The following is a 115,343-nucleotide window of genomic DNA, read 5'->3' on the forward strand; positions in this document are numbered from 1 at the left end:
AGAACAGCGGAAGGTACAGTTTGTTTAAGCACACGAACAGTCTTTCAGCCACCTCTTCAACACCAGCCTTGCGCGCATCCTTGCCATCAATGACCCTATTGGGTTTTAAAATCATCCCCTCTAAAACAACACGGGCTTCAAATAATTCTTTAAAGACAGTCTGTAAAACAGCGCCTGTCACCTCAAAGCAACAGGCAATGGAATGTTGACACAATGGTCTATCCATCGACACTTGCCCCTTCAGCAATCAGCACAATCCAATCTCAAAATTGCCGAACCCAAAAATCTGTATTCTTTATCAAGGAGCATGAACCATGCGAAAACTTGTGCATTTTGATTGCCCTTCTTGCCAAGCAAAGCGTTTGCATCAAAGACAATCACCGCACTCCCCTATGGGAATTCAAGTCTATAGCAATTCAAGCGCTCACCTTTTCTTGGCTCTTTGTCCATTGTCCTAAAGCCGCAAGATGGTTCATCTGCGCACGGTGATGAAATGCTTTTTGTGCAATAGCAATATTCTCATCTTTTCCAGCCCATGCTTTTAAAGCAGCCGCTTGCAAAGCACGTCCATAGGAAAAGGTCAATTTCCAAGGCAATGCGCCCAAAGAATTCATGGCTGATAAATGCGCCGTTGCTTCCTGATCTGACTGCCCACCAGAGAGAAAAGCAATTCCTGGAACAGCAGAAGGTACAGTTTGTTTAAGCACACAAACAGTCTTTTCAGCCACCTCTTCAACACCAGCCTTGCGCGCATCCTTGCCATCAATCACCATATTGGGTTTTAAAATCATCCCCTCTAAAACAACACGGGCTTCAAATAATTCTTTAAAGACAGTCTGTAAAACAGCGCCTGTCACCTCAAAGCAACGTGCAATGGAATGCCCGCACGACGGTCCATCCATCAGCACTTCCGGCTCCACAATCGGCACGATATTGAGTTCCTGACATAAAGCAGCATAGCGTGCAAGAGCGTGTGCATTTTGATTGATAGCGCCTCTTGTTGGTAAGGTATCTGCATTAATGGCAATCACCGCCCGCCACTTAGCAAAACGTGCGCCCAAAGTATAATAGTCTTTTAACCGTTCACGAAGACCATCTAACCCTTCGGTAATTGTCTCTTGAGGAAAAGCAGCTAAGGGTTTCGCACCCGTATCAACTTTAATTCCTGGTAATGCCCCTGCATCACGAATAAGATTCGTCAACATTTGCCCTGTTGATGCTTTTTGTCGAATGGTTTCATCAAATAAAATGACTCCAGAGATAGCGTTTTGCATAGCTTCTTTTGCACTAAAAAGCATTTCACGATAAGCACGGCGCCTATCTTCATTGGATTCAACACCAATGCTTTCAAAACGCTTTCCAATGGTCGCCGTACTTTCATCTGCTGCTAAAATACCTTTACCCGCCTGCACAAGAGAAAGTGCAATATCTTCAAGCCGTTCAGTCATAAAAAATTCCTCTTTATTTTCTCTATTTTGTCTTAAAATTTTCCAAAAGCGCGCAATACGCTTAAACTCACCTCACACAACACACAACTTTAAAGCTGCTTTTCGCATAATCCCTTTAAGGCTGCATAAGGGCGAGAATCCCAGGCAGAACCTTCCCTTCCATCCATTCCAAAAAAGCCCCTCCTGCAGTTGAGAGATAAGTAAAATCATTAGCAACATCAGCATGATTAAGAGCAAAAACCGTATCGCCCCCTCCCGCAATTGAAACCAACCTGCCCGTCAGGCTGCGTTCTGCGGCATGGCGTGCAACAGCAATTGTTCCTTTATCAAAAGGAGGCATCTCAAAAACACCAAGGGGTCCATTCCACACAAGGGTAGCAGCCTTATCTATCACGCTATTGATATGGACAATAGAGCGTGTCCCAATATCCAATATCATGCCCTCTTCAGGAATATCACCAATATCATAAAGACGATGTGGAGCATCTTTTTCAAAGCGAAATCCAACGACAACATCCACAGGGAGCAGAAGTGTACAGTGACACTCTTGCGCTTTTTTAATGATTTTTTTGACCGTTTCCATCAATGTGTGTTCACACAGTGACTTTCCCACATGGATACCTTGCGCAGCTAAAAAACTGTTGGCCATTCCCCCTCCAATCACCAAGGTGTCAACTTTTTCCACCAAATGATTGAGAACAAAAAGCTTACTGGAAACTTTTGCCCCTCCTACAAGTGCAACGACAGGACGCGTTGGATTTCCGAGCCCTTTTTCTAAAGCCTGCAACTCACCTTGTAAAGAGCGCCCCGCATAAGAGGGCAACAAACGCGTTATTCCCTCCACCGAAGCATGGGCACGATGAGAAACCGAAAAAGCATCATTGACATAAAGATCCCCATTATGAGCCAAAGCTCCGGCAAAAGAACAATCATTTTTTTCCTCACCGGCATAAAAACGAACATTTTCGAGCAGTAAAACATCCCCATTTTGCAATGCCTCCACCGCCACCTGCACCGTAGAACCAATACAGTCCGGAGCAAAAGCAACCGGCTGATTAATGATTTTTTCCAGCACTGACACAACAGGACGGAGTGAAAATTCCGGCTCGATCTTTCCTTTGGGGCGACCACAATGAGAAAGCAGAATAAGCTTAGCGCCACGCTTTTGCAGCTCAACGAGTGTTTCTTTATGGCGAACAAGACGCGTCTCATCACAAACTTTACCCAATGCCATAGGAACATTAAAATCCACGCGCACAAGAACACGTTTGCCCAAAACATCAACATCATCAAGCGTACGAAACACCATCACTGTTTCCTCTTCACTTTCAATTGTTTCAAATAAAAACGCATCAAACAAACCTGCTTAATTTTCTTTCCTCTAAAATCTCTTCTTTGCTTTTGCATGCCCCTACTTTGCTTGTGTATGCCACATCTTTATTTTTTCATAAAAGAAACCTACGAAAAACCACCCTTCTCTCCCCTCTACTTGAAAATTCAAAGCCTCCATCATCAAGTGTACAAAAGCCTCTCATTGTTCTTAATCTTCATAATCCATTGTTGCAAACAAATGCATTGGCTCAATTTTATTTCTACTAAAACGCTTCTTTACTTCTATGAAAAAGTGTTTACATTTTTCATTTTCTGACGTTTTTTCAAACGTTATCTCGTTCAGATGTTCCTTTTTCAAAGTTTACTCTTTCAAGCGGCTTTTAAAATCATATACTGCCTTGCACTTAAAAAAAACACCATCAATCCTTAACAGCATCTTCTCTCTGGCGCATAAAAACGACAACTTCTCTCTATTTTTCTCAAAAGAATGCGCCTTAATTTGTACAAAAACGAGGCTTTTCCTCATAAAGGAAAAGGACCCGAGGGTCCTTCTTAGAGTATTTATATTGTCTTGGCAAAAGCCACAGCCGTATCACTCATACGGTTAGAAAAGCCCCATTCATTATCATACCAAACCAGAACACGACAGAGCTTACCATCAATCACTTTGGTTTGATCATTATGGAAAATGGCTGAATGAGGATTATGATTAAAATCACAACTCACAAGCTTTTCTTGCGTAGTGTCCAAAATTCCCTTTAAGGAACCGCGTGCAGCAGTCGCAATAGCCGTATTAATTTCTTCAATTGTTGTGGAACGCTTAGCAGTAAATGTCAAATCTACCACAGAAACATTCGGGGTTGGAACACGAATGGACACCCCATCAAGCAATCCCTTTAATTCTGGCAAAACCAATCCCACAGCTTTTGCTGCCCCGGTTGAAGTAGGAATCATCGAAAGAGCAGCCGCACGCGCCCGATAAAGATCACGATGCATGGTATCCAACACAGGTTGATCACCCGTATAAGAATGGATTGTTGTCATGAATCCATTTTCGATACCCACCGTGTTGTGCAAAACTTGTGCAACAGGGGCTAAGCAATTGGTTGTACAAGAAGCATTTGAAACAACGCGATGCTCTTTATTTAAAGATTGATGATTAACCCCGTATACCACGGTAAGATCGGCTCCTTCAGAAGGCGCAGAAACAAGCACACGCTTTGCCCCCGCATCCAAATGCGCCTTTGCTTTATCACACGCCGTAAAAATGCCCGTACATTCCAACGCAATATCGATATCTAAATCTTTCCAAGGCAATTGTACAGGATCACGCTCCGCGCATACCTTTATTAAACCACTCCCCACATCAATGGCATCCCCCACTACCTTAACATCCCCAGGAAAACGCCCATGAACTGAATCATAGCGCAATAAATGGGCGTTTGTTTCCACCGATCCTAAATCATTAATTGCAACCACTTCAATATCTTTTCGTCCACTTTCTATCAGCGCCCGTAAAATATTGCGTCCAATACGACCAAACCCATTAATTGCAACACGAACTGTCATTTCACATGTTTCCTCATCTCATTTTTAAAACACAACAAATGGGCATTTTCCAATCCCAAACCCTGAATTCCTAAGACGTTAATACCTTGATCAATCAATCACTTATCCACAATAACGCATAACATTATCCACAACACTGTACAGAATAGGATGTCCTACCACCACCCCCACTCATGACAATATAAGTTGTCATTTTGTCATTTTGTCTTTTCCTCTTCGATCTTTTCCAGCTCTCCTTCAGCGGTAGCAACGACATTTTCCCAAGTAATACCAAAATGCGCATAAAGATCATCAATTGTTCCACTTGCACCAAACCCCTCCATGCCAATAAACACGCCATCACAGCCAATAAAACGGTCCCATCCTTGGGCAACGGCAGCTTCAATGGCGATTTTAATCGGCGCATCTCCAATGAGAGCACGCTGATAGGAACAAGATTGTTGAGAAAAGAGTTCAAAACAAGGCACAGAAACCACACGCGTTGGGATGCCTTTTTCTTCTAAGACCGCATGGGCTTTGACCGCAATTTGCAATTCTGAACCGGAAGCAAACAAAGTCACTTGCGCCTCATCACTGGCCGTTAACAATTCATAAGCCCCAAGCATACAGAGATTTTCTTCTTCATATTCTTGACGCAGCAGCGGTAGATTTTGTCGGCTCAACGCCAAGGTGGAAGGCGTTCCGCGTGCTTTCAAAGCCAATTGCCAACACTCGACTGTTTCCATAGCATCAGCAGGACGGAACACAAGATGATTAGGCATAGCACGCAGGCAAGCCAAATGCTCCACGGGTTGATGGGTTGGACCATCTTCTCCAAGCCCGATAGAATCATGGGTCATGACATAAATCACCCGCAACCCCATGAGAGAAGATAAGCGCATAGCGGGACGCATATAGTCAGAAAAGCATAAAAACGTCCCTCCATAAGGAATAAAGCCCCCATGAAGAGCGAGCCCATTCATTATAGCACCCATGGCATGTTCACGAATGCCATAATGGAGATAGCGTCCTGAAAAATCATTCGCAGAGATACTTTTCATCTGACTGCTTTTTGTATTATTAGATCCTGTTAAATCGGCAGAACCACCAATGGTCTCACTCACGACTTCATTGATCACTTCAAGAGCCATTTCCGAAGCTTTACGCGTAGCAACCACAGGACACTCTTCAACGAGTTTCTGTTTATAAGCATCGACAGCGCCATCAAATCCACCCACGAGATCACCACGCATCAATCTTTCAAACTCGACCCGTTCTGAGACAGAAAGAGCCGCCAATTTTTCTTCCCATTTTTGTCGCCTTTTAGCGGCATTAAGCCCTGCTAAACGCCAATTATCGAGAATATCGGCTGGAATAACGAAAGGCTCTGCCTCCCACCCCAAGGCGATACGGGTCTCAGCAATTTCTCGCACGCCTAAAGGGGATCCATGAACTTTATTGGTTCCCGCTTTATTCGGCGCTCCAAAACCGATTGTTGTTTTACAAGCGATTAAAGTTGGTTTATCAGAATTTTTCGCCTCTTCAATGGCATGTGCAATGGCTGTTTGGCTATGTCCATCGACTTTGACTGTATTCCAACCAGATGCCTTAAAACGCGCACACTGATCTGTGCTATCCGCAAGGGAAATCTCTCCATCGATAGAAATATTATTATCATCCCACAACACGATAAGCTTGTGAAGTTTTAAATGCCCAGCTAAGGAAATTGCTTCTTGCGAAATTCCTTCCATCAAGCATCCATCCCCCACCAACACGTAAGTATAATGGTTGATAAGATCGCCAAAACGGGCATTTTGCAGACGTTCTGCCAGCGCCATCCCCACGGCATTAGCCAACCCTTGTCCGAGAGGTCCCGTCGTTGTTTCAATTCCTGCCGCATGCCCATATTCTGGATGCCCCGCAAGCTTTGCCCCTAATTGGCGAAAGTCTTTGAGATCCTCAATACAGATATCTTCATAACCAGAAAGATACAGCAGAGCATAAAGCAACATCGATCCATGTCCTGCTGATAAGACGAAACGATCACGGTTTGGCCAACGAGGATTTTTAGGATCATGAGCAAGGAATTGTGTATAAAGAACCGTAGCAATATCGGCTGCCCCCATTGGCAAGCCTGGATGGCCAGAATTTGCTTTTTCAATCGCATCAATAGCGAGAAAACGGATAGCATTGGCCATCTGATTCTGTTGGAGGGTATTTGTCATGAATGATCGACCACTTTTTTAATACATTATTCTGTTGCTTTTTCCGTATTCTCTTAAAATTCCTTAAGAAATACTCTTTTTAACCATCAGCATGAAACTTCTTGTCACCACTTCAATAACCTTAATAACATTCCCCTCACGCATCCTGTATATCCATGTCATTTATGCCAATACGCGCAAAAAATCCAGCTTTTAATTTATATCTATCCCCTGCTTTGCTTGCTAAAATATCCTACATACTTAAAAATAAAATACACACAATATAAGAATGTAAGTGATTCGTTTTTGCATAACGCATTGATAAAGGATACAATTACCCAAAGGACAAAAGCAATGAACCAAGAGACTACGGTTCTACAAGATGCTCTAGAGCACCTAGAAAAAGCACTTAGAACCTTAGAGATCACCATAATAAACCGCAACGCTGTTATTGATAAAAATAACGAATGGGAAGAAGAAATTCAACGAATGAATGCTGACCGCAGCCATCTTGCCCAAGCGCTTGACAAAGCTGAAGCCCAAATTGAACGCTTAGAATCTGTTAACAAAGAAGTTTCCAAACGCCTTATTAAAGCAATGGAAACGATTCGTGTCGTCATTGATAGATAAAGGTTTGAATGTATGGAAACCGTTTCCGTTACCATTGATGGTAAAAATTATCGCATGGCTTGTAATAAAGGACAAGAACGTCATCTTATTGCGCTTGCCGCTCAATTGGATCAATATATCACTCATCTAAAGAAAAATTTTGGTGAAATTGGCGATCATCGTTTATCGGTTATGGCTGGCATAATGATTATCGATGAAATGGAAGAAATAAAACGAGAAAATAAAAAGTTACAAGAAGACTACAATGCTCTTTTACGCCTTCACAATGAAAAGGAGCGCACCATGGAAAAAATTATGCGTGACACCACACAACGCATTGAAAATCTCACCAACCAATTACTCAAAGATGATCAATACAGCACAAACATTCAAGAACAAGAACAGGAAGACTTCTAAACGTACATCAGCGCCCTAATAAACTTGCGATTTGATTTGCCTTCCCCTCATAGGATAAAAATTCTTAAAGCCACACCCATAAACAATCTGATTTTTTATCGAGAGGATTCCAGTGACAGATGATGCATAATGAACTTAAGGTCCGATCAAAAAGCCGTACTTCGAATATTTCGCTAACACACAAACACTTCATACATCAAAGAAGGAGCCTTATATGACCACGCTTCCAATAAGGGATCTCGCACAACAAACGACCAAAACCAATATCCCAACGCCAATATCATTCTAAAAAAAATCATATCGATGATTGATCGAACAATGCCTAAAGACCATTGTTTTTACATAAAAGCAACGCACGAAAAGCATATTTTTTAAACACATTCATCCATCACTTTATTCTCATGCCTGACCTTCATGACTTTTTGGGAACACAAATTTGATTCAATTCTATTTTCTCTATTTGCAAAAGTTTCACCCACTCATAAAAGCTTTAAAAAGCTTAAAAGTGAGAAAATTTTTAAAGCTCTCATTCAAACAGCAAAAGAATGAATTTTCATGACCAATGAATATCTCACTCGTAAGAGATTAATAAAGTGATCCCCAATATGCCTCAATGAGATAAAAGAATCTCTCGCATTAAATTCCCCAACGTAAGCACGATATCTTCAAAACGAAAGACAAAACAGAAATTCAACAGACAAAATGACAACATCACCGCATCCCGCCCCAAAACCTGATTCTCAAACACCAAACACCGTTCTTTTTCCATAATGGAAGATCAAAGCAATAATAGAAGCAAGCCGGCACCATCACACACTTTACCACCCCCCAATATTGTGTGGACAGCCCTTGGCACTTAAGGCGGTTCATAAAAGCCATTTTTAGTCCTTTGTTGTACAAATTTTATCCACACACTCATCTCGCTTGTGACATACAAGCGAATAGTTATGATTGATAAAAAATAAACAAATTTAAAACGAGAGAATCTTACGGCATTCAAAGTTTCAACTCAATATAAAGAAGCTCTATGATCATTATAAATCAATATGTTGTAAACAAACCAACAAAGCATCAAGCCAACTTCTTTTGCATAAAAAAGCGCACAAAAACATATTTTAAAAACACATTAACTCATCACTTTTTTCATGACATACCAGCATGAAACTTTTTAGGTATATAATCTTGTTCAATTCTGCTTGGAAAAATTTAAAAATGAGAAAAATTGTAAGGTTCTCATGATCAATAAACAATCTCACTCGTAAGACATCAATAAAGCAAGCCCTAAGATGCCTCAATGAGATAAAAGGAAATCTCCCTATTAAATGCTCCACCATAAAAGCAGCTTTCTCAAAACTAAAAGTAAAATCAACAAATCACATCACCACATCTACTTTTCCCCCATCACCAAACCTAATGCACAAACGAAACGCCGTGCAGTTTCCACAATGGGAGATAAAGCAATAATTGGTCTATTGGGACGTTCACAAGATTTCCGCACCCCCGTTGTTCCTGAAGTCTATTCAAAGACGCATGAAAAAATACCATGCGTAAACAGATCAAATCCCCTTCGTGCCATCTGGAAAAACAGAAGCAATACACAAGAGATTGGTAGCACCTGGTGTTCCAAGGGGAACACCGGCTGTCACAAGAAAACGATCTCCTCCTTGGCAAAAACCTTCCTGAAACGCTATGGCTGCTGCTCGATCAACCATATCCTCTAAATTCTTTGCATCATCGCTCACCACACGAATGAAGCCCCCAAACGAGAGCCAAACGCCGTGCAGTTTCCACAATGGGAGATAAAGCAATAATCGGTCTATTGAGACGTTCACGAGAGGCGCGCACCCCCGTTGTTCCTGAAGTCTATTCAAAGATGCATGAAAAAATACTATGCGTAAACAGATCAAATCCCCTTCGTACCATCTTGAGAAACAGAAGCAATACGCAAGAGATTGGTAGCACCTGGTGTTCCAAGGGGAACACCGGCTGTCACAAGAAAACGATCTCCTCCTTGGCAAAAACCTTCCTGAAACGCTATGGCTGCTGCTCGATCAACCATATCCTCTAAATTCTTTGCATCATCGCTCACCACACGAATGAAGCCCCCAAACGAGAGCCAAACGCCGTGCAGTTTCCACAATGGGAGATAAAGCAATAATTGGTCTATTGGGACGTTCACAAGATTTCCGCACCCCCGTTGTTCCTGAAGTCTATTCAAAGACGCATGAAAAAATACCATGCGTAAACAGATCAAATCCCCTTCGTGCCATCTGGAAAAACAGAAGCAATACACAAGAGATTGGTAGCACCTGGTGTTCCAAGGGGAACACCGGCTGTCACAAGAAAGCGATCTCCTCCTTGGCAAAAACCTTCCTGAAACGCTATGGCTGCTGCTCGATCAACCATATCCTCTAAATTCTTTGCATCATCGCTCACCACACGAATGAAGCCCCCAAACGAGAGCCAAACGCCGTGCAATTTCCACAATGGGAGATAAGGCAATAATTGGTCTATTGGGACGTTCACGAGAGGCGCGCACCCCCGTTGTTCCTGAAGTCTATTCAAAGATGCATGAAAAAATACCATGCGTAAACAGATCAAATCCCCTTCGTGCCATCTGGAGAAACAGAAGCAATACGCAAGAGATTGGTAGCACCTGGTGTTCCAAGGGGAACACCGGCTGTCACAAGAAAGCGATCTCCTCCTTGGCAAAAACCTTCCTGAAACGCTATGGCTGCTGCTCGATCAACCATATCCTCTAAATTCTTTGCATCATCGCTCACCACACAATGAAGCCCCCAAACGAGAGCCAAACGCCGTGCGGTTTCCACAATGGGAGATAAAGCAATAATCGGTCTATTGGGACGTTCACGAGAGGCGCGCACCCCTGTTGTTCCTGAAGCCGTATAGGCAACGATAGCTGCTAACGCAAGTGTTTCAGCAATCTGACGTGCTGCAAGAGAAATCGCATCGGTTCCTGTTGATTCTGGTGCAGGATGTTGTGCTCCAACTTGAGCGGCATAGGTGTGATCTTGTTCAATTTGCCGCGCGATTTTGTCCATCATAAGCACTGCCTCTTCCGGATAACGACCAGAAGCCGATTCAGCCGACAACATCACCGCATCTGTTCCTGAATAAACCGCGGTAGCCACATCTGAGACTTCTGCGCGTGTGGGAACAGGAGATGTGATCATTGATTCGAGCATTTGTGTTGCCACCACAACCGGTTTTCCAGCTAAACGACAAGCTTTTATCAGCTCCATCTGAAGTGCAGGAATCCTTTCCAGAGGCATTTCCACACCGAGATCACCCCGTGCAATCATAATACCATCGGAGATTTCAATAATCTTCTCTATATGCTCCAAGGCTTGAGGCTTTTCTATTTTAGCCATCAAAGACACCTTGCTTTTCGTCAACTGACGCACCGCTATAATATCTTCTGGACGCTGAATAAAAGACAGTGCAACCCAATCAACAGGGTACTGTAACAGAGCCTGAAGATCAGCCTTATCTTTTGAGGTCATCGAATCAAAAGGCAAAACTGTATCAGGAAAACTCACACCTTTTCGATCAGAAATACGGGTTCCAGCAACCACACGACACTGAACAAAATGATCATCACACACTTCAGCGCGCAGTTCCACCCTTCCATCATCAATCAACAACCGATCCCCTGGTTTAAGTGCCGAAAAGACATCCTCATGAGGAAAAAAAACACGCCGTGCATCACCAGCCACATCGCGATGATCTAATGTAAAGCTTTGCCCAACACATAAATCTTCTTGACCTTTTGCAAAATGACCAATACGCAGTTTTGGTCCCTGAAGATCCACCAAAATACCGATGGGCCGTTGAACAATTTTTTCAACCTCCCGTATAGACTTGACCAAATCCCCCATTGTGTCACAATCCGTATGACTCATATTAAGGCGAAAAACATCTGCTCCTGCCCTAAAAAGCTTCTCAATCATTAAACGGGAAAAAGAAGAAGGACCAAGAGTCGCAATAATTTTTACTTTACGGGCACGTTTCACGGTGGAGAACTTCCTGAAAAAGAAGGGACAACTGAATTGTTGAGTAAAGAATCATCCGTTAACTGTACCATCCAACTGGTTTGATTACCGGTGTCGATTTCCTGAAACTCAGCCTTTTGATATCCTCGAGGAAAACAATCATGAACCCCCTGAATGGTAAATTGGCTATCTTGCACACACATGGTTACAGAGCCTGCCCAGTTTCCTTTTTTTTGCGCCCCTTCCGCATAAAAATAATAGAACCGCGAGGCAAGAGGTCCTTCGATTAAGGTTTTACATTCTGTCACGGGAACCACCCACCATCCTTCGCTCACCCACCCTGAAAACGTACGATATCCAAGAGCAATCCCCACAGACTGTTGGGTCGTATTACACACCCTAAAGTCTGCTTTTACACAAACACTAAAGGGAAACAAGAGCAAAATGCTCAAGAGAAAAACCTTTAATCTTGTCTCAAACGCCCAACATTGCTTTTTCAAAATCAAAAAAATTTCTCTATAATGCAAATTCTCAAAACAAACCATACATCTCTTTTTTCAAAAGCTTTTCAAGTTTAAAACATATATTTTTCTTTTTATAGCCCTTTTATCAAGGCATATATTTTAAAAATTTTACAAAATATTTAAAATCAATTTGTAAAAAAACTATGATGCTTGATTGATTTTTTATTTTTCAAGCTTTTCCAACATAAATTCATCGTCGAAAAAACAACTTAAGACATATAATTTGGAGAAAATACAATGAATGATACAGTAACCGACCAAACACACGCTATATCCGTCAACCAATTACGCTCTTTTATCGAACGAATCGAACGACTAGAAGAAGAAAAAAAAACTATTTCTGACGATATCAAAGACGTATACACGGAACTTAAAGGCTCTGGTTTTGACAGCAAAGCGGTTCGAAGCATCATACGGTTGCGTAAAAAAGAAGAGCATGAACGAATGGAAGAAGAAGCAATCATTGAGCTTTATAAAAATGCGCTTGGGATGAATTAACTCTATCGATAGCATTGGGAATTTTCTTACAAAAATGGAAAAAATGAGTGAATGCACAAAAATTCTGCTAACCGTGAGTCGTTTATGCCAAATAACAAAAATTTCATGTAATTTGTGACAAGACGTCTGGTCACAGGATGTGTAAGATTGTAACAGCCCTCGCATTTAAAAGGATTCATGAAAAGCACATTTTTATTCTTGTTCTCTCATCATTTTTATCCACACCAGATCTTCCACTTTTAAGCCAACCCTCCCTGCACGTGTCAGCAAAAGATTTTGATTGCTTCACCCTAAAAACAAGTATGAAATGAGAAAACCTTACGCTATTCAAAACGCTCATTTAAATTGAAATAAATTATGATGATCAATCCATTCATTCTATAAGAAGAAAAACCTTGAAAAGGATCAGCAATTGAAATCCGCTAAACAAGAGTCTGAACTTTTTACAGAGTGGGCTTTTTACAGGAAAAAAGAGGTGTTAAGGATCTTAATCTTTGAGGAGAGGGAAAAACCAGCTTATTGATACATCTGGTAAAAAGACCTTAATAGAGCTTCATTCGAATCTATTGACAGACTCATATCGACCATTCCTTCGAGAGGTTAGAATGTGATCTCTCCATTTTCCAGCAATCATCAAATAATCTTTGGCATAGCCTTCTTTTTCAAAATGAAGGCGTTTTAATAAAAGTCCGCTTTTTATATTCTCTGGTCTATAATTTGCCATCACTCTATGCAGATGATAAACATGAAAGATATGACCTATGAGCGCCGATAAACTTTCAAACATAAGGCCTTTGCCTTGTTGTTTTTCATCAAGAGAAAACCAAGATGACAGGCTTGAAAAACACCACGAACCACGTTTGTAAAGTTCACAACACCAATGATTGTGTTTTCATTTTTTAATCGTACGGCATATCGGTATGCTTGTCCTTGTGCGCTTTCATAAGCAAATGCATTGGCTCGTGTTTCCCAAGCTGTTAGGCTGTGGTAATCATCAGATCTTAACGGTTCCCATAGACGCAGATGATTCGCATTACGTGAGAAATAAGAAGACAGTTCAACGGCATCTTCTAAACCGATCAATGTGGAATTTGTTCGCTTTGTGTTTATTGCCATCATTTTCCCCTCCCATAAACATTCCAATAACACGTTAATTTATCGTGACAAATCATTATGTTAAACTTAAATCATAACGGTGAATACAGTAAGCTTTTCTCACCACAATGCTTATCACATTGAGAATCAATAAGGATCATTTTCTTTTTCATCATAAGCAAGATTGATGTATTTTAATAGGGGCACGACCTTCACGTAAAACAGAGCGTCATTGGTTTGCCAATTCACGGGCTTGTTTTAAAGAGACATCTCTCAAAGAGCACCCAAACCCATTTCACGGCGCCGACCATGAAGGGTATAACGATAAAGCCCCCATGAAATAATATAGCACCACCATCTTTACACTTATGAAGTAGCAAGCCAGCACTATCACACACTTTGCCAACTCGTCGGTGTTACGACAGCTCTTGGCACTTGAAAGCGTTCATAAGAGCCATTTTTTAATCCTTTCTTGTATAAATTTTACCCACACACCAGCCCCGCTTGTGACGTGCAAGCAAGTGATTTTGATTGTTTCAAGATAAACAGCTTTGAAATGAGAGAATGTTACGATATTCGAGGTTCTAACTCAATATGAATAACGATAAATTGTTATTATAAATCAACATCTTGTCTAAAGAGCAAGGTATAAAGATAAGGAAAGACTTCTTATGAATGCGCTTAAGGACTAAAAGCTATAGAAACATTGGAGTCTGACAAAATCTGTGACGAGGCGAGCATACTTCCATAGATGAAATTGCGACAAAACGCACCGCTACAATCGTTTTTTCTTTATCAAGAATTGTGCAAAAAAGCCAAATATAAAAATATAAATAGCAAAGTGAGAGCTTCAATAATCCGTTCACCAGTGCCATAATTTTTAGCCGCAGTCAAAAGTATGGTGTCAAAATCTGCTCTTTATAAATTTAATGGCGTATCACTCTTCAATACCCCCAAGTGTTCTACATAAAGCAATAATACCATACGAATCAAAATGCTTAGATATTAAGCTAAAACATTAACGTGAACATGCTTCCATTTCTTCGCGTAAAATTTCAAGTTCTAGCCATTCTTCTTGCTTTTGTGTGCAAGTATTTTTCTTTTTTTCCAATGCCGTTGATAAACGTTCAAAGCGTTCTTTATCACGACGATAAAGAGCTGGATCAGAAAGCTCTTGTTCAATTTTTTTTATTTCATTTTGCAAAACAGCGATTTCTTCAGGCAATTTTTCCAATGCATAAACCTGCTTATAAGACAGTCTTCTTGGTGTTTTTTTCTCCCGTGCTATCAAGCTAGGATCTGTTGATGAGATCTGTTTTGAAAACGCTCCCGCATGAGGTTTTGAAGATGCTTTACGGTGCGATAATTCTATTTCTTTGCGTTGTAAGCGGAGAGCCTGCTTATTTTGCGCCATCATATCACTATAGCCGCCCGCATACAAAACCCAATGACCATCGCCCTCTGGTGCCAACATATGGGTTACAGTACGATCTAAAAAGTCTCTGTCATGGCTAACCAACAACACTGTTCCTGCAAAATCAGCAATAAATTCTTGCAACAAATCCAAAGTTTCCATATCCAAATCATTGGTCGGTTCATCAAGAATCAAAAAGTTTGCAGGACGCGAAAGAAGACGTGCAAGCATGAGACGTGCTCTTTCTCCCCCTGAAAATTCTTTAAGGGGAGTGCGTGCTTGTTCCGGCAAAAATAAAAAGTCTTTCATATAAGAAACCACATGCCGTTCCTGTCCATTGATCACAAGAGTATCGCCCCTTCCCCCCGTGAGATAATGCGCCAAAGTTTCTTCTTCATTGACAATACGTTGCTGATCAAGCAATGCCATGGAGAGGTTATAGCCATGCCTTACCGTTCCACTATCCACGGCTTCTTTCCCAATCAATACGGAAAGGAGCGTTGTCTTTCCAATACCATTGGGCCCTACCAAACCGATTCGAGCACCCCGCTGAATACGTAAAGAGAAATCTTTCACAATAACGCGCTCACCATAAGATTTTGAAATTTTCTTTGCTTCAAGCACCAGTTGACCAGAATCATGACTTTTAGCAGCGCTCAAAAGTGCACTTCCCGGCTGTCCTTTATAAGTTTGATGACGTTGTCTTAAGTCTTTTAATTCGCTCAAACGCCGTACATTACGCTTACGCCGTGCACTGATACCATAACGCAACCATTGCTCTTCACGGGCAATTTGGCGCCCCAATTTATGCTGCTCGATGGCTTCTTCTTGCAACGCTTTATCACGCCAACTCTCAAATTCTGAAAAACGCTTTTCTAGCCTTTTGGTTGTGCCACGATCAAGCCATACCGTTGAACGCGTGACATTTTCTAAAAATCGTCGATCATGAGAAATCACCACAATCGCCGAACGCAAAGAAGACAAAACTCCTTCCAACCATTCAATGGTTGGTAAATCAAGATGATTGGTTGGTTCATCTAAGAACAAAATATCCGGCTTTGCTGCAATGGCGCGTAACAATGAAACACGCCTCTTTTCACCCCCTGAAAGCGTTTCTAATTTTTCACCCCCCGAAAACCCTAAATTTGTGCGAAGCGTATTGATCCATTGGACATCAGATGTCTCGTCCAACTCCGCTTCCATATAAGCGTTAATATCTTCAAAACCTAAACAATCCGGATTTTGAGAAACATAACGGAGTGTTACCCGAGGGTGGCGAAAAATTTCGCCACCATGAGGCTCTAATATTCCTGCGGCAATTTTTAACAAGGTCGATTTTCCACAACCATTCCGGCCTACTAACGCAATACGCGCCCCCTGCTCAACCGATAAACATGCTTGGTTGAGCAAAGGCGTTGTCCCAAAGGTTAGGAAAATGCGGTCAAGCCGCAGTAATGGCACCGCCATTAACGAACGCGGCGCGGACAAGGTGCTTTATACATCACCCCTCTTGCATCACGGTAAGTACATAATTGTTGTACTGGAACTCTTTGCGCACAAGGTGCTTGGTAAACATGTCCTCTACGCCCGCGATACGTACACAATTGTGATGCCTGTTTTTGTTGTCTTCTTTGATTTACAGCCTCACCTGTTACTGTTCCAGCCAAAGCACCAAATGCTGCACCGGTAAGCGCTGCTCCAGCAGTGCTTCCACCAATAGCAGTTCCAGCCAAAGCACCAATTGCTGCTCCGCCCACACCGTAACGTGCAACACGTTCATCATTTGTCGTACAAGCCACCGAACTGAAACCAATCGCAGAAACAACAGCCACTTTAAAAATTGACTTTAACATATCAAAACCTTTCCTTCTCAAGATCAATACATAATATATCGTTTATGTCGGTACTTAATCACGAGGCCCCCCCCTGCCTTATTCAAAATATATTGGAAGAGCTTTATGGAATAGGCACAGACGCTAACAATATAGCTTTTCCAGAACCTAAATGGCAAGAAAAGGTTCCACAAATACGGTTAGAAAGTGTTAAAGAAGAGCCAAATGACACATTTTTATCACAGATTGGCCATTTTACTCCTTTAAGCGTCAAGCCCTTTAAATCAGAAAAACCGATCAAACTAAACAAACATCCTTTAGGTAAATCATATGATGCAAGCTTTGGCAAAACGGGCCAACCTTCTTCCAAACCGCTTGTCAACAACACTGAAATACCTTTTTCAGCCATCATCAACGCTTGCGTCATATGAGAAAGGCTATGGTCACTTCGCTCTCCTCCCAAAGCTCCGCACAAAATAAGCTTTTTTGCACCATTTTGTAGCGCTCTTTCACAAGCCAAAGCACTATCTGTCATATCTTTATCAGAGGGAAAAACCTCACGCGAAATATGGTTATATTTGTCTATCAAAGTCTGATCAGACGAATCAAAATCCCCTAACCATAACTCAGGCTTCACATTAAGCGCAGCTGCATGACGCATACCACCATCCGCGGCAATCACCCGACTGTTTTGAATTTGATTTAGCAAACGATCAGTGATAGAAAGATCTCCATTTAACAATATCGTAAATGTTGTCATGCCATACTTTGCCTTTCACAATTTTTTTCTCTAGCATCTCTTTATCAATGAGAGCCCTTTTTTATAAATAAAAACCGTAATATAGCCAAACGAATCCTTATCCCTAAAGCTTCTTCTAAAAAACACACACAATACAAAGATATCCATGAAATTTGCCAAACTACACCGGAGAGATGACCTGCACTGCAATCCAAATCCAACACACGCCATTGCTCAACGAAATTTTCTTTTTCGCTCTCTCCCTTATAAAGTAACTTTCATCAGTTTCATGCTTCTCCTTTCAGCTTGTCATACGCACCTTTCTCAAAATGATAGGCTCTCTTCCAGTTCTTCTGAAACAACCAAGCATACCAACAATCACAATATCTATGTCACATTAAGCGCTCTGCAACACCCCCGTATTTTGCAAATGTATGGTGGCGTCTATCATAATGCAAAACTTGAACGCTTTTTAGCAAAAATTATCCGTAAACTAACAATCGCATCCCACCATCTTCATCAAAGCTATTTTATAACAATTTTAAACTCAGAAAGTGTCAATGCATTTGCACTCCCCAATGGTTCGATCTACATCACCCGTGGTATGCTGGCACTCGCCAATGATTCTTCAGAAGTTGCTGCAATTTTAGCTCATGAGATGGCACATATCAGAGCCAATCATGGCATTTTGCGTCTGCAAAAAGAAGCCCAATTGAAGATGGCAAATCATATGTCTCCACATCTTCTTTCTTCTATGAACAAAAAACTTCACCCTCCCTTAAAAAACAAGCAACAACTTGCACAATTTTCCCGCAATCAAGAGCTGGAAGCTGATTCCCTTGCACTCGAAATGCTTCAACAAGCAGGATATGATTCATTTGCTTTACCGCGCTTTCTTCAAACAATGGAAGCCTATAGTCATCTTCAGAATATTTCTGGCACCCAAAATGCTCCCTTAGACTTTCTGACCTCTCACCCGACCACTCCTCAACGCATTCGGCTTGCAATAGAAAAAGCACGTAAAATCAGTAAAGATAATCATAAAATCATTGATCGTGATTCTTTTTTCACAAGCATTGATGGCATGACTTTTGGAGGAAGCTTTGATACAGGTTTTTTACGAGGCAACCAATTTATTCACCCACAATGGCGCATTGCTTTTTCTGTTCCCAACAATTTTACAATAGAACATTCAGCACAAACAGTTTGGGCCAGCGGACCAGATAAAATTGCGATTCGTTTTGATGTTGTTCCTCATCCTGCTGGAATATCTGTAAGTGATTATTTGAAAAGCGGGTGGATTATCGGTCTAGACTCATCCTCTATCCGCCCCCTCACAATTCAAGGGCTCCCCAATCAAGAATTTACGCGTCCAGGCTTCACTCATCAAGGATACCTAGGCCAAAGTTTACTTGGAGCGCAAGCTCGTGCAACCCATGAACAATGGCAATTTGATGTTGTTGTCATTCTGTTCAATAATTATATTTTTCGTTTTCTGACAGCCGCCCCCTATAATTCTCCAAATTTTGCAGAGATTGCCCAAAAAACGGTCCAAAGCTTTCACCCTCTCTCAACTTCACAGTTAAAAAAATTGAAACCCTTAAAAATCCGTGTTGTCCGCGTTAAACAAGGAGAAAATATTGCAAACCTTGCCAATAAAATGCAACACACACCAGACAAAGAAAAACTCTTTCGTATCCTCAACGCCCTCTCACCAACTCAAGCTTTAAGCGCCGGTACAAAAGTGAAAATTATCACCGAATAAGGCTCCTTTTTCATCTGCTATAGTCTTAATTCTTGTCTGTCTGTATCACACCTTACCCCAAGCACATACACAAATGAAGCTGGTACCCTCAAAACCAGCTTCATCATGCCCCACACCCCCGCATCTGTAATATTCTCCTTCCCTCTAAAAAGCCTTATCACGGCTTATATATCGTGAAGATCTTCTGAATGAACGGTAAGGAGAGCAGAACATTATTTCTGCACAGAATCTCTCCTAAGACCTTCTCAGACGAGCCTCCCCCTCCAATCTTCTTTTGCTCATAAAACTGCTCGATGAACCAGTAAAGAAGCGTATTGCTTGATAAAGCTGGTCCCCTCAAAACCAGCTTCATCATGCCCCACACCCCCGCACCTGTAATATTCTCCTTCCCTCTAAAAAGCCTTATCACGGCTTATATATCATAAGCATCTTCTGAATGAACGGTAAGGAGAGCAGAACGCAATTTTTGCAAAGCCCGTGCTTCAATTTGGCGCACACGCTCTTTCGAAATTCCTAATTTTTCACCCAAGACTTCTAAAGTAGCCCCCTCTTCATTGAGGCGACGAAAGCGAATAATTTCCAACTCTCGTTCGTTGAGAATTTGCAACGCATCGTAAAGCCATTGCGTACGCCGTTGACCATCAATCACTTGCTCAATTAAAGCGTCAGGAAGAGGGCTCTCATCGACCAAAACATCCATCTTTGCAACGGGACTATCACTGTTCTCAGAAACAGAAACGCTTAAGGAATTATCAGAACTGGAAAAACGAAAATCCATTGTTTCAACATCGCGTACGGAAACACCGAGTTTTTCAGCAATTGTACGAAAAATATCCTGTTTTGACAAAGCACTATCATCTTGCACCAATTTTGCGCGCAAACGCCGCAGATTAAAGAAAAGTGCTTTTTGCGAAGAACTGGTTCCTCCACGAACGATTGACCAGTTTCGCAAAATATAATCTTGAATAGAAGCGCGTATCCACCACGTTGCATAAGTCGAAAAACGCACTTCCCGATCAGGTTCAAAACGTGCTGCGGCTTCCAACAGTCCCACATACCCTTCTTGTACCAAATCCCCTAAAGGCATTTTGAAACGCTTAAAGCGGTTCGCAATAGCAATCACCAAACGCATATGAGCCGCTGCAATTTGATGCATCGCATCATCATCGCGTTTATCTTTCCATCGCAGAGCCAAATCATGCTCTTTTTGTCGTTCAAGATAAGGTGCTTTCATAGCAGAACGCATCATATTACGTCCTAAGCTTTTGTCTGCATCGCTATAATTTTTGCTGCTTTTATAAACAGCATTTGAAAGATTACCCATAATAACCCCTTGCGATTAAAATTATCAAAATTGATTTGGCAACGACATCATTGTTCTTTCTTAAAAAAGAACGCAAAAGTTGTTCACTTTTGTTTCACTACTTTAGCGTGTAATTTTATAATCGCAATTGTTTTTTTCATCATCATGGTAAAACTTCTTGTCATAAGACATAATTTCACCTGTAAAATGCCCCCACATATGCCTTTTAGCCTATGAAATATTTGAAAAAATTTTCTCTTCACTTTTCATGGCAAAACAGCAAAAAAAATAAAATGATCAGACAAAATACATGCTGCTTTTTTGATGATCGATTCCGTTTCCTTTTAAATTTAGAGAATCTATTTATGCTTTCAGCTTTACATTACAACTAATCAGCCTTACATTACAACTAATAAGTGTAATATACAAATATAAAACATCCCAACTGAATGAAAACTGAATAAAAGAGAAGCATCTAAGTTTTAAAGGCGCAAAAAGAACCATCAAAAAACGACAAGAGTGATTGAAGCAAGCGCAACAAACGTGTTAAAGAAAGAGCAGCATTATGGAGTTGTCGCAAAAGGCTTTTTACCAGTATCGCACTGAGAAAGAAAATGATCATGGATAGCAAGATTGTTCAACAGAATGAGATTCTTCAGGATGATATTCTCATTGAAAAACACGGAAGGGGTAAATTTGAAGGTTTTCGTTTTTATGCGAACAAAAACAATACCGATCAAACAACTGAGGAGCAATGCTCAATAGAGAATGAACATTTGATTCTTGCGTTTTCCAAACGTGCAATACGTTTTTGTGCTTGCGCAAATGGTGATTTTACCCTTAGTTCTGATGGTATTGTGCGCTGGATTGGTCAACCTGTAGGGCAACTTGTTGCCACAGAAGATTTTTTCAAACCCAAATTAATTGTCTTAGCAGACTCACAACTCATCGGAGAATCCCGCGATAACGTCGTGAAACGGTTAGAGCGCTTTGTAACCTTTCATTTTGAAACGGCTTTAAAGCCCCTATTTGATTTACGCAATGCTGATAATTTAACAGATTCAACCAACAGTCTTGCCTTACAACTGATTAACTCTTTAGGGGTCATACCCCGCCGCGAAGTTTTAGACCTTGTCAAAAACCTTGCGCAAGAATCACGTGCCATTCTTCGACGTCTAGGTATACGTTTTGGCGCTTTTCATATCTACGTTGCAGGAATGCTTAAACCTGTTCCGGTTCAAGCCATTACCCTTTTGTGGAACCTTCAAAATGCAGGACAAAACCAAACGGGTTTGGCTGAAATTTTTACAGCGTTATCGGCTGGTCGAACCTCTTTAAGTGTTGACCCTACCTATAACCGTCAATTTTATCAATTAGCCGGTTATCGAATCTTAGGACAACGTGCCGTGCGAATTGATATTTTAGAACGTCTTGCCAATCTCATTCGCCCTGCCCTCCATTGGAAGCAAGGAAGTGATCCCAAACCCGATGGAGCCTATGACGGCAAAAGTTTTTTTGTAACCCCAGCCATGATGTCCATTCTTGGAGCCAATGGAAATGATATGGAAGAAATTCTCAAAGGACTTGGCTACCAATCACACAGTATAAGCAATACTGTTTTTGAACAAAATCTCCTTGCACACAAAGCCTCTTCCCTTATCAATGGGACAACACAAGAAGTTCCAGCAGCAGAATGCGTTGGCAGTCTATGGCAAACAATCAATACACCCAAAACAGCACAAGAAGAACAAAATACCTCATCTCTGAATATTTTATCCTCATCCTCTCGTATTGAAAAACACTCCCATAACACCAATCATTTACCAGCAGCTGAACCTGTTGGAAATTTTGCCAAAGCTACTCCCCCTAAAGCAGAAGATAAAGTCGTTTTATTATGGTACTATAAGCATCAACTTCACCACCACTCACAAAAAAGACGTGATAAATCTGGACATAAATGGAAAAATAGACCGAAGAGTGCTGTACAAAAAGAGGGCAATGCGAATGGAAATTTCCCTCAAGAAGCACCATCACAAACAAAACGTTCTCATAAGTTCCATAAATCCCAAGACAAACGCGCAAATTATAAACCTTTTCAAAAAGAAAAGCGTTTTAACCCTGATTCACCTTTTGCGAAATTAGCTGTGCTACGCGATCAACTCTCCCATCATAAAAACACGCACACACTTTCCTCTAAAGAGCATTAAAATAACAAATGGAGTTTGATCTTGACCCACGTAGTAACCGACAACTGCATTCACTGCAAATATACGGATTGCGTTGAAGTTTGTCCTGTCGATTGTTTTTATGAAGGTGAAAATATGTTGGTCATTCATCCTGATGAATGCATCGACTGTGGTGTTTGTGTGCCAGAATGCCCAGCAGAAGCCATTGTACCTGATACAGAACCAGGACTAGAAAAGTGGTTAGAACTTAATCTTCATTATGCAAACAAATGGCCCAATTTAACCACAAAAAAAGACCCTTTACCTCAAGCAAAAGAAATGGATGGCGTTCCAAATAAACTAGAAAAGTATTTTTCAGAAAATCCAGGAAGTGGAGAAGAGTAATGATACAATGTATAATTCCCTTCTTCAACAATTGAAAGACTTCTCTTGTAAAAATAAAAAAAATCCTTAAGCGAAATGATTGATTCTTTTGAATTTTGATGTTAGTGTTATTCTAACATGATCATCTTTCTAAGTATTTTTCTTCGCTTTTTTAGTAAAGCAATGTATTTTTTTGGGATTTAAAAGTACTCGGCTTTTATGCTCACTTAATTGGTACAATATACTTGGTTAAAGAAAACTCAACCCTCAGGTTTATAACCTGTTTTCCGATGCATTTGTTGATCATAAGGGAGTAAACTAAAATTATGGCATCCCAACATGGAACGTCCTCCAAGACTAAAGAATTTGCAACCTCTGAATATATTGTCTATCCCACGCATGGAGTGGGACAAATTATAGCGATTGAAGATCAAGAAGTTGCAGGACATAAATTAAAACTTTTTGTCATTCATTTTGCGAAAGATAAAATGGATGTCAAAGTCCCCATTGCAAAAGCCCTTTCCGTTGGAATGCGTAAATTATCTGCTGGTGATTCCGTCGAACGCGCTTTAAAAGTCTTACGCGGAAAAGCACGTGTGAAACGAACCATGTGGTCACGCCGTGCACAAGAATATGATGCTAAAATCAACTCCGGGGATCTTATTTGTATCGCTGAAGTGGTCCGTGATCTTTTTCGCTCTAACCTACAGCCTGAACAATCATACTCTGAGCGTCAACTTTATACCGCTGCTCTTGAAAGAATGGCGCGTGAAATTGCGGTTATCAATAGCCTTTCTGAAACAGAAGCGATTAATCTTATAGAGATGCATCTCTCCAACAAGCCGAAACGCGAATTTAAAACTGAGAGAGAAGAAACCGTTGAAAACAGCAAAGCTGTTTACGCTGCATAATATATTCTTTCATAACAATAAGATATTTTGATAAAACCAGCTTTTTGCTGGTTTTATTTTTTTATCATCCTCTGCACTCTCAAGGATAGAGTTTTTAACCAGCGCCGATAAAAATCTAGCTTTTCGACAAATTCCACCCGCCACCGCTTCATGCGCTTTACTTCACAGCCAGCACATTGATGAATCATCATGATACATCATTTTTATATTCAATCTAAATCTAAATACAGGAAGATTCTCTCACATCAAATCATTAAAATGACCTCCTTACACGTCATATGCAATTCAAGATATTGATTTATAAAGATAGTTTATCATTTTTTCATATTGAACGAAAACCTCGAATATCATAGGATTCTTTCATTTCCAACCTATTCTACGTTGAATCAATCAAAAACGCTTGCTTACCCACAACAAGCGGAAAAATCATGTGAGTAAAAGCTTTACAAAAAAGGCATACCTCTTATGAACCGTTTCAACAACCCTTGACTCGTGAAACATTGAGAGCGAGCAAAGTCTATGACGGTGCTCATTCTACACCTTTATGAAACCTAAAGTAGGATAAATGAATTTTATCTTATTTCATGGGGCTTTATCATTATACCCTTCACGAAGCCCCATCACGAAATGGACTGAAAACCATATTGAGAAGGGTTTAAAAAAATACGTGAATGTACAACACAATTATATTCTGGGGCGTTTTATTTTTCATGATGCTCATGATCCCATAAAAGAACGATAAAAAAGCATAATCTCCATTCTTTAAAAGACATTGCCGTCGATGCTTTTGAAAACCGTAAAGCTGAATTAAACATGAAAGCTGGTTTGCACCTTTACAGCCTTTATATTCTTCGCAAATGAGACATCCTTCCTGTTTTATAAATTCAACTAATTGATTTATAATGATAATTTAGCGTTATTCATATTGAATTACCCCCGAATAACGTATGATTCACTCACTTCAAACCTGTTTATATTGAATCAATTAAAATCACTTGTTTACATGTCATAAGCGAGGCTGGCGTGTGGGTAAAATTTGTATAATAAAGGACTAAAAATGGATCTTATGAACGCTCTCAAGTGCCAAGAGCTGCCGCAACACCCACGAGCTGGCAAATATAATGACGGTGCTGGCTTGTTACTTCATAAACGTAAAGATGGTAGTGCTATATTATTTCATGGGGGCTTTATCGTTTACCATTCACAGGCACCACCGTGAAATCGGATTGGGTGTTCTTTGAGAGATGTCTCTTGAAAACACAAACAGAAATACACAAATACCCCGGCCCCGATTTAGCATACAAAAGCTAATACAGCAGCCCTTATCCGTTTCAATCTTTATCTCACGCTTGCCACCTTTTTCTCACACATAACTACAGCGTTAGAACTGGATGCTGATTTACAAGCAATAGAAAAAGTACACGTTCTCTGAGGAAAACAACGTCATAAGGTTACAACCCTACCAGCAATGAATGAGAGAGATATTCTAGCTTTTGATCAAATACTCTGTAAAAAACAATGATACAATTGGCTTTTCGTGTGCTTATCGTAACAAACGTTCGTCCATATCCTTTGTGCCATAGGCATAAGGTCAAATTGATCGTGCTATCTGAACAGATCTTAGCTCAAAAATACGAAAAAAAAGCATAATTCTCATAAAAATTTCATTCGCCTTTATCATCGATAAACACTAAAGGCTATTAAACAACCCCCTACTGTCTTACAATAGTTTTCTTTTTTCTTCTTATAAGGGACCAACAACCATTAAGCCCTCAATGTTTTAATACCCCTTACATTTAAGACTATCCATTATAGGTATTTTTCTTATACACTTTTTACCTATATGCTATCCTCGTTTATAACGTGTAAGCAAATAGTTGTCATTGATTCAGCATGGAACAAATTTGAAATGAAAAAATCGAAGCCTTTCATTTAAGACGCAAAACAATAAATGATCTTTATAAATCGATGCTGTGTGGATATAAATCACAATTCTTTTATTGAGAAATGCATATGACCCTATAAACTTGTATGAATAAACCATTGGCTATTCATCATACATTCTCAACAGAAACACCTCATGCTTAAAATCTTGAATCAATGCCCCTCAATGACGATATTTTACGATCTCATAGAGCAAGAAATATAGACCCTTAAAACATAGAATAAAATGCGATACAGATAGGATATATAGTTTTACATCTTATGACAGCATTGATTATTTTTATGCTTTCCTTTTACCTTCCCTAGAAAACAACTCTTTAAAAATATTTTTAAGAAAAATGATTCCATAACTGAACAAACTTATATTGATATCCAAACTCTTGACGAAACCATTATAAAAAACTCTGCACACAAGCAATTCGATCGCCTCTCAAGAAAACAAGAAAATCATCCCTCACAATAGAATCATTGTTTTAAAGTAAAAAACCTTACCTCCTCTATTCAAGGAAATAGCAGAAAACACACGCACCCCATACATACCGATGAATCACAAGGAATTTCCCTCGCAGAAGAAAAATAAAACGCTAAAGTCTTAACCACGAGAACGGAACGCCCACGGTACATTCCGGTTTTCAGATCAATGGCATGAGGGCGACGCAATTCACCAGAATTTTTATCCTCGATATAAGCCAGCGCCTTCAGAGCATCAGCCGAACGGCGCATGCCGCGCTTCTAAAAGAGAGATAAAATGCTAAAGTCTTAACCACGAGAACGGAACGCCCACGGTACATTCCGGTTTTCAGATCAATGGCATGAGGGCAACGCAACTCACCAGAATTTTTATCCTCGATATAAGCCAGCGCCTTCAGAGCATCAGCCAAACGGCGCATGGCGCACTTCTCAAAAGAGAGATAAAATGCTAAAGTCTTAACCACGAGAACGGAACGCCCACGGTACATTCCGGTTTTCAAATCAATGGCATGAGGGCAACGCAACTCACCAGAATTTTTATCCTCGATATAAGCCAGCGCCTTCAGAGCATCAGCCAAACGGCGCATGCCGCGCTTCTAAAAGAGAGATAAAATGCTCAATCCTTAACCACGAGAACGGAACGCCCACGGTACATTCCGGTTTTCAGATCAATGTGATGAGGGCGACGCAATTCACCAGAATTTTTATCCTCGATATAAGTCGGCGCCTTCAGAGCATCAGCCGAACGGCGCATGCCCCTCTTCGCTGGAGAGGTTTTTCGTTTAGGTACAGCCATAAAAAGACACTCCAAATCCACTAAAACAGAAAAAGCAATGCCCAAAATGACAATGCTTTATTTAAAAACACCATAAAATTTGGGGGCACTATACACTGATAAAGAAGAAGAGGCAATGTCAAAATGCTCCTCCTCTTCTCAAAAATGACCTTCCTTTTATCAAAAAGGGTATTACAATCTAAGTGAATATCAAAATTACCGAAAAATTTATGAGTTTTATACCCCAACGAAAACATTTTCATAGGACGAATATTTAATTTTTTATTTGGCATTAAAAGGAATTTTCGCATACAGTAGAGAGATGCATAATAAAGAGAAGCTGATTTTTAATAAAAACCTACGCCAATTGATGAAAATAAGAAAAAGCAACAGCTTCTCTCTTTGAACCTCATCATTTTATTTTTGTAAAAACAAAGGAAGCAAGAATGCACGAATTTACCACTCTTCTTGCAAAACATGGCCACACCGTTGAAAGTCGACTGAGCACTCTGTTAAGTGATCACATCCAAAATGGTGAAATTTCACGCCCTGAAAATTTAATCAAAGCCATGCGCTATGGGGTGCTGAACGGTGGGAAACGCCTGCGTCCTTTTCTTGTAATTCAAAGTGCTGCACTTTTTGATATCCCTGTAGAGCATTCTCTTGATGTTGCATGTGCCTTAGAATGTGTTCATTGTTATTCGCTCATTCACGATGATCTTCCAGCCATGGATAACGATATACTTCGGCGCGGAAAACCTACTGTCCACGTAGAATTTGATGAAGCAACAGCAATTCTAGCAGGCAATGCCCTCTTGACATTTGCCTTTGAAATCATTGCCCATAAAGCGAACACACTGTCTACAGATACAAGAATAAAATTGATCACAGCTCTTGCACAATCAGCTGGGCTTGGTGGTATGCTAGGGGGACAAATGTTAGATCTTGAAGCTGAAAAAAAACCGCAAGAAAACACTGATATCATCACCCTACAACGCATGAAAACAGCCGCCTTAATAAGTTTTGCTTGCCAAGCAGGCGCCATCATTGGCAATGCCTCCCAAGAATTATTGACAAAATTGACAGCTTTTGGAAGCTATCTTGGTTTAGCCTTTCAATTAACCGATGATCTTCTTGATGTCACCGCCAACACGCAAACCCTAGGCAAAACCGCAGGGAAAGATGAAACGGCACAAAAGGCAACTTTTGTTCGTCTTTATGGCATTGAAGAAACCCAAAAGAAGCGAGAGGCACTCCTCACAAAAGCAGAAGCCCTCTTATACCCTTTTGATGATGCGAAAGCACTCCCCCTCCAACAAGCCGCGCGCTTTAGTGCAACACGCAAACATTAACGTCATCCGCTCTTACATTCCACCCTATTGTCCATATCATCCACCATTCTCTTTGTTAAGTGTACAATAAATTTTTCAAAAAACCTTATCATTGATCCGCAGTATATTATTGGTCTCATCATTAAATGCCCCTCATTAAATGGATGTGACAAGCCTTAATAAGGATTGCATTAAAACAAGCACATGAAGTTATAAAAAAGCGCATTATGGATATCCTATTTTGCATGAAGCATGCCTAAAGAACAAAAAAACGTTAAGAAATAAGCATTCAACGCATTGATTTATAATATTAATTTGAAACATAGCGTTGAATATCTTAAATTTTTCTCATCACATACTCTCTCACATTGAATCCATTAAACTCTCTTGCCTGTCGTCATAAGCCAGAGCAGCCTATGGATAAAAGCTGTACAAGAAAGGGAGCAAAATGCCTCTGATGAGCTGTCTTAAATGCCAAGAGCTGTCGCAAAACTATTGGGAAGTAAGGAATTGATGCCGGTTTTCTCTTTCGAAAAATAGAACCACTTTTACAAAATATGGAATAACTCCAGTTTAATAATCATCACTGTCGTCTTTTAATTTGTCACGCTTTTTATCGTATTTATTCAATTCATGGCATCAAAAAATTAAACAGAGAATGATTCTTATGGAAAAAAGAGCAATCCTTATTATACTATAGAATAACGCCATTTGATCTCCGCCCCACATTTAAAAAAAACTAGGAGATCCCTGCCAATGCCAATTTGTAAACAATCTGGATTCTTAAAGCGGGCGCTTATGGCTGTTGTATGGTTCACTGACATAAAAACTCAACAAACAAGACTTGAGAATTCACCACCCACGTAATACCGAATGTGTAAAATTTTAAATCTCTTCCCATCACCACACCCCAAACGACAGTATTTTTACGGCATAATAATAGGATAATTATAAGGACTTTTTTCAAACCAGAATAAATTGCTTCTTTAAAGTGAAATTTTCTCATAAAGATAAAGAGCATCATGATAACGAAGCCTATGCCCCTTGCCAAAGCTGGAAAATATGACCATTAGAAGATAACCTGAATGTAAAAACATACAACAAGACCAAGAAAATACTACGATAATCGATTGTACCATAGCCCCAATCATACCATAGTCATTGAATATCTTTGCTCGCTCACTGTTATTTAGAAATTCCTCTTGGATGCATCATGTCATATATCGTGCGGAGCTCTATGCAAAAACGCGCTATTTGTTTAACATTTTCATCATTACCGGTTCTCATACGCGACACGAGATCAATCATTTGTGTTTTGAAACTCGTGCCATTTTCACTTGAAGAATTAAGAAATTTTTTCGCGTAATCAATCATGGGGTCCGTAGAGTTCATAGACATATTATAAGCCCAGATAAAATCGCTTTCTCTCCAGTTATAATCATTACGCAAACTGCTTATGACATTGAGTAACATGTCTGCTGATATCCATTCATTATAATCACCACGCAATAAATTAACAAAACGTCCACATAAAACAATCAAGATGTGACGATGCTGTATAACGTCAAATTTTGGTACGATATTCTGATAGCCATGGCTGTATACAAATTTTTTTGCTTGTTCCTGCTTTTGAAGATGTTCAAAAGCGCCGTAATTTTCACTGATATATTTTTCGTAAAGTTTATCGTACTGCTCTAGACTCTCTACGCGCGTACATCCCAATAATACAGAGACAGAAAAAAGAATTACAAATGTTACAACACGCGTTACGGATAACAACTTCATCGCTTTAACCTTTTAATAACCATAATTTTTTGAGCGTCATTGATTCCTATCAAATATATTAATCTGTCCTGTTTTCTTGTGGCTTATGTGAAGCAAATTTTACACAACAATATTGCCGCACTTGATTTTATTTCTTCTCAAAGAAAAGATATCGTTCAAAATCTCCATAAATAGGTTTATTATCTGGATGAGAATATTTTATGACATCAAACAATACAGAACGATCACCGCCACCAAAAATAAAAAATGAGAATGAAAGATGTCGTAATCTCAACAAGATGATTCATATTTTAAAGGAAAGGATATCCGCTAACGATACCAACAATAAAATCGATCAACAGGGCATCTATTTGAACAAGCTATGAATTTTTTACCACTGAATGAGCACAGTTTAGCAAGATATTGCCAGCAAAGAACAAGTGAGAATAAGAACATTTTATATACTATCCCATTGACTGAATGCGTACCACCACCATTCCTTTAATAAGGTCATAATCCGGAACAATTATTTTCTTTGCTCCTTTCCAATCTTGTCAGAAACTCTTTGCACAATGTTCATAAGAAGCAATTTCTTTTTTTAAATGATTTTCAAATCACGCCTATTTGTAAAGTGCAAAAGACATGATTTTGATTGATTGAACAGACATAGATTTGCACTAAGAAGAACGAACAATTTTCTACTTTCTCATTCAACATGCAAAACAATAATGAGACTCAATCAAAAACTTGACGCGCTATAACACGCCATAAAATACACGTATCATAATGAGTTACGATGCTCACTGAACTTTTTTGCGCGTTCCTTCTAAGAAAAATACTGCTAACAAATAAATCAATAAATAAACGGCAAAAATATAAACGAGTGAGAAAAAGCCAAACACATTAACCATAGACGCACTCATGTAAAAAAATACCAATAAGCTCAATCTTCCAACGGTTGACAAGAAAGACTCGTATGTAGCCCTAAAATGATCGCTAATACGATCATGCAAAACAACTTCCACACGAAGATAGGTATACTTAATGAGATAAAAAATCATACAGACTAAAATGACAGCAATTTCTTTTCTTGGTTCAAAAAAAGCGACTGTAAAAATCATGGAAACTGAAAAAAATAGCAATAAAACAAAATTTATTGTCTCACTGAGTTTTGTAAAGAGAAAACTAGCCAGAAGCTGCGAGAGCAAAATCAGTGAAAATGTCACACCAAGATCAAAATAAGTGACATAAATATGATGATCTTTAAAGATCCACTGCCAATATTGCGAAAATATATTGAAAAAAATCAATGAAAAATAAAAGCATAAAGAGATATAAGGAACTTTAACAAAAATAGAGACCATCTCTTTAGCTTCACAAATGAGAGAATTTTTCTGAAGAGAATTTATTTGACTTGGTTTTCTCTGTCCTTTGAGGTCATCAAGAAAAAACAAACCAAAGAGTGTTGTCATCAACATTAAAAATGCCGCGCTATACCATATATATTGGCTTGAATAATCAGCAAAATAGGCGCCAATCAAACTAAATATAAACATGCCAATGTAATTATATTGAGAACTTGATCCCAGCACCTTTTTAGTCGATGTCAATTTTGCTTTTGCATATTGCACAAGTAAAGCATTATAAGCTCCCGCAATCAATGTCAGCGATAAGGCATTAAAAGCTTCTGCCAAAAGAAAACCATAAAAGCTTGTAGAAACGCCCATGAGAAAGAGCCATGTGGCAGCAAAAGCCGCCGCCAAGACGATTGATATTTTATAACTTTTTCGATCAGCAAAATATCCCAGAGGAATATCGGTAACCATCATAATAAAAGCCTGAAATGACTTAATGATCCCGATATCAATAAGCGTTAAGCCTTTCTCCAGCATATAAAAGACAATAAAAGCGCCTGTTAAAATTCTTATACCGTTAAATAAAAAGCCAAAGGCTAATATACTTGTCATGCATTCCCCCAATAACGCCCAAAAAAGGTACCCCTATACATCATTTTAGATCAATATAAAAGCTTACATTTTACAACAAATGAAGCCATAACCACCGTACAGATCTCCAGTCCTATCAATTTGATATCCGGAAAATGCTCGAAAATGACGGAAGAATGAATGAAACATGTTTTTTCTATAATTGGACATTTTTCAAAATTCGTCAAATATCTCACTGCTTCAAGAATCGCCAAAGAACCAGCAACAATATTTATGGATCTATCAAACTATTCATAGAGTTTTGCTTAATATTCTCAAAAAACTCAAACGCATCGATATCGATCATAGGCTTTTGATTCATAGCATGCATAACGGCTGGTTTTTCTTGAGATCATAAGTGGTCCAATAACTTTCACCGTAGCCAAAGCAGCACATAACAATATTTACAAAAATTATTCATTGTTTTGCATATCGAATGAGCATCCTGAATATTGTAAGATTCTTTCATTCTAAAGCTGTTTATGTTGCATCAAAATCTTTTACACGCCACATTTTCCACGTCACAAGCGGGAGAGCCCACGTGGAATAAAATAATCCCATAGGGAATAAAAAATAGTTAAAGTGTGGAGCAAAAATGCCTCTTATGGTCCGTCTCAAGTATTAAGAACTATATGGAAACAGACTCCCACGTGCGTGATACTAAGTACGTGATACTGCCGGTTTGCGCTCTTTTATTAAACTTAAAAGGTGTTCTATAAGTTTTATACACTTCACGAGAACTTTACCATTATAGCATTTCATAAACGCTATTGATAAATGGGTGCCTTAAGAGACCTTTCTTTAAAACAACGCAAGCTCTTTACTTCAACCTTGTGTCATTGTTTAACCCTGCCCAAAGCGTTTATGAATATAATCACTCAAAATCCCTTCGAATTCTTCAGCAATGTGATCACCACGCAAAGTTTTTACCTTTTGTCCTTCAATAAAAACAGGTGCCGCTGGAGATTCCCCCACACCAGGCAATGAAATTCCAATATCCGCATGTTTTGATTCCCCCGGTCCATTGACGATACATCCCATCACAGCCACCTTCAAACTTTCAACCCCAGGATATTTTTCACGCCAAACGGGCATATTTTTGTGTAAATCCGCTTCAATTTTTTGCGCCAATTGCTGAAAGACCGTTGAAGTTGTACGCCCACATCCAGGGCAAGCTGCAACCACGGGGAGAAATTGCCGAAATCCCATCACTTGTAAAAGTTCCTGCCCCACTTTTACTTCTCGTGTTCGATCACCACCAGGTTCAGGCGTTAATGAAATTCGTATCGTATCGCCAATCCCTTGCTGTAATAAAATGCCCAAAGCCACCGAAGAGGCCACAACCCCCTTTGTCCCCATCCCTGCTTCCGTTAATCCCAAATGAAGAGCATAATCACAACGTTCTGCCAAGGTGGTATAGACAGCAATGAGATCTTGAACATCACTCACTTTAGCAGAAAGAATAATTTTATCCCGTCCCAACCCCAACTCTTCTGCTAAAGCCGCCGAAAGCAAAGCCGACTGCACAACAGTTTCTCGCATCACTTCAGCCACCGATAAGGGATTTTCTTGCTGTGCATTTTCATTCATAAGCTGCGTCAACAACGCGTTATCAAGCGACCCCCAATTCACGCCAATGCGAATAGGTTTATGATACCGAGAAGCAATCTCAATAATTTCTGCAAATTGACGATCTTTTTTTGCGCCAAAACCTACATTTCCAGGATTGATGCGATATTTTGCAAGTGCCTCAGCACACGCTGGATGCTCTGATAAAAGCTTATGGCCAATATAATGAAAATCCCCAACCAATGGGATAGAAAAACCTAATCTTTCCAATCGTTCCCGTATTTTTGGTACAGCTGCTGCTGCTTCATCACGATCAACAGTAATCCGAACCAATTGTGAACCCGCTTGCCAAAGAGCAGCCACTTGAGAAACGGTCGCATCAACATCAGCGGTATCTGTATTGGTCATTGACTGCACAACGACTGGGTTCTGTCCCCCAACCATAACATCACCAACCGCAACACCAACAGAGCGACGGCGTTCAAGAGGTTTGGACAAATAATAGGTCGCGTTCATCAAGTCCTCAAATTTTTAAAACCTGCACTCTCAACCATCATTTACATCGACCTCCTCCACGCCTCAAAAGACGAAAACGAAAATAACACCACCCACCAATCTTAACAGATTACTTTAAGCTTCACCTGTTACCCCCTGATGCAATTCAGCTCATAAGAGAGATTCATTTCACAGATGCCCCGGATAAAGTCCCACCACTCCTGTTCTCATTCACACTTTTACACTTAGTTGCTTCAAAAAGAAACTAAAATCAGACAGAGACAAGACTGTATTTTTACACCTATACCTTACATCAACGTCATCGAAGAACAATATTTTACAACACAACAGATAACGCTTATCAAAGTACAATTTTTAAAAATGTTAAAAAACACACGGAACATACCATCAAATTAAAATAACATATTGATTTATAATCATTTATTTTACAAATTTGCTGAAAAACCAAAACATCTTAAGCTTCTCTCATTTCAAATCTGTTCATCATCAATCAAAGCCATGTCCCTTACACACCGCAAGCAACCATGGAGATAAAAACGAAAAAAAGTAAAAATGCTTGAGGAACTGTCTCCAAACTTTGAAACAAGGATAAGAAAATAAAACGACCAGCTTGATACCTTGATGAAATAAAGATGGGAATGCGCAACGAGCTTGATAGCCTTGACGAAGAAATTATCTTTTGCAGGAGATTGTACCTTATACCCTTTACACCCCCCATCATGAAATGAACGCAAGCATATTTAAGAAATGCCTCATTAAACCCAAACGCTTAATTTTCACCTCACCCCCAAGCAACACAATCCGCCCCACGTCGCATCATCAATGCAACCTTTCAATTTTTAAGCCGTTATAGCAAAACCCCAAACACAATTCCAACGATCATGCACACAATTTAACACATGAAGGAGTCAACAAATGCGTCTATTTTCAACCAATGCTAAAAATGCTAAAATTAGAAAACGTATTGCACAATTAAAAAGAGAGCTGGTAAAAAGAGAGCTGGTCCCCGTAAATCATTGGAGTTCTCGAAATGATAGCTTTGAAAACATTTCTGAGCTGTTTAACACATGGAAACAAAAGGGGCGTCACGCACTTTACCACCTCAACGAACATGCAACAGAATTAAAGAAAAAAGCGAAAGAAAACCCTAAAAAAACCCTCGCATTAGCTGCTGGAGTCGTTTTGGCAAGCTTCTTGCTGATCCGCAAAAATTACTAACACCAACAATCTTCCCCCCTTTTAATGCCCGACTTAAAGCGGGCATTTTTTCATCACTGATAAAGCACAATACTTATAATTTTCCTCTTAACTTTACGCCCTCCAATCCCTCCCCTTCCAATCCCTCCAAAGAATAAATTTTCTATCCCATCAATTTATCATCCAGCTTTTCATCGAGTGGGATCACTGTCACACATTGCAATCATAACACCATATCTCAAAAAACGCCGTTATGAGAAACGACAAGCAAACTCTACCCTCAATATTGCTTCAATACCCCTCGCAGCCACTAGTCTGTCAACATCCAGCTTTTCATAAACACGTGCATTCTCTTTCCACGCATGGCGCCTCACACCCCCACGCCTCAAAGAACGCTGTTGCGAGGAACTATAGCAAGACCTTATCAATCCTTCTTCTATTGAATTCTTTCAAAAAAATGGAAGTGATTAAAGAGGCATGCGCTTTAATGTTCTTTAGAACATTATTTTACATCATGACAAATGAGAATTTTAACAACTTTAAGAGATGGATCATAACAAACCAAACGAAATCTTCTAAAGTGAACGCCCACTTGCTATAAGCAAATGGTATAAAAATTAAACTCAAAAAACCCAAAATTTTACCCTCCAGAATCGACCTGCTGCGAAGTATCCACATACGTAACCACAGACATCCCAGGAATGAGCTTTTCAATCCCTTCCTGACCAGGATCTAAAGCAATCCGTACTGAAATACGTTGTGCAATTTTGATAAAATTACCAATTGTCGTATCCGTTTTTAACAATGAAAACTCTGAGCCTGTTGCTGGAGCAAAACGAACCACACGCCCTGTTAACTTTTTGTTGTTCAATGCATCAACAGAAAAAACAACCGGTTGTCCCACACGCATCTGAGAAAGTTGCGTTTCTTTATAATTAGCAATAATCCAAATATCATCAGAAATAACAGAGACCAATTGCGTCCCCGGCATAACATATTGCCCTACCCTAGCGCCAACCAATCCAATATAGCCTGTTCGAGGCGATAAAATCTTTGTATGATCGAGATTAAGTTTTGCCAACTCAACACTCACCTTTGCTCCCGCAACTTCTGACTGCAAACTTTGCCGTTCAAGATTTAATTGTCTTTGCAATTGTCGTTTTGTTTCCAGTGCCGCCAAAAGTTGTGAAAGAGGACGAGAAACAGAATGTGCTGCATCACTAAAGCCTAACTTTTTACTATCAGGAACAACATTGGAAAATGCGCGTGAGCGCGCTAATTCTGCTTCTGCAGCATTAACTTCTCCCTGTAAAATCTGAGCTTGCAATTCAATACTGGCTAATTTTGCATTTTTTGAATCGAGAACAGCCTGTGCGCGTGCAAGCTGCTGACGAAAAAGAGAATCATCAAGCTCAAAGAGCAGCATTCCCTTTTCGACGCGTTGATAATCTTGCACATAAATCCGTGCGATCACCCCAGAGATCTGTGAACTAACCAAAGTAACATTACCCTTAATGGAAGCATTATCCGTTATTTGAATGTTACTCACAAAAGGAGGAAGTCTCCAAGCCCACAAAATCAGCAAAACACCCGTAATACCCGACAGGAATGCAACAATCGTCGCTTTTGACCGTAACGCTTTTATCATTTTTTGCACCCCTCTTCTATGACATCACTTTTTTTCTAATGCACGCAAAGAGCATGACTTAACAACCATTGTGATAAGAAAAACAACGAATACAACCATTGAAATATAAAAATAAAGCCGAAAAACGTCATCATAAGCAAAAATATTTGCTGTTAACTTAAATTTCTCTATCAAGAGAGAAGTACCCTGCTCACTCCCAAAACCATGGGGAACAGAAGCACCATAAGAAGGCGAAAATAAGGTATTCATCTCACCAGAAATAAGCGGATCCGTCACAACAATATTTTGTGTTAAGGACTCAAAGTTCTTATGGGCAAAATAAAACTGTAGGGTGCCAAAAAAAGCCGATCCCATCAATCCCCCAGTGACTTGCGTTAGTAAAAAAACAGCAATAAAGCTCAAAACATAACGCGGACCTCGCTCACCAGCGATCGCAAACCCTTTGAAAAGAGCAGGAGGCAAAAAAAGTGCATAACTAAAACTCACCAATCCTTGGCTCAACATCATATCTTGCGGACGCGTTAAATAATTGACACGACTATCTAAATAAGCACCAAGTGCCAAGCAACCCAAAGATAACAAATAAAAATAATCCTCACGCCCCGCCCGTAAAAAAAAGACACAAACAGCTCCCCCTAATAGGGTTCCCAATGTCACCGCAAAATACATAGGTGCCATCTCACGATTAAGCAAACCAAAAAGATTAAAAAAACCGACGGGCAAATTGGATCGCTCCAACAAGAAAACATGAAAAATCAATAAAATAAAAACAGATTGAATCATTTCTTTACTGAAAATCCAACGCAGATCAATCAACGGTTTTTCTCTATTAAGCTCAATCATAATAGCAACAGCCAAAGAGAAAATAGCAAGTGCGAGCCCCCAACCAATCCATGGCGCTTCATACCACCAATACAATATGCCAACAGACATAATCACGGCATTAAGCCCCAACCCCAGAGCAATCAAACCATAGCTTATCCAATCTAACTTTTGAATAACCTTACTACGGACAACAGGTGTTAGAGGCAAAGTATAGATACAAACCAAACTGATGAGAACCAACCCCATTTCTAGAGCAGAAAGACTGGAAAAGCCACCATTTTCCAGCAAATCAGGAGAAATCAAACGGGATAAAGGTGCCGCTAAAGCCGCATTCATATAATTCAAACTAAGACCAACAGTAAACTTCTTTGCTGGAGCAAAAGCCTCCATCATATAAAGCAGTGCCAGCGAAGCCAAAGGTGCAGCCGCAATCCCAGCAAAAAAACGAATAATCAGTGCCGAACGCAAATCAGTCACAAAGAGCTGCAACGCACAAACCAAAACAAAGCCAAGGATTGACAGTTCAGCAAAAGCACGCAATCCAAATTGATAGCGGATCTTGATCAACATAATCGCCACACTGACATTTGGTGCCATATAAGCCGCGACCAACCATGTTGTCTCGGTCAAAGTTGCGTGAAAATCACCGGTCAGATGGACAATATTAGACTGAACAATATTGGCCCCTAAGCCATAAGCCCATTGCAAAATAAGAGAAGCAAAAATATAAACAAAACATTTTGGTAAAGGTCCCGCAAAAACACGACCCGGACGAGGAAAAGGTTTTCCGCCCCTTTTGGCAGACACAACCGTACTCTTTTTTCCGCTCATGTCACCTTTTCCTGTATACCTTGCTACGCCTCTATCAACACAGAACCATCAGATGACAATTGCTGGAAAAAAGCCTCGATTTTACGATTGTCCTCATCACTTGTTCCCCCCTCTAACGTCGCTTGAACCTGCAAAATCTGCTGTTCTAATACATCAAAAGAAAGATGTTCAACAGCCACAGCATGCTCTACCAATAAAGAGCAGCCTGAAAAGGTAATATTTGCAACCCCTCCGCAAACAGCGAATAACTTTTCTCCCGCAGCGGTGCGAATACGAACACTCCCCAACACAATGCCTGCCACCAGTGGTGCATGATGTGCCATAACGGTCAAAAAACCTGAAGCTGAAGGAAGAACAACAGACACCACCCGCTCTGAAAACACAATCTTTTCAGGCGACACAAGCTCAAACAAAAAATGCTCTTCTCTATTGTTTTCCACAAAAGTCTCCACAACACCCGATAGAAGGACTCTCCGCCCTCCTTAACACCTTATCCTTTGCAACAACTTGCCCTTTTCAAGGACAAATATTCATGACAGATTTCCCCTCAAGTAAGAAGCTTCTGATTAAGAAGCCTCTGCCATGAGACGTTTTCCCTTTTCAAGGGCTTCATCAATCGAACCAACCATATAAAAAGCAGCTTCTGGCAAATCATCATAATCGCCCGCACAAAGACCTTTAAAGCCTTTGATTGTATCTTCCAAAGAAACAAGTTTTCCCGGCGAACCAGTAAAGGCTTCCGCCACATGGAAAGGTTGCGAAAGGAAACGTTCAATTTTACGCGCCCGTCCCACCAACAATTTGTCATCTTCAGAAAGTTCATCCATTCCAAGAATAGCAATAATATCCTGAAGCGCTCTATAACGTTGTAAAATGGTTTGCACTTGACAAGCAACCGTATAATGCTCCTCCCCCACAATTAATGGATCCAACATACGCGAGAAGGAATCAAGCGGATCAACCGCTGGATAAATTCCCTTTTCCGCAATAGAGCGCGAAAGAACGGTTGTTGCATCCAAATGGGCAAAAGACGTTGCCGGCGCCGGATCTGTCAAGTCATCGGCAGGAACATAAATCGCCTGAACGGAAGTAATAGAACCTATTTTTGTACTGGTAATACGTTCTTGCAAAGCCCCCATATCCGTTGCCAAAGTAGGCTGATACCCCACAGCAGAAGGAATACGTCCTAAAAGAGCAGACACCTCAGCCCCTGCTTGTGTGAAACGGAAAATATTATCCACAAAGAAGAGAACATCTTGTCCTTCATCACGGAAGCTTTCTGCAATGGTTAACCCTGAAAGAGCAACACGCGCACGGGCTCCGGGTGGTTCATTCATTTGCCCGTAAACAAGTGCACATTTTGACCCCTCTGTTGAACCATTATTCTCTTTTGGATTCACATTCACGCCGCTTTCGATCATTTCGTAATAAAGATCATTTCCCTCACGTGTCCGTTCTCCCACACCAGCAAAGACGGAATAGCCACCATGTGCTTTTGCAATATTGTTGATAAGCTCCATAATGAGAACAGTTTTTCCAACACCAGCGCCACCAAACAAGCCAATTTTACCCCCTTTAGAATAAGGGGCTAACAAATCCACAACCTTAATACCCGTGACAAGAATCTCTGAAACAGTTGATTGTTCGACATATTCAGGCGCCTCTTGGTGAATAGAACGCGTTTTGGTTGAAGCGATTGGTCCCACATTATCCACGGGTTCTCCAATCACATTCATAATACGCCCCAATGTCGCTTCTCCTACAGGAACACTAATTTGTGCACCTGTATCCACGACCTTTTGTCCCCGCATCAGACCATCGGTCGTATCCATCGCAATCGTACGCACCGTATTTTCACCCAAATGCTGCGCAACTTCTAACACTAAGCGATTGCCTAAATTCTCTGTTTCCAAAGCATTGAGAATATTTGGCAATGCCCCTTCAAATTGCACATCAACAACAGCACCAATAACCTGCTTGATCTCACCAACAGTGCCTTTTGCACGCTCTTCTTTTTTCACCGGTGTATCTTTAGCGGCACTACGCGCAGGTGCAGACGAAATCTTTACATTCACTTGAGATTTCGAAGCGTCTTTAGATTTCGAAGCATCTTTTTTCACACCGGAACGAGCAGCTGGTTTCTTTTTTTCACTCTTTTCTGCTCCTTTACTTGAGGTTACTGCTTTTGCCATCAATCTTTACCTTTTCCATTTAAAGCGCTTCAGCGCCCGCAATAATTTCGATCAGTTCTGTCGTAATCTGTGCTTGACGTTGACGATTATAAGCCACCGTTAATTTATTAATCATTTCACCTGCATTGCGCGATGCATTGTCCATAGCGGTCATCTTTGCGCCCATTTCACCAGCAACATTTTCGAGTAAAGCCCGAAAGATTTGCACTGAAAGATTACGTGGCACAAGCGCCTCTAAAAGAGAAGCAGCATCAGGCTCATACTCATAAACAATCGCCTCATGAACAATTGATTGTGAATCTTTGCTGGTCTCTTTTTGTTCCACAACATCTGTTGCCTCAACTGCTGCTTTTGGAGCCCCCATTGGGATCAAGCCAAAAGCTGTTGGACGTTGATTAATCACGGAAACAAATTCAGAATAAAACAATGTACAAACATCAAAAGCGCCTTCATTGAACAAATCAACAATGCGTTGACTAATCACCAGCGCCTCTGCAAAACCAATTCGCTTTACAGCATGCAAATCAATGTGATCAATCATCAAACTTTTGTAATCACGCGATAAAATATCTGCACCCTTTTTACCCACAGTGATAATTTTCACAATTTTACCAGCTGCCAACAACGCTTTAATCTGCTCACGAGCACGACGAGCGATTTGCACATTAAAAGCACCACATAAACCGCGCTCAGCCGTACAAACCACCAAGAGATGCACATCATCGCGCCCCGTGCCCCGCATAAGAGCCGGTGCATCAACACCATCCACATCAGCCGCAACACTGGTTAAAATATCAGCCATCCTCTTCGCATAAGGACGCGCCGATTGCGCTGCCTCTTGCGCACGATGCAACCTCGCTGCCGCAACCATCTGCATAGCTTTGGTAATTTTCTGCGTTGCTTTAACCGAAGCGATACGGTCTCTAAGATCCTTTAATGAGGCCATTCAAGCATTCCATCAATTCATCACGAAAAATTTTTCGCATAAGTGTTAAGAACAGTGATCAACTTATCTTTCAGCTCATCTGTTATCTGCTTTTGCTCAGCAATTGCTTGTAAAAGATCTTGATAATCACTCCGCAAAAGCACCAAAAGCCCCTGCTCAAACCGCGCAACATCAGAAACCGCTAGAGAATCAAGATAACCATTCACACCCGCGAAAATAACCACCACCTGTTCTTCTGTTTTAAGGGGAGAAAATTGTGGCTGCTTCAAAAGTTCTGTCAAGCGTGCTCCCCGATTTAACAGACGCTGCGTTGATGCATCCAAATCAGAACCAAACTGGGCAAAAGCTGCCATTTCACGATATTGCGCCAATTCACCTTTAATCGAGCCGGCAACCTGCTTCATTGCCTTAATTTGTGCTGCCGAACCAACGCGCGATACAGAAAGACCAACATTTACAGCAGGACGAATACCCTGATAAAACAAATTGGTCTCTAAGAAAATTTGCCCATCGGTAATCGAAATCACATTTGTAGGAATATAAGCCGAAACATCATTTGCTTGCGTTTCAATGACTGGCAAAGCTGTCAACGACCCAGATCCATTTTCCGCATTCAGCTTCGCAGCTCGTTCTAAAAGACGCGAATGCAGATAGAAAACATCTCCCGGATAAGCTTCACGCCCCGGTGGACGACGCAACAAAAGAGACATTTGACGATACGCCACCGCTTGTTTTGACAGGTCATCATAACCGATCAAAGCATGCTGCCCATTATCACGGAAATACTCTCCCATAGCGCATCCAGCAAGAGGCGCTATAAATTGCAAGGGAGCAGGATCAGAAGCGGTCGCCGCAACAATAATAGAATATTCCAGCGCTCCACGTTCTTCTAAAACTTTAACGAATTGCGCCACCGTCGAACGCTTTTGACCGATTGCCACATAAATACAATAAACTTTGTCCTGTTCTCGTCCAGCCCCTTTTTCATGAAAAGGTTTTTGGTTTAAAAATGTATCGAGCAAAATCGCTGTTTTTCCTGTTTGGCGATCACCAATCACCAACTCACGCTGCCCCCGCCCAATAGGGATGAGTGCATCAATGGCTTTTAATCCGGTCGACATTGGCTCATGCACAGACTGACGCGGAATAATCCCTGGCGCCTTAACATCAACACGACGACGCTCTGTTTCCTTAAGAGGTCCCTTACCATCTATAGGATTTCCCAGTGCATCAACCACACGCCCAAGCAAAGCGGGCCCCACAGGAACATCCACAATAGCACCCAATCGCTTTACACAATCCCCTTCACGAATATCGCGATCTGAGCCAAAAATGACCACACCGACATTATCAACTTCCAAATTGAGCGCCATCCCACGCACACCATTTGGAAAAGCAACCATTTCCCCAGCTTGAACATTATCCAAACCATAAACGCGAGCGATACCATCCCCCACAGAGAGAACCCAACCAATTTCTGAAACCTCAGCCTTTTGGTCAAAGTTTTTGATTTGCTCTTTTAGAATTTTTGAAATTTCAGATGGTCTAATATCCATCAGCTGACCTCTTTTTTCAATGCAAGCTTAAGCGAAGACAATTTTGTTAAAAGAGACGTATCAATTTGAGACGCCCCGACACGAATGATTAATCCACCAAGAATTGTTGGATTTACAATGATATGTAGCAAAACTTTTCCCCCAATGACACCTTCCAAAGTCTCACACAACTCTTGTTTTTGTTGAGAACTTAAGGGGCGCGCAGAAATAATTTGTGCAGTAAATTGCTTCCGAGCGCGTGCAACACAACGCTGAAAAGCATGGAGAATACCAAATACAGCACTAAGCCTACGATTTGCTGCGATAACGCGTAAAAAATTACTAACAATCTGCCCTGCTTCTTTATCAGCAAATTTAATGTTTTCACAAACAGATTGCATCACCTTAATTTGCTCTTTGACTGAAAAGAACGGACTGAGCACGAAGTGTTTTAAATCTTCATTTTGCTCTAAGACAAACAAAAAATCTTCCACTGCCCTTTCAATTTTTTCAACGTTTCCTGCTTCTTGAACGCAATTAAAAAGCGCTTGCGCATAACGTTGATCTACCAACGGCAGCGGTATGAGAGAAAATGAATCCGACACGAAATACCGCCTCTTTCCCTTGAGCGACTCTCTGATAGTTATCAGATGATAATGAAACAGACATTCTCAATTTTAAGAATCTTCTTCTTAAAACCTCGAACGAAAACCATTCGGTTTCTAGCATAGACATAGCCGACTCGCAACACCACAAATCGCTGCTTTTTAAAAATTTTAAATAAAATATTCAAAATATTTTTGAAAAGGATTTTTTTAGATCTCCAAGATGGCATCACGATTTTTTTATGCCTCTTTTTGACATTCTGTGAAAAAATTTCACGCTCTTTATTTTGCTTCAAACGCTCTTGCCGTCACAAAAAAATGCTTTTTCTCTAAAAGATCACCCTTTTTATCCCCACAAAAGCTTTAGCGAGAAGCGACTGCGACTGCGACTGCGACTGCGACTGCGACTGCGACTGCGACTGCGACTGCGACTGCGACTGCGACTGCGACTGCGACTGCGACTGCGACTGCGACTGCGACTGCGACTGCGACTGCGACTGCGACTGCGACTGCGACTGCGACTGCGACTGCGACTGCGACTGCGACTGCGACTGCGACTGCGACTGCGACTGCGACTGCGACTGCGACTGCGACTGCGACTGCGACTGCGACTGCGACTGCGACTGCGACTGCGACTGCGACTGCGACTGCGACTGCGACTGCGACTGCGACTGCGACTGCGACTGCGACTGCGACTGCGACTGCGACTGCGACTGCGACTGCGACTGCGACTGCGACTGCGACTGCGACTGCGACTGCGACTGCGACTGCGACTGCGACTGCGACTGCGACTGAAAAAATCTGTTATTTCAAGCGGATAAGCAAGAAATAATAATGGATATCCCCATAAAATTAAAAAAATGATCCTTTTGCGTTAAATGTCCACTCTTTTTAAAACATTTCAATAAATATATTGTCCAAATATATTGCCTTGTGAAAACACTTTTAAGCATAAAATGCATTGATTTATAAGGATAATGCTTCACTTTTCATTCCAGATGCCCTCCAAGTATCTCAAGTATCTTAGGACTCTCTCATTTCAAATCCTTTTATCAAAATCATTCCCTTGCTCCCTCACAAGCAAGAAAGAAGGATAAAATGATTAAAGAAAAACACTTCCTATAAATAAACACGCTCAAGTATCAAGAGTTTCTAGAAACTCGATAATGGTGCCAACTTATACCTTTATGAAAGTATTTACATTATTCACGAACAACATCATAAATGAATTTAAGAATTTTGAGAAATATCTGCTCAAACAAGCCTATGAAGGTAACTATAATGACATTTTGTTTTGGGAATATTCTATTTTGAACGTTCTGCTTTGCATGAAAAATCTGCCCCCATTAAAGAATGCGAATAACAACAACGTAAGAAATGGATCATCTCCTTTTGAGAAAGAAATCCAGCCAATTTGTCGCGTATCAACAAGAAACCACAGGGATATTCATTGAGTAATTTCTCAAGCTTTTCTACCGTTGTATCATTGATAACAAAACGCCGTTTTACAAAACTATCATCATCTCTTTGACGAATAAGAAGTGATAAGAAACTAAGAGGTGTACGAAATGGTTGCACAATCATATTCGCAACAGTAAAAAAGAGCGTTTATCACTACCCATTGATACAAACAAAGTATGGTATCGTCAAATAATTTGCTTCAAGAATAATAGAGAAGCATTTTTTACTAAAATCGCATCACATATACCAAATACATAAAAATACAGTTGGCTAAGGAAATTTTCTCTTTGTATGAAGCACACGCAAAATAAGCACAACACCATTTGAAATATCATAAATCATGATATAATTTAGATGTACAACAAGCTCACGTGTATTGACAATTTACCCTCAACGACCAACAGCTAAGAAGCTTAACAAGTTTTTCTACCTTTTCGGATAAAAGTTGATCAAAATTTAATGCAGAAGAAGAATTGTCTTATGATAATTCACGTGTCTTTTTGCGGTCAACGTGTGCTATTTGTGTTCAAATAAGCTTCATAAAGTTGATCTATCTAGCTTATTTTGTGTTTCTAAGCGCCATTCTTTTTCTTCTGCTTCGATTTCTTCAGAGGATATTATATCGCCTGCATGAGCAGAATTTATCCCTCATTGAACTTGTTCCCGAAACCATAAATCGTGTGCACTTTTTTCCTTTTGTTTTTTTACGATATCGCGCATATAATCCCGCAAAAATTGTGCACCAAATCTATCGCACACCTTTGCTGCTTTAGAAAATTCATTTTTTAATACATTATCCAACGCGAAAAGTAAATGTTGTCTCAGCCACTTTACGACCACTCAATGTGTTACAATATAGTTCTAATACAACACATTTTTACTATTTCTTTAAAAGGTACTGTTAGAGTAAATATTTTATATCTATTTTGCATTTCCGTATCAAAAAAATGTTCGTTTTTTGATTCTATTTTGTGACTTTCAAAAGCGTCCAAAGCAATGTCTTTTAAAGAATGGAAATTAGGAAATACCTCACATTTTTGTGACTCTCGTTTTTTATAGAATCATGCTCCTCATAAAATATAGCTCTCCAGACGGAATATACTTGCATTACATATTCACGTGCTTGTGTTCATGAGGCATCTCTCAACGCTCCCAAGCCCATTTCGCGACAGCGCCCATGAATGCGATAAGAGTACCCTCATTGATCAACACCACCTTTACGTTTGATCAAGAGCAAACCAATACTATCACACACTGTCTCAATGTTGCGGCAGCCCTTTACGCCGGAAATTTTTCATAAGAGGCATGCCTTTCTTGCACAATTTCACGCAACACAAGCTCCCTACCTGTAACATAAAAAAAAGTGAAAATCTTAATAAATCAATATGTTGTACTAATAAGAAAGGCGCCTCTGCCGGTCCCGTAACCGAGATATTTTTTTCCCCCAAAGCGCAGCTTGACGGAGTGCTCGCGCATAATGTTCTGCGGCTTGGCGCTGTTGTGCCGATACAATCAAAGAGGCAAGTCGTCCATAGGGAGACAAATGATAATATTGGCGTGCTCAAAATCTCACGGGTGTAAAATTCTTCTGGTTGGCATGAAAGTAAAGCTTTTATGACCGGATGACCCAGTTGATAGGTTTGCAATAATCCTAAACTTTCCAATCCTACCCGCCCTGCTCTTCCAATCACTTAAGAGAGAAAATTGATTGTTAAAAAAAGCTTTGTGGATCAATATCAATTTGAACCCGGACGGAACTAGGCATTTTGGGACTATTGCTAAGCATTGCACGAATAAACCCTTGTATATCAAAAGAGCGCTGGCCTTGCAGTAAAAGCCGAAAACGATAACGCCCCCGAACCAGAGCCAAAGGCGCCTCTGCCGGTCCCATAACCGAGATATTTTTTTCCCGTGGCGCAGCTTGACGGAGTGCTCGCGCATAATTTTCTGCGGCTTGGCGCTGTTGTGCCGATACAATCAAAGAGGCAAGTCGTCCATAGGGAGGTAAATGATAATATTGGCGTGCTGCAATCTCACGGGTGTAAAATTCTTCTGGTTGGCATGAAAGTAAAGCTTTTATGACCGGATGATCGGGTTGATAGGTTTGCAATAATCCTAAACTTTCCAATCCTACCCGCCCTGCTCTTCCAGTCACTTGAGAAAGCAACTGAAAGGTACGTTCACTCGCACGTAAATCACCATTGGCAAGACCAAGATCAGCATCAATAACCCCCACCAGAGAAAGCTTGGGAAAATGATGTCCTTTAGCGACCAACTGTGTCCCAATAATAATGTCCACATCACCATTGGCAATGGCTTGCAATTCGCTTCGCAACTGCCCAATCCCCCCTTTGAGATCTGTTGAAAGAATCAATGATCGCGCCTGCGGAAAAAGCCCTTGTGTTTCTTCTGCAATTCTTTCCACACCCGGTCCACAAGCTACGAGATGGTCTAATGTCCCGCATTCAGGACAGGCTTCTGGAATGGGTTGGTGATAGCCACAATGATGACATTTTAATTGCCCTTGCGCACGATGTTCGACCAACCAACTTGAACAATCGGTACAATGAAAACGATGTCCGCAAACTCGGCATAAAGTTAAAGGAGCATAACCACGACGATTAAGAAAAAGCAGCGCCTGCTCGCCTTTCTCAAGTGTTTGTTTTAAAGCCTTTTCAAGAGCAAAAGAAATAAAGCGCCCCTTTTGCACCCCTCCTTGACGCATATCAACCACCCGCAACTGTGGAAGTGCAACTTCTTTAAAACGAGAGGGTAAATGCACCTTTTGATAACGCCCTTTTAAAACATTGGCTTGGCTTTCAATCGACGGTGTAGCTGAGGCTAAAATAACAGGAAAATGCTCAAAAGAGCCCCGTGCAACTGCCATATCACGCGCATGATAAAAAATGCGCTCTTCTTGTTTATAAGCGCTATCATGCTCTTCATCAACAACAATCAAGCCAAGCGCGTGGAAGGGAAGAAAAAGCGCCGAACGAGCCCCCGCAACGACACGCACCCGCCCTTCTGCAACTTGCCGCCAGACGCGTTCTCTACGACGCGGCATCAAATCGGAATGCCATTCTGCTGCCGCAGCGCCAAAGCGTGCATAAAAACGATCTAAAAACTGCTGTGTTAAAGCAATTTCCGGCAATAAAATTAAAACTTGGCTACCCCCTTTGAAAGCTTGAGCAACTGCTTCAAAATAAACTTCTGTCTTTCCTGAACCCGTGACACCATCAAGCAAAAAAACTTGAAACTGAGAAGACAAAACTCCTTCCCGCAACAACTTTGCTGCCTCATTTTGTGCACCCTGCAATTGAGGAGGACAAAAATCAGGATCAGGCATGCCCACAAGATCAGGAGCAGGAACCTTAACCTCTTCAAAAATTCCTAGCGCTTTTAACCCTTCAACAACAGAAACAGAAGTTCCAGCCGCATGCGCAAGCCCTGTACGTGTCCATATCTTCTCATTGCGCGCCAATTCCAAAACCCGTAAGCGGGCTGGTGTAAGACGTTCCACATCTCCCCCACAATAGCGCAGTCCCAGCATCTGTGCTTCCGGCTCTAAAGCAGCCGGTACGGATAAAACCAATCGTGCAACAAGACCAAAAGGCGTCATTGTATAACGACTCACAAACCGCAAAAATGTAATCATTTCTGCCTTTAACGGGGGACAATCAAAAACATGAAGCACAAAGCGTAATTTTTCACGCGCCACCGAAGCAGTCCGTTGCCCATTCTTTGTCTGCTCTTCAATATCCACAATAAAACCGCAAAGCTCACGCCCCATAACAGGAACCCGAACAAAAGAACCAATTTCCACCTCCATAGAAGACGGAACTTTATAACTATAAGCATGCGCAACAGGAAGAGGAACCAACACAGAGACAACCTTTTCCTCTATCATGTTTGAATTCATCTTTTTAACCAATCTACAATCCTCCCCCTTTGTCTACGATCCTCTTAAGCACCAACAGATCTACATTTTATCTTTAAACACGATTATATGAAACTTATTGCAAGTAAAATTCATCACGGGATTCGATCACTCTCCCTTAAAGAGACATCTCTTAAAGCACCCACGCCCATTTCACGACAGCGCCCGTGAATGGTATGAGGGTAAATCCGTTGAATACTTCTATCTTTACGCTTAAGGAGAAGCAAGCCGGCACTATCCCACACTTTGCCAGCCCGTGGGTGCTGCGACAGTCCTTAGAACTTAAGAGCATTCATAAGAGCCATTTTTAGTCCTTGTCTATACAAATTTGATCCACACGCTCATTCCGCTTGTGACGTGCAAGCGAATGGTTTTGATTAATTCAAAATAAACAAGTTTGGAATAAGAGAAGCTTACGTTGTTCGGGGCTCTCATTCAAGTTGAATAACGCTATATTATCATTATAAATCAATACATTGACTTTAAGAAATAACACTTTTCTCACAAAAATTCTTTTTAATACGCATTCCATCTCTAAAACGCCAACAATCAACACAACGTCAACCTCTATAACAAAAAACAGCGCCATTCTTCTGTGCAAATAAAGTTCATCACGATTAAGCCTTCAACATGATATCGTAAGTATGCCTCTCAACAAAGCTATCCCATAGTGTGACTGCATGCTCAAGATACATACTTTTATTTTCTTTCCATCTCACATCTCAAATTATTATTAAGATATTAATTTATAAAGATAAATTATTTTTCAGCCGTAATAAAAACGCTCAACATGAGAATTTTTTCGTTATAAATAAATTGAAAAACTTCACGCGTAAAACGCACCCCTTCTTTAATGGTGTTTTACGACACAAAAATCCATTCACTGACACGCGACAAAAAAAATTAAACGTAAACCCTTGAGAGAAGGAAACGTCAAAATTCTCAGGTATCAAGAACAATCACCAACGAAAAACGAACAAAGGGTGTGATAATACTCGCCTATTGCCATAAGTATAAAGCTATCGCTCTGCAAAGATGCCGATAGGCAAAAATGCCAAGATACAAAAACACTCGTGCACAATGAGCCCTATGTCTTATTACGAGCAATGCCATGAAAGAGGCATGGAAACAACACGCGATCTTTCTTTACAGAAAGTGGATGCATGATGAATAGCATGGAATTCTTTTTCATTAACACCATAGCATTCCCATTTTCTAAAGAGATCTTTGCTCTTGCTTTTGCAAGCAACAATAACGCATAACAAAACACAGGATAAAATATGAAAAGCTTTGGAATAAAAAAGCTAAAAAGAAGAGGTTAGAGATGAAATTTTTTGTGGACAGTGCCAATATTGAAGAAATACGAGAGTTACAGAATTTAAGCCTTGTTGATGGTGTGACCACCAATCCCTCTCTGATCCTAAACTCAGGACGCAATATTCTTGAAGTGACAAAAGAAATTTGTTCTCTCGTTAAGGGACCTGTTTCTGCTGAAGTTGCAGCAACAGAATTTGAAGACATGATGAAAGAAGCAGCTGTTTTAGCAAAGGTTGCTGACAATATTTGCATCAAGCTTCCTTTAACACTTGATGGATTAAAAGCTTGTAAAGCCCTTACAGCAGAAGGCTTAAAAACAAATCTCACACTTTGTTTTTCTGCCAATCAAGCCTTACTTGCTGCCAAAGCAGGTGCGACATTCGTTTCGCCTTTTATCGGGAGACTCGATGATTGCGGAATAAATGGCAGTGAACTACTTCATGAAATTCGCACAATTTATGATAACTATAACTTTGAAACGCAAATCTTGGCCGCTTCAATTCGCACCGTTAGTCATGTCAAAGAAGCAGCCCTCAGCGGTGCTGATGTTGCAACAGTTCCACCAGCAATTTTAAAAGCCCTCATCACACATCCTCTGACTGATAAAGGGTTGCAAATATTTCTTAACGACTGGAAAAAAACTGGACAAAATATTGCCTAGTGGCTAGTGGCTAGTGGCTAGGAATTTTATGAGAAAGATCTTTTGAAAGTAACAAAAAAATCTGTTCAGCGAGCTCTTCTGCTACACGTTTTTTTGCATCTTCTTCTGCTTGCATCGTTGCATATTCTTGACGAAGCCGCTCAAAAGATGCATTCATCATTGCTGTTCCTTTTGCAACAGGGATATTTTTCATATCCTGCAAGGTATAGGAAGCTTTGCTCATAACAGTTCCAACAGAAGGACGTCCTTTTCTCTTTTTCTCAAGATCAACCTCTATCTGCATCGATTCTCTTGTAAGGACGGATATCTGCAATGCCAATCGATAAGCCGGTAGAGAAGGCTTACCACCCTTTCCATACAAAAGGAACAGCAGATGATTGCGCACCATTTGTCCAAAACGATCCGAAGGCTCTTCCACAACAATAGAGGCAAGCTTTTGCGCAAGCCCCAAAGAAGCTTGCCGAGAAGAGTCCCCATAAACAGCAGAATTCATTGCGCTTAAACTCTGCGACTCTTGACGGTAAAGCGGTTCAACTTTGCACCCACACAACAATGTTAAGACACCCGCTAAAACGACAAGCAGAAAACTTTTAAAGAACGACATTCACAATCCTTTGTGGAACAATAATAATTTTTTTCATAGGCTTTTCAACCAGCTGCGCCTGGACGAAATCTAAAGCCAAAACCGCTTCTTTAATCATCGTCTCACTCGCTGTTGCAGCAACAGTCACTTCACCGCGTTTTTTACCATTAATTTGTACTGGCAAAGTATAGCTTTCTTCAACGATTAATGCGGGATCATATACAGGCCAAGCAAGTTCAGACATTAAAGTTGTCTCCCCTAAAGCAGCATGGCATTCTTCCGCTAAATGCGGCATGATAGGTGCAATCATGGCAAGAAAAAAATCCATGGCTTGACGTAAAGCCGCTTTCATTTCATCCTCAACATCTGCCACCTTATTGAGCAAAGGTGCCATAATATTCAAGAATTCATAAAGGCGTGCAATAGCGCGATTAAAAGCGAATTTTTCTAAATCATCTTCTACAGCGTGGAGCATGCGATGCGCTGCCTTTGACAGTTCTAAAGCCGCCCCCTGATGCCCCGCCCGGGGCGCCACATCCTTTAAAACAGCAGCACTCAAAGCCACATGGCGCCAAACACGCTGGACAAAGCGATGTGCGCCTTCAACACCCGATTCTGTCCAGATAACATCCCGCTCAGGGGGAGAATCTGACAACACAAACCAGCGTACCGTATCAGCGCCGTAAGATGCAATAATATCATCGGGATCAACGACATTCTTTTTTGATTTTGACATTTTCTCAATCAAACCAATCGTCACTTCGCTTTGATCGGTTAATTTATAAGCACACCGCTTTCCATCTTTTTCAACAATCGAAATCTCTGCTGGAGAAACCCACCCTTGATCATCCCGATAGGTTTCATGCACCACCATCCCTTGGGTAAAAAGCCCCTTAAAAGGTTCATCCACACTCACATGACCGACCAATTTCATAGCACGCATAAAAAAGCGCGCATAAAGAAGATGCAAAATGGCATGCTCAATTCCACCAATATATTGTTGCACAGGCAACCATTCAGCGGTTGCTTGTTTTTCAACAGGTTCTGGTGCAAAAGGAGCTGTAAAGCGCGCATAATACCAAGAAGAGTCAACAAATGTGTCCATGGTATCCGTTTCGCGTTTGGCAGGTTGACCACAGATCGGGCAAGCAACATCCTGCCACATTTCATGCCGCGCAAGAGGATTGCCCGGTTGATCAAAAGTAACATCATCCGGCAACACAACCGGCAAATCGGCCCGTGGTACAGGCACAACGCCACAAGATGTACAATGGATCATAGGAATGGGGCATCCCCAATAACGTTGACGCGAAATTCCCCAATCACGCAATCGAAATTGCACGGTTTTTTTCCCTTGCGGCTGCCCATGAAGCACTTGTTGCTCAAGCCTTTTGGCGACTTCTTCAAAGGCTTGTTGTGGTGTCAAGCCGTCCAAAAAGCTGGAATTGATCATCACCCCATCACCCGTATAAGGCATTTCAGCAAGAACGAAATCTTCTACCTTAGTTTCCCTTGGCAAAACCACTGGTTTTATCGGAAGATCATATTTACGCGCAAAATCGAAATCTCTCTGATCATGAGCTGGACAACCAAAAATAGCCCCCGTACCATAGTCCATTAGCACAAAATTAGCGATATAAACGGGGATATGCACTGTTTCATCAAAAGGATGCACCGCCACAAGAGGGGTGAGAAACCCTTGTTTTTCAGCTGTTTCAAGTGCTGCTGTTGTCGTTCCACCACACCGACAATTTTCGATAAAAGCCGCTAAGGCTTTGTCTTTTTTTGCAAGAGATTGTGCAATGGGATGATCAACAGACAAAGCCAAAAAGGAAGCACCAAACAGTGTATCAGGACGCGTTGAGTAACAAACAACCTCATCAAATGCCTCACAAACATCATTAGAACCACCTGCATCATCAGCTGTCGACTTTAAAGCCCAACGAATCAGCAAACCTTGGGATTTCCCGATCCAATTTTTTTGCATCGTGCGAACTTTTTCCGGCCATTGATCTAGTTCTTCAAGCCCCGCCAAGAGATCTTCACTAAAATCGCTAATTTTGAAAAACCACTGGGTCAACTCACGTTGTTCAACCAACGCTCCAGAACGCCAACCCCGTCCATCAACAACCTGTTCATTGGCCAAAACAGTGTGGTCAACCGGGTCCCAATTGACCTTCGCCACTTTACGCGCCACCAACCCCTTTTGATAGAAATCAAGAAAAAGCATTTGTTGGCGGTGGTAATAGTCCACATCACACGTTGCAAACTCACGCGCCCAATCGAGTGAGAGCCCTAATTGCTTTAATTGCCCACGCATGACCGCAATATTTTCATAGGTCCAAGTTTTAGGATGCACTTTACTTTGCAAAGCAGCATTTTCAGCCGGCATACCAAACGCGTCCCAGCCCATAGGATGAAGCACGTTAAAGCCCTTTGCACGTTTATAGCGTGCTACAACATCTCCCATGGCATAATTGCGCACATGCCCCATGTGAATGCGCCCTGATGGATAAGGAAACATTTCTAAAACATAATATTTCTCGCGACCATCTCCTTGGACAGTCTGAAAAATTTTCTTTTCATCCCAAATTTCTTGCCATTTTTTTTCTCTCGCACGTGGATTATAGCGCTCGCCTATCTTATAATGTTCAATCGTCATTCCCATTATACTCTTTTTAATTTATACTTTTTAATAAAACTGAACCAAAAACTTGTTTTATTATGCTTGACCATGGATTAATCTCATCGTCAACATTTTCGTGAAATATTTCCCTAAGTATTTTATAAAAACACCAACCCTTGAATAAAACTTGAACAAAATTTAAACAAACACGATAAAGCACAAAAACATGAAGACACAAACACCCCCTCATAGCCCCTCCCCCCCTCATAACTCTTCTATTGAAGCATTACACAACCTTCAAAAAGACATTGCGGCACTCTGCCAAGAGCTACAACGCCCCAGGGAAGAAGTTGAACTTATCGCTGTTTCAAAAACTGTTTCCATAGAGGATATACGCCCTCTTTTACAAGCAGGTCAATCTCTGTTTGCAGAAAACCGCGTGCAAGAAGCAGCACAAAAATGGCTCGGGTTACGTCAACAATTTGAAAATATTAAACTTCACCTCATCGGTCCCCTACAATCCAATAAAGCTGCTGAAGCTGTAAAGATTTTTGATGTCATTCAAACGGTTGATCGTGAAAAAATAGCCAAAATTTTGGCAGAAGAAATGCAAAAACAAAAAAGGCATATCCCCTGCTATGTTCAGGTCAATATTGGCTTAGAACCGCAAAAAAGTGGTATAGCACCGCAAGAAGTAATCCCTTTTGTTTCTCAATGCAAAAACAACTATGGACTTGATATCATTGGTCTTATGGCCATCCCCCCTGTGGACGAAAACCCTGGACCCTATTTCGCCCTATTAGCAAAGCTAGCAAAACAAGCCGGTCTTCCAAAGCTTTCCATGGGCATGTCCAATGATTTTAAAACAGCTCTACAATTTGGTTCGAATGTCCTTCGCATTGGCTCTGCTTTATTTGGAAAACGCCCCGTGTAAAACCACTTCGCTTCATGTAAATCCATTCCCCCAAGATACATCCCCATTGAAAACTCTACGAACAAGCCCAAAACAACAGAAATGAAAAAAATATTCCTCTCACTAAAAGAGCAACTCTAGCAGAAAAAACGCCCGTCTCTCCCTTCACCCTTTCCTTTCTGCTCCCTCTTTCCACCCCCTTCTTTCCATCCTATGAGCAAAAGGAGCAAAAAAGCTGAGCCTTCTAAAGTTTCTTACCAGCACATCCTCAACCCATACAATGACTTCAAAATAGCCCTGCAATTTGGCTTGCATGCTCTCACACCTTAACGCTTCATTACTCTCCTCCTCTAACACCTCTAAATAAAAAGCAACACATTGATTTATAATGACAATCTATCGTCACTCAACTTGAATGAGAGCCCCGAACAACGTAAGATTCTCTCATTCCAAACCTATTTATATTGAATCAATCAAAACCACTTGCTTACACATTACAAGTGTGGGATGTGTATGGATAAAACTGTATAAAAAAGGAATAAAAATAGTTCTTATGAACGCTCTCAAATGCCAAAGGCTGTTGCAAATATTGGGGACCGAAAAAGTATGTGATGGTGCCAGCTTGCTCCTGCATAAGCGTAAAGATGGGGGCGCTCAATGGATTTATCGTTAGGATTTATCGTTATACCAATCACAAGCACCATTTTGAGATGGGCTTGGCTGCCTTGAGAAAGGTCTCTTTAAAGCACCCCAAAAGAAATCCTACATATACATATAAAGGCAAAATGATAAGAGAAGCATTGCGCATGAATGAAAAAACTGTCGTGAAATAAATAATCGCAAAAGAATATTCAACACGCTTACCACAATGATTGCCATTAAAAACCACGAATTCTCTCACACTTTTCTAGTATGCATAAACAACTTCCCCACCTACTAATAGCGTACAGCAGAAGGAAAAGCCTTAAGACTATCAATACGGCTCTTTAATTCTCGGATAAGTCACTTGAGCACAATCAGCACCTTAAATGTCAAAGCGAACATAAAAAAACAATGCTAAACAATATGATAACAATCATAAGGACAAACGATAGCATAGAAGTTTTCTACACACAGAGAGAAGTAAGATGCAATCAACAATCGCTAAAAAGCATTAATCTTAATCCATGCGTACAAACAATAAAAACACAACTGATTTCAATTATAAATATATTCCCTTGTTATTCTCATAAATTAAAAAAATACCAAATTTTCAGATGGATAAGGCCTTCTAACTTTAAATTTTAATTAAGAAAAAATAGGATGATATTTCTTATAATTTAGAATAACGTAAGTAATATTATTATATTATTGAGAATAAGATTACTTATATACATAATATATTTATTATTTATACAGTATTTTTATTGTTATTTTTAATGTAGATAATATTAGGAGGATTAATATGAGAAATTTTGGTTCAGGTTTAACTTATACGATAAATGACTCAACACCTATCATTTATGGAAATGCATGTAGACCTAGTGATTTTATGAATCACATGAATGCACAGGGTTTTGACTTGGCAGTTGCAGGAGGGATAACCGGAGCAGCAGTGGGAGCTATATCTGGTCCAGGTGCACTTATGGGTGGAGTTACAGGCTTTACGACCGGTTTCCTCGGAGGTTTTGGTTTGGGGTTTGTACAGAAAGCTCATGAGTGTTGGTTCTAATTTATAGAGAATAGCGACAAAGATATCTCTGAAGTTAATAATTTTGTAATTGTTTTCAAAAAAATATCTAAGTCATATTGTCTACAATCATGGTGGAGATGGACTTCAGAGATATTTATACTTTATAATCACATGTATTGTAATTTGGATTTCGTAATGTCAGATTTTGCTTATAAAATCATTGAATCGCTTATAGCAACGTTTTTCTTTGGCTTTTTATATATGTTTTATTATAGATTTATTTATTATAATAGTTGGAAAGATTCTCTAAAAAATTCATTATTAATAAGCTCTATATTCTTTATGGTTAATCTTTTATTTAACTATATTGGTTTATATCAAGTTGTGAGAAATATTTTATAATGAACATTCGTTATGAAATCGTAAGAATGTTTTGCATGCTTATTGTATTCATCCCTATATATGCTATTGGTTTTAAAAAAATTGGTGGTTACAGTTGGAAAGTAGCTATAAAATCAACACTATATACAGTAATTCTGTTCATTGTTTTTGATAGTTTATGTAGATATTTTGGGTTATTTAATTATTAATGAACTTATTCTTATTTGAATAAGGCAATACAAAATAAAAAACATTCAAAGCGATAATCAATAAAGTACCTTCATCTACCTCTTATATGATATTTTTTAATATCTTTATGCTTTTATAAAAAGCTCTGTACGACAAGGCTCTGTTGCATTTAAATATCCTCAATGAGCATAAAATACGCTCTTGAAGACAAGAGTTTCAGATTTTAAAAATTGACTATTCCAATCTTTGTCATTTAGTCTACCCTCATAATGAAAAGCTTACGGGGAAGTTTTGCCTAAAAATACAATGGGCTGATTTTCCCTAAGATAAATCAAAAGAGGGAAACATGACTGAAAAAATTTATCCGATATCAGAAGAGATCAAAAAAAATACTTTGCTCGATGAGGAAACTTATCAAAAATGGTATCGAGAAAGCATCAATGATCCAGAAAGCTTCTGGGCAAAACATGGTCAATGTATTGAATGGTTTAAACCCTTTACAAAAGTAAAAAACACTTCTTTTAACGATGGTGTATCAATTCAATGGTACGAGGATGGGATAACAAATGTAGCCTATAATTGCATTGATCGTCATCTGAAAACCCATGGCGATCAAATTGCGCTCATTTGGGAAGGGGATAATCCTTATCATGATAAAAAAATAACCTATAACGAACTTTATGAACATGTTTGTCGTTTTGCCAATCTTTTAAAAAACCACGGTGTCAAAAAAGGCGATAAAGTAACCATTTATCTTCCTATGATTCCCGAAGCAGCCTATGCCATGCTCGCTTGTGCCCGCATTGGTGCTGTTCATTCGGTTATTTTTGCAGGCTTTTCTGCTGAAGCCATAGCAGGACGCATTGTTGACTGTGAATCGACCTTCATCATTACTGCTGATCACGGCTTGCGGGGTGGCAAACGAATTAACTTAAAAGACAATGTTGACCATGCTATTGAAATAGCCGCCCGCCAAAATGTGCGTGTCGATCAAGTTATGGTTATACGGCGGACTTGCGGACCAATTGATTGGATAGAGGGGCGTGATTTTTGGTACCACGAAGAAATCACTCATGCAAAAACAAACTGTCCAGCAGAACCAATGAATGCTGAAGATCCGCTTTTTATTCTTTATACTTCAGGCTCAACCGGCAAACCCAAAGGTGTTTTGCATAGCACAGGGGGCTATCTTGTTTATGCCGCAATAACCCACAAATATGTTTTTGATTATCACCCTGGTGAAATTTACTGGTGTACAGCTGATATTGGTTGGATTACGGGGCATTCTTACTTGGTTTATGGTCCTTTATGCAACGGAGCCACCACTTTAATGTTTGAAGGCACACCAACCTTTCCTGATAAGGGAAGATTTTGGGAAATTGTCGACAAACACAAAGTCAATACGCTCTATACAGCACCAACAGCTATCCGCGCCTTAATGGGTGCGGGAAATTCATTTGTTGAACACTCAAAAAGAACATCCTTACGTCTTTTAGGAACCGTAGGTGAACCCATTAATCCAGAAGCATGGGAATGGTTTTATCACACCGTTGGAAATGACCGTTGTCCGATTCTCGATACATGGTGGCAAACAGAAACAGGGGGACATATGATCACCCCCCTCCCCGGTGCCACGCCCCTTAAAGCAGGCTCCGCCACACGTCCCTTTTTTGGGGTTCAACTGCAAATCATAGACGAGCAAGGAAATATTCTGGAAGGAGAAGCAGAAGGCAATCTTTGTATTATTGACTCATGGCCAGGACAAATGCGCACGCTCTATAAGGATCACGAGCGCTTTATCGAAACCTATTTTTCCACCTATAAAGGGAAATATTTTACAGGTGATGGCTGTAGACGCGATAGTGATGGCTATTATTGGATTACAGGGCGCGTTGATGACATTCTCAATGTCTCAGGACACAGACTTGGAACAGCAGAAATTGAATCTGCCCTTGTTTTGCACCCTGCTGTTTCTGAAGCCGCTGTTGTTGGTTACCCTCACCCCATTAAAGGACAGGGGGTCTACAGTTTTGTCACCCTCATGGAAGGAACAGCGCCAAGTGAAGAATTGCAAAAAGACCTTATCAAGCATGTCAGAAAGGAAATAGGTTCCATTGCTATATTGGATAAAATTCAGTTTGCTCCGCAGCTTCCCAAAACGCGATCAGGAAAAATTATGAGACGTATTTTACGAAAAATCGCTGAAAATAATTTCGATAATTTAGGAGATATTTCAACCCTTGCCGAACCACAAGTTGTTGAAGATCTAATTGCCAACCGACAAAATTAAAAACACCATGGTTTAACGCACAATACCACCGGTAGGCTTTAGCCTTTTGCTAAAATAATCCCAGCATTGCTTGCTAAAGCCACCGGTAAAAATCCAAGCCAGAACCACTATTCTGTTTGCAACCCAAAATATTGCACCCCTCTTATAGCATAATCCTTCATAAGAGATAATTTGCACTTTAGATGTTTTATCCACACACACATTTCAAGCCGCAAACGAATGCCATAAAAGGCTTGCTGTGGGTGATCAATTTTACTGTCGGTGAAACTTTTTTATCAATTTATCAAATTGTAAGATGACAAATTATTCTTATAAATCAATCTATTTTGGCAAAAAAACAACAAAAAAACTTTTAAAACCTTTGAAAACAAATCGTTTTTTCATAATCAATAAAAAAAAACAAAGATTAAAATTATAAAAGATGCGTTTTAATACACATTAAAGCGAAAAATGCACAAATCTCATCAACCACAAAACGAGAAAGATCAAGATTAAGATTAAGTCGAAAAACAAGCATAGCAGTTCTTATGTTTCTGCTAGAAACACCTTGGAATTCCTGCTAAAATCATAAATAAATGCAAAATAAAGAAATATAAAGGATATTTTACAAACAATATTTCTCAAGCACAAATGAAGAAATATTGCGTGTTGTGAAGTATGAATAAGATTGAAAACAATAGGAGCAAAAGTCCTGAGAGTAATACACTATAAAAACAGAAGTGGTAACGAAAAGTGATTCATTTTGAAAATGTCGGTCTGCGCTATGGAATGGGCCCGGAGGTCCTTCGCGATATTAGCTTTCATATTCCTGCTGGCTCATTTCAATTTCTTACGGGTGCCTCTGGAGCGGGTAAAACATCATTGATGCGTCTGATGTTTTTGGCACTCAAACCCACCCGCGGTCATATTGATCTATTTGGAACAGATACAGCGTTGCTGAAAAGACAAGAGCTCCCTGCACTACGACAACGTATCGGTGTGGTTTTTCAAGATTTTCGTCTCCTTGACCACATGACCACCTATGAAAATGTTTCCTTGCCTTTACGCATCAAAGGACAAGAAGAAGCAACCTATCGCAGTGAAGTAGAAGATCTCCTCTGTTGGGTAGGTCTTGGCGATCATATTCATGTTTTACCACCAGTTCTTTCCGGTGGGGAAAAACAAAGAGTCGCCATTGCACGCGCGCTTATTGATCAACCTGAAATTTTGCTTGCTGATGAACCAACAGGAAATGTCGATCCACCCTTAGCGAAACGCCTGCTACGTTTGTTTATTGAATTAAACCGTTTTGGAACGGCTGTTATCATTGCCACTCATGATATCGCCTTAATGGAACAAGTTGCAGCACGGCGTATGCTTCTCCATAACGGACGGATGACGATTCATGAATAAATTTTTCTCCATTTTTACCAGCAATAAAAAAAACACAACAGCGATTATTCCCAGTAGCAACATCTCTGGACAAGCACTGGTTGCCGTAATTGCTATTATGACATTTCTCTCAAGCCTCACCTTAATTGGTGTTGATTTAGTCCAGCGTTCTGCCAAAAATTGGAGCAATCAAATTAGCTATGAAGCAACAATACAAATACGCCCCGTTGATAATGTTGATATCAACAAAGCACTTCATGAGGCAGTAACATTGGTTAAAACCTTTTCTGGTGTACAAGATGCAAAAATTGTTGACCAAAAAGCCACTGAAAAGTTACTGGAGCCATGGCTTGGAACAGGTTTTAATTTGAACGAATTGCCCCTTCCCCGTCTTATCATTGTCACCTTGAAGGAAGATGAAACAATCAATTTTTCTGCCATCAATCATGCCATTAAAACGCAAATTCCCGGCGGTCAATTTGATGATCATCGTGTTTGGGTCCACCGTTTTACGACCATGGCATACACCACGGTTTTCATTGGTTTTTCAATTTTAGCATTGGTTCTAGGTTCTCTAATCCTCACCATCATTTTTGCCACCCGCAATGCATTGGCAGAAAATGCCCATATTATTAATGTGTTATATTTTCTTGGCACTGAAACCCTTTTCATTGCACGTCAATTTGATTGGCATTTTTTTAAAACTGCTCTGCGCGGTGCTTTATATGGTGGTCTCACAAGCATATTTCTGTTTTCAGCCTTTTGTCTCTGGACGAATTATAACCTAGGAAGAGTAGAAGCCAGCCAAATAACGGCTTTATTAGGACATATTTCCATAAGTTCCATTCCTTATGGCAAAATCACTCTGCTTATTATTTTTGTTTCTTTTCTCACCACCCTTACCAACCGCATGACTATTTTAGCGCAACTGAAAAAAATCGATCAATGTGAAAACGGTTTATTTTAATTTTATGACTCACAACAGCCCCAACTCATTGATACAAAAAAATTTAGACCGCTCTATTCCAAAACGGCCTCACTATAGTTGGTCTCCCCGCTGCTTATTTCGCTATTTTCCCCCCACAACACTGACTCTTGTAGTCATTGTTTTCATTTTTTGGGGTGGTTTTATTATTTTTTCTGAAAAAACCGAACGACTTGTCCCCCCAACGCCTCTTCCCAAAGCCGATGCTATCATTGTGCTTACAGGTGGAGAACACCGAATAGAGACAGGACTTCATCTCTTACAAAAGGGGCTTGGTTCACGACTCCTCATCAGTGGCGTAAATACCTCAACCAATCTGAAGAGTTTCATGCATAACATGCATATTAGCCCACAGCTTATCTCCTGTTGTATTGACATTGGGCATCAAGCAATTAACACCAGAGGAAATGCCCAAGAAAGTGCCGCTTGGATCAAAAAGCACCACTATAAAACCCTTTATATCGTCACCCATGATTACCACATATGGCGCTCGATGCGTGAACTTAAATATCTCATGCCTGATATCCATTTCATTGCTTATCCCGTGAAGAAGAGCAAAGCTGAAAGTACAATACAACAGATCAAACAAGCCCGCATTCTCATATTTCAATATATTAAAACACTGCAAGTCTATATCAGAACCGCCTTCTGATCTTTATCCCCCTGACCTTTTCCCTTATGACTTTAAACCTTGCCACCTTCTAACTGCGTCATCCCCTTCTCTCCATACTCTTTTCCACACGAATTAGCGCCATAAAAGCCCGCAGAACTTCCCCTCATGTCAAGCAAAACGCCCCGATACACGCGTCACTGTCTTGCAAATTCACCCAAAAACATCTCTTATATCCCAAACTTGATCTCACAACACATGATCTATCTAATGCCATCCCCAATATAGAAGACAGCTCTTGTAAATAAAGCTCCCAGACAGCTATAAGATCTCCAGACGTGTCATAAAAATCTCTTTATACCATCATCTTTACGCTTCCATAAAAAACGCAAATCACCCTATCCTACATTTTGCCATCCCCCAATATGACGATAGCTCTTAAAAACCACTTTGGATGATGAGCAAGGGGCATGCGTTACGCCTTTAACAGTATTCATAGACCAACCTCATATGACATGCAAGGCAGTCATTTTAAAGGCTTAAAAGTGAGAAAATTGATGATCCTTAGATTTCTCTTTCAAGAGAGAACATTAAATGATCATTATAAATCAATAGATTACTAACAATCTCTTCGTTCTATAAAGCATCTTCATAAGAGCATTTTAGATCACAGATACAATAAGCTCAAAACATACACCGCCACAAACATCCCACGCTTCATAGCAATCTTTTTTTAAAATCATTTTCTTCTCTCAAATCACTTTTTGTTTGGTTTCCTCCCCACATCTCAAAGGACACTTTAACCCCCACAAATCTGTAAACAATAACATCCAGCTTTTTATCTAACGCGTTCCACCGGCTCACTTCTGATTACCCTCACTCAAAAGATAGATTTCATGAGAGTTATGAGTTCCTTCCAACCGCTCAAAGAACGAAAATGCCGATCAACAACGGTTTGTAAAAAATCCACTTTCTCTGGACAAGCTCCTCTGGACTTCCCCATTTATATGCTCCACGCCTACAAGGCTCGACAAGCAAACCCTGCCCCAAAAATATTCATCCCTGTCGCTAAAGCTCATGTATCAAAATTTTAGCGGCTTTATTGCGTAGGGTGTTTTATTGCCACCAACATATTGATTGATAAAGATAAGTGTTTTTCATCTTAAATAAGAATCTTGAATAACGTAAGATTCTCTCACTCTGTTGAATCAATCAAAACCATTTGCTTGCACATCTCAAGGAAAAAGAGTCGTGTAGCGTAAAACGATATGAGAAAGACATGCCTCTTCTGAACCATCTTAAATGCCAAGAGCTTATTGCAACACCCACGAACTCGCAAAATGTATGAGAGCTCCAGCGTGTTATGACTCGACACTTTTTTACCGCACAATAGATAACTTAACCTTTTCAGTTTCTCTCACGTCTAATTTTGGAAGGCTGCGCACAATTTTCATGGTTTCTAAACTGACCGTAATAACCCGTTGAAACAATTCTAAAGGATAAGCTGGATTACCCACCGCCTCAACGGCATAACGATTAGCATCATTAACAAGTCCACTCGCTTTATCCGTTTTGACAACCTGCCGTTCCATCACCCATTCAAGAGCAGATCGACCATTCACCACATAATCATAAGCTTCAAGAGGAATATTCTGCATCGTAATATGCGCATTATAAACCACGGTACTTTTATCAACAGCACCGCGTTTACCCGCAAATTTCATTGCTTGAACACGATAAAAACTCTCCGCATCAGAAATCACCCAAGTTTTTGGATCACCCTGTTTATAGGTCACAGGATAGGGTTCAACCTCCTCATAATTCATATGCAAATAACCCAATTCACGCCCCGCTGTCACAAAAGCCCAAAAGTCTTCTGCTTTTTTAACTGTTGGAATTCGCGGCAATTCTTTAGACAGATTATGCGCATAACGCTTGCGATAATCTTCGGAATGCAAAATCCCATAGACATAATAGAATAAATCATCCTTTGTAATCACTTCACCAGGATAAGCTGCTTTAAAATAGGCTAATCCCTCATCCGTAAGTGCATCACGCTGCTGCAGACCAGCTTTTTTGTTTTCCTCTGCAAGATTGGCAAATAAATGAGCCTGATTATTATTTTTATCTTTCAAAGATACAACATTTTCATAAATGTACCGTGGAAAACATTGGCTTGTATCCATTGTATGAAGATTAGGCAAATCCTTAGTCATAAGAACAGAAAAACCACTGCTTGCTCCAATTCCCGTAACTTGTATTAACCTATTTTTTAACGCTTTTTCTAAAGGAAAAATACACGGCATTTGGTATACTCTCTCATTGAAAGTACGGTTATAATAAAGCCACTGTCGTGCAAAAGGACGATAAAGGCTTTGAATTAAGCAATCACTTTTAAATTCAGAAAACTTTCCCCTTATTAATTTTTCTTTAAGACTACTACTCCAACTGATCTTTTTAGCATCCGTGTTAACAAAATCATTCACAGCATTTGCACGCACCTTGCGATCAGAGTTTGGATAGGCAACATTAAAACGTTCTACTTCACCCTTATAAAAAGCAATCATATTGCTCATATTGCCCGCTAAAGCTTCACGGCTTGAATTATGTGCCCAAGCATCACGACCAGTTTGTATACCGCGAGAAAAAGTTTTGAATAGCTTTTTATCACTGCCCTTTTTATCACCTAAGACTAGAAATTTTTCAAAATCACTGTTGCGTTGATCCAACCAATCGCCATGCGCATCTGGTGTAATCATCTGCCAACCACGTTCACGCTTTATACCGTCAACACTGCCTAATCGCTGAAGTTCAGAGAGTTTCTCTTTTGTCGTGAGATTATCCCCAATATCATAATAATAAATTTTACAAGGCTCAAAAACATTTGGATTTTTAACAAACAGTGTCACAGCAATTCCTGTCATGCTTCCACTTCCAAAAACATTTTGCCCCTCTCGAGCACGTCCTTTACTCATCATATTTTTACGAATATCACCACGCAAATTGAGAATATAAATACCCGAAAATTCTTCATTCAATTCTTTTCGTAAGCCATTCATAGAATATCCATTGATAAAACCCGCATTTGTCACAAAACCAATAACACCACTGCTCTTTATGCGATCAGTTGCCCAACGCATGGCACGGATATAACTGTCATAAAGTCCATTAACATTGCTCGCTTTGGATTGAGCAGCATAAGTTTCACGGATACGTCTATCCAATTTAGGATAGTCAATATTCTGTGCATTATCGTTTTCGCTTTTTTGTCCAGAAGAATAAGGGGGGTTACCAACAATAACACGAATATCCAGTTCCTTCTGGCGTGACCTGCGGGTGCTATTGGCCATCAGCAAATCGCTTATTAAATCTTTATCTTGCTCATAAAGCTGAAATGTATCGGTCAGACAAATTCCCTCAAAGGGAACATAACCTCCCCCCATCAGACCATGATAGGTTGTCTCAATATTAATAGCTGCGATATAATAGGCTAAAAGCACGATTTCATTGGCATGGATTTCATGACAAAATTTGTGTTTCATCTCCTCTGGTTTGATCAAGCCTGATTGTAAAAGACGCGTGATAAAAGTCCCCGTTCCCGTAAAGGGATCCATAATGTGAACACCTGAAGAGCCAAGCGTTTGCCCAAATTCATTTTTCAAGATATCATTGACAGAGTTCAAAATAAAATCCACCACCTCAACGGGCGTATAAACAATCCCTAATTTTTCTACTGTGCGTGGAAAAGCATAACGAAAAAATTTATCGTAAAGCTCTACAATTAATCTCTGCTTGGCTTTTGGATCGGTAATACCACTGGCGCGTAATTTTACACTGGCATAAAATTTCTCAAGATCTTTGGATTCTTTATCAAGATTTGCCTCATCAAGCACATCAAGCATCCGTTGCATAGCACGCGAGACAGGGTTCTCACGCGTAAATTGATACCCTTCAAACAACACCTGAAAGACAGGACGCGTAATGATATGTTGTGCCAACATCTCAATCGCATCAGCTTCTGTAATCGTATCGTTTAAGTCATCACGCAATTCTGCTAAAAACCGATCAAAAGCTTGACGTGCTACCGTGTCTGGCGCAGAGAGAATACCTGTTAAGCGCGCAATATGGTTCTTGGCAATTTCCGCAATATTGCTCGCCCAGTCCTCCCAATAATCCCGTGTCCCACATTTTTTGACAATCTTTGCCATGATAGCACGCGAAAGTTCATCCATAGGGAAAGAAAGCTCCCCTTGTCCATCTGTAAAAAGGAAATCACGCTCAGGGCTTCCAACTCCCGATCGTGCAAATTGTAAGCGAACAGGAAGAGTATCAACAACAGCTGTCACAGCCTGTAACTCAGTGCTTTGCGTTACCCCAATAATCTCAATCACATTGCTGATATCTTGCCCCAGCGACGCCTTATTAATCGTCGCATCAAAACGATCATCATGTGCGCGCAAAGCATTTAAAATTTGCCAAACAACCCGATATTTATCATTGTTATTTAAAGCTTGTTCTACTGGAATCCCAGAAGGAACACCTATTGGCAAAATGACATACCCCATCTTTTTGCCCTCACTGCGACGCATCACCCGTCCAACCGCTTGCACAACATCAATCTGACTCTTACGTGGATTTAAAAACATAATGGCATCAAGAGCTGGAACATCCACCCCCTCAGACAAACAACGAGCATTGGTCAAAATACGACAAACATCACCCCCGCTCTCTGCTTTTAACCAATCAAGCAGTGCACTACGGTCCTTCGCATTAAACTTGCCATCAACATGTTCAATTTCGCATTTTAAAAAATTCTCATTTTCCGTATTCTCTTGAGTATACTCAAGATATTCCTCAACAACCGCAGAAAATTCATCACGAACCAGTTTAGAACTGCGAATATCTTTACAAAACGCTAAAGCACGATGCATGGGATATGGATCAGCCCCAACATCAGCCTTCATATCTTGTTTGGTCAAAGCCTTATAACAACCGATAATTTTTGTTGCATCATCAAGAATAAGCGCTGACTCGCGATCACTAAGGCGTTTTTGAACAGCGGAACTGATGAGTTTTTCGTCCATTGCTAAGACAATAACCTTATAGTCCGTTAAAAGGTCATGCTGTACAGCCCATGAAAAGCCCCGATAAAAAAGTGTTTTGCCAAAAAGCTTTTCATCATCCATTGAAGCAAGAACGGCATTGGCTTCATTCGCACGACTTTTCGCGTTATCCCCAAAAATACGGGGTGTCGCTGTCATATAAAGGCGCTTTTTAGCACGAATGATATCGTTGGAATGCACCTTCACAAAATTGGATTCATCCGCGCCAACCAGTGTTGCCCCTGTTGTACGGTGCGCCTCATCACAAATGATAAGATCAAATGTTGGAAAACCATGATTTTTCTGTGCATCCGCGATCACCTGAATAGATTGATAAGTTGCAAACACAACGCTCATCTCATCTGCAACACTCGTACCCGCCTGTTCTGCCAGTTTTGCTGCATAAGTTGTCGCTGGAAAAGCAAGATCACACACATCAATTTCTGCAACATCATCACTATTTTTACGACGCTTTCCCACTTGTGTATCGGAACAGACAGCAAAAGAACATAATCCGATTTCTGCATCCGTTGTCCATTCACGCACCGTCTGTGACATCAGTGCCAAGGAGGGAACAAGAAATAAAACAAATTTCCCCTCACCAACCAAATCTTCAGCAATTTTAAGACTAGTAAATGTCTTACCCGTCCCACAAGCCATAATAAGCTTACCCCGATCTGCCTGCGCAAGCCCAGCACGCACAAAACGCAACGCCTCTTGCTGATGGGGACGGAGCTTCTTTTTATCCCCCAGCACAATTTTGCCTTTAGCAGCAAAAGTCTCCCAACGGATTGGACTTTTTTGCAAATCGGAAAGATTAATCCGTGTAACAGGAATTTTCTGTCCCTGTATCATTGTTTCAGCATTGTCAGTCCAAGCCTTTATGGTGCTATCGATGATCACACGCCGCTTAAACGGTTCTTTCCCTGATGCTGAAATAAAACTATCAATATCTGCTTTTTTAATCCGATAGGATTCATCATAAAATTTACATTGGATTGCTGCAAAACCATCTTCATGACGAAGCTTTGCCACCAAATCAATCCCAGTATCACGACCATCCCAGCCATTTTCATGCGCCCAATCTTTAAAAGTTTGAACCTTTTCATAACACTGAGACTGGAGAGGGTCATGGGTCAGATAAGCAAGAGCCAAACGCTCAAAATATGTGCCTTTATCCCGTTCGGTACGCGCTTCATCACGATAGGTCTGTAAAAGCGATTGTAGCGTCGTCATGCTTCCCCCCCAATTTAAAATACCTTCAACTATCGAATCTAGACCAATTCATAAATGCCTCTTGTTCTACTCAAAAGATTTAAAATATCTTAATTTTAAGACGTTCTTTCTACACTTATCTGAATGATATGAGGAATCTCTTTGTCTCCCCCGCCAAATCATATGATGCATTGACTGATTCTACACCCTTATAGAAATAAAAAAGCAGATGTGATGATTTTAAAAAATATTTTTTTGCATTTGGTAAGAAGACAAAATAAAGTGCGCAATAATTTTAGGATTTAGCTTAAGAAATAAGAGGGGGGAAAAATGGATACGATACCTGAAAACACACAAGACACTAGGAAAGAAACTCCACACAAAAAACATCGCATTCTACAAACAACAATGCGTATAATATTCACGATAATACGAATTATATTTTCTATCATACGAAAAATATTCATCGTAACATTCAACATATTGATTTTTTTCATCTTTCTTTTTCTTTTGTTCATTCGCGGACCGGTTCTTTTCCTATTAAACTTTTTCGCAGTAGCTTCAGCTGTATCGTTATTTTTTCTCATTTGGGGAAGCATGCTAGGAGGAGAAATATCAGCAAAGACACCCCAATAATAATCATTGGCATAGTTATTTTTCTTTTCGGCAGCCTATCTGCTAGTTGGTTTTATGATGCTCTCTTACTCCGTCTTGCTCCTGCTAAATATGAGATTATGCTTTTTGATTAAATAGAGCTCTCCTCATTCACACATCATTTAAAATGAGAAGCTTTCCGCCTCTTAATTTTTTTGCCCCCCTCCCCAAAATCATGAGATCAAACCTGCATCTTACGAAGTTGATTCTTAAGAACCTCCCCCTCTATGGAGCACCCCGATAGCATCGTTGTCGCAGAAACTAAAATGGCTTGTTTTATCCTCCAACCCCAAAACGAGATAAAGCAGCAAAAAGTGATGTCTTAAACCAATATTCTAAAGAAAGCTAAGTGGACTCATATGAAGGAACGAAAAATGGCTGTATCTTAAGTGACGTTTTAAAACTTGAGTGCAATCATACTTTGTTTGCATCAAGCTTCAACACCTGCAATTCGCACTGATCCTTTACAAAACCAAAAGTGAAAATCTTTATAACGTCTTTTCCAAAAATCTTAAACCGCTCAACGAACTCAATAACAAATAAGCCAAATTTCGCAATCGTATTTTTACCATCAGGCAATGCATTGATTAATAAAAATAAGAGTTTTTCATCTTAAAATAAGAATCTCAGATATTGTAAGTTCTCTCATTTTAAATCTATGTCTATTGAAACAACCAATATCACTTGCCTACAACGTCACAAACGGAGCTGACATGTGAATAAAAAACCATAAAGAAAAAACGAGAAATGCCCCTTATGAAGAGTTTTAAATCTACACCATTCTGATACAAAAGACTGCAATATTGGGGAGCGATGTATGATGGTTCCAGTTAGCACTCGGGTCAAGCGAAAAGATGGTGGTATTCTATAAAATTTCATGAGTCTAATGGCATGTTTCACTGAACAAATGAAGCATTTTATAGGAGAGAGCAGCGGATAATCAAACTTTTTCCTGATCATATTTCGCTTCAAAAACGCTCTATCATAACAACAAACATGTCTTAAATTGATGAGCACTTAATCACGCGAAAGTGCAACAACCGGATCAAGCCGTGAAGCTTGTCGCGCTGGCGAAAAGCCAAAACATATCCCGATGAGGGTAGAAAAAGTAAGAGATAGGAGGATTGAATCAAGTGTATAAACGAGGTGGATAGGCGCCTTAAAGAGTAAAAATAACCCCCCAATAGAAAATCCAAAGAGGATTCCTAAACCGCCCCCAATCATACATACTAAAATTGCTTCAATAAGAAATTGCTGCAAAATATCACTCTGACGCGCCCCAACAGCCATACGCACTCCAATTTCATTAATCCGCTCAGAAACCGTAACCAACATAATATTCATCACCCCAATCCCCCCTACAATGAGTGAAATAGCTGCAATTGAAGACACTAAAAGCGTTAAAATATGTGTGCTCTCCATAATACGTTCACGGAAAAATTCAGAATTTCGAATGAAAAAATCTTCCCCACCATGGCGCATAATCAGAAAACGTTTCACCATTTTCTCCGCTAAATTTGAATCAATATGATCAGCAATCTTCACGGTAATGGCACGAACCTGCGTTGTTCCAAGAAAACGCGTTTGCACAGTTGTATAGGGCAAATAAATCTGCAACGTATTTGAGTTACCTCCATTATTTTGCGGATCTACCACCCCAATGATACGTGCAGGAACATTGCCCAGATGAACAATTTTTCCTATTGGACTCCCATGACTATGAGGGAAAAGCACCGCAAGCGCTTCTTTTTCAATGACGAGATCAACAGCGCGCTCACGCACACTTTTTTGATCAAACAACTGCCCCTGAACAGCCTTGAGTCCTTGTGTTTGGAAAAATTGTTCTCCCACTCCAGTAATCATAGCATTAACTTCAACGGAACCAAAACGAACCGTAGAATTTGCTGAAATCTGAGGTGTTACACCAGCAACATAGGGCAGATCAGAAAGAGCTTCCGCATCTGCTTCCACCAAACTCGTTATCTTCTCTGCTTGTGGATCAGAAAAACTTTTCCCAGGGAAAATTGTCAAGGTATTGGAACCTAAGCTTTTAAAATTTTCTAGTATTTTTTCCCGCGTCCCATTCCCCAAAGCCACCATGGCAATAATCGCCCCAATACCGATAATCACCCCAAGCATTGTTAAAAAAGTCCGCATCCGGTGTGCATTCATAGCCAACAAAGCCATGATAAATGCTTCACGAAAACGTTCAACAAAAGAACGAAAAAAACCCAGTGTTTTTTGATCTTTCAGATTTCGTTTCTCCTGAAGAGGTTGAACACTCGTTTTTGTTTTTTTACCTTTTGAAAGCTTATCAGAAATAATTTCCCCATCACTGATTTCGATAATACGATCTGCTCTTTTAGCCACCTGCATATCATGCGTTACAATAATAATGGTGCGCCCTTCTTGATGAAGCTCATCCAAAATACGCAAAACTTCTTGACCACTGTGTTTATCTAAAGCACCGGTTGGCTCATCGGCAAGAATAACCTCCGCATTATTCATCAATGCTCGTGCAATAGACACCCGTTGTTGCTGTCCTCCTGAAAGCTGATTAGGACGATGATTGATTCTCTTTCCCATGCCTAAGCGTGTTAAAAGTTCTTCTGCACGTTTTTTTCTCATATCTGGTGCACAGCCAGCATAAATAGCTGGAATTTCAACATTGCCAAGTGCCGTTAATTCATTCAACAAGTGATAGCGCTGAAAAATAAAGCCAAAATGATTGCGCCGCAAAGCGGATAATTCATCAGCAGAAAGAGAAGCTATTTCTTTTCCAGAAATCCAATAACGACCAGAACTTGGTCGATCAAGACACCCCAAAATATTCATCAATGTGGACTTTCCAGAACCAGAAGCCCCCATAATTGCCACCATTTCACCACGCTTAATGGTCAGATTGATACCCTTCAAGACAGTAACGAATGTTTCACCCGCAGGGAATTTGCGCACAATATTTTCCAAAACGAAAACAGCATCTGCTTTTTCTGCTTTCATGATTTAATTCTCATCTTCACTGTGTTCATCAGGGATTTCTGGCATCACACCATCGCGCGAACCAGTAATAACCACATCCCCCTCATCAAGCCCTGAAGCAATTTCTGCCATCACTTTGTTATTAAGCCCTACAGTCACTTGTTTTGCCACTGCTTTATTTTCCCCGACCAACACTGAAACCCATGCTTTTCCTTCTTTTGTTTCATCACGCAAAGCATCACTTGGCACCAGCAAAACGTTCTGAGCACGTCCTAAAATAATATGCACTTGAGCAGTCATATACGTTCGCAAAAAGTTGTCTTTATTATCAACATGCACAATTCCATTATAATAAATTGCCGACGATATGAGAGAGCTAGACCCTCCTGCCCCAGGATTAATACTCACATCAGCACGAATGGATTCAGGAGCGGGATCAACCCTTTCTAAGGTCCCCTCATAACGACGATTTGAATTACCCAATACCGTAAAATAAAGAGGTTGTCCGGCGCGAACTTTAAGAATATCAGCTTCCGAAATTTGTGCTTTGACTGTCATCTTTGACAAATCGCCTAAAATAACAATTGTAGGCGCCGACTGAACAGCATTAACATTCTGTCCTTCTTCAACAACCGTTGCTAAAACGGTTCCCGCTGAAGGAGCGGTTATCCGCGTATAACCGAGATTAACCTCTGCACTCTCCACATCAATTTGAGCTTGTACAATTTGCTGGCGCAGTTGAGCAATTTGCGCTTCACGTATTTTCACTTGTGTCGCGGCATCATCAAGATTAGCTTTTGAAATTGCACGCGATTCAATCATTTTTTTCTGCCGTTCTAAATTTTTCTGTGCAAGGGAAAGATAAGCTTCTTGTTCCACTAAATTCGCATAATAATGCGATAATGCTGCTTTTTTTCTTTTCAGATCATTTTCTTGATCTGTAGGATCAATTTCTGCCAACAGATCCCCTTCTTTAACAACACTGCCCGGAAAAACGCGCATGGAAATCACCCGCCCCGTAGTGCGCGCACCAACCGCCACCAACCGATAAGGACGCACAAGCCCTGAAGCCAAAACACTTTCCTCGATATCACCACGCTTCACCACAGCTGTCATATACACTGGTGTAGATGTTCCAAAAAAAACAGAGCGCAACCACAACAAAATGATAATAATGAAGAGAGCAATAAGAAAGAATGAAAGTTTTTTGCGTTTTGTAATGAAATTTTTGATGAAATTTTTTTTCATTGCCTTACCTTTGCAAGCGAATGGGGAACACCATCAACAACTTCCGAACGTGATACATCAACGATACCATCCCACCCCCCCCCCAATGCCTTCATCAGAGCAATATATTGGGTAGCTAAAGCAATACGACTATCTTTAAGTGCCATTTGCGCAGAATAATAGGAACGATCAGCATTTAATAATTCAAGAAAACTGGTATTGCCATTTTCAAAAAGACTTCGTGAAAGTTGTAAAGAATGCAGAAAAGCTTTATTTGCAACGACAAGCTTTTCAAGGCGCTGATGTTCTTTTGTTAATCTCACGAGCGCATTTTCGACATCTTCTAAAGCCCCCAATACAGCCGCCCGATAAGTAATGAAAGCCTGATCACGCTGTGCCCGTGCCATCGCAACAGAGGCAACAATCTGTCCTCCATTAAAGAAAGGGAAACGAAGATTTGGGCCAAAAGACCAACCAATCGTTGAACTTTTCCATAACTGGTCCATTGCTGTTGCTGCTGTTGAAATATTCCCCGTTAATGTAAGCGAGGGATAACGTTCTGCCTCACGTTGACCAATGCGCGCTGTTGCTTGTGCATATTGACGCTCTGCCCGTCGCAAATCAGGACGAGTCAACAAAATATCTGCCGGAATTCCTGCTGGTATTGGCCATTGTGGTTGTGGAATTTTTACGTGTTTGGCATTTTTTTGTAAAAGATCCTTCAAAGCTGTAGGGACATGACCGGTTAAGACAGAAAGGCGATGCATACTCATAGCCACATTTGCTTCCATCTGGGAGATATCGGCTTCTGTATTAGCCATCTGCGCTTTTGCATTTGAAACATCAAGCTCTGAAATATCACCTGCTGTTAACTTGGTCTGCATCAATTCATATGTTTTGCGTTGTGTCGCAGCAATTTGCCGCACAATCAATAGTTTTTGTTGCCAACCGCGCATTTGAACATAATTTGTTGCCACCTCTCCTAACAATATGACCATCGTCGCACGCATATCTTCCACCGCCGCTTCAAGACCATACTGTGCGGCTTCAACGCCTCGCTTATGCCCTCCAAAAAAATCAAGCTCCCAACTTGCATCAAGTCCACTACGATATTGGTTCAATGCATCAGATTGTTTAGATCCGCTACGGGTTCCTGAAATTGTATTTGACGCATTTGGCAACAAAGATCCCACCACTTGCCCTAAGCTCGCACGCGCCTCACGAATCCGCGCTTTGGCAACCGCAACATCATTATTTCCAGAAACTGCCTCATCCATTAACGTATTTAAAACCGGATCATTTAAAGACCGCCACCATCCTGCAAGAGCAATTGAATGCCCAGATATCTGTGCAGACTGCTGTCCCCATCGCGCTGGAACAGAAAAAGATGTTTTATGATAATTCGGACCAACCATACATCCGGACAAAAGAAAACACAGCATAACACTAGAAAGTAATCTACTAGAAGTTCCCCTTTTGAGATTTCTGATATGCATCTAGTCTCCCGCATTTTTTCAGAATCATTATTGAATATTAATACTTTATTTACCAATTATTTCAAAATGAACATGAAAAATTAAATACAGTTTGCACAGGAATATGATCTGAAGGACGTTCCCACCCGCGCGCATCACGAAAAGTTGAAAGATCCACCAAAAAAGACGCTAAATCTGGAGAGGACCAAACATGATCAAGCCGCCGCCCATAATCTGTAAGAGCCCAATCGCGAGCACGATAACTCCACCATGTGTAAAGTTTAGTAGGAACAGGGATATGCAACCGCATAAGATCAATCCATCCGCCCTGACAACACAAACCCTGTAAACGCTCAGTTTCAATGGGTGTATGGCTTACAACCTTCAACAATTGCTGATGAGACCAAACATCTTCTGCTAAAGGAGCAATATTCAAATCACCCAGCAAAAGAGAAGATATCCCCTTTTCCTGATCCGCGCGGATAAAAGACATTTCTTCTAAAAAATCAAGCTTATGGCGAAATTTTTCATTCACCTCAGCGTCAGGAATATCGCCTCCAGCAGGAACATAAAAATTATGAATCCGCAAACTTCTCCCGTGGATTTCCACAATCACTGAGATATAGCGACAATCTTGGTTTTGACAAAAGAAACGCTTGTTCACCTTTTTAAAAGGCAAACGAGAAACAATCGCCACCCCATTATACGATTTTTGTCCACTCAATGCGATATGTTTATATCCAGCTGCTTCAAAAGCCTCCACTGGAAACAAAGCATCCGGACATTTTGTTTCCTGTAGACACAAAACATCGGCGGGAAAGAGTTCCAAATACCGAAAAACCTGTGCAAGGCGCAAACGAATAGAGTTAATATTCCAAGTTGCAATACGAAAGAACATCTGTTTCAATCCCAATGACGTAATACTATTGCTTTATTTCTTCGAAGGAAGTGTAAACATGCCCTGAACAAAACGAACGCCTGTTCGCACATTCATAATCTGCACAGTTGTTTCCAAGTTTTGTTGGTCAACAATTGTCCATTGCCGCAAAGCAAAGCTTTTAGAATCAAACACCATTCTTATTTGCCCTGCCCCAATCGTTTTATCACGCAGAACAATCGTTACAGCCCCTGGATCTTCGCGAAACGCCAACAAACGCCCAGAAGATAGATCAATTTTATCATCCAACAAAAACTTCATTGGCGTTTGCGAAAGTTGTGAAAAGTTCCAAGTATTTAAAGCCCGATTGTTAATGCCCACAAATTGACCATCTGCAATGATTTGTAAGGGCATTTTCTTGTAAATAAAGCGAATTTTTCCTGGACGCTCAAGATAAAATGTTCCTTGAGACATTTTTCCCTTTGGACTAAATTGAATAAAGTCGCCTGTCATTGTTTTGATTGCCGCAAAGTGATTGGCAATATTCTGCGCCTTTGCCACCTTATTAGAGGATTGCGAAAAAGCAGGAAAAGTTAAACAGCAAAAGACAAGAATCCCCACAAGCCCAAAGACTCTTCTTTGCGGTAAGAAAGATGTTTTCATAAAAAAATGCTCCCAAACAATATTTAATTGACTTTATCATTTACAATTAAGCCACCCATGGTGAATAAATACCCTGCTTTATAAGATAAAGATATTGTTTGAAAAAACTATCAAAAGATTTTTAGAAGTATTCTTCTTCGACAGAAACTAAAATTGCTCGTTTCCCCATATGATTTGCTGGATATAGCTTGTCGTTGGGTTTTACATAATTTGCCAACATGTTTTGCAGCAATTTATTTTTTCAAAGTTTTTTTAAGGGCCCTCAAAAGATTTTCAAAGACCTTTCAAAGCCTTTTCTCATTTTTACCCCCAAATTCTGATTTTTACAGTTTTTCGCTCTTTTTGGCAATTTTAACTGTCAAAATTCATTTTGATAAAACGCGCACTTCGCACATTTTCATTTCTCTCATTTTGCATTTAATGCTAAATTTTATATGTAAAAACAATAAATTACTACCTATTCTTACTGACTACAAACCTCATGTCCAACAACACTGAACTAATTATACCTTCTTCAATCCTCTTCTCAATCGATGTCGCAACATGACTATATTCAATGCTTAAACGGCGCTGAATATAAACAAGTTGAAACTTTACCATCACGCAGCACTACTGCAACAGCTTGGCTATAGCAACCATTCGTTGAAGAAGAAACAAAAGAAACATCCTTCTTTATTTCTTGCGATCCCTTACGGTATTGTTTCCAAGCCAGCACCATCACATAGTTTGCCAGCCTTAGAATGTTGCGACAACCTTTGGCACTTGAGAGCGTTCATAAGAGCCATTTTTAGTTCTTTCATAATCGTTTTTTATCCACACGGGCTCTCTCTGCTTGTAACGTGCAAGCAAATGGTTTTTGTTGATTCAAGATAAACAGATTTGAAATGAGAGAATCTTACGATATGTAGGTTTCTTATTCAAAATGAGTAATGCAATATTTTATTATAAATCAATGCTTATCCAAATAATCGATTTTCTTTTGAGTTTTCGAAAGCATCCCAATTTTTAAAGCTTTCCACTGATTGGCTAAACGCATAATCTCTTCTTTTCCCTCTCTAATCTTTGAAAAACTATGGATTATAATCAATACACGGACAGAGTTAAGTCCTCAATACAGTATTCGCGAACTTGAAGACTCTTCAATGAAAAAATTTAATAGAAAAAATGCTTTTTTGACTTCCTCCCCACCCAAAAGAATAAAAATTCTCAGCCAATCTCTTCTGTAAACAATTTAAATTTTAGCAAGTTTTACTTGGTGTCCCACCCCATATAATTCACTTAACTAAGGGCGCGACAGACTAGCCCTTTCTAAAGGCGTAAAGGTGAAAACCATTTACCATCTTTCCCCTCTCCTTTTAATTCAGCTTTACGGCTTTCAAAAGTATCTAAAGTAATATCTTTGAAATAATGGAGATTGCTTATAGCCTCACGCTTTTGTTTATCGCGTTCTTTAATCGGTTCACACCCCTTCCGTAAAACAGAATGCCATCCAGTTACACACTCACGGACTTATTTTAAAGAAACATCTCTTAAAATACCCAAACATATCTCGACAAGGCATTGATTTATAATGATAATCTAGCGTTGTTCATATTGCATAAGAGTCCCGAATAACCTAAGATTGTCTCATTTTAAATCTGTTTATGTTGCATCAATAAAAATCACTTATTTGCACGTCACAAGCGGGATGAGTGTGTGGATAAAATTTGTATAAGAAAGGACTAAAAATGGCTCTTATGAACGCTCTCAAATGCAAGATCTGTCGCAATATTGGGAGCTGGCAAATAGTGTGATGGTGCCGGCTTGTTACTTCATAAGCGTAAAGATGGAGGTGCTCAATGGATTTTACGCTATACCCTTCACGGACGCCGTCGCGAAATGGGATTGGGAGCGTTGCGAGATGTCTCTTTAAAACAAGCCCGTGAATTGGCAACTGGGTGGCGTTCTGTTTTACATGAGGGTCGTGACCCCATTAAAGAACGCAACAAACAAAAGCGTGAGGCTATAAGCAATCTTCATTACTTAAAAGATATTGCCGTAGATGCTTTTGAAAGCCGTAAAGCTGAATTAAAAGATGATGGTAAGGCTTGTGATTGGTTTTCACCTTTACGTCTTTATATTCTCCCTAAATTAGGCTGTTTACCCGTTTCAGAGATTACTCAAACAGAGATACGCAACACGCTTGCCCCCATTTGGCATACAAAAGCTGCAACAGCAGAGAAAGCATTGATACGTCTTAATCTTTGTCTTAAACATGCGGCTGCATTAGGATTGGATGTTGATTTACAAGCAACAGAAAAAGCACGCGCGCTCTTAGGCAAACAACGCCATAAAACGCAAAATTTTCCAGCTATGGATTGGAGAAAGTTTCCGGCTTTTTATAAAACACTTTGCGAAACAACAACAATGACGCAACTGGCTTTACGTTAGCTTATTCAAAACGGTGCCCGTGAATGGTATAAAATCCATTGAGCGCGCCCATCTTTACGTTTGTAAAAAAATAAGCCGGCACCATCACACACTTTGCCAACCTTAGAATGCTACGACAACCCTTAGCACTTGAGAGTGTTCATAAGAGCCATTTTTATTCCTTTCTTATACAAATTTGATTCTACACGATCATCCCGCTTGTGACGTGCAAGCGAATAGTTTTGATTGTTTCAACATAAACAGGTTTGGAATGAGAGAATCTTACATTATTCGCGCCTATCATTCACCATACAAAACAGTGAATTATCATTATAAATCAATGTGTTGTATAAAAGCAGATTAGCACGTCACATGACGCAACTGATTTTGCCGTAAGATTGAACGACGAAAACAGCAAAAAACTTAAATATCAAGCCTTGCATACCTTCTGTCCCCCCCATAATACCATTTTAATAAATATTGATTTATAATGATAAATTATCATTTTTTTAACTGAAATCATAGCACCGAATACAGTAAGATTCTCTCATCACATACGCTCTCATATTGAATCAATTCAATTTATTTTCTTGCACGTTACAAGCAGAGAGAGCCCGTGTGGATAAAAAACGATTATGAAAAAACTAAAAATAGCTCTTGTGAATCGCCTCAAGTAACAAAGGGATATCGCAAAATTGAAAAAGCTTGTGTATGATGATGCGAACTTTCTACGGTGCAATAGAATAAACGCCTGTTTTATAAAATGTAATTATAAAGATTTTTCAAAAGCGTTCTTCTTCGGCAGGGACTAAAATTTCTCGTTTTCCTGCATGATTTGCTGGACTAATAATACCTTCTTCTTCCATCCTCTCAATCAATGTTGCAGCACGGTTATAACCAATCCCTAACCGGCGTTGAATATAAGAGGTTGAAGCCTTACGATCACGAAGAACAATAGCAACAGCTTGGCTATAGGGATCATCCGCTGAAGGAGAAGCTGAAGAAACATCAGCACCATCTTCTTCTACTTCTTGGGTAATGGTTTCCAAATAATCAGGTCGTGCTTGCGCTTTGAGATGTGCAACGACCTGCTCCACTTCATCATCCGCAACAAAAGGTCCATGCACACGCTGAATACGTCCTCCTCCCATCATAAAGAGCATATCTCCTTGTCCCAATAATTGCTCTGCTCCCTGTTCGCCCAGAATTGTTCGGCTATCAATTTTTGAACTGACGGAAAAAGAAATGCGTGTAGGAAAATTGGCTTTAATCGTTCCAGTAATAACATCAACAGAAGGACGCTGTGTCGCCATAATCACATGGATACCGGCAGCACGTGCCATTTGTGCTAAACGTTGAACCGCGCCTTCAATATCTTTACCAGCGACCATCATCAAATCAGCCATTTCATCAATAATGACAACGATATAGGGCATAGGACTAAAATCAAGTGTTTCCGTCTCATAAAGAGGCTCGCCAGTATCATGATCAAAGCCCACTTGAATTGTACGCACCATTGTTTCTCCTTGACCTTTTGACTCCTTGAGACGTGCATTAAATCCATCGATATTGCGAACGCCAAGTTTTGACATTTTACTGTAGCGCTCTTCCATTTCACGAACAGCCCATTTAAGTGCAGTCACTGCTTTTTTAGGATCTGTCACCACGGGTGTTAACAAATGGGGAATGCCATCATAAACCGAAAGTTCAAGCATTTTCGGATCTACCATAATGAGACGACATTGTTCAGGCGTCATACGATAAAGCAATGATAAAATCATTGTATTAATAGCAACAGACTTTCCTGATCCTGTTGTACCAGCAACCAAAAGATGCGGCATTTTTGCTAAATCCGCAATAACAGCTTCTCCCCCGATTGTCTTGCCCAAAGCAAGCCCTAACTTTGCTTTGCTTTCAACAAATTCCTGCGCTTGCACAATTTCTCTTAAATAAACCATCTCACGCTTTGCATTAGGCAATTCTATTCCAATCACATTGCGCCCTGGAACCACAGCAACACGCGCAGAAATCGCACGCATCGAGCGCGCAATATCATCTGCCAGACTAATGATACGAGAAGACTTAATGCCAGCAGCCGGTTCAAATTCATATAAAGTGACCACGGGTCCAGGACAAGCATCGATAATTTTTCCTTTGACCCCAAAATCTAACAAAACCCCTTCAAGTTCCTGAGAATTTGCTTTTAAAGCAGCAGGAGAAAGTTTTGCATCCCGAACCGCGGGTGGTGGAACCGATAGGTAATCCAAAAGTGGAAGAACAAAACCACCATTTGCAGAAACTGTTAAAGACTTTCGACTTTTAACAGAAGAAGAAGCATGGACTTTATTTTGATTTTCCTCACACTTTTCTTTTTCATCCAAAAACGTTGGTTCAATCCGATCAAATGACTTGCCTTTCTCCTTACTCTGAGAATGCCTTTTAAAACAGAAAAAACGAAAAAAACGCGCTTGTAAAAAATAAAAAAGATGTAAAAGAGCACCAAAAGTTGTCGCAAAAAAACCATACTTCTCACGATCATCCTCAGCAGCATATTCCACATCTTCTTCTATCTCAAAAGCTGGATCAACGATTTCGTTTTTTGGAATGCTTTTTTCTTTTCTTTTCTTTCTTCTACGCCGCCATATTACATTGCCCGAAAAAGCAGCAATGAAAAAACCTAAAAGGATAAAAACAACACCGAAGAGAACCGTATAAAATGGAGAAAGAAAAAGAGGAAAAATTGAAGAAGCAACACTTAAAACTTTATCTCCTAAAACCCCTCCCAAACCCATGGGCAATGGCCAATAAGTAAAAGAAGCAACAGGCGTCATAAGGGCAAAAGCCATTAAAAAACAAACTGTTGATACCCCCCACAAAAAAAAGCGCAAAGTCAAATTGTAGATATTCTTTTGTGCCAACAAGAGAAAAGACCAAAATAATGGCGGCAACAAAACAGCAAGACTTGCTAAGCCAAAAAACTGCATCATAAAATCTGAAAAAATTGCCCCCAACCACCCCATAAGGTTTGTAACCTCATTTGTACTTGCATGGGTTAAAGAGGGATCAGCAACATTCCACGTCGCCAAAGCAAACACACAAAAAAGAATAAAGCCCAAAAGCCCAAGCCCAATAAACACACCAATCTGCCGTAAAAACATCTCAACAAGCCGAAAACCTTGAGAATCTTGCGCTTCCAACGAATCATAAGGAGAAGAACTTCGGTGCATCCATCAATTCCAAATACAAAGCTTTCACATTTAAAGAGCTATAACTTCCTTACCTCCCCCCAAAAGGATGAAGCTTACACTCAGCGCCGATCTATAAACAGTCATCTGTCAAAAATCCAACTTCTTAATCTAACACGTTCTCCCTTCTTCCCACTTCATATCATTCATATAATACCACCATTCTCAGGAACAATTCTTCATAAAACACGAAAAAAATCCCACCTTAAAAATATTTATCACACGCGCAATCAAAAAACACCTCATGTATAAAATTTAACATGGGTTGTAAAGTTTATGACAGCCCCTATCACTCTCCTAAACAGAAGGTTACGCTGCACCATGGTAATAATAAATTATTAATACCGTTTTAACCATCACGAATGAACATAATTTTTTTATCTTCACCCTCAATGTACCCCTTCAAGACAAGCATATTAAAGGATATTCATACAAATTAAAAAATACACTCCCATCTTTATCTAATTTTAGTTTTCTTTTCTATCAACCAAGTGTAAAAAGAGTTAAAGAAGATATTCAAAAAGGGCAGATCTGATAAATCTGTAAAGTGAGTCACACAAGGAAAGAAAAAGAGCTCTAAAACACTCATCTGTCATCAGATTGACACCCAAAAGACATCTTATTCAAAAAAAAGTCTTGTCTTTGTCAAGCGGGGAGAAAATTAAAATATTGAAGATAATTTTAAAGAACAATATCTTTTAATTCTAAACAATGGAAAAAGCCTCGTAAATAATGGAAGAAGCCCCGTAAATAATGGAAGAAGCATTGTGTATTCTGATCACCATAAAGATGTAAAACCCAATAAAAAAATAAAATCTCATAAAATCAAGCAGTGTGACCTTCTCATTGCAGGGGGAGCGGCTGTCGGTTTAACACTCGCAATAGCACTCAAGCAAACAGCCCCTAATCTGAAAATAAATATCGTTGATGCTGCTCCACAAGGAGATATTCCTGCTTCTAATATACGAACAATCGCCCTTGCTGCTGCTGCTGTTCGTATGTTAAAACAATTGCAATGTTGGGAACCTATACAACCCTATGCACAACCCATTCACTCTATGATCATCACAGATACAAGCATAAGTGATCCTGTCAAACCAACTCTTTTAACCTTTGAAGGCGACATTACCCCCGGTGAACCCTTTGCAACTATGGTAGAACATAGAGAACTCATCAACACTTTAAAAAAACGTGTCAAAGATCTTGATATCCCTGTTATGGCAAACACACGTGTCATTGATTTTCATCAAGACAACCAATACATAGCTACCACTTTAAATAATGAAGAGATTTGGCAAACAAAATTGCTCATTGCAGCCGACGGAGCCCATTCAAAATTACGCCAAAAAGCAGGTCTTAAAAACTTTTCTCATGCCTATAAACAAACAGCAATCATCTGCACAGTTGAACATGAAAAACCCCATCATGGTCAAGCAATTCAACATTTTTTACCCGCTGGCCCTTTCGCTCTTCTCCCTCTCAAAGGCAACCGATCCGCCATTGTATGGAATGAAGACCATAAAACTGCGCAATATTACCTTAAAGCTGATGCACTGATTTTTGAAACAGAACTCGAAAGACGCATTGGTCATCGATTAGGAAAACTCTCTTGGAATGGTGAACGTCAAGCTTTTCCCCTAAACCTTTCTTTAACACGTCAATGTATTAAACCCCGTTTTGCCCTCATTGGAGATGCTGCCCATACCATCCACCCCATTGCAGGACAAGGACTCAATTTAGGATTACGTGATAGCGCTGCTCTCGCTGAAGTGATTATTGAAACAGCACGATTAGGTCTTGACATTGGCTCCCTCACCGCTTTAGAGCGCTATCAAAGCTGGAGACGTTTTGAAATTGTCCGTATGGCTTTAAGCAATGATTGGCTTAATAAACTTTTTTCTAACGATAATCTTCTCTTACGGATGCTTCGCGATACCGGTCTTGGTATTGTCAATCAAACGCCAAAAATAAAAAAATATTTCATTCAAGAAGCTGCTGGCCTTACCCCAAATGCGCCCCGTCTCCTAAACGGCTTCCCGCTTTAAGCAAAAAATTCATCCCCTTTCACTTTTTACAACCTTTGGCTCTTTTCCTTCCCCCTAAAGAACAAAAATTCCTCTTAAATCCAGTCTGTAAACAATCCGGATTCTTATCGCGTAGCTTTCACTTGACTTCCCTCCCCGTATTTCACTGACCATAAAGCAAGCCACACAAGCCATACTTTAAGAACATTCACCACACACTGCAAAAACATATTATGCAAGAATCTGATCACACTTCAAATGAAGCTATTTCACGGCATAACAAAATACACAAGACTTTCTTTATCAGACCAACTTCAACTTACAATGAATACTTCATCGTTCTCTTGTTGAATGAGAGAGCTGAAGATCATAAAAATACCCTCATTTCCAATCTCTTTCCTTTTGAAGCCATCAACATCACCCTTTACATGCCACAAATGAGACGAGCATATAGATAAAAAATGATTGAAGATAAGGAAGCAAAGCCTTCATGATACATCCCTTGTGCTAAAGCCTATTGCAAAATATTGAAAGTTAGCAAAGTGTATAATGACGCAGACTTTTATACTTTATTATTGAAATAAACTTATTGAAATAAAAATGATGATGAAAAATGGATTTTATATTATTTATAGAGACTTTTATGTTATGCTATTCACGAGAAACGTCATAAAATAGGCTTAGTTGGATTGGAAAATGCTTTCTTTAAAAAAGCAGATAAAGTGGCAACACGAGTGCATTCCGTTGGGGTATGCTGCTTCTCAGACAAACCTATGTATATAAAAATGCCACAATTTAAAAAATATTAATATATAACAAAAATATTCTAGTACTCTATACCATCACACACAATTGTAAACTTGTGTATTGCCTCTTAACTTCCACAGCATAAAAAAAACAAATGAAAGTGAAAAATGATCCAATCTTGTATGTTCAATACGCTCTTTATTCATCAATGCCCATCAATAAATTCTAATAACCGACGCTTCAAAACGTGTCAAAAAATCCTATTAAACCCTTTACCCGCCATAGAAGATTTTCATTTTCCATACGTCCACTCATCTTAATCGTACACACGATAAATAAAACGAATACTTCACATATATAATCTTACAGAAAAAAGATCCAACAAAATCCATAACATCAGAGTCTTGTTCTACAGAACAGTATTGCCAAAATATAAGAATGTTAATTTATCCATCATATTGATTGATAAAATTATTATTTTATATATTGGGTTATAATCAAACAAAAAATTGATTTATAATGATAATTTATCGCTACTCTGAATCCTAAACCGTAAGATATCTTATTGAAAATCCTTCTCCCTTTTAAAGCAATCAAAATCATATCTCTTACTCTTCACAAACGAGAGCAGAGCCATGCGGGTAAAAACTTTTGAAGACATGACTTAAAAACCATCTAAAATACCAAGGACTGTCACAAAATTTCGGCTGGTAAATATAGCAATAGTATTGGCATGCTCCTTTGGAGGAAGCCCTGACACAATAAATTCTTCTGATTCCAACTTTTTTGTAAAGAATCAATAAAACCATTAACTTGCATAGATTAAAAAAGGCAACGTTAAGTAAAACTATAAAAAAGAATTAAAGTGCCCTCTCTCAAATGCCAAAAGCAATTATAACATTTCAAACTGGCAAAAATAATGATGATGATGCCAACTTATGACGAAAAAATTTTGTATTTAGATATATGTGTCCATACTTTCTGCCATTTTATTTGACACCTCAATAGGTTAATATATCCATTCAGTATTTTTATACAATCAAATGAGCAAAAAGATCCTATTTCTTTCATTTATATCTCTTGATATTCCCTTGCCTTATAAATATTGCACATGTGTTATGTTACTTCGAGTTCATCAAGTGTATACCCATTCTCCAACCACTCTTTAATCCACTTAGGTCTACGTCCACGCCCATTCCATAATTCCCATTGGTTATTAGGATTCCTATAATGACGCTCTTTGCTCACAAGATCAGCGATATCAATTCCATGAGTATTAGCAATCTCAAGAATTTTTCGTCGCGCATTTTGCTTTTCCTTTGCTTGCCGTTTTTTCAATTCCATATCGATTTGTATACGCATCTCTTGTAGTTCATCAAAATTCATATTTTTGAGATCATTCACCTTAATTACTCCCCTTGCAAAAAAAGAATCGTCCTTTGCCATATTTTAAACACAATTATAGACAATTTTTGTCTATTTATTATCGAAATTAAAATTACGATAAATATATCACTTTGACGGAGATGTGCTTTGGAGTACAAAAAGCTGTTTATTGGTATATCAATTACCACCACTGTACCTTTTTTCAGTTCAGTCATTAGAACTGGCAAGTACAGTGCACAAACGCCTTCACACCTCTCTGACTTTCATGAATCAGTAGTCAAAGGTAAATATAAATCACCATTCTATAAACTATGGCAATATGCAACAAAGAACAAGCCCTCTCTCTATAATGATGATGTAGTTCATTATCACAATAAGAGATACTCTCAAGTAAAACGAATTTTCGCTTGGTATAAATGTTTTTTAAATTTTTTTTTGCAACTAGAAAAATATATAAAACAAGTAACTTCAACAGAGCTCCAAAGATCATCATTGCTTAAAAGTCGTATTTTTTTATATCATTCCAATAATATTGGTTTGCGTAGTCTGCCCTATTTTATATCACACGTTGATCTTATTCCTTGGATATTCACATACACTGGAAATCTTCTCAGAAAAGAAAAAAATAACTACAAGGAATATTTTAAGCTAAATAATTCCATTTTGAAAATTTATAGAATCAAGGGACAGCGACAAAAAGCACCGAACAAAATTGGCGTTTATATCAATAAAATTCTTCATAATAAGGTGTATTGCTAATGATTTTTTCAGATTTCACAATGTTTGCTGCGGCATACATATCCAATACCCCTCATTTAGCATTTTCAGCTCTCATCGAACAAGGCGCACGGGATAATGTTGATATAACAAGCAATAATGATAAATTATTCGGTCAATTATCTCCACTTAGAGAAGAAACTGCAATAACTGAGCAGCTCAAACAAAATAAACATAATTTTGACGCAATCTTTGAGCAAATTGATGTTGAAAATATGAAATGGTTTTCTTTTTTTGGGGCATTTGGCTTTTGCAGAGATCTTGCAGATGTACAAAGTGCTTTAGCTTGCTGTTACAAACAAAAAGTATCAAAGTGTGTTTTTGAAAAAGCGGCATTACAATCTGCGTTAAGTTTTTATAACACAAAAGGCTTAAACAGTGGTGCCGATACACAAACGATTACTTCATATATTGGAGTAAAAGCTGCTGCACAAGAAGATAAAAACTTGCAAGATCCTGTAAGGCTAAAGAAAGAAGAACCAGAACAAGTAACTAAAGTAGATTCTCTTCCTCTTTCTTCAGAGGAATTAGAAGATGCGTTTGGGCATAAAGAAAGTAGCAGCCGTGATGCTTTTGCTGCGGAAGGTTCTTCTTCATCGACCGAGCAGCTAAGCGGTAATTGATATTTTCACGAATGAAAACTAGAATTTTGATAGGATGATATTAATGAAAGCTAGATAAGAAAATATTAAAGCTCTAATTAGTAAGATTGGACAAAATCTCTTCTAATTGAGGGCAGAAAAATGAAAATGATAGAACAAAACAGCGTTGATATAGCATTTAGTCAGAGAGCAGCACGTGAAATTACAATTGTGATGCGCTCAGAAAGAGAGTGGTATTTTACGTTTGTTGCCGATGATCCGGTCACCGGAAAACCAGATAAATATACACTTCTTACACAAAGAGGGAAGTTGAGGACTTGGGCTGACCCGAAATATCTCTTTAAATTTCTTCGTGAAAGAGGTGTTATTTGTGGAGTTTTTAATCTTCGTCAGGATGAAAAATATGAAAAAATCAAATACCCTTCAAACAATAGTTCATAATAAAACTATTCCAATATCTGCAGCTTTAACTGTATTCTTTATGGATAATTTTGCATATGCTAACCCGACAACCTTGATAAATGCAAAGAAGGCTTTAGACGGTTTAAAGGGCGATTTAAAAATTATCATCCCTATTGCCGCCGGTGTTATACTTTTATGTCTAGCAATTGCTTATGCAGGGCGCTACATTGAAAAAAGTACGTTCATACGATGGGCAGTTGGCGTTGTTGTCGCTGGTTCAGCACACGAACTTGCTACACTGTTATTTACTCGATCTTAATTGTGACAATCATGTAATAAATACAATTTATAAAAAGAAGCAAAATTTATTCGTTAATTATAAGTAAAATAATAGCCGTTTCATTTATACTGAAGATATATAATATGAAATACTATTTAGAAGCTTAATAAGAGTGAAATATGAAACAATTAAATATTCTTCAAACAATAGTTCGTAAAAAAAATACTCCAATCTCTGCAGCTTTAACTGTATTCTTTATGAATAATTCTGCATATGCTAATGACCCGAAAACTTTGACAAATGCAAAGAAGGCTTTAGAGGGCTTAAAGGGCGATTTAGAAAAACTTATCCCTATTGCCGCTGGTGTTATACTTTTATGTCTAGCAATTGCTTATGCGGGGCGATACATCGAAAAATCTACATTCATACGATGGGCAGTCGGGGTTGTTATCGCTGGTTCAGCATCCCAACTTGCTACACTGTTATTTACTGGAGCTTAATTGTGGCAATCATTTAGTAAGTACAATTTATAAAAAGCAAAATTTATCCATTAATTATAAGTAAAATAATAGCCGTTTCATTTATATTGAATATATACAATATGAAATGTTATTTAGAAGCTTAACAAGAGTAGATTATGAAACAATTAGATATTCTTCAAACAATAGTTCGTAAAAAAAACACTTCAATCTCTACAGCTTTAACTGTATTCTTTATGAATAATTCCGCATATGCCCAACCGAGGTATTTGACAAATGCAAATAACGCTTTAGAGCGCTTAAAGGGCGATTTAAACATTATTATCCCTATTGCCGCCGGTGTTATACTTTTATGTCTAGCAATTGCTTATGCGGGGAGATACATCGAAAAAAGTACGTTCATACGATGGGCAGTTGGCGTTGTTGTAGCTGGTTCAGCATCCCAACTTGCTACACTGTTATTTAATCGAGTTTAATTGTGGCAATCATGTAATAAATACAATTTATAAAAAGAGGCAAAATTTATTTGTTAATTATAAGTAAAATAATAACCGTTTCATTTATACTGAAGATATATAATATGAAATACTATTTAGAAGCTTAATAAGAGTGAAATATGAAAAAATCAAATACCCTTCAAACAATAGTTCATAATAAAACTATTCCAATATCTGCAGCTTTAACTGTATTCTTTATGAATAATTCTGCATATGCTAGTAACCCGACAACTCTGACAAATGCAAAGACAGCTTTAGACGGCTTGAAAAGTGACTTAGAAAAACTTATCCCTATTGCCGCTGGTGTTATACTTTTATGTCTAGCAATTGCTTATGCGGGGCGATACATCGAAAAATCTACATTCATACGATGGGCAGTCGGGGTTGTTATCGCTGGTTCAGCATCCCAACTTGCTACACTGTTATTTACTAGATCTTAATTGTGGCAATCATGTAATAAATACAATTTATACATTAATTATGAGTAAACCAATAGCCGTTTCATTTATACTGAAGATATATAATATGAAATACTATTTAGAAGCTTAATAAGAGTGAAATATGAAAAAATCAAATACCCTTCAAACAATAGTTCGTAATAAAATTATTGTGTCTTCTGCAGCTTTAACTGTATTCTTTATGAATAATTCTGCATATGCCCAAGTGACGCATTTGACAAATGCAAAAACGGCTTTAGAGGGCTTAAAGGGCGATTTAAAAATTATCATCCCTATTGCCGCTGGTGTTATACTTTTATGTCTAGCAATTGCTTATGCAGGGCGCTACATCGAAAAAAGTACGTTCATACGATGGGCAGTTGGTGTTGTTGTCGCAGGTTCAGCACACGAACTTGCTCAACTGTTATTTACTCGGTAATTGTGACAATCATTTAGTAAGTACAATTTACAAAAAGCAAAATTTATCCATTAATTATAAGTAAACTAATAGCCATTTCATTTATACTGAAGATATACAATATGAAATGTCATTTAGAAGCCTAATAAGAGTGAAATATGAAAAAATCAAATACCCTTCAAACCATAGTTCATAATAAAACTATTCCAATATCTGCAGCTTTAACTGTATTCTTTATGAATAATTCTGCGTATGCTACTGAGCCAACAACTTTGAAAAATGCAAAGAAGGCTTTAGATGGTTTAAAAGATGATTTAAACAAACTTATCCCTATTGCCGCTGGTGTTATACTTTTATGTCTAGCAATTGCTTATGCAGGGCGCTACATCGAAAAAGGTACGTTCATACGATGGGCAGTTGGCGTTGTTATTGCTGGTTCAGCATTCCAACTTGCTACACTGTTATTTTCAGGTAAATAATCACGAGTCTGTATAATACATAATGTTTTAAACATCTGTTGATCATAGGTATATACCAACAATAGTTTCGCTCATACTGCAAAAAAGGAATATTATTTATAGCAACTTTAATTAAAATGGGGATAAAAGATATGAAGCAATTAAATACATTTCAAAGAAAAATATACAACAAGTTTAGTGTTATTTTTATCACTTCAATGATGTTGTTAATAACTCGATTTTCTTATGCTCAAACGGAAACAAAGAGCATAGATGTTTTTATTGGTGTGCAATATGGATTGAGTGTACTTGTTCCTATCGTTGCTATCATCGTTTTTTTGTTTCTTTTGCTTATTTATATATTTCGCATCATTGCAAAAGCTACGTTTATACGATGGGCGTTTAGCGTTATTATTGCTGGTGCAGCCTTCTATATTAGTCACATATTATTTCACCTCCAGTGATGAGAGCATTCCATGAAATCAAAAGAACAAAGAGATTTTCCCTTATTCAAGGGGGCAACACGTGTTCCAACGATATGGGGGGTACCCATGATGCCGCTTATCGTTATGGTTATGGGGGTAGCTATTGTTGCTATGATGATAAATATCTTTTTGTGGATTATAGCGCCACCCTTATGGTTCATTATGGTGCAAATTACTAAAAATGATGATAAAGCATTTCGTATCTGGTGGTTATGGATTGATACTAAATTTCGCAATCGCAATAAAGGTTTTTGGGGCGCATCAAGTTATAGCCCCTCTGATTATAGTAAAAGGAGATAAACATGACAGCTGTTGAAAGCAGCAAACGTCTCGCATCAGAGACACCTGTAAGCCTGTTCCTCCCTTATTCACATCATATTACAGATACGATTATCTCTACTAAGAATGCGGAATATTTGTCAATTTGGAAAATTGATGGACGTTCGCATCAAAGCGCTTCGGAAGAGGATATTTTTCAATGGACAAAAGAGCTTAATAATACTCTACGGGGTCTTGCATCAGCCAATTTATCATTTTGGACGCATATCGTGCGCCGCCGTGTTTATGAATATCCTGATTCAGCATTTGATCAAATGTTTTGCTATCAGCTTGATGAGAAATATCGGCAAAGCTTTGCTGGTTATAATTTGATGGTCAATGATTTGTATCTGACTGTCATTTTCCAACCGATAGCGGATAAAATTATGTCGTTCTTTTCTAAACATGAGCGTGAGACGCTTGATCAAAAAAAGATGCGACAAGATTCATGTATTAAAGAACTCAACGACGTCAATCGTACTTTGGGTCAATCCCTAAAGCGTTATGGTGCAGAACTTCTTGGTGCTTATGAAAAAAATGGGCATGTTTATTCTTCTGCACTTGAATTCCTTGGAATGCTTGTCAATGGTGAATATCGGCCTATGCCCATTTGTCATGACCGTTTTGCTGACTATATGTCTATCAATCGACCCTTTTTTTCAAAATGGGGTGCTCTTGGTGAACTGCGCACAACCAGTGGAATACGTCGATTTGGGATGTTAGAAATTAAAGAATACGACGCAACGACCAGACCTGGACAGTTGAATGTTTTGCTGGAAAGTGACTTTGAATTCATATTGACGCAGAGCTTTTCGGTTCTCTCTCGCCATGCTGCTAAAGACTATTTGCAGCGGCATCAGCGTAATCTTATTGATGCACGTGATGTGGCAACAAGCCAAATTGCACAAATTGACGAAGCACTAAATCAGCTTATCAGTGGACATTTTGTTATGGGGGAACATCATTGTACATTGAACATATATGGTGATACAATTCAACAAGTCCGCGACTATATGGCCAAAGCAAGTGCAGCATTATTAGATATTGGGGTATTGCCCAAACCTGTAGATTTAGCGATAGAAGCTGGCTATTGGGCGCAACTTCCTGGGAATTGGAAATGGAGACCACGTCCTGCTCCGATTACATCACTGAATTTTTTATCATTTTCATCTTTCCATAATTTTATGTCCGGAAAGCCTACTGGAAATCCATGGGGACCAGCAGTTACTATCCTTAAAACAACCAGTAAAACACCGCTTTATTTCAATTTTCATGCTTCCAAACTTGAAGAAGATTCAACTGACAAGCGGTTACTTGGTAATACCGCGCTTATTGGACAGTCTGGATCTGGTAAAACTGTATTGCTCGGCTTTTTATTAGCACAGGCACAAAAATTTAAGCCAACGACGGTTGTTTTTGATAAAGATCGTGGTATGGAAATTGCCATTCGAGCGATGGGTGGGAGGTATTTAACATTCAAAGCAGGTAGATCAAGTGGTTTTAATCCATTTCAACTTCCTCCTACACAAGAAAATCTGATTTTTCTGAAACAATTTGTTAAAAAATTGGCAGAAGCTGGTGGTGAAGTCACGCATCATGACGAGGAAGAAATTAACAAAGCTGTTATGTCTGTTATGAGCAGTAACATTGACCCGTCGCTGCGTCGTTTGTCTTTTCTGATACAATTTTTACCAAATCCGCGTTCAAATGATTATAATGCCCACCCATCTGTTCACGCTCGCTTACTCAAATGGTGCGAAGGCAATGATTATGGGTGGTTATTTGATAATCCTCGTGATGCTCTTGATCTATCAACCCATCAAATTTACGGCTTTGATATCACAGAATTCTTAGATAATTTGGAAACGCGTACACCAGTGATGATGTATCTGCTTTACCGTACAGAAGGTATGATTAGCGGACAGCGATTTATGTATATTTTTGATGAGTTTTGGAAGCCGTTACAAGATCCGTACTTTGAAGATTTAGCGAAAAATAAGCAAAAGACTATCCGTAAACAAAATGGTATTTTTGTTTATGCAACACAAGAGCCTAGCGATGCTCTGGAGAGTAATATTGCCAAAACACTCATTCAACAATGTGCGACTTATATTTTTCTCGCCAACCCCAAAGCGAATTATGAAGATTATACAAAAGGCTTTAAACTAACAGATACTGAATTTGAACTCGTTAAAGGACTTGGTGAATTTAGTCGCCAATTCCTTATTAAGCAGGGTGATCAATCTGCGCTTGCAGAGCTGAATCTCGGTAAGTTCCATGTAACAAGCGATGGAAAAACTATCGAGCATGACTTTAGTGATGAACTCTTGGTGTTATCAGGTACACCTGACAACGCAGAATTAGCCGAAAGCATTATCGCAGAAGTTGGCGATGATCCAGCAATATGGTTACCAATTTTTTTACAGCATGCAAAAAATGACAGGAGGGAAACATGAAGAAACAGGTCATTTCGATAGCAGTAGCAATAACTTTAGGGGTTTTGAATCCAGCAAAAGCTTTTATAGTTGGAGGGGTCCCAGATTCATCTTCATTGTATAAATTTTTTGGAGGTTCATATTCAAACGCACCAGAGCCTGAAGTTACTATACCAAAAAAGAAAGTACACCCAGTTACCCCACTTCTCGATATACTTAGAAAACAACTTGAACAAACAAAAAAAATTCATGATTCTATAACGGGAAATCAGAAATTCGATACTGAAAAACTCAAAATGAATCAAACAGATAACACCAGTTTTTTTCTCAAAAATCCAGAAACACTCTATAATAAAAATACTTATTCAACTCTATCTTCATCACTTAAAAATATTTTAAAAGAAGAAGAAATTCCCGCCTCTATCCATGAATCTAGCGATTTCATCAACAAGCGTATCCAATATGCCGCCATCACGGATAAAGCTGTGAGTTTAAAGACTTTTCAAGAAGCAAGCAATCGTTTTCAGCAAATTGAAGAACTATTGAACGAAATCAAGACAACAAAAGATCTAAAAAGTATGGCCGAGTTACAAGCACATATCATTGGAATGCTTGCTAAACTACAAAATGAAACAGCAAAACTACAAATGGTTACACATTTACGCAACGCTGAATATACACTTATCAAACAGCAGAAAGATAGACATAACATAAGAATTCTGAATAGTAAAAATACAAAAATGCCTACTATAAAATTTATTCGATAGAGCTTTTTATAATAATATTTTGTGTACTATTTTTCTTGGCTGCTCGTAAAAAACAAAAGTAAATCATAATACTCAGTTCTCTCATAGACTGAGAAGGTCTATGAAATTTAATTCCATCCTAAAAAATTCAACGAAAAATGTTAAAAACTCATATAAAAAATTGAAAATTCGTTAAAGAGGAATGCCATGAACTTCACTATGTTCGCGCAACTTTCCAATCAAATTAATCAGATAACACAAACATATGTCACGGGTATTTCCTCAAAAGCGATTGCTACAATTACACCTTTCGTTTCAATTGGAATCACCATCGCTTTCATCATCTATGGATGGCTCATCATTCGGGGCGCTATCGATATGCCACTCTCCGGATTCGTAAACCGTTTCCTGCGAATAAGCATTATTACTTCAATAGCTCTCACCTCAGGACTTTATCAAAGTGAAATTGCAAATTTGATAACGCAAATGCCCTATGAGTTCTCAAAAGCGCTCATAGCAAATCCACTCACTGATACACAATTAATGAATTTACTTGACAAAGCAGCAACCAAAGGATTCCAATATGCAGGTCGTCTTTTCCAGGAAACCGTCTTCTTCGAGGCCAATGGATTGCTTTACAGCCTCTTAGGTATCCTTATCTTGCTGGCAACAAGTTCCGTCGTGGCAATCGGCGGTGGTCTCGTTATACTGACAAAAATCGCCATTACACTGCTCGTAGGATTGGGCCCTATCTTCATCATTGCTTTGCTCTGGCAACCAACCTATCGCTTTTTTCAGCAATGGTTAATCCAAGTCGTAAATTATGTAATCCTCTTTCTACTCTTAGCGACTGTCTTTAATCTGATGATGAATATCTTTGCAAACTATTTGAGTGATATGAAACTCGATTACAACCAGAATGTAGCAGCCATGTTTGGGGGAGCGCTCATCTTGTCCATTATATCCATCATGCTGTTACTCAAACTATCAAGCATGGCCCATTCTCTCGCAAAAGGCATAGCATTTGGACATCTATGGAGACATAGAAACTAGAGAATGTAGAAAGAAATGATTCTCGTAACAGAAACTTTAAATCCATAGGACAAAATAACTAAAATAGCCAAGCCTACAATGAAAAATATTTGCACTAAAATTGAATTATTTTCATCAATTAAAATACGAAATTAAGAAAAGATAAATTATCACAAATTATATGCTTTACTTTATTATTAAAATTATAATAATGATAAGAAATGCTGGGCTTTTAATTGTCAAAAAGAGGAGTGTTAAGGTAAAGTCGGTTGTTTTTATAATTTTGATTGCAAATCTTTTATCGGCTTGTGCATTAGCACCAAAGCTAAAACAACCTAATGATAGAAACCGTGTGCCTATTAATAAAACAATCCCTGCCGAAATCAAGCGAGGAGACAGATGAAAAAGCAATTTATTATAATAGGAGTGATTAGCCTTTTGGAAATGATGAATTTGGCGCATGCAAATAACGCAGGTTTTCATAATAGAGATACTTATGATAGAACTCAAGGAAGGTTAATGGAAGGAGGTAAATATCGGAAATATCCTGGCTTGTCGGATTCAACACACAATAGAGATGTTACTATAACTAAACGTCCTAATAGACCAAGAGTTAAAAAAAAGCCAGCACCACCTAAAAGGTCACGACCTGCTCATCCACCACAACCTACTCCATTGCCACAACCTACTCCATTGCCACAACCTGCTCAACCGCCACAACCTGCTCTATCAAAAGAATATTCGGAAATCCTTCAGCTTTTAAAAAAAGGGGAAATTATTGAGCTCTTAAAAAAACAGCTTGACTCGAAAAGACAACAACTTTCACAAGTAGAAAAAGCTTATCAGGCTATAACAAAGAGTCAGAAAACAAACCCAAAGCAAATAGACTTTTCTAGTTTTTTTCTTAAAGAGCCAGAATTTCTCTATAAAGATAGTAAGCTTTCAAGGCAATCATATCAAGAGGTCTTGGAGGAAGAAAACAAAGTTTCTGGGAATTTTGATCAAATCAGCAAAGCTATTTTTGGGCGTTTACAATCTGTATCGGTTCAAGATAAAGCTGTGAGTTTGGAAAGTTTTGAAAACGTAAAAAGTCGTTTTCAATACCTCAGAGGACTACTCGATGAGCTTCAAACAAAAGAAAAACTGAAAGACATTGCAGACCTTCAAGCACATATCGATGGTACATTAGCTATGATCCAAAATGAATTTATAAAAATGGAAATGGTAGCGTATTTACATGACGCTGAGCAATCACTTATCAAAAGGAAAAGACGCGAACTTGATATGATGTTTTTTGACCATGAAAAAAACCAGATGCCGATCATACGGTGAACACAAAAGCCGATGTATAAGGTTTAGTATTAACTCCACAATTCAAAGAAACGCAGAGATTTTATCAAAGTCAAGATATCGTGGTGAAAATGCTTAGGGAATGTATAAATGCAAATGAAGCATTTAGCATGTGTCTATGTTCTCATGTGATGAAAAATTGAAAATTCATTAAAGAGGAATGCCATGAACTTCACTATGTTCACGCAACTTTTCAATAAAATTAATCAGATAACACAAACATATGTCACGGGTATTTCCTCAAAAGCGATTGCTACAATTACACCTTTCGTTTCAATTGGAATCACCATCGCTTTCATTATCTATGGATGGCTTATCATTCGGGGCGCTATCGATATGCCACTCTCCGGATTCGTAAACCGTTTCCTGCGAATAAGCATTATTACTTCAATAGCTCTCACCTCAGGACTTTATCAAAGTGAAATTGCAAATTTGATAACGCAAATGCCCTATGAGTTCTCAAAAGCGCTCATGACAAATCCACTCACTGATACACAATTAATGAATTTACTTGACAAAGCAGCAACCAAAGGATTCCAATATGCAGGTCGTCTTTTCCAGGAAACCGTCTTCTTCGAGGCCAACGGATTGCTTTACAGCCTCTTAGGTATCCTTATCTTGCTGGCAACAAGTTCCGTCGTGGCAATCGGCGGTGGTCTCGTTATACTGACAAAAATCGCCATTACACTGCTCGTAGGATTGGGCCCTATCTTCATCATTGCTTTGCTCTGGCAACCAACCTATCGCTTTTTTCAGCAATGGTTAATCCAAGTCGTAAATTATATAATCCTCTTTCTACTCTTAGCGACTGTCTTTAATCTGATGATGAATATCTTTGCAAACTATTTGAGTGATATGGGACTCGATTACAACCAGAATGTAGCAGCCATGTTTGGGGGAGCGCTCATCTTGTCCATTATATCCATCATGCTGTTACTCAAACTATCAAGCATGGCCCATTCTCTCGCAAAAGGCATAGCATTTGGACATCTATGGAGACATAGAAACTAGAGAATGTAGAAAGAAATGATTCTCGTAACAGAAACTTTAAATCCATAGGACAAAATAACTAAAATAGCCAAGCCTACAATGAAAAATATTTGCACTAAAATTGAATTATTTTCGTCAATTAAAATACGAAATTAAGAAAAGATAAATTATCACAAATTATATGCTTTACTTTATTATTAAAATTATAATAATGATAAGAAATGCTGGGCTTTTTAATTGTCAAAAAGAGGAGTGTTAAAGTGAAGTCGGTTGTTTTTATAATTTTGATTGCAAATCTTTTATCGGCTTGTGCATTAGCACCAAAGCTAAAACAACCTAATGATAGAAACCGTGTGCCTATTAATAAAACAATCCCTGCCGAAATCAAGCGAGGAGACAGATGAAAAAGCAATTTATTATAGTAGGGGTGATTATTTTGGAAGGAATGCTGAATTTAATTCCAGCAAATGCAAATGCAACCGTAACTTTCGAATCCTCATCATCCTCACAAACACCCGTAGGCTCAACATCTTCTCTACCGACACAATCTGTTCCATCAGAAAAATATCTGGAAATTATTGCGTTGTTAAAAAAAGACCTTGAGTTGAAAAAAGAACAACTTTCACAAATAGAAAATGCCTATCAGGCTATAACAAAGGATCAAAAAACCACCCCGAGACAAATAGACTTTTCTAATTTTTTTCTTAAAGAGCCAGGATTGCTCTACAAAGATAGTAAGCTTTCAGGAAAGTCATATCAAGACGTCTTGAATAGTGAAAACAGAAATTCTCAGCTTTTTGATCCACTCGGTAAAATGCTTTTTGCGCGTTTACAATTTATATCGGTTATGGATAAAGCTATAACTTTAAAAACTTTTCAAAACGTAGAAAATCGTTTTCAATACCTCAAAAAATTATTCGATGAACTTCAAACAAAAGAAAAACTAAAAGACATTGCAGACCTTCAAGCACATATCGATGGTACATTAGCTATGATCCAAAATGAATCTATAAAGATGCAAATGGTAGCGTATTTACGTAAAGCTGAGCAATCACTTATCAAAAGGAAAAGACGCGAACTTGATATGAAATTTTTTAACCATGAAAAAAACCAGATGCCGATCATACGGTGAACACAAAAGCCGATGTATAAGGTTTAGTATTAACTCCACAATTCAAAGAAACACAGAGATTTTATCAAAGCCAAGATAATAGGAGCGAAAATGCTTAGGGAATGTATAAATGCAAATGAAGCATTTAGCATGTGTCTATGTTCTCATGTGATGAAAAATTGAAAATTCATTAAAGAGGAATGCCATGAACTTCACTATGTTCACGCAACTTTTCAATAAAATTAATCAGATAACACAAACATATGTCACGGATATTTCCTCAAAAGCGATTGCTACAATTACACCTTTCGTTTCAATTGGAATCACCATCGCTTTCATCATCTATGGATGGCTTATCATTCGGGGCGCTATCGATATGCCACTCTCCGGATTCGTAAACCGTTTCCTGCGAATAAGCATTATTACTTCAATAGCTCTCACCTCAGGACTTTATCAAAGTGAAATTGCAAATTTGATAACGCAAATGCCCTATGAGTTCTCAAAAGCGCTCATGACAAATCCACTCACTGATACACAATTAATGAATTTACTTGACAAAGCAGCAACCAAAGGATTCCAATATGCAGGTCGTCTTTTCCAGGAAACCGTCTTCTTCGAGGCCAACGGATTGCTTTACAGCCTCTTAGGTATCCTTATCTTGCTGGCAACAAGTTCCGTCGTGGCAATCGGCGGTGGTCTCGTTATACTGACAAAAATCGCCATTACACTGCTCGTAGGATTGGGCCCTATCTTCATCATTGCTTTGCTCTGGCAACCAACCTATCGCTTTTTTCAGCAATGGTTAATCCAAGTCGTAAATTATGTAATCCTCTTTCTACTCTTAGCGACTGTCTTTAATCTGATGATGAATATCTTTGCAAACTATTTGAGTGATATGGGACTCGATTACAACCAGAATGTAGCAGCCATGTTTGGGGGAGCGCTCATCTTGTCCATTATATCCATCATGCTGTTACTCAAACTATCAAGCATGGCCCATTCTCTCGCAAAAGGCATAGCATTTGGACATCTATGGAGACATAGAAACTAGAGAATGTAGAAAGAAATGATTCTCGTAACAGAAACTTTAAATCCATAGGACAAAATAACTAAAATAGCCAAGCCTACAATGAAAAATATTTGCACTAAAATTGAATTATTTTCATCAATTAAAACATGAAATTAAGAAAAGATAAATTATCACAAATTATATGCTTTACTTTATTATTAAAATTATAATAATGATAAGAAATGCTGGGCTTTTTAATTGTCAAAAAGAGTAATATTAAAATGAAAAAACGATTTATTATAATAGGAATGATTACCCTTTTAGGAATGATAAATTTAACTCTAACGTCTAACCTGAGTTGGAGTTCTGGCGCTCAGGGTTCAACTGTCCAAATCGCTTCCTCAACAGAATATCTAAAAATTATTGAGTTGTTAAAAGAAAAAATTAAAGTAACCGAAGAGCAGATCGATAACGCGAAAAAAGTCTATCAATCTATAAAAGGAAGTAGAGTAACGGAACTAAGAATAAAAGGGGGTGGGGATTTTTTCTTACACGATATGCCTGTCTACGCAGAACTAAAAGACTACCATAACAAAAATATGGATCATTATCCCAATATCAAAGATATTGCATATTCTGTTTATCGTGAAGAGCAAAGGGCAAACTTCTGGTCGTTTTCGCCTAATAAGATGCGGGAGATAATTAATAAGCGCCTTCAATATAGTGGCATTGTGAGTAAAGCCGTAAGCTTGCAAACTTTCAAAGACGCAGAGAACCGCTTTACGCAAATTATCAATTTCTTAAATGAGATAGATAGAACAATGAATCTGGCGGAAGTTTTTGAGCTGCAAACACGCATCAGGAACATGTCATCCATGCTCCAAAATGAATATGCAAAGTTACAAATGGTCAGAAATTTACGCGATAATGAAGAGCTCCTTATCGACATACAAAAACGTAAATTGTATGGAAAAATAATAAGCTATCAGCTCACAAGTATGCCTAGGGTAAGACTTTAGCAAATAAAGCTCTTTACAACATTTGCTTTTTTCATGAACACAAAAGCCAATGTATAAGGTTTAGTATTAACTCCACAATTCAAAGAAACGCAGAGATTTTATCAAAGCCAAGATATCGTGGTGAAAATGCTTAGGGAATGTATAAATGCAAATGAAGCATTTAGCATGTGTCTATGTTCTCATGTGATGAAAAATTGAAAATTCATTAAAGAGGAATGCCATGAACTTCACTATGTTCACGCAACTTTTCAATAAAATTAATCAGATAACACAAACATATGTCACGGGTATTTCCTCAAAAGCAATTGCTACAATTACACCTTTCGTTTCAATTGGAATCACCATCGCTTTCATCATCTATGGATGGCTTATCATTCGGGGCGCTATCGATATGCCACTCTCCGGATTCGTAAACCGTTTCCTGCGAATAAGTATTATTACTTCAATAGCTCTCACCTCAGGACTTTATCAAAGTGAAATTGCAAATTTGATAACGCAAATGCCCTATGAGTTCTCAAAAGCGCTCATGACAAATCCACTCACTGATACACAATTAATGAATTTACTTGACAAAGCAGCAACCAAAGGATTCCAATATGCAGGTCGTCTTTTCCAGGAAACCGTCTTCTTCGAGGCCAATGGATTGCTTTACAGCCTCTTAGGTATCCTTATCTTGCTGGCAACAAGTTCCGTCGTGGCAATCGGCGGTGGTCTCGTTATACTGACAAAAATCGCCATTACACTGCTCGTAGGATTGGGCCCTATCTTCATCATTGCTTTGCTCTGGCAACCAACCTATCGCTTTTTTCAGCAATGGTTAATCCAAGTCGTAAATTATGTAATCCTCTTTCTACTCTTAGCGACTGTCTTTAATCTGATGATGAATATCTTTGCAAACTATTTGAGTGATATGGGACTCGATTACAACCAGAATGTAGCAGCCATGTTTGGGGGAGCGCTCATCTTGTCCATTATATCCATCATGCTGTTACTCAAACTATCAAGCATGGCCCATTCTCTCGCAAAAGGCATAGCATTTGGACATCTATGGAGACATAGAAACTAGAGAATGTAGAAAGAAATGATTCTCGTAACAGAAACTTTAAATCCATAGGACAAAATAACTAAAATAGCCAAGCCTACAATGAAAAATATTTGCACTAAAATTGAATTATTTTCGTCAATTAAAATACGAAATTAAGAAAAGATAAATTATCACAAATTATATGCTTTACTTTATTATTAAAATTATAATAATGATAAGAAATGCTGGGCTTTTTAATTGTCAAAAAGAGGAGTGTTAAAGTGAAGTCGGTCGTTTTTATAATTTTGATTGCAAATCTTTTATCGGCTTGTGCATTAGCACCAAAGCTAAAACAACCTAATGATAGAAACCGTGTGCCTATTAATAAAACAATCCCTGCCGAAATTAAGCGAGGAGACAGATGAAAAAGCAATTTATTATAATAGGGGTGATTACCCTTTTGGGAATGATGAGTTTGGCGCATGCATCGGGTTCTCCTCAAACATATACATGCAATTTTCTAGAGTTGGGACTTGCAGAATATCAAAAGAATACATTTGGAGCAGACCTCACTGGAATCCTAGAAAAATGTGCACAATCTCCATCACCTACTCCACCGCCACAACCTGCCCCACCGCCACAACCTGCCCCACCACCACAACCTGCTCTACCAGAAGAATATTCGGAAATCCTTCAGCTTTTAAAAAAAGGAGAAATTATTGAGCTCTTAAAAAAACAACTTGACTCGAAAAGACAACAACTTTCACAAGTAGAAAAAGCTTATCAGGCTATAACAAAGAGTCAGAAAACAAACCCAAAGCAAATAGACTTTTCTAGTTTTTTTCTTAAAGAGCCAGAATTTCTCTATACAGACAGTAAGCTTTCAAGGCAATCGTATCGAGAGGTCTTGGAGGAAGAAAACAAAGTTTCTGGGAATTTTGATCAAATCAGCAAAGCTATTTTTGGGCGTTTACAATCTGTATCGGTTCAAGATAAAGCTGTGAGTTTGGAAAGTTTTGAAAACGTAAAAAGTCGTTTTCAATACCTCAGAGGACTACTCGATGAGCTTCAAACAAAAGAAAAACTGAAAGACATTGCAGACCTTCAAGCACATATCGATGGTACATTAGCTATGATCCAAAATGAATTTATAAAAATGGAAATGGTAGCGTATTTACATGACGCTGAGCAATCACTTATCAAAAGGAAAAGACGCGAACTTGATATGATGTTTTTTGACCATGAAAAAAACCAGATGCCGATCATACGGTGAACACAAAAGCCGATGTATAAGGTTTAGTATTAACTCCACAATTCAAAGAAACGCAGAGATTTTATCAAAGTCAAGATATCGTGGTGAAAATGCTTAGGGAATGTATAAATGCAAATGAAGCATTTAGCATGTGTCTATGTTCTCATGTGATGAAAAATTGAAAATTCATTAAAGAGGAATGCCATGAACTTCACTATGTTCACGCAACTTTTCAATAAAATTAATCAGATAACACAAACATATGTCACGGGTATTTCCTCAAAAGCGATTGCTACAATTACACCTTTCGTTTCAATTGGAATCACCATCGCTTTCATTATCTATGGATGGCTTATCATTCGGGGCGCTATCGATATGCCACTCTCCGGATTCGTAAACCGTTTCCTGCGAATAAGCATTATTACTTCAATAGCTCTCACCTCAGGACTTTATCAAAGTGAAATTGCAAATTTGATAACGCAAATGCCCTATGAGTTCTCAAAAGCGCTCATGACAAATCCACTCACTGATACACAATTAATGAATTTACTTGACAAAGCAGCAACCAAAGGATTCCAATATGCAGGTCGTCTTTTCCAGGAAACCGTCTTCTTCGAGGCCAACGGATTGCTTTACAGCCTCTTAGGTATCCTTATCTTGCTGGCAACAAGTTCCGTCGTGGCAATCGGCGGTGGTCTCGTTATACTGACAAAAATCGCCATTACACTGCTCGTAGGATTGGGCCCTATCTTCATCATTGCTTTGCTCTGGCAACCAACCTATCGCTTTTTTCAGCAATGGTTAATCCAAGTCGTAAATTATATAATCCTCTTTCTACTCTTAGCGACTGTCTTTAATCTGATGATGAATATCTTTGCAAACTATTTGAGTGATATGGGACTCGATTACAACCAGAATGTAGCAGCCATGTTTGGGGGAGCGCTCATCTTGTCCATTATATCCATCATGCTGTTACTCAAACTATCAAGCATGGCCCATTCTCTCGCAAAAGGCATAGCATTTGGACATCTATGGAGACATAGAAACTAGAGAATGTAGAAAGAAATGATTCTCGTAACAGAAACTTTAAATCCATAGGACAAAATAACTAAAATAGCCAAGCCTACAATGAAAAATATTTGCACTAAAATTGAATTATTTTCGTCAATTAAAATACGAAATTAAGAAAAGATAAATTATCACAAATTATATGCTTTACTTTATTATTAAAATTATAATAATGATAAGAAATGCTGGGCTTTTTAATTGTCAAAAAGAGGAGTGTTAAAGTGAAGTCGGTCGTTTTTATAATTTTGATTGCAAATCTTTTATCGGCTTGTGCATTAGCACCAAAGCTAAAACAACCTAATGATAGAAACCGTGTGCCTATTAATAAAACAATCCCTGCCGAAATTAAGCGAGGAGACAGATGAAAACAAAACAAGCAAAACCAGTGAAAGCTGAACAACTTAGCAGTTATTACGAAGAGAGTCGTGGTCTAGAAAGGGATCTCATAAACGAATTTATAAGGTCGCGCAGAACAGCATGGCGTGTAGCGAGTGCTGTTGGTCTTTTTGGCTTATTCGGTATGATATGTGGGGTTGTTGGATTTTCTCAACCAGCGCCTACACCTTTAGTGTTACGCGTTGATAACACAACAGGTGCTGTTGATGTTATCTCAATTATGCGTGAGCACGAAGAAAGCTATGGTGAAGTTGTAGATAGATATTGGCTCAATCAATATGTGCTTAACCGCGAAACTTATGACTATGATACCATTCAACTAAACTATGGCACAACAGCTCTTTTAAGTGCAGCAGCTGTTCAACAAGAATATTATAAAATCTATGATGGGGAAAATGCACGGGATAAAGTGCTTTCAAACAGAGCACGTATCACAGTTAAAGTACGGTCAATTCAACCTAATGGACTCGGTCAAGCAACCGTACGTTTTACGACTCAACAACTTGATAGCAGCGGTGCTGCTAATGGACCAAAACAGCACCAGATTGCAACAATTGGTTACACCTATGTGGGTGCACCTATGAAATCATCTGATCGATTGCTTAACCCCCTTGGTTTTCAGGTAACAAGTTACCGTTCTGACCCAGAAATACTGTTGAATGATTAAGGAATTGATTGTTATGAAAAAACTTGCATTCGTTGTTCTATTATCTTCATTTTCTTCTCTTTATACAGTACCTGTACAGGCGCTCAAAAGTCCGACAAATTCGCAATATGATCACCGCATTCGTTATATAACATATAACGAAGCCGATGTAGTTCAAATTGAGACAGTTCTTGGTGTGGCAACACATATTATTCTTGAAGAAGGTGAACAGTATATCACTCATGCCTTTGGTGATTCAGAAGCCTATGCCTTTGCTCATAAAGGGCGGCATATTTTTATTAAACCAAAAGCAGAACTTGCCAATACCAATCTCATCGTTGTAACGGACAAACGGAGTTACAAATTCCGACTACAATTTCGAAATGACCGTGCAGGATCAACCTATGAATTGGCTTTTCATTATCCCGATTCAAACGATGAAAAGTCAGAAGAAAACAACCGACGCCTTGCGATTGAACGCGGTTTTCACCAAAGCGTAAAAGGTTATAATCTTAGTTATACCATGAGCGGTCATCAAGATATTGCTCCGATCAATGCTTGGGACAATGGACGTATTACTTACTTCAAGTTTCCTGCTAACATGGATATGCCATCAATCTATGTCGTAGATGCTGAAGGGAATGAAAGCTTAATTCCACGCACCGTCATCGGCAGTTCTAATGATATTATCGCCGTTCATAAGGTCAATCCTAAATGGCTCATACGACTTGGTAAACGTGCTCTAGCTGTTTTTAACGAAGCCTATGATCCCCATGGTATACCAAACACAACAGGAACAGTATCTTCGGTGGTTTACCGCATAAATAAAGGAGGAAAATAATGTTTGACAATAAGGAAGGAGATGAAAAAGGCAAAAAACTGGACAATATAGAGCAAAAACATATTGAAAATGCCTATGAAAGCTCCGAACTAGGTTCAGAGCACCGTCCGACAATTCCAGGTACCCGTGTATTATTAATCGTAGGACTTATTGTCATCGTAGCGGTACCAATTGCTTTGACTTGGAAAGCTTTTAAAATGCGTAATACCGTAGAAATTGAGGAAGAAAAACCGCAACAAACGGTACAGCAAATTATACCAAGCTATACCCCGCGGGTTATAGAAGAGCCAAAGCTTGTAGAAGAATCAGAAAAATCAACACCAATAGAAGACTCAAGCCTAGATATTTCACCGGCCTTGGCTAAGCTTCTTCAAACAACCGTTCCCCCACATATGATTCAAGATTCTGAAGAATTAGCGCGCAGACGTATGCTCAGTTCTAGTCTTAACAATGGTGGAAGTGAAGGATCTACGGAGACAAATAAAGCATCGAATGACAACAGTGGTGCATTAAATCTCCAACCTGTACGCTTAGGTCAATCACATGCGGCGCAACTTCGTAACCGTGATCTCTTAATTACGCAAGGAACGCAAATAGATTGTACGTTGGAAACAAAAATTATTACCTCACAACCAGGGATGACAACATGTCATTTAACGCGGGATATTTATTCTACAAGTGGTCGTGTTGTTTTGCTCGATCGTGGTTCTAAAGTCGTTGGTTTTTACCAAAGTGGCTTACAGCAAGGGCAAACACGTGTTTTTGTGCAATGGTTACGTATTGAAACGCCTTCTGGTGTTATTGTCAATCTTGACTCACCTGGGACCGGTCCTCTTGGTGAAGCAGGTATCGGTGGCTGGGTTGATAGACACTTTTGGGAGCGGTTTAGTGGCGCAATTATGGTGAGTATCATCGGTGATTTAGGAGAATGGGTGAGAGGTAAAATTAATAAAAGTAGCAAAGAGAATAAAGAGAACGCACAGCCACAAGGAGCTCATAATGCTGAACTTATAGTAAACGATGTTATTCAAAATTCAATCAATATAACACCAACACTTTACAAACACCAAGGCGAACGAGTAAATATTTTTGTTGCTCGTGATCTGGATTTCAGCGATGTCTACAGTCTCGTCACACGTTAACCCTATACAAAAAGATCAAGCAGTTTCTCAGCTTCTGCAGCCGCTTGATCGTTTCTTAGAAGATCGGAAGATCACTGAAATATCGATCTGCCGCCCCTGTGAAGTATGGACAAAAAACTTCAACGGGTGGCAGGTCCATAGCGTACCAGAGTTAACAACAGCTTTTTTGCAAACGCTTATTACAGCTATTATCGTTTATAACGGTATGGCTCCCAGAAGTATTAATTATGTGCTATTGCCTGGTGGACAACGTGGTACAATTATCCAAACGCCAGCTGTCGTTGATGGTTCTCTTTCCTTTGTAATTCGTAAACATTCTCTCATAGTTAAAACGTTAGAAGAACTCAAAGAAGAAGGGGCTTTTGATGATTTTTCCGATGTAAGTTTTAATAAACCTTCAGCAAAAGAAGCCAACAATTTCTTATCGAAGCATGACTTCACGCGGTTGGAACCATTTGAAGTTCAACTCTTACAACGTAAACGTGAGGGAAGAATTCTTGAATTTTTGGAAGAATGTGTCCTTCACAAACGCAACATTATCATTGCAGGCAAGACAGGATCTGGTAAAACAACATTTGCCCGCTCACTCATTGAAAAAGTTCCTGTAGAAGAGCGTATTATCACGATTGAAGATGTTCATGAGCTTTTTCTACCCAATCACCCTAATCACGTAAATATGATTTATGGTAACAATGTGGGTCGTGTTTCAGCGGAAGAATGTCTAGATGCATGTATGCGTCAATCACCTGACCGAATTTTTCTTGCTGAGTTGCGAGGCAATGAGGCATGGGAATATCTCAATTCACTCAACACAGGTCATCCAGGATCGATTACAACGACGCACGCCAACAGTGCTTTACAAACATTTGAGCGATGTGCCACCTTGATTAAAAGATCAGAGGTTGGTCGCCGACTCGAGCTAGAAATGATAAAGATCGTTCTTTACACAACAGTTGATGTCGTGTTGTTCTTTAAAGATAGAAAACTTTCTGAAGTTTTTTATGACCCGATTTTTGCTAAATCAAAAATCGCTTAAAAGAGGTCTTCTTTCTCGATAATAGCACTCAAACAAAAAGAGCCGTAACAAATTGTTACGGCTTTTTATTATACATCCTCTCTTCTCTTTGCTTTTCCACTGTATTTTCTACACTCTTCATGAACAAAAGAAGAAAAAACTAAACAGACAACAACTTCACAAGAAAACAAAAGGAGACTCTATTCTTTTGCCTTTGATCATACTCTCTATTTATCTTTTGAAAATGTATATTTGATTCACAAGAGAAAAAATGATGACAAAATAAATATTTCAACAAAAAGAAATGAATAAATTTTGATTCACCTATCAATAAGAACTTTGTGAAATAGATACCGATCATCATCAATAATTATCGTCATAAATACAAAAGCTTATTTTAAGTAATCAATAAATATTTTTTTACCCAAACAATCTTCAAAGACAGAGAACCTCATACAAATAAACGATCATTCTGCTTTAGCATCTATAAATCACATTTTATTTAAGAAAGGGGTATAGTCGCCTATTGATTTCTTCTCCCTCGACGAAAAAAGATTCTTATCCTACACCAACTTGTAAACAATCAAATTTCTCTAAAAAAAAAGCTTCACTAACCATATTACGTGGAGCTCATATCCTCACCTTCAAAAACAATGTTCATAAACTATATAGGCAAATCCTAATCATAGATATTCCCGCCCTCTTCTCAAGACTTCAAAAAAGCGAAAGTTCTGACAAGCATAGACCGGTAATTCCACTTCTTAAGACGCATCCCATTGATTTATAAAGAGTGTTCATTGTCTTACATGTTGGATAAAACACCTTAACATTGCAGGATTATTTCATTCCAAATCTGTTTATATTGAATTAACCAAAACAACTTGCGTGCATGTTACAAGCGAGGAATCTTGCGTGGATAAAACTGTATAAGAAAGCATTAAAAATGCCTCTTATGAACCATCTCAAACGCCAAGAACTAGTTAATATTGGGAGCGAACAAAGTGTGTGATGGTACCGGTTTGCTCCTTCATAAGCGTAAAGATGGGAGTGCTCTATAGATTTTATATTATTTCCATGAGAGCTTTATCGTTATACCATTCTGTGCCATCACAAAATGGGGGTGACGAACGTTGAAAAATGTTTGCTTAAAACAAACCCGTGAATGTGCAACTGGGTAGCGCTTTGTTTTACGTGAAGGGCGTGACCCCATTAAAAAACGTGAAAAACAAAAGCGTGAGACAATGCGTAATCTCCATTATTTAAAAGATATTGCTCTAGATGCTTTTGAAAGTCGTAAAGCTGAATTAAAAAATGATGGTAAAGATGGAACTTGTTTTTTACCATTACGCCTTCATATTCTCCCTAAATTAGGGTGTTTACCCGTTTCAGAAATTACGCAAACAGAGATACGCAATACCCTTGCTCCTATTTGGCATACAAAAGCAGGAACAGCTCGTAGAGCTCTTAATCGTCTTAATCTTTGTCTCAAACATGCGGCTGCCTTAGAATTAGATGTTGATTTACAAGCAATAAAAAAGCACGCGCTCTCTTAGGAAAACAACGCCATAAAATCAAAAACTTACCTGCAATGGATTGGAAAGATGTGCCTACTTTTTATAAAACACTTTGCCAAACAACAAACCTTACACAACTGGCTTTGCGTTTGCTTATTCTGACAGGCATTCGCTCTAACCCTTTACGTCATATTCATAAAGATCAAATTGATAATGATATATGGACCATCCCTACTGAGGATATGAAAGGAAAGCGTGATGCTACAACAGAATTTCGTGTCCCCTTATCATCTGAAACACTAAAAGTAATTAAACAAGCCCGTTGTATCTCTAAAAGTGATTTCATCTTTTCTTTTTCTAGTCGGGCTCCTATACCACCTATGGTTATGTCAAAATATATGAGGAAAATTGGACTAAAAACCTGTCCCCATGGATTTCGCCCTAGTTTACGTGATTGGCTCACTGAGACAACAAATGCCTCCCCCTATGAGGTCGCTGAAACCATTCTAAGTCATACAGTAGGAAAACAAGTAGAACGTGCTTATCGTCGGACTGATTATCTAGAACAACGCTGTGTCTATATGGAGAAATGGGCGGCTTATGTCACAGGACAATCTTAAGATATGGGGTGCATAACCCCATGATCTGTGGATAACTTTCGCTCTCTTTTCTCTCATTCCATCTCAATAAAATTTATCACGTGTCACATAAGTTTTTTTATTGTAAAATATTGTTTTCTATAAATAAAATACCTTCAAAAAATGAACCAAAATGTGTTTAATAAATGCTTATGACTTGTTTCTATTTTTGAGAATGAAAGGATTTTAAAATGACAGAAAACGATATTCTTTTAACAGACCGTGAAAGTGCAAAATTGCTTCATATGAGTGTCTCAACTTTCCGTCGTCATGTTACCAATGACTCTCTACCAAAACCTTTAAAATTTGGTTTTTTATCCCGTTGGTTACAATCGGATCTTATCAATGTCCTCAAGCAAGCAAGACAGCAACGTAAAAGTTACACAGCATAAAAAGCCTTGTCACGTAAGAACGGACAAGGCTTTCTCAAACTCATCACCTAAAAGATAGCAAAATCCGTCCTGTGACGCAAGTAACAAGATTACTAAGCGTACTTCCCTACGTCATATTGGCTTCACACACAGCGTTTTGATTGTTGATTATTAACGGCAAAACTTAGTGTTGATATTTAAGAGTGTTTTTATACTTTTTACAATACAATCTATTTAAGCGCTTCTCGACACTTCGCTTCGGAATGACAGTACCAGGACGATACATTGGAATTCTATCATCTTTACAATTTTCACCCATTTTCCATTTTTACTTTTATAGTGAAATCCTGATTGAATCATACAACTATGAATCATAGCCCATTCATTGAAACCCAATTTACTATTTTCCAAATCTGTATTATTAAGGAGATGGTATACCACACTCTAAGGATGCTTTTCCTACCTCCGTAAAGTCTACACCTGGCTTTTCCCATATAACAAAATATATTGAAGGAGGTTTACCTGAGTTACAGGCTGCTATGCTTAAAGGGACTATCCCACTTAATAAGTTTAAAATTTTCTTCATTTTTCCCCTCTTTGAATGGACTTATTTTTAATGAAATGGCTCGCCTGTTGATTATTTTATCTCTAGTTTTCAAAACAGTTCATAACTGAAAGAATGAATTGAAGGAACAATTCCGCACAAGCATGGGAACACATGAATGTGGGGATTGTAGTTTACACAAATAGCAATATTTAAGGTTGGCATTTACGGCTATTTTTGTACTTTTTACAAAAAGGGCTGTTTAAGCGCTTTTTGACGCTTCTCTGTGGAACAACAGCGCCCGGTCGACAAATGAGAAGATCCTCGGCTTTATGATTCTCACACCAAGTCCCCCCTCCCACTTTATCACGGAAACCAGCTTGAACCATACAAGCTTCTATGGTTGCTATTGCATTATAGCTAAGCTTTCTGCTTTCTGGATCGACATCATAAGGAGTTGGCATGCCACATTCTAACAAGGCTTTGCCTATTTCAGTAAAATCAGTAACACCATTTTTCTCCCACGTAGCCACCTCTCCTGGAGGAGGTTTGTTAAATTAACATCCTGCAATACCTAATAAAGTTACAGCACCTAATAGCTTTAAAATTTGTTTCATTTTTTGCTCCATGATTTAATTCAAGGTTTTTGTTCACGATGAGATAAACCATAGCGCACTTTACACTTATCACTCGCATGTCCAAGACAAGTATGGGGACTTACGGGATTTGTGATCACTCTCAACCATTCTTTCCAAACGTTGCTGCCAGCAGGTATTGTCTCGTAAGTATAGCCATTTCCGCCAATAATTTCTGCTTACAAGGTCATATCTATGACCATCAACACCAATCGTGGTTTGTTTGCCACCACTCACATACTTTAACAGACCGGATGCCGCCAAAACATTAGCCGCTGGTCCATAAAGACTGACAGTTGTATTGCCAGCTACATCATTGACAACTTCTTGTTTGAAAGAATTCATCATATTAAAGCCTGTCAGACTGTCACAACTATGAACATCAAAATGCAATCCTGTGTTCCCATAGCGAGACATCAAATCTTTTGCTTCTTGTGTTGAATTGGTCAAATCCCAAAAATTATTTTCCAGAAACTTCTGGTATCACGCGCCAAATCACTGAATATCAGCAGTGTTTGTGATATTATAGTAAAAACGTATCGTAAAATTACGAACTGTCATCACTCCTTTATTTCATTTAAATGATTTACATGCGTTATAATGTTTGTATTATTTTTTATGCTCTATTGATATAAGGTGATCTTCTTTTATAAAAAAACGATCAATTGAATCATGCATTAAAGCGAGAATTTTGATACAAATTTAATAAAAATAAAAACACATAGCATATTGTTTTTACATAGATTGCTGTTTTAAGTGTTTATTTTACCCACAAGACTAATGTCTTTTTAAGGAAATTATAATTATGTTGACTATCTTATGGAAGCCAATAAACTTTTAGAGATTAAATCTTAAGAAGCACAAAAAAACACGGTTTTTCGTGTTTTACTTTACTGTTCATGAATCGGTTACTTTGCAAAGATAGGAATCAATCATGAACTTTCTTAAGCTCATGCCATTGCAAGGATTTTTGCTATAAGAATGACTTCATTTTTAGGGGTTAATTCGCTTTGAGAACGATCATAGTTACCACCTCCCCCTTATAAGAGGCTAATGCGCTCTTAAAGATCAAATTCCTCAAGGGACATACCATTTCTGGCTTTGACCTTCACTTTCATGAATGAGTAATTCTTTAAAGGCGGCGTTCAACCATAAGTTTTTTAATTTCAGCAATCGCTTTCGCCGGATTTAATCCTTTTGGACAAGTTTGCGTACAATTCATAATCGTATGACAGCGATAAAGGCGGAAAGGATCTTCTAAATTATCAAGACGTTCACCACACATCTCATCACGTGAATCCGCAATCCAACGATAAGCTTGGAGCAAAACAGCGGGGCCCAAATAGCGATCACCATTCCACCAATAACTCGGACATGATGTCTGACAACATGCACATAAAATACATTCATAAAGACCATCAATTTTTTGGCGGTCGGAGTGACTTTGTAACCACTCTTTCGCAGGTTCAGGCGAAACAGTTTGCAACCAAGGCTCAATGACTCGGTGTTGGGCATAAAAGCGATTTAAATCAGGAACCAAATCTTTAACAACCGGCATGGAAGGCAGAGGATAGACCTTAATGGGGTGTTTTACATCATCCATACCTTTGGTACAAGCCAATGTATTGGTCCCATCAATATTCATCGCACAGGAACCGCAGATGCCTTCACGGCATGATCGGCGAAATGTCAAAGTTGGGTCAATATGGTTTTTAATAAACAAAAGCCCATCAAGAATCATAGGACCACAAGCAGAACGATCGACATAATAGGTATCTAGATGAGGATTTTCCTCATCATCAGGCGACCAACGATACACGTGAAATTCCGTCAGCTTTGTAGCCCCTTCAGGTTTAGGCCAAACCTTTCCTGGTTTTACTTGAGAGTTTTTGGGAAGTTTAATTTGTACCATAATTCATTCTCCCCTTAGTAAACCCGTTTTTTAGGTGCAATGCGTTTTAAGTCGATACCCCCATCTGCTTCAGATGTTAAGGGTTCAACATGGACAGGTCGATACGACAAGGTTACCTTACCATCTTTTGACAAATGTGAAAGGGTATGTTTTCGCCAATTTTTAT

The 115,343-nt window shown here is 39.2% G+C and carries 87 protein-coding genes and 16 pseudogenes (2 of these 103 running past the window's edge); 50 read left to right on the plus strand and 53 right to left on the minus strand.

What is annotated here, in order from left to right:
• From BTR_RS10675 to tkt, 5 genes and pseudogenes are all read right to left on the minus strand, one after another.
• Positions 1 to 226, minus strand: a pseudogene (locus tag BTR_RS10675) (class I fructose-bisphosphate aldolase); it reaches 311 nt to the left of the window's first position.
• Between the two features lie 190 nt (positions 227 to 416).
• Positions 417 to 1,448: a class I fructose-bisphosphate aldolase gene (locus BTR_RS10680; protein ID WP_038474306.1), complete on the minus strand. Its 1,032-nt coding sequence runs from the start codon at positions 1,446 to 1,448 to the stop codon at positions 417 to 419.
• A 115-nt stretch (positions 1,449 to 1,563) separates the two neighbouring features.
• Positions 1,564 to 2,757 carry a phosphoglycerate kinase gene (locus BTR_RS10685; protein WP_012232459.1) on the minus strand — a complete coding sequence of 398 codons (1,194 nt, stop codon included), beginning with the start codon at positions 2,755 to 2,757 and terminating at the stop codon, positions 1,564 to 1,566.
• Between the two features lie 584 nt (positions 2,758 to 3,341).
• Positions 3,342 to 4,349 (minus strand): type I glyceraldehyde-3-phosphate dehydrogenase, encoded by a 1,008-nt coding sequence (gene gap, locus BTR_RS10690; protein WP_012232460.1) that lies wholly within the window; start codon positions 4,347 to 4,349, stop codon positions 3,342 to 3,344.
• A gap of 197 nt (positions 4,350 to 4,546) precedes the next feature.
• Positions 4,547 to 6,553, minus strand: coding sequence for a transketolase (gene tkt, locus BTR_RS10695; RefSeq protein WP_012232461.1), 2,007 nt, complete (start codon positions 6,551 to 6,553; stop codon positions 4,547 to 4,549).
• A 333-nt stretch (positions 6,554 to 6,886) separates the two neighbouring features.
• On the opposite strand from tkt, the gene BTR_RS10700 reads away from it, so the two are divergent.
• Both BTR_RS10700 and BTR_RS10705 read left to right on the plus strand, forming a co-directional pair.
• The gene (locus tag BTR_RS10700) at positions 6,887 to 7,162 is read left to right on the plus strand and encodes a DUF4164 domain-containing protein (RefSeq protein WP_005774573.1); all 276 of its coding nucleotides are present in this window, start codon (positions 6,887 to 6,889) and stop codon (positions 7,160 to 7,162) included.
• A gap of 12 nt (positions 7,163 to 7,174) precedes the next feature.
• Positions 7,175 to 7,558 carry a cell division protein ZapA gene (locus tag BTR_RS10705; RefSeq protein ID WP_012232462.1) on the plus strand — a complete coding sequence of 128 codons (384 nt, stop codon included), beginning with the start codon at positions 7,175 to 7,177 and terminating at the stop codon, positions 7,556 to 7,558.
• Between the two features lie 1,556 nt (positions 7,559 to 9,114).
• Here the strand turns inward: BTR_RS10705 and BTR_RS10710 are convergent.
• The 5 genes and pseudogenes from BTR_RS10710 to BTR_RS10730 form a co-directional block, all read right to left on the minus strand.
• Positions 9,115 to 9,418: pseudogene (locus BTR_RS10710) on the minus strand (pyruvate kinase alpha/beta domain-containing protein); the annotation flags it as partial.
• A 43-nt stretch (positions 9,419 to 9,461) separates the two neighbouring features.
• Positions 9,462 to 9,765: pseudogene (locus BTR_RS10715) on the minus strand (pyruvate kinase alpha/beta domain-containing protein); the annotation flags it as partial.
• A gap of 43 nt (positions 9,766 to 9,808) precedes the next feature.
• Positions 9,809 to 10,112, minus strand: a pseudogene (locus BTR_RS10720) (pyruvate kinase alpha/beta domain-containing protein); the annotation flags it as partial.
• Positions 10,113 to 10,155: 43 nt separating this feature from the next.
• Positions 10,156 to 11,592: a pyruvate kinase gene (pyk, locus tag BTR_RS10725; RefSeq protein ID WP_012232463.1), complete on the minus strand. Its 1,437-nt coding sequence runs from the start codon at positions 11,590 to 11,592 to the stop codon at positions 10,156 to 10,158.
• Positions 11,589 to 12,116 (minus strand): DUF1036 domain-containing protein, encoded by a 528-nt coding sequence (locus BTR_RS10730; RefSeq protein WP_012232464.1) that lies wholly within the window; start codon positions 12,114 to 12,116, stop codon positions 11,589 to 11,591. The genes pyk and BTR_RS10730 overlap by 4 nt, the downstream gene beginning before the upstream one ends.
• A 216-nt stretch (positions 12,117 to 12,332) precedes the next feature.
• Between BTR_RS10730 and BTR_RS10735 the strand changes: the two genes are divergently transcribed.
• Positions 12,333 to 12,593 carry a DUF2312 domain-containing protein gene (locus BTR_RS10735; protein WP_005774567.1) on the plus strand — a complete coding sequence of 87 codons (261 nt, stop codon included), beginning with the start codon at positions 12,333 to 12,335 and terminating at the stop codon, positions 12,591 to 12,593.
• Positions 12,594 to 13,146: 553 nt separating this feature from the next.
• Here the strand turns inward: BTR_RS10735 and BTR_RS10740 are convergent.
• The 5 genes and pseudogenes from BTR_RS10740 to BTR_RS10755 all read right to left on the minus strand — a co-directional run bounded on the left by BTR_RS10740 (position 13,147) and on the right by BTR_RS10755 (position 17,694).
• A pseudogene (locus tag BTR_RS10740) lies at positions 13,147 to 13,709 on the minus strand (GNAT family N-acetyltransferase).
• 211 nt (positions 13,710 to 13,920) lie between these two features.
• Positions 13,921 to 14,086 (minus strand): annotated as a pseudogene (locus tag BTR_RS13590) (Arm DNA-binding domain-containing protein); the annotation flags it as partial.
• A gap of 620 nt (positions 14,087 to 14,706) precedes the next feature.
• Complete coding sequence (locus tag BTR_RS10745; RefSeq protein WP_012232465.1) at positions 14,707 to 16,569, minus strand: ABC-F family ATP-binding cassette domain-containing protein; 1,863 nt, start codon at positions 16,567 to 16,569, stop codon at positions 14,707 to 14,709.
• A complete protein-coding gene (locus BTR_RS10750; protein WP_012232466.1) occupies positions 16,569 to 16,955 on the minus strand; it encodes a glycine zipper domain-containing protein in 387 nt (128 codons plus the stop codon). Before BTR_RS10750 ends, BTR_RS10745 begins: the two co-directional genes overlap by 1 nt.
• A gap of 103 nt (positions 16,956 to 17,058) precedes the next feature.
• Positions 17,059 to 17,694, minus strand: coding sequence for a thiamine diphosphokinase (locus tag BTR_RS10755; RefSeq protein ID WP_012232467.1), 636 nt, complete (start codon positions 17,692 to 17,694; stop codon positions 17,059 to 17,061).
• 145 nt (positions 17,695 to 17,839) lie between these two features.
• Here BTR_RS10755 and BTR_RS10760 point away from each other — a divergent pair, with 145 nt between their 5' ends.
• Positions 17,840 to 19,438: a M48 family metalloprotease gene (locus tag BTR_RS10760; protein WP_012232468.1), complete on the plus strand. Its 1,599-nt coding sequence runs from the start codon at positions 17,840 to 17,842 to the stop codon at positions 19,436 to 19,438.
• 412 nt (positions 19,439 to 19,850) lie between these two features.
• On the opposite strand, the gene BTR_RS10770 is transcribed toward BTR_RS10760, so the two are convergent.
• The gene (locus BTR_RS10770; RefSeq protein ID WP_012232469.1) at positions 19,851 to 20,762 is read right to left on the minus strand and encodes an RNA polymerase factor sigma-32; all 912 of its coding nucleotides are present in this window, start codon (positions 20,760 to 20,762) and stop codon (positions 19,851 to 19,853) included.
• A 593-nt stretch (positions 20,763 to 21,355) separates the two neighbouring features.
• Between BTR_RS10770 and BTR_RS10775 the strand changes: the two genes are divergently transcribed.
• From BTR_RS10775 to BTR_RS10790, 4 genes are all read left to right on the plus strand, one after another.
• Positions 21,356 to 22,948 carry a hypothetical protein gene (locus BTR_RS10775; RefSeq protein WP_012232470.1) on the plus strand — a complete coding sequence of 531 codons (1,593 nt, stop codon included), beginning with the start codon at positions 21,356 to 21,358 and terminating at the stop codon, positions 22,946 to 22,948.
• 21 nt (positions 22,949 to 22,969) lie between these two features.
• On the plus strand, positions 22,970 to 23,311 hold the full coding sequence (fdxA, locus tag BTR_RS10780; RefSeq protein WP_012232471.1) for a ferredoxin FdxA: 342 nt from the start codon (positions 22,970 to 22,972) through the stop codon (positions 23,309 to 23,311).
• Between the two features lie 305 nt (positions 23,312 to 23,616).
• Entirely contained in the window at positions 23,617 to 24,201 is a 585-nt protein-coding gene (locus BTR_RS10785) for a CarD family transcriptional regulator (RefSeq protein WP_012232472.1), read from the plus strand.
• 1,057 nt (positions 24,202 to 25,258) lie between these two features.
• Entirely contained in the window at positions 25,259 to 25,420 is a 162-nt protein-coding gene (locus tag BTR_RS10790) for an integrase (RefSeq protein ID WP_081458171.1), read from the plus strand.
• Positions 25,421 to 26,736: 1,316 nt separating this feature from the next.
• Here the strand turns inward: BTR_RS10790 and rpmF (BTR_RS10795) are convergent.
• The 4 genes and pseudogenes from rpmF (BTR_RS10795) to rpmF (BTR_RS10805) all read right to left on the minus strand — a co-directional run.
• A pseudogene (gene rpmF / locus BTR_RS10795) lies at positions 26,737 to 26,868 on the minus strand (50S ribosomal protein L32); the annotation flags it as partial.
• Positions 26,844 to 27,035, minus strand: coding sequence for a 50S ribosomal protein L32 (gene rpmF, locus BTR_RS12025; RefSeq protein ID WP_049776898.1), 192 nt, complete (start codon positions 27,033 to 27,035; stop codon positions 26,844 to 26,846). The gene rpmF (BTR_RS12025) and the pseudogene rpmF (BTR_RS10795), both read right to left, overlap by 25 nt.
• A gap of 36 nt (positions 27,036 to 27,071) precedes the next feature.
• A pseudogene (gene rpmF, locus BTR_RS12085) lies at positions 27,072 to 27,203 on the minus strand (50S ribosomal protein L32); the annotation flags it as partial.
• 29 nt (positions 27,204 to 27,232) lie between these two features.
• Complete coding sequence (gene rpmF, locus BTR_RS10805) at positions 27,233 to 27,412, minus strand: 50S ribosomal protein L32 (protein ID WP_005774555.1); 180 nt, start codon at positions 27,410 to 27,412, stop codon at positions 27,233 to 27,235.
• A 425-nt stretch (positions 27,413 to 27,837) separates the two neighbouring features.
• On the opposite strand from rpmF (BTR_RS10805), the gene BTR_RS10810 reads away from it, so the two are divergent.
• Positions 27,838 to 28,743 (plus strand): polyprenyl synthetase family protein, encoded by a 906-nt coding sequence (locus tag BTR_RS10810; RefSeq protein ID WP_012232475.1) that lies wholly within the window; start codon positions 27,838 to 27,840, stop codon positions 28,741 to 28,743.
• A 1,164-nt stretch (positions 28,744 to 29,907) separates the two neighbouring features.
• On the opposite strand, the gene BTR_RS10820 is transcribed toward BTR_RS10810, so the two are convergent.
• The 3 genes from BTR_RS10820 to ispG all read right to left on the minus strand — a co-directional run bounded on the left by BTR_RS10820 (position 29,908) and on the right by ispG (position 34,556).
• Positions 29,908 to 30,507, minus strand: a complete 600-nt coding sequence (locus BTR_RS10820) for a hypothetical protein (RefSeq protein ID WP_012232476.1) — start codon at positions 30,505 to 30,507, stop codon at positions 29,908 to 29,910.
• 779 nt (positions 30,508 to 31,286) lie between these two features.
• Complete coding sequence (locus BTR_RS10825; RefSeq protein ID WP_012232477.1) at positions 31,287 to 32,453, minus strand: MFS transporter; 1,167 nt, start codon at positions 32,451 to 32,453, stop codon at positions 31,287 to 31,289.
• An 861-nt stretch (positions 32,454 to 33,314) separates the two neighbouring features.
• Positions 33,315 to 34,556, minus strand: coding sequence for a flavodoxin-dependent (E)-4-hydroxy-3-methylbut-2-enyl-diphosphate synthase (gene ispG / locus BTR_RS10830; protein WP_012232478.1), 1,242 nt, complete (start codon positions 34,554 to 34,556; stop codon positions 33,315 to 33,317).
• Between the two features lie 915 nt (positions 34,557 to 35,471).
• Between ispG and BTR_RS10840 the strand changes: the two genes are divergently transcribed.
• Positions 35,472 to 35,774 carry a hypothetical protein gene (locus tag BTR_RS10840; RefSeq protein WP_012232479.1) on the plus strand — a complete coding sequence of 101 codons (303 nt, stop codon included), beginning with the start codon at positions 35,472 to 35,474 and terminating at the stop codon, positions 35,772 to 35,774.
• Positions 35,775 to 36,393: 619 nt separating this feature from the next.
• Here the strand turns inward: BTR_RS10840 and BTR_RS10845 are convergent.
• From BTR_RS10845 to BTR_RS12840, 12 genes and pseudogenes are all read right to left on the minus strand, one after another.
• Positions 36,394 to 37,401 carry an HlyD family secretion protein gene (locus tag BTR_RS10845; protein ID WP_012232480.1) on the minus strand — a complete coding sequence of 336 codons (1,008 nt, stop codon included), beginning with the start codon at positions 37,399 to 37,401 and terminating at the stop codon, positions 36,394 to 36,396.
• A gap of 24 nt (positions 37,402 to 37,425) precedes the next feature.
• Entirely contained in the window at positions 37,426 to 39,057 is a 1,632-nt protein-coding gene (locus BTR_RS10850; protein WP_012232481.1) for an MFS transporter, read from the minus strand.
• A 23-nt stretch (positions 39,058 to 39,080) separates the two neighbouring features.
• Positions 39,081 to 39,497 carry an ATP synthase F1 subunit epsilon gene (gene atpC / locus BTR_RS10855; RefSeq protein ID WP_012232482.1) on the minus strand — a complete coding sequence of 139 codons (417 nt, stop codon included), beginning with the start codon at positions 39,495 to 39,497 and terminating at the stop codon, positions 39,081 to 39,083.
• A 126-nt stretch (positions 39,498 to 39,623) separates the two neighbouring features.
• The gene (gene atpD / locus BTR_RS10860; RefSeq protein WP_012232483.1) at positions 39,624 to 41,249 is read right to left on the minus strand and encodes a F0F1 ATP synthase subunit beta; all 1,626 of its coding nucleotides are present in this window, start codon (positions 41,247 to 41,249) and stop codon (positions 39,624 to 39,626) included.
• Positions 41,250 to 41,268: 19 nt separating this feature from the next.
• On the minus strand, positions 41,269 to 42,195 hold the full coding sequence (locus tag BTR_RS10865; protein ID WP_012232484.1) for a F0F1 ATP synthase subunit gamma: 927 nt from the start codon (positions 42,193 to 42,195) through the stop codon (positions 41,269 to 41,271).
• 20 nt (positions 42,196 to 42,215) lie between these two features.
• Complete coding sequence (gene atpA, locus BTR_RS10870; RefSeq protein WP_012232485.1) at positions 42,216 to 43,751, minus strand: F0F1 ATP synthase subunit alpha; 1,536 nt, start codon at positions 43,749 to 43,751, stop codon at positions 42,216 to 42,218.
• Entirely contained in the window at positions 43,751 to 44,335 is a 585-nt protein-coding gene (atpH, locus tag BTR_RS10875) for an ATP synthase F1 subunit delta (protein ID WP_012232486.1), read from the minus strand. Before atpH ends, atpA begins: the two co-directional genes overlap by 1 nt.
• A gap of 1,386 nt (positions 44,336 to 45,721) precedes the next feature.
• Positions 45,722 to 45,835, minus strand: a pseudogene (locus BTR_RS13595) (YfjI family protein); the annotation flags it as partial.
• Between the two features lie 498 nt (positions 45,836 to 46,333).
• Positions 46,334 to 46,625, minus strand: a pseudogene (locus BTR_RS13605) (hypothetical protein).
• Between the two features lie 559 nt (positions 46,626 to 47,184).
• A pseudogene (locus BTR_RS13610) lies at positions 47,185 to 47,487 on the minus strand (primosomal protein N'); the annotation flags it as partial.
• Between the two features lie 20 nt (positions 47,488 to 47,507).
• Positions 47,508 to 49,715, minus strand: coding sequence for a primosomal protein N' (locus BTR_RS10905; RefSeq protein WP_012232490.1), 2,208 nt, complete (start codon positions 49,713 to 49,715; stop codon positions 47,508 to 47,510).
• A gap of 113 nt (positions 49,716 to 49,828) precedes the next feature.
• Entirely contained in the window at positions 49,829 to 49,978 is a 150-nt protein-coding gene (locus BTR_RS12840; protein ID WP_012232491.1) for a hypothetical protein, read from the minus strand.
• 1,079 nt (positions 49,979 to 51,057) lie between these two features.
• On the opposite strand from BTR_RS12840, the gene fsa reads away from it, so the two are divergent.
• Positions 51,058 to 51,711: a fructose-6-phosphate aldolase gene (gene fsa / locus BTR_RS10915; protein WP_012232492.1), complete on the plus strand. Its 654-nt coding sequence runs from the start codon at positions 51,058 to 51,060 to the stop codon at positions 51,709 to 51,711.
• A 10-nt stretch (positions 51,712 to 51,721) separates the two neighbouring features.
• Here the strand turns inward: fsa and BTR_RS10920 are convergent, their stop codons facing one another.
• On the minus strand, positions 51,722 to 52,315 hold the full coding sequence (locus tag BTR_RS10920; protein WP_012232493.1) for an LPS assembly lipoprotein LptE: 594 nt from the start codon (positions 52,313 to 52,315) through the stop codon (positions 51,722 to 51,724).
• Positions 52,302 to 54,956: a leucine--tRNA ligase gene (gene leuS, locus BTR_RS10925; protein ID WP_038474757.1), complete on the minus strand. Its 2,655-nt coding sequence runs from the start codon at positions 54,954 to 54,956 to the stop codon at positions 52,302 to 52,304. Before leuS ends, BTR_RS10920 begins: the two co-directional genes overlap by 14 nt.
• Before the next feature lie 190 nt (positions 54,957 to 55,146).
• Here leuS and BTR_RS10930 point away from each other — a divergent pair, with 190 nt between their 5' ends.
• The 3 genes from BTR_RS10930 (at position 55,147) to acs (ending at position 60,365) form a co-directional block, all read left to right on the plus strand.
• A complete protein-coding gene (locus BTR_RS10930) occupies positions 55,147 to 55,854 on the plus strand; it encodes a YggS family pyridoxal phosphate-dependent enzyme (RefSeq protein ID WP_012232495.1) in 708 nt (235 codons plus the stop codon).
• 1,510 nt (positions 55,855 to 57,364) lie between these two features.
• Complete coding sequence (locus BTR_RS10940; protein WP_244393469.1) at positions 57,365 to 57,544, plus strand: hypothetical protein; 180 nt, start codon at positions 57,365 to 57,367, stop codon at positions 57,542 to 57,544.
• Positions 57,545 to 58,421: 877 nt separating this feature from the next.
• Positions 58,422 to 60,365 (plus strand): acetate--CoA ligase, encoded by a 1,944-nt coding sequence (gene acs, locus BTR_RS10945; protein ID WP_012232497.1) that lies wholly within the window; start codon positions 58,422 to 58,424, stop codon positions 60,363 to 60,365.
• A gap of 12 nt (positions 60,366 to 60,377) precedes the next feature.
• Here acs and BTR_RS13045 read toward each other — a convergent pair whose 3' ends face one another.
• Entirely contained in the window at positions 60,378 to 60,542 is a 165-nt protein-coding gene (locus tag BTR_RS13045) for a hypothetical protein (protein WP_158305318.1), read from the minus strand.
• A 555-nt stretch (positions 60,543 to 61,097) separates the two neighbouring features.
• Here BTR_RS13045 and ftsE point away from each other — a divergent pair.
• Genes ftsE through BTR_RS10960 form a run of 3 tightly spaced genes read left to right on the plus strand, consistent with a single transcriptional unit; the run spans position 61,098 to position 63,373 of the window.
• Positions 61,098 to 61,757, plus strand: a complete 660-nt coding sequence (ftsE, locus tag BTR_RS10950) for a cell division ATP-binding protein FtsE (RefSeq protein WP_012232498.1) — start codon at positions 61,098 to 61,100, stop codon at positions 61,755 to 61,757.
• On the plus strand, positions 61,750 to 62,703 hold the full coding sequence (locus BTR_RS10955) for a cell division protein FtsX (protein ID WP_012232499.1): 954 nt from the start codon (positions 61,750 to 61,752) through the stop codon (positions 62,701 to 62,703). Before ftsE ends, BTR_RS10955 begins: the two co-directional genes overlap by 8 nt.
• A gap of 4 nt (positions 62,704 to 62,707) precedes the next feature.
• Complete coding sequence (locus BTR_RS10960) at positions 62,708 to 63,373, plus strand: YdcF family protein (RefSeq protein ID WP_012232500.1); 666 nt, start codon at positions 62,708 to 62,710, stop codon at positions 63,371 to 63,373.
• 838 nt (positions 63,374 to 64,211) lie between these two features.
• Here the strand turns inward: BTR_RS10960 and BTR_RS13730 are convergent.
• The 8 genes and pseudogenes from BTR_RS13730 to BTR_RS13620 form a co-directional block, all read right to left on the minus strand.
• A complete protein-coding gene (locus BTR_RS13730; RefSeq protein WP_280109591.1) occupies positions 64,212 to 64,334 on the minus strand; it encodes a hypothetical protein in 123 nt (40 codons plus the stop codon).
• A 376-nt stretch (positions 64,335 to 64,710) separates the two neighbouring features.
• Entirely contained in the window at positions 64,711 to 69,669 is a 4,959-nt protein-coding gene (locus tag BTR_RS10965; protein WP_012232501.1) for a DEAD/DEAH box helicase, read from the minus strand.
• Positions 69,670 to 71,319: 1,650 nt separating this feature from the next.
• The gene (locus BTR_RS10975) at positions 71,320 to 73,302 is read right to left on the minus strand and encodes a MacB family efflux pump subunit (protein ID WP_012232502.1); all 1,983 of its coding nucleotides are present in this window, start codon (positions 73,300 to 73,302) and stop codon (positions 71,320 to 71,322) included.
• Positions 73,303 to 73,305: 3 nt separating this feature from the next.
• Complete coding sequence (locus BTR_RS10980; protein ID WP_012232503.1) at positions 73,306 to 74,529, minus strand: efflux RND transporter periplasmic adaptor subunit; 1,224 nt, start codon at positions 74,527 to 74,529, stop codon at positions 73,306 to 73,308.
• On the minus strand, positions 74,526 to 76,004 hold the full coding sequence (locus tag BTR_RS10985; RefSeq protein WP_012232504.1) for an efflux transporter outer membrane subunit: 1,479 nt from the start codon (positions 76,002 to 76,004) through the stop codon (positions 74,526 to 74,528). The genes BTR_RS10980 and BTR_RS10985 overlap by 4 nt, the downstream gene beginning before the upstream one ends.
• 61 nt (positions 76,005 to 76,065) lie before the next feature.
• The gene (locus tag BTR_RS10990) at positions 76,066 to 76,881 is read right to left on the minus strand and encodes an exodeoxyribonuclease III (RefSeq protein ID WP_012232505.1); all 816 of its coding nucleotides are present in this window, start codon (positions 76,879 to 76,881) and stop codon (positions 76,066 to 76,068) included.
• A 33-nt stretch (positions 76,882 to 76,914) separates the two neighbouring features.
• Positions 76,915 to 77,523, minus strand: coding sequence for a LolA family protein (locus BTR_RS10995; protein ID WP_012232506.1), 609 nt, complete (start codon positions 77,521 to 77,523; stop codon positions 76,915 to 76,917).
• A gap of 1,311 nt (positions 77,524 to 78,834) precedes the next feature.
• Positions 78,835 to 79,074 (minus strand): annotated as a pseudogene (locus tag BTR_RS13620) (integrase); the annotation flags it as partial.
• 176 nt (positions 79,075 to 79,250) lie between these two features.
• Here BTR_RS13620 and BTR_RS11005 point away from each other — a divergent pair.
• Positions 79,251 to 79,950, plus strand: a pseudogene (locus tag BTR_RS11005) (tyrosine-type recombinase/integrase); the annotation flags it as partial.
• Positions 79,951 to 80,714: 764 nt separating this feature from the next.
• On the opposite strand, the gene BTR_RS11010 reads toward BTR_RS11005, so the two are convergent.
• Positions 80,715 to 83,159, minus strand: coding sequence for an FtsK/SpoIIIE family DNA translocase (locus tag BTR_RS11010; protein ID WP_012232508.1), 2,445 nt, complete (start codon positions 83,157 to 83,159; stop codon positions 80,715 to 80,717).
• A gap of 785 nt (positions 83,160 to 83,944) precedes the next feature.
• On the opposite strand from BTR_RS11010, the gene BTR_RS11015 reads away from it, so the two are divergent.
• Positions 83,945 to 85,222: a ubiquinone biosynthesis hydroxylase gene (locus tag BTR_RS11015; protein ID WP_012232509.1), complete on the plus strand. Its 1,278-nt coding sequence runs from the start codon at positions 83,945 to 83,947 to the stop codon at positions 85,220 to 85,222.
• Between the two features lie 1,842 nt (positions 85,223 to 87,064).
• Here the strand turns inward: BTR_RS11015 and BTR_RS11020 are convergent.
• Complete coding sequence (locus BTR_RS11020) at positions 87,065 to 87,352, minus strand: H-NS histone family protein (protein ID WP_012232510.1); 288 nt, start codon at positions 87,350 to 87,352, stop codon at positions 87,065 to 87,067.
• A 740-nt stretch (positions 87,353 to 88,092) separates the two neighbouring features.
• Here BTR_RS11020 and BTR_RS11030 point away from each other — a divergent pair.
• From BTR_RS11030 to BTR_RS11180, 31 genes and pseudogenes are all read left to right on the plus strand, one after another.
• Positions 88,093 to 88,734: a lysozyme family protein gene (locus tag BTR_RS11030; protein ID WP_012232512.1), complete on the plus strand. Its 642-nt coding sequence runs from the start codon at positions 88,093 to 88,095 to the stop codon at positions 88,732 to 88,734.
• Between the two features lie 120 nt (positions 88,735 to 88,854).
• Positions 88,855 to 89,154, plus strand: a complete 300-nt coding sequence (gene korA, locus BTR_RS11035; RefSeq protein ID WP_012232513.1) for a KorA family transcriptional regulator — start codon at positions 88,855 to 88,857, stop codon at positions 89,152 to 89,154.
• A complete protein-coding gene (gene trwL, locus BTR_RS11040) occupies positions 89,117 to 89,434 on the plus strand; it encodes a VirB2 family type IV secretion system major pilin TrwL (protein WP_012232514.1) in 318 nt (105 codons plus the stop codon). Before korA ends, trwL (BTR_RS11040) begins: the two co-directional genes overlap by 38 nt.
• A gap of 140 nt (positions 89,435 to 89,574) precedes the next feature.
• Positions 89,575 to 89,895 carry a VirB2 family type IV secretion system major pilin TrwL gene (gene trwL / locus BTR_RS11045; protein ID WP_012232515.1) on the plus strand — a complete coding sequence of 107 codons (321 nt, stop codon included), beginning with the start codon at positions 89,575 to 89,577 and terminating at the stop codon, positions 89,893 to 89,895.
• 137 nt (positions 89,896 to 90,032) lie between these two features.
• Entirely contained in the window at positions 90,033 to 90,350 is a 318-nt protein-coding gene (trwL, locus tag BTR_RS11050) for a VirB2 family type IV secretion system major pilin TrwL (RefSeq protein ID WP_012232516.1), read from the plus strand.
• A 140-nt stretch (positions 90,351 to 90,490) separates the two neighbouring features.
• Complete coding sequence (gene trwL, locus BTR_RS11055) at positions 90,491 to 90,811, plus strand: VirB2 family type IV secretion system major pilin TrwL (RefSeq protein WP_012232517.1); 321 nt, start codon at positions 90,491 to 90,493, stop codon at positions 90,809 to 90,811.
• A gap of 121 nt (positions 90,812 to 90,932) precedes the next feature.
• A complete protein-coding gene (gene trwL, locus BTR_RS11060; protein ID WP_012232518.1) occupies positions 90,933 to 91,247 on the plus strand; it encodes a VirB2 family type IV secretion system major pilin TrwL in 315 nt (104 codons plus the stop codon).
• A 137-nt stretch (positions 91,248 to 91,384) separates the two neighbouring features.
• Positions 91,385 to 91,705: a VirB2 family type IV secretion system major pilin TrwL gene (gene trwL / locus BTR_RS11065; RefSeq protein WP_012232519.1), complete on the plus strand. Its 321-nt coding sequence runs from the start codon at positions 91,385 to 91,387 to the stop codon at positions 91,703 to 91,705.
• Between the two features lie 131 nt (positions 91,706 to 91,836).
• Positions 91,837 to 92,148, plus strand: a complete 312-nt coding sequence (locus tag BTR_RS13625; protein WP_012232520.1) for a hypothetical protein — start codon at positions 91,837 to 91,839, stop codon at positions 92,146 to 92,148.
• Positions 92,149 to 92,160: 12 nt separating this feature from the next.
• Positions 92,161 to 92,469 carry a VirB3 family type IV secretion system protein gene (locus BTR_RS11075; protein WP_012232521.1) on the plus strand — a complete coding sequence of 103 codons (309 nt, stop codon included), beginning with the start codon at positions 92,161 to 92,163 and terminating at the stop codon, positions 92,467 to 92,469.
• A 2-nt stretch (positions 92,470 to 92,471) separates the two neighbouring features.
• On the plus strand, positions 92,472 to 94,943 hold the full coding sequence (locus BTR_RS11080) for a VirB4 family type IV secretion/conjugal transfer ATPase (protein WP_012232522.1): 2,472 nt from the start codon (positions 92,472 to 92,474) through the stop codon (positions 94,941 to 94,943).
• Complete coding sequence (locus BTR_RS11085; RefSeq protein WP_012232523.1) at positions 94,940 to 95,689, plus strand: TrbJ/VirB5 family protein; 750 nt, start codon at positions 94,940 to 94,942, stop codon at positions 95,687 to 95,689. Before BTR_RS11080 ends, BTR_RS11085 begins: the two co-directional genes overlap by 4 nt.
• Positions 95,690 to 95,875: 186 nt before the next feature.
• A complete protein-coding gene (locus BTR_RS11090) occupies positions 95,876 to 96,721 on the plus strand; it encodes a TrbL/VirB6 family protein (protein WP_012232524.1) in 846 nt (281 codons plus the stop codon).
• Positions 96,722 to 96,977: 256 nt separating this feature from the next.
• Entirely contained in the window at positions 96,978 to 97,103 is a 126-nt protein-coding gene (locus BTR_RS11095) for a TrwH protein (protein WP_375607609.1), read from the plus strand.
• Positions 97,100 to 98,032, plus strand: coding sequence for a TrbJ/VirB5 family protein (locus BTR_RS11100; protein WP_012232526.1), 933 nt, complete (start codon positions 97,100 to 97,102; stop codon positions 98,030 to 98,032). Before BTR_RS11095 ends, BTR_RS11100 begins: the two co-directional genes overlap by 4 nt.
• Positions 98,033 to 98,215: 183 nt before the next feature.
• Positions 98,216 to 99,061 (plus strand): TrbL/VirB6 family protein, encoded by an 846-nt coding sequence (locus BTR_RS11105; protein WP_012232527.1) that lies wholly within the window; start codon positions 98,216 to 98,218, stop codon positions 99,059 to 99,061.
• A gap of 239 nt (positions 99,062 to 99,300) precedes the next feature.
• Positions 99,301 to 99,444: a hypothetical protein gene (locus tag BTR_RS11110; RefSeq protein WP_012232528.1), complete on the plus strand. Its 144-nt coding sequence runs from the start codon at positions 99,301 to 99,303 to the stop codon at positions 99,442 to 99,444.
• Positions 99,441 to 100,172 carry a TrbJ/VirB5 family protein gene (locus BTR_RS11115; RefSeq protein ID WP_012232529.1) on the plus strand — a complete coding sequence of 244 codons (732 nt, stop codon included), beginning with the start codon at positions 99,441 to 99,443 and terminating at the stop codon, positions 100,170 to 100,172. Before BTR_RS11110 ends, BTR_RS11115 begins: the two co-directional genes overlap by 4 nt.
• A 184-nt stretch (positions 100,173 to 100,356) precedes the next feature.
• Positions 100,357 to 101,202, plus strand: coding sequence for a TrbL/VirB6 family protein (locus BTR_RS11120; protein ID WP_012232530.1), 846 nt, complete (start codon positions 100,357 to 100,359; stop codon positions 101,200 to 101,202).
• Positions 101,203 to 101,402: 200 nt separating this feature from the next.
• Complete coding sequence (locus tag BTR_RS11125) at positions 101,403 to 102,179, plus strand: TrbJ/VirB5 family protein (protein WP_012232531.1); 777 nt, start codon at positions 101,403 to 101,405, stop codon at positions 102,177 to 102,179.
• Between the two features lie 220 nt (positions 102,180 to 102,399).
• Positions 102,400 to 103,245 (plus strand): TrbL/VirB6 family protein, encoded by an 846-nt coding sequence (locus BTR_RS11130; RefSeq protein WP_012232532.1) that lies wholly within the window; start codon positions 102,400 to 102,402, stop codon positions 103,243 to 103,245.
• Positions 103,246 to 103,484: 239 nt separating this feature from the next.
• Complete coding sequence (locus BTR_RS11135) at positions 103,485 to 103,628, plus strand: hypothetical protein (protein ID WP_012232528.1); 144 nt, start codon at positions 103,485 to 103,487, stop codon at positions 103,626 to 103,628.
• Positions 103,625 to 104,476 (plus strand): TrbJ/VirB5 family protein, encoded by an 852-nt coding sequence (locus BTR_RS11140; protein WP_012232533.1) that lies wholly within the window; start codon positions 103,625 to 103,627, stop codon positions 104,474 to 104,476. The genes BTR_RS11135 and BTR_RS11140 overlap by 4 nt, the downstream gene beginning before the upstream one ends.
• 183 nt (positions 104,477 to 104,659) lie before the next feature.
• Positions 104,660 to 105,505 carry a TrbL/VirB6 family protein gene (locus tag BTR_RS11145; RefSeq protein ID WP_012232527.1) on the plus strand — a complete coding sequence of 282 codons (846 nt, stop codon included), beginning with the start codon at positions 104,660 to 104,662 and terminating at the stop codon, positions 105,503 to 105,505.
• Positions 105,506 to 105,744: 239 nt separating this feature from the next.
• Positions 105,745 to 105,888, plus strand: a complete 144-nt coding sequence (locus tag BTR_RS11150; protein ID WP_012232528.1) for a hypothetical protein — start codon at positions 105,745 to 105,747, stop codon at positions 105,886 to 105,888.
• Entirely contained in the window at positions 105,885 to 106,586 is a 702-nt protein-coding gene (locus BTR_RS11155) for a VirB8 family type IV secretion system protein (protein WP_012232534.1), read from the plus strand. Before BTR_RS11150 ends, BTR_RS11155 begins: the two co-directional genes overlap by 4 nt.
• A 13-nt stretch (positions 106,587 to 106,599) precedes the next feature.
• On the plus strand, positions 106,600 to 107,406 hold the full coding sequence (virB9, locus tag BTR_RS11160) for a P-type conjugative transfer protein VirB9 (protein WP_012232535.1): 807 nt from the start codon (positions 106,600 to 106,602) through the stop codon (positions 107,404 to 107,406).
• Positions 107,406 to 108,548: a type IV secretion system protein VirB10 gene (gene virB10 / locus BTR_RS11165; RefSeq protein ID WP_012232536.1), complete on the plus strand. Its 1,143-nt coding sequence runs from the start codon at positions 107,406 to 107,408 to the stop codon at positions 108,546 to 108,548. Before virB9 ends, virB10 begins: the two co-directional genes overlap by 1 nt.
• Positions 108,523 to 109,584 carry a P-type DNA transfer ATPase VirB11 gene (virB11, locus tag BTR_RS11170; protein ID WP_012232537.1) on the plus strand — a complete coding sequence of 354 codons (1,062 nt, stop codon included), beginning with the start codon at positions 108,523 to 108,525 and terminating at the stop codon, positions 109,582 to 109,584. Before virB10 ends, virB11 begins: the two co-directional genes overlap by 26 nt.
• Before the next feature lie 1,064 nt (positions 109,585 to 110,648).
• A pseudogene (locus tag BTR_RS12030) lies at positions 110,649 to 111,697 on the plus strand (tyrosine-type recombinase/integrase).
• A gap of 209 nt (positions 111,698 to 111,906) precedes the next feature.
• Entirely contained in the window at positions 111,907 to 112,107 is a 201-nt protein-coding gene (locus BTR_RS11180; RefSeq protein ID WP_012232538.1) for a helix-turn-helix transcriptional regulator, read from the plus strand.
• Positions 112,108 to 112,270: 163 nt separating this feature from the next.
• Here the strand turns inward: BTR_RS11180 and BTR_RS13630 are convergent.
• The 5 genes and pseudogenes from BTR_RS13630 to sdhA form a co-directional block, all read right to left on the minus strand.
• Positions 112,271 to 112,672, minus strand: a pseudogene (locus BTR_RS13630) (hypothetical protein).
• A 170-nt stretch (positions 112,673 to 112,842) separates the two neighbouring features.
• Positions 112,843 to 113,247, minus strand: a pseudogene (locus BTR_RS11190) (hypothetical protein).
• 69 nt (positions 113,248 to 113,316) lie between these two features.
• Positions 113,317 to 113,682 carry a hypothetical protein gene (locus BTR_RS13245; protein ID WP_051616041.1) on the minus strand — a complete coding sequence of 122 codons (366 nt, stop codon included), beginning with the start codon at positions 113,680 to 113,682 and terminating at the stop codon, positions 113,317 to 113,319.
• A 715-nt stretch (positions 113,683 to 114,397) separates the two neighbouring features.
• The gene (locus BTR_RS11200) at positions 114,398 to 115,177 is read right to left on the minus strand and encodes a succinate dehydrogenase iron-sulfur subunit (RefSeq protein ID WP_012232540.1); all 780 of its coding nucleotides are present in this window, start codon (positions 115,175 to 115,177) and stop codon (positions 114,398 to 114,400) included.
• A 14-nt stretch (positions 115,178 to 115,191) separates the two neighbouring features.
• Positions 115,192 to 115,343, minus strand: the end of a protein-coding gene (gene sdhA, locus BTR_RS11205; protein WP_012232541.1) for a succinate dehydrogenase flavoprotein subunit. It continues 1,693 nt past the right edge of the window; 152 of the gene's 1,845 nt are visible here — the last part of the coding sequence; its start codon lies off the right edge, out of view; it ends in the stop codon at positions 115,192 to 115,194.

It is taken from the genome of Bartonella tribocorum CIP 105476, assembly GCF_000196435.1.
Lineage (GTDB): Bacteria > Pseudomonadota > Alphaproteobacteria > Rhizobiales > Rhizobiaceae > Bartonella > Bartonella tribocorum.

Coding starts and splice junctions, on each gene's coding strand:
- rpmF (WP_049776898.1), bottom strand. CDS start 27,035: ATGCGCCGTTTGGCTGATGCTCTGAAGGCGCTGGCTTATATCGAGGAT.
- BTR_RS10940 (WP_244393469.1), top strand. CDS start 57,365: ATGAATCACATGAATGCACAGGGTTTTGACTTGGCAGTTGCAGGAGGG.
- BTR_RS10760 (WP_012232468.1), top strand. CDS start 17,840: ATGAAATTTGCCAAACTACACCGGAGAGATGACCTGCACTGCAATCCA.
- BTR_RS13245 (WP_051616041.1), bottom strand. CDS start 113,682: ATGTCTCGCTATGGGAACACAGGATTGCATTTTGATGTTCATAGTTGT.
- BTR_RS10840 (WP_012232479.1), top strand. CDS start 35,472: ATGCGTCTATTTTCAACCAATGCTAAAAATGCTAAAATTAGAAAACGT.
- BTR_RS10990 (WP_012232505.1), bottom strand. CDS start 76,881: ATGTTCTTTCGTATTGCAACTTGGAATATTAACTCTATTCGTTTGCGC.
- trwL (WP_012232516.1), top strand. CDS start 90,033: ATGAAACAATTAGATATTCTTCAAACAATAGTTCGTAAAAAAAACACT.
- acs (WP_012232497.1), top strand. CDS start 58,422: ATGACTGAAAAAATTTATCCGATATCAGAAGAGATCAAAAAAAATACT.
- gap (WP_012232460.1), bottom strand. CDS start 4,349: ATGACAGTTCGTGTTGCAATTAATGGGTTTGGTCGTATTGGACGCAAT.
- virB10 (WP_012232536.1), top strand. CDS start 107,406: ATGTTTGACAATAAGGAAGGAGATGAAAAAGGCAAAAAACTGGACAAT.
- BTR_RS10965 (WP_012232501.1), bottom strand. CDS start 69,669: ATGACGACGCTACAATCGCTTTTACAGACCTATCGTGATGAAGCGCGT.
- BTR_RS11125 (WP_012232531.1), top strand. CDS start 101,403: ATGCTGGGCTTTTTAATTGTCAAAAAGAGTAATATTAAAATGAAAAAA.
- BTR_RS11105 (WP_012232527.1), top strand. CDS start 98,216: ATGAACTTCACTATGTTCACGCAACTTTTCAATAAAATTAATCAGATA.
- atpA (WP_012232485.1), bottom strand. CDS start 43,751: ATGGATATTAGACCATCTGAAATTTCAAAAATTCTAAAAGAGCAAATC.
- BTR_RS11010 (WP_012232508.1), bottom strand. CDS start 83,159: ATGCACCGAAGTTCTTCTCCTTATGATTCGTTGGAAGCGCAAGATTCT.
- fsa (WP_012232492.1), top strand. CDS start 51,058: ATGAAATTTTTTGTGGACAGTGCCAATATTGAAGAAATACGAGAGTTA.
- ispG (WP_012232478.1), bottom strand. CDS start 34,556: ATGAACGCGACCTATTATTTGTCCAAACCTCTTGAACGCCGTCGCTCT.
- BTR_RS10905 (WP_012232490.1), bottom strand. CDS start 49,715: ATGAATTCAAACATGATAGAGGAAAAGGTTGTCTCTGTGTTGGTTCCT.
- BTR_RS10790 (WP_081458171.1), top strand. CDS start 25,259: ATGGATCTTATGAACGCTCTCAAGTGCCAAGAGCTGCCGCAACACCCA.
- BTR_RS10785 (WP_012232472.1), top strand. CDS start 23,617: ATGGCATCCCAACATGGAACGTCCTCCAAGACTAAAGAATTTGCAACC.
- trwL (WP_012232519.1), top strand. CDS start 91,385: ATGAAAAAATCAAATACCCTTCAAACCATAGTTCATAATAAAACTATT.
- BTR_RS10930 (WP_012232495.1), top strand. CDS start 55,147: ATGAAGACACAAACACCCCCTCATAGCCCCTCCCCCCCTCATAACTCT.
- BTR_RS10755 (WP_012232467.1), bottom strand. CDS start 17,694: ATGACAACATTTACGATATTGTTAAATGGAGATCTTTCTATCACTGAT.
- BTR_RS10985 (WP_012232504.1), bottom strand. CDS start 76,004: ATGCATATCAGAAATCTCAAAAGGGGAACTTCTAGTAGATTACTTTCT.
- BTR_RS10820 (WP_012232476.1), bottom strand. CDS start 30,507: ATGAAGTTGTTATCCGTAACGCGTGTTGTAACATTTGTAATTCTTTTT.
- BTR_RS10955 (WP_012232499.1), top strand. CDS start 61,750: ATGAATAAATTTTTCTCCATTTTTACCAGCAATAAAAAAAACACAACA.
- virB11 (WP_012232537.1), top strand. CDS start 108,523: ATGTCTACAGTCTCGTCACACGTTAACCCTATACAAAAAGATCAAGCA.
- BTR_RS10700 (WP_005774573.1), top strand. CDS start 6,887: ATGAACCAAGAGACTACGGTTCTACAAGATGCTCTAGAGCACCTAGAA.
- BTR_RS11145 (WP_012232527.1), top strand. CDS start 104,660: ATGAACTTCACTATGTTCACGCAACTTTTCAATAAAATTAATCAGATA.
- BTR_RS10865 (WP_012232484.1), bottom strand. CDS start 42,195: ATGGCCTCATTAAAGGATCTTAGAGACCGTATCGCTTCGGTTAAAGCA.
- BTR_RS10680 (WP_038474306.1), bottom strand. CDS start 1,448: ATGACTGAACGGCTTGAAGATATTGCACTTTCTCTTGTGCAGGCGGGT.
- virB9 (WP_012232535.1), top strand. CDS start 106,600: ATGAAAAAACTTGCATTCGTTGTTCTATTATCTTCATTTTCTTCTCTT.
- BTR_RS10705 (WP_012232462.1), top strand. CDS start 7,175: ATGGAAACCGTTTCCGTTACCATTGATGGTAAAAATTATCGCATGGCT.
- BTR_RS10845 (WP_012232480.1), bottom strand. CDS start 37,401: ATGATAAAAGCGTTACGGTCAAAAGCGACGATTGTTGCATTCCTGTCG.
- BTR_RS11120 (WP_012232530.1), top strand. CDS start 100,357: ATGAACTTCACTATGTTCACGCAACTTTTCAATAAAATTAATCAGATA.
- BTR_RS10920 (WP_012232493.1), bottom strand. CDS start 52,315: ATGTCGTTCTTTAAAAGTTTTCTGCTTGTCGTTTTAGCGGGTGTCTTA.
- BTR_RS13730 (WP_280109591.1), bottom strand. CDS start 64,334: ATGGGGAAGTCCAGAGGAGCTTGTCCAGAGAAAGTGGATTTTTTACAA.
- BTR_RS10995 (WP_012232506.1), bottom strand. CDS start 77,523: ATGAAAACATCTTTCTTACCGCAAAGAAGAGTCTTTGGGCTTGTGGGG.
- BTR_RS10745 (WP_012232465.1), bottom strand. CDS start 16,569: ATGGCGGTGCCATTACTGCGGCTTGACCGCATTTTCCTAACCTTTGGG.
- BTR_RS11030 (WP_012232512.1), top strand. CDS start 88,093: ATGATTTTTTCAGATTTCACAATGTTTGCTGCGGCATACATATCCAAT.
- BTR_RS11155 (WP_012232534.1), top strand. CDS start 105,885: ATGAAAACAAAACAAGCAAAACCAGTGAAAGCTGAACAACTTAGCAGT.
- BTR_RS10735 (WP_005774567.1), top strand. CDS start 12,333: ATGAATGATACAGTAACCGACCAAACACACGCTATATCCGTCAACCAA.
- BTR_RS11130 (WP_012232532.1), top strand. CDS start 102,400: ATGAACTTCACTATGTTCACGCAACTTTTCAATAAAATTAATCAGATA.
- leuS (WP_038474757.1), bottom strand. CDS start 54,956: ATGACGATTGAACATTATAAGATAGGCGAGCGCTATAATCCACGTGCG.
- tkt (WP_012232461.1), bottom strand. CDS start 6,553: ATGACAAATACCCTCCAACAGAATCAGATGGCCAATGCTATCCGTTTT.
- trwL (WP_012232514.1), top strand. CDS start 89,117: ATGAAAAAATCAAATACCCTTCAAACAATAGTTCATAATAAAACTATT.
- BTR_RS10850 (WP_012232481.1), bottom strand. CDS start 39,057: ATGAGCGGAAAAAAGAGTACGGTTGTGTCTGCCAAAAGGGGCGGAAAA.
- BTR_RS10750 (WP_012232466.1), bottom strand. CDS start 16,955: ATGTTAAAGTCAATTTTTAAAGTGGCTGTTGTTTCTGCGATTGGTTTC.
- BTR_RS11115 (WP_012232529.1), top strand. CDS start 99,441: ATGAAAAAGCAATTTATTATAGTAGGGGTGATTATTTTGGAAGGAATG.
- BTR_RS13625 (WP_012232520.1), top strand. CDS start 91,837: ATGAAGCAATTAAATACATTTCAAAGAAAAATATACAACAAGTTTAGT.
- BTR_RS11140 (WP_012232533.1), top strand. CDS start 103,625: ATGAAAAAGCAATTTATTATAATAGGGGTGATTACCCTTTTGGGAATG.
- atpD (WP_012232483.1), bottom strand. CDS start 41,249: ATGGCAAAAGCAGTAACCTCAAGTAAAGGAGCAGAAAAGAGTGAAAAA.
- rpmF (WP_005774555.1), bottom strand. CDS start 27,412: ATGGCTGTACCTAAACGAAAAACCTCTCCAGCGAAGAGGGGCATGCGC.
- BTR_RS10770 (WP_012232469.1), bottom strand. CDS start 20,762: ATGGGTAATCTTTCAAATGCTGTTTATAAAAGCAGCAAAAATTATAGC.
- trwL (WP_012232518.1), top strand. CDS start 90,933: ATGAAAAAATCAAATACCCTTCAAACAATAGTTCGTAATAAAATTATT.
- BTR_RS11080 (WP_012232522.1), top strand. CDS start 92,472: ATGACAGCTGTTGAAAGCAGCAAACGTCTCGCATCAGAGACACCTGTA.
- trwL (WP_012232515.1), top strand. CDS start 89,575: ATGAAACAATTAAATATTCTTCAAACAATAGTTCGTAAAAAAAATACT.
- BTR_RS10960 (WP_012232500.1), top strand. CDS start 62,708: ATGACTCACAACAGCCCCAACTCATTGATACAAAAAAATTTAGACCGC.
- BTR_RS10975 (WP_012232502.1), bottom strand. CDS start 73,302: ATGAAAGCAGAAAAAGCAGATGCTGTTTTCGTTTTGGAAAATATTGTG.
- BTR_RS10810 (WP_012232475.1), top strand. CDS start 27,838: ATGCACGAATTTACCACTCTTCTTGCAAAACATGGCCACACCGTTGAA.
- korA (WP_012232513.1), top strand. CDS start 88,855: ATGAAAATGATAGAACAAAACAGCGTTGATATAGCATTTAGTCAGAGA.
- BTR_RS10775 (WP_012232470.1), top strand. CDS start 21,356: ATGATCATGGATAGCAAGATTGTTCAACAGAATGAGATTCTTCAGGAT.
- BTR_RS11075 (WP_012232521.1), top strand. CDS start 92,161: ATGAAATCAAAAGAACAAAGAGATTTTCCCTTATTCAAGGGGGCAACA.
- BTR_RS11180 (WP_012232538.1), top strand. CDS start 111,907: ATGACAGAAAACGATATTCTTTTAACAGACCGTGAAAGTGCAAAATTG.
- BTR_RS11100 (WP_012232526.1), top strand. CDS start 97,100: ATGAAAAAGCAATTTATTATAATAGGAGTGATTAGCCTTTTGGAAATG.
- BTR_RS11085 (WP_012232523.1), top strand. CDS start 94,940: ATGAAGAAACAGGTCATTTCGATAGCAGTAGCAATAACTTTAGGGGTT.
- BTR_RS10685 (WP_012232459.1), bottom strand. CDS start 2,757: ATGGTGTTTCGTACGCTTGATGATGTTGATGTTTTGGGCAAACGTGTT.
- BTR_RS10825 (WP_012232477.1), bottom strand. CDS start 32,453: ATGACAAGTATATTAGCCTTTGGCTTTTTATTTAACGGTATAAGAATT.
- trwL (WP_012232517.1), top strand. CDS start 90,491: ATGAAAAAATCAAATACCCTTCAAACAATAGTTCATAATAAAACTATT.
- BTR_RS11200 (WP_012232540.1), bottom strand. CDS start 115,177: ATGGTACAAATTAAACTTCCCAAAAACTCTCAAGTAAAACCAGGAAAG.
- BTR_RS10730 (WP_012232464.1), bottom strand. CDS start 12,116: ATGGTTTGTTTTGAGAATTTGCATTATAGAGAAATTTTTTTGATTTTG.
- BTR_RS11090 (WP_012232524.1), top strand. CDS start 95,876: ATGAACTTCACTATGTTCGCGCAACTTTCCAATCAAATTAATCAGATA.
- BTR_RS10980 (WP_012232503.1), bottom strand. CDS start 74,529: ATGAAAAAAAATTTCATCAAAAATTTCATTACAAAACGCAAAAAACTT.